The 115343-nt window shown below is 43.4% G+C and carries 102 protein-coding genes and 3 pseudogenes (1 of these 105 running past the window's edge); 49 read left to right on the top strand and 56 right to left on the bottom strand.

The features are described 5' to 3' along the window. Positions 1-1179 carry the 3' portion of a bifunctional acetate--CoA ligase family protein/GNAT family N-acetyltransferase gene (locus tag R7E38_RS06345; protein WP_053303618.1) on the top strand. Its footprint begins 1455 nt before the window's first position, so only the last 1179 of its 2634 coding nucleotides appear in the window; its start codon lies off the left edge, out of view; it ends in the stop codon at positions 1177-1179. Between the two features lie 77 nt (positions 1180-1256). Here R7E38_RS06345 and R7E38_RS06340 read toward each other — a convergent pair whose 3' ends face one another. Next, the gene (locus R7E38_RS06340) at positions 1257-2144 is read right to left on the bottom strand and encodes a LysR substrate-binding domain-containing protein (protein ID WP_226082988.1); all 888 of its coding nucleotides are present in this window, start codon (positions 2142-2144) and stop codon (positions 1257-1259) included. Positions 2145-2375: 231 nt separating this feature from the next. Here R7E38_RS06340 and R7E38_RS06335 point away from each other — a divergent pair, with 231 nt between their 5' ends. Next, a complete protein-coding gene (locus R7E38_RS06335) occupies positions 2376-4514 on the top strand; it encodes a TonB-dependent hemoglobin/transferrin/lactoferrin family receptor (RefSeq protein ID WP_053303617.1) in 2139 nt (712 codons plus the stop codon). A gap of 334 nt (positions 4515-4848) precedes the next feature. On the opposite strand, the gene galE is transcribed toward R7E38_RS06335, so the two are convergent. Beyond that, positions 4849-5865, bottom strand: coding sequence for a UDP-glucose 4-epimerase GalE (galE, locus tag R7E38_RS06330; protein WP_005376309.1), 1017 nt, complete (start codon positions 5863-5865; stop codon positions 4849-4851). Between the two features lie 54 nt (positions 5866-5919). Beyond that, positions 5920-7878, bottom strand: coding sequence for a diguanylate cyclase domain-containing protein (locus tag R7E38_RS06325; protein ID WP_064354780.1), 1959 nt, complete (start codon positions 7876-7878; stop codon positions 5920-5922). Positions 7879-8197: 319 nt separating this feature from the next. On the opposite strand from R7E38_RS06325, the gene R7E38_RS06320 reads away from it, so the two are divergent. The 3 genes from R7E38_RS06320 to R7E38_RS06310 are packed head-to-tail and all read left to right on the top strand — an operon-like array spanning position 8198 to position 10568. Beyond that, positions 8198-8953 carry a 5-oxoprolinase subunit PxpA gene (locus tag R7E38_RS06320; RefSeq protein ID WP_064354779.1) on the top strand — a complete coding sequence of 252 codons (756 nt, stop codon included), beginning with the start codon at positions 8198-8200 and terminating at the stop codon, positions 8951-8953. After that, positions 8953-9636: a 5-oxoprolinase subunit B family protein gene (locus R7E38_RS06315; RefSeq protein WP_064354778.1), complete on the top strand. Its 684-nt coding sequence runs from the start codon at positions 8953-8955 to the stop codon at positions 9634-9636. Before R7E38_RS06320 ends, R7E38_RS06315 begins: the two co-directional genes overlap by 1 nt. Further along, positions 9633-10568: a biotin-dependent carboxyltransferase family protein gene (locus R7E38_RS06310; protein WP_064354777.1), complete on the top strand. Its 936-nt coding sequence runs from the start codon at positions 9633-9635 to the stop codon at positions 10566-10568. The genes R7E38_RS06315 and R7E38_RS06310 overlap by 4 nt, the downstream gene beginning before the upstream one ends. A 28-nt stretch (positions 10569-10596) precedes the next feature. Here the strand turns inward: R7E38_RS06310 and R7E38_RS06305 are convergent, their stop codons facing one another. From R7E38_RS06305 to R7E38_RS06295, 3 genes are all read right to left on the bottom strand, one after another. Further along, entirely contained in the window at positions 10597-12036 is a 1440-nt protein-coding gene (locus R7E38_RS06305) for an FAD-dependent oxidoreductase (RefSeq protein WP_064354776.1), read from the bottom strand. A 352-nt stretch (positions 12037-12388) separates the two neighbouring features. Beyond that, positions 12389-14845, bottom strand: coding sequence for an ABC transporter permease (locus R7E38_RS06300; RefSeq protein ID WP_226082986.1), 2457 nt, complete (start codon positions 14843-14845; stop codon positions 12389-12391). Beyond that, positions 14845-15537 (bottom strand): ABC transporter ATP-binding protein, encoded by a 693-nt coding sequence (locus tag R7E38_RS06295; protein WP_226082984.1) that lies wholly within the window; start codon positions 15535-15537, stop codon positions 14845-14847. Before R7E38_RS06295 ends, R7E38_RS06300 begins: the two co-directional genes overlap by 1 nt. On the opposite strand from R7E38_RS06295, the gene tesA reads away from it, so the two are divergent. The 4 genes from tesA to R7E38_RS06275 all read left to right on the top strand — a co-directional run bounded on the left by tesA (position 15536) and on the right by R7E38_RS06275 (position 21241). Beyond that, entirely contained in the window at positions 15536-16138 is a 603-nt protein-coding gene (gene tesA, locus R7E38_RS06290; RefSeq protein ID WP_005376324.1) for a multifunctional acyl-CoA thioesterase I/protease I/lysophospholipase L1, read from the top strand. The two genes, R7E38_RS06295 and tesA, sit on opposite strands and share 2 nt — an antisense overlap. Positions 16139-16220: 82 nt before the next feature. After that, entirely contained in the window at positions 16221-17420 is a 1200-nt protein-coding gene (gene fabV / locus R7E38_RS06285; protein ID WP_064354774.1) for an enoyl-ACP reductase FabV, read from the top strand. 180 nt (positions 17421-17600) lie between these two features. Further along, positions 17601-19514 (top strand): sensor domain-containing phosphodiesterase, encoded by a 1914-nt coding sequence (locus R7E38_RS06280; protein ID WP_017634164.1) that lies wholly within the window; start codon positions 17601-17603, stop codon positions 19512-19514. Positions 19515-19585: 71 nt separating this feature from the next. Beyond that, positions 19586-21241, top strand: coding sequence for an ABC-ATPase domain-containing protein (locus R7E38_RS06275; RefSeq protein ID WP_017821933.1), 1656 nt, complete (start codon positions 19586-19588; stop codon positions 21239-21241). Between the two features lie 79 nt (positions 21242-21320). Here R7E38_RS06275 and R7E38_RS06270 read toward each other — a convergent pair whose 3' ends face one another. Both R7E38_RS06270 and R7E38_RS06265 read right to left on the bottom strand, forming a co-directional pair. Beyond that, a complete protein-coding gene (locus R7E38_RS06270) occupies positions 21321-21941 on the bottom strand; it encodes a DNA-J related domain-containing protein (protein ID WP_005376328.1) in 621 nt (206 codons plus the stop codon). Between the two features lie 128 nt (positions 21942-22069). Then, entirely contained in the window at positions 22070-22909 is an 840-nt protein-coding gene (locus R7E38_RS06265) for an isopenicillin N synthase family dioxygenase (RefSeq protein ID WP_005386285.1), read from the bottom strand. A gap of 242 nt (positions 22910-23151) precedes the next feature. Between R7E38_RS06265 and R7E38_RS06260 the strand changes: the two genes are divergently transcribed. Beyond that, complete coding sequence (locus R7E38_RS06260; protein ID WP_017821932.1) at positions 23152-23748, top strand: DUF2238 domain-containing protein; 597 nt, start codon at positions 23152-23154, stop codon at positions 23746-23748. On the opposite strand, the gene cutA is transcribed toward R7E38_RS06260, so the two are convergent. From cutA to R7E38_RS06235, 5 genes are all read right to left on the bottom strand, one after another. After that, positions 23710-24042, bottom strand: coding sequence for a divalent-cation tolerance protein CutA (gene cutA / locus R7E38_RS06255; protein WP_005376332.1), 333 nt, complete (start codon positions 24040-24042; stop codon positions 23710-23712). The genes R7E38_RS06260 and cutA overlap by 39 nt on opposite strands. A gap of 14 nt (positions 24043-24056) precedes the next feature. Further along, complete coding sequence (locus tag R7E38_RS06250; RefSeq protein ID WP_005376334.1) at positions 24057-24308, bottom strand: hypothetical protein; 252 nt, start codon at positions 24306-24308, stop codon at positions 24057-24059. After that, entirely contained in the window at positions 24292-26001 is a 1710-nt protein-coding gene (locus R7E38_RS06245; protein WP_226082981.1) for an SgrR family transcriptional regulator, read from the bottom strand. Before R7E38_RS06245 ends, R7E38_RS06250 begins: the two co-directional genes overlap by 17 nt. A 79-nt stretch (positions 26002-26080) precedes the next feature. After that, complete coding sequence (locus R7E38_RS06240) at positions 26081-26314, bottom strand: DUF3389 domain-containing protein (protein WP_054575175.1); 234 nt, start codon at positions 26312-26314, stop codon at positions 26081-26083. A gap of 6 nt (positions 26315-26320) precedes the next feature. Continuing rightward, the gene (locus R7E38_RS06235) at positions 26321-26755 is read right to left on the bottom strand and encodes a hotdog fold thioesterase (RefSeq protein ID WP_054575174.1); all 435 of its coding nucleotides are present in this window, start codon (positions 26753-26755) and stop codon (positions 26321-26323) included. Between the two features lie 201 nt (positions 26756-26956). On the opposite strand from R7E38_RS06235, the gene R7E38_RS06230 reads away from it, so the two are divergent. Then, positions 26957-27745, top strand: a complete 789-nt coding sequence (locus tag R7E38_RS06230) for a M48 family metallopeptidase (RefSeq protein ID WP_017634168.1) — start codon at positions 26957-26959, stop codon at positions 27743-27745. A gap of 105 nt (positions 27746-27850) precedes the next feature. Here R7E38_RS06230 and R7E38_RS06225 read toward each other — a convergent pair. Together R7E38_RS06225 and R7E38_RS06220 are read right to left on the bottom strand one after the other, a co-directional pair. Next, positions 27851-28012: pseudogene (locus R7E38_RS06225) on the bottom strand (transposase); the annotation flags it as partial. 172 nt (positions 28013-28184) lie between these two features. Beyond that, positions 28185-29213 carry a site-2 protease family protein gene (locus R7E38_RS06220; protein ID WP_047103591.1) on the bottom strand — a complete coding sequence of 343 codons (1029 nt, stop codon included), beginning with the start codon at positions 29211-29213 and terminating at the stop codon, positions 28185-28187. A 422-nt stretch (positions 29214-29635) separates the two neighbouring features. Between R7E38_RS06220 and R7E38_RS06215 the strand changes: the two genes are divergently transcribed. From R7E38_RS06215 to R7E38_RS06200, 4 genes are all read left to right on the top strand, one after another. Beyond that, a complete protein-coding gene (locus R7E38_RS06215) occupies positions 29636-30871 on the top strand; it encodes an outer membrane protein transport protein (protein WP_005376347.1) in 1236 nt (411 codons plus the stop codon). A gap of 20 nt (positions 30872-30891) precedes the next feature. Further along, positions 30892-33300: a VolA/Pla-1 family phospholipase gene (locus R7E38_RS06210; RefSeq protein ID WP_226082976.1), complete on the top strand. Its 2409-nt coding sequence runs from the start codon at positions 30892-30894 to the stop codon at positions 33298-33300. A 136-nt stretch (positions 33301-33436) separates the two neighbouring features. Continuing rightward, on the top strand, positions 33437-33646 hold the full coding sequence (locus tag R7E38_RS06205) for a YgdI/YgdR family lipoprotein (RefSeq protein ID WP_005376349.1): 210 nt from the start codon (positions 33437-33439) through the stop codon (positions 33644-33646). A 289-nt stretch (positions 33647-33935) separates the two neighbouring features. Continuing rightward, entirely contained in the window at positions 33936-34493 is a 558-nt protein-coding gene (locus R7E38_RS06200; RefSeq protein ID WP_005376350.1) for a PhnA domain-containing protein, read from the top strand. Positions 34494-34678: 185 nt separating this feature from the next. On the opposite strand, the gene R7E38_RS06195 is transcribed toward R7E38_RS06200, so the two are convergent. From R7E38_RS06195 to R7E38_RS06185, 3 genes are all read right to left on the bottom strand, one after another. Further along, positions 34679-34870, bottom strand: coding sequence for a hypothetical protein (locus R7E38_RS06195; protein WP_005376351.1), 192 nt, complete (start codon positions 34868-34870; stop codon positions 34679-34681). Positions 34871-35149: 279 nt separating this feature from the next. Beyond that, on the bottom strand, positions 35150-36169 hold the full coding sequence (locus R7E38_RS06190; RefSeq protein ID WP_054728956.1) for a TerC/Alx family metal homeostasis membrane protein: 1020 nt from the start codon (positions 36167-36169) through the stop codon (positions 35150-35152). A 622-nt stretch (positions 36170-36791) separates the two neighbouring features. Next, positions 36792-38534 (bottom strand): bifunctional metallophosphatase/5'-nucleotidase, encoded by a 1743-nt coding sequence (locus R7E38_RS06185; RefSeq protein ID WP_005376363.1) that lies wholly within the window; start codon positions 38532-38534, stop codon positions 36792-36794. Positions 38535-38802: 268 nt separating this feature from the next. On the opposite strand from R7E38_RS06185, the gene R7E38_RS06180 reads away from it, so the two are divergent. Continuing rightward, positions 38803-40437 (top strand): ATP-dependent endonuclease, encoded by a 1635-nt coding sequence (locus R7E38_RS06180; protein ID WP_042520844.1) that lies wholly within the window; start codon positions 38803-38805, stop codon positions 40435-40437. Positions 40438-40590: 153 nt separating this feature from the next. Here the strand turns inward: R7E38_RS06180 and R7E38_RS06175 are convergent, their stop codons facing one another. Together R7E38_RS06175 and R7E38_RS06170 are read right to left on the bottom strand one after the other, a co-directional pair. Then, positions 40591-41073, bottom strand: coding sequence for a DUF1097 domain-containing protein (locus tag R7E38_RS06175; RefSeq protein ID WP_017634175.1), 483 nt, complete (start codon positions 41071-41073; stop codon positions 40591-40593). 228 nt (positions 41074-41301) lie between these two features. Further along, complete coding sequence (locus tag R7E38_RS06170; protein ID WP_005376369.1) at positions 41302-42207, bottom strand: LysR substrate-binding domain-containing protein; 906 nt, start codon at positions 42205-42207, stop codon at positions 41302-41304. 300 nt (positions 42208-42507) lie between these two features. On the opposite strand from R7E38_RS06170, the gene focA reads away from it, so the two are divergent. Next, complete coding sequence (gene focA, locus R7E38_RS06165) at positions 42508-43959, top strand: formate transporter FocA (protein WP_226082974.1); 1452 nt, start codon at positions 42508-42510, stop codon at positions 43957-43959. A 137-nt stretch (positions 43960-44096) separates the two neighbouring features. Here focA and R7E38_RS06160 read toward each other — a convergent pair whose 3' ends face one another. From R7E38_RS06160 to R7E38_RS06150, 3 genes are all read right to left on the bottom strand, one after another. Then, positions 44097-44666 carry a YceI family protein gene (locus tag R7E38_RS06160; protein WP_017634178.1) on the bottom strand — a complete coding sequence of 190 codons (570 nt, stop codon included), beginning with the start codon at positions 44664-44666 and terminating at the stop codon, positions 44097-44099. Further along, a complete protein-coding gene (locus R7E38_RS06155) occupies positions 44663-45202 on the bottom strand; it encodes a cytochrome b (protein WP_005390157.1) in 540 nt (179 codons plus the stop codon). Before R7E38_RS06155 ends, R7E38_RS06160 begins: the two co-directional genes overlap by 4 nt. 174 nt (positions 45203-45376) lie before the next feature. After that, positions 45377-45619, bottom strand: a complete 243-nt coding sequence (locus tag R7E38_RS06150) for a DUF2164 domain-containing protein (protein WP_318081699.1) — start codon at positions 45617-45619, stop codon at positions 45377-45379. 183 nt (positions 45620-45802) lie between these two features. Here R7E38_RS06150 and R7E38_RS06145 point away from each other — a divergent pair, with 183 nt between their 5' ends. Both R7E38_RS06145 and R7E38_RS06140 read left to right on the top strand, forming a co-directional pair. Continuing rightward, on the top strand, positions 45803-46435 hold the full coding sequence (locus R7E38_RS06145) for a hypothetical protein (protein WP_005376385.1): 633 nt from the start codon (positions 45803-45805) through the stop codon (positions 46433-46435). Positions 46436-46622: 187 nt separating this feature from the next. Next, entirely contained in the window at positions 46623-47411 is a 789-nt protein-coding gene (locus R7E38_RS06140; protein WP_226082972.1) for an EAL domain-containing protein, read from the top strand. Positions 47412-47438: 27 nt separating this feature from the next. Here R7E38_RS06140 and R7E38_RS06135 read toward each other — a convergent pair whose 3' ends face one another. The 3 genes from R7E38_RS06135 to R7E38_RS06125 form a co-directional block, all read right to left on the bottom strand. Continuing rightward, entirely contained in the window at positions 47439-48692 is a 1254-nt protein-coding gene (locus tag R7E38_RS06135; RefSeq protein ID WP_213866351.1) for a DEAD/DEAH box helicase, read from the bottom strand. Between the two features lie 67 nt (positions 48693-48759). After that, positions 48760-49362 (bottom strand): ACP phosphodiesterase, encoded by a 603-nt coding sequence (locus tag R7E38_RS06130; protein ID WP_054865345.1) that lies wholly within the window; start codon positions 49360-49362, stop codon positions 48760-48762. An 81-nt stretch (positions 49363-49443) separates the two neighbouring features. Beyond that, positions 49444-49617, bottom strand: a complete 174-nt coding sequence (locus R7E38_RS06125) for a hypothetical protein (RefSeq protein ID WP_017820948.1) — start codon at positions 49615-49617, stop codon at positions 49444-49446. Positions 49618-49931: 314 nt separating this feature from the next. Here R7E38_RS06125 and R7E38_RS06120 point away from each other — a divergent pair, with 314 nt between their 5' ends. Next, positions 49932-51362 (top strand): methyl-accepting chemotaxis protein, encoded by a 1431-nt coding sequence (locus tag R7E38_RS06120; RefSeq protein WP_213866352.1) that lies wholly within the window; start codon positions 49932-49934, stop codon positions 51360-51362. Between the two features lie 430 nt (positions 51363-51792). On the opposite strand, the gene R7E38_RS06115 is transcribed toward R7E38_RS06120, so the two are convergent. Next, a complete protein-coding gene (locus R7E38_RS06115) occupies positions 51793-52461 on the bottom strand; it encodes an HAD-IA family hydrolase (protein WP_047103569.1) in 669 nt (222 codons plus the stop codon). Positions 52462-52656: 195 nt separating this feature from the next. Further along, the gene (locus tag R7E38_RS06110; protein WP_005376378.1) at positions 52657-53166 is read right to left on the bottom strand and encodes a hypothetical protein; all 510 of its coding nucleotides are present in this window, start codon (positions 53164-53166) and stop codon (positions 52657-52659) included. A 145-nt stretch (positions 53167-53311) separates the two neighbouring features. On the opposite strand from R7E38_RS06110, the gene R7E38_RS06105 reads away from it, so the two are divergent. The 4 genes from R7E38_RS06105 (at position 53312) to glgC (ending at position 59060) form a co-directional block, all read left to right on the top strand. After that, positions 53312-53782, top strand: a complete 471-nt coding sequence (locus tag R7E38_RS06105; protein ID WP_005376377.1) for a CreA family protein — start codon at positions 53312-53314, stop codon at positions 53780-53782. A gap of 233 nt (positions 53783-54015) precedes the next feature. Further along, the gene (locus R7E38_RS06100) at positions 54016-55320 is read left to right on the top strand and encodes an inosine/guanosine kinase (protein ID WP_005376376.1); all 1305 of its coding nucleotides are present in this window, start codon (positions 54016-54018) and stop codon (positions 55318-55320) included. A gap of 236 nt (positions 55321-55556) precedes the next feature. Next, a complete protein-coding gene (locus tag R7E38_RS06095; RefSeq protein WP_226082969.1) occupies positions 55557-57305 on the top strand; it encodes a formate--tetrahydrofolate ligase in 1749 nt (582 codons plus the stop codon). 537 nt (positions 57306-57842) lie between these two features. Beyond that, positions 57843-59060 carry a glucose-1-phosphate adenylyltransferase gene (gene glgC / locus R7E38_RS06090; RefSeq protein ID WP_033906540.1) on the top strand — a complete coding sequence of 406 codons (1218 nt, stop codon included), beginning with the start codon at positions 57843-57845 and terminating at the stop codon, positions 59058-59060. 97 nt (positions 59061-59157) lie between these two features. Here glgC and R7E38_RS06085 read toward each other — a convergent pair whose 3' ends face one another. Then, positions 59158-62319, bottom strand: a complete 3162-nt coding sequence (locus R7E38_RS06085) for a chitinase C-terminal domain-containing protein (RefSeq protein WP_033906539.1) — start codon at positions 62317-62319, stop codon at positions 59158-59160. Positions 62320-62596: 277 nt separating this feature from the next. Beyond that, entirely contained in the window at positions 62597-63478 is an 882-nt protein-coding gene (locus R7E38_RS06080) for an AraC family transcriptional regulator (RefSeq protein WP_033906538.1), read from the bottom strand. Between the two features lie 206 nt (positions 63479-63684). Between R7E38_RS06080 and R7E38_RS06075 the strand changes: the two genes are divergently transcribed. The 7 genes from R7E38_RS06075 (at position 63685) to R7E38_RS06045 (ending at position 70219) form a co-directional block, all read left to right on the top strand. Continuing rightward, the gene (locus tag R7E38_RS06075) at positions 63685-64833 is read left to right on the top strand and encodes an iron-containing alcohol dehydrogenase (RefSeq protein ID WP_226082965.1); all 1149 of its coding nucleotides are present in this window, start codon (positions 63685-63687) and stop codon (positions 64831-64833) included. A 294-nt stretch (positions 64834-65127) separates the two neighbouring features. Continuing rightward, the gene (locus R7E38_RS06070; protein ID WP_005376394.1) at positions 65128-65784 is read left to right on the top strand and encodes a lysoplasmalogenase; all 657 of its coding nucleotides are present in this window, start codon (positions 65128-65130) and stop codon (positions 65782-65784) included. Between the two features lie 162 nt (positions 65785-65946). Next, positions 65947-66681: an amino acid ABC transporter ATP-binding protein gene (locus tag R7E38_RS06065; RefSeq protein WP_226082962.1), complete on the top strand. Its 735-nt coding sequence runs from the start codon at positions 65947-65949 to the stop codon at positions 66679-66681. Beyond that, the gene (locus R7E38_RS06060; protein WP_226082960.1) at positions 66681-67478 is read left to right on the top strand and encodes an amino acid ABC transporter permease; all 798 of its coding nucleotides are present in this window, start codon (positions 66681-66683) and stop codon (positions 67476-67478) included. The genes R7E38_RS06065 and R7E38_RS06060 overlap by 1 nt, the downstream gene beginning before the upstream one ends. A 9-nt stretch (positions 67479-67487) precedes the next feature. After that, complete coding sequence (locus tag R7E38_RS06055) at positions 67488-68306, top strand: transporter substrate-binding domain-containing protein (RefSeq protein WP_213880725.1); 819 nt, start codon at positions 67488-67490, stop codon at positions 68304-68306. An 81-nt stretch (positions 68307-68387) separates the two neighbouring features. Further along, positions 68388-69308 carry an amino acid ABC transporter permease gene (locus R7E38_RS06050; RefSeq protein WP_226082958.1) on the top strand — a complete coding sequence of 307 codons (921 nt, stop codon included), beginning with the start codon at positions 68388-68390 and terminating at the stop codon, positions 69306-69308. A 92-nt stretch (positions 69309-69400) separates the two neighbouring features. After that, the gene (locus R7E38_RS06045; protein WP_054576009.1) at positions 69401-70219 is read left to right on the top strand and encodes an EAL domain-containing protein; all 819 of its coding nucleotides are present in this window, start codon (positions 69401-69403) and stop codon (positions 70217-70219) included. Between the two features lie 106 nt (positions 70220-70325). Here the strand turns inward: R7E38_RS06045 and R7E38_RS06040 are convergent, their stop codons facing one another. After that, entirely contained in the window at positions 70326-70859 is a 534-nt protein-coding gene (locus R7E38_RS06040) for an RNA-binding S4 domain-containing protein (RefSeq protein WP_005376400.1), read from the bottom strand. 226 nt (positions 70860-71085) lie between these two features. Here R7E38_RS06040 and R7E38_RS06035 point away from each other — a divergent pair, with 226 nt between their 5' ends. Then, positions 71086-72039 carry an endonuclease/exonuclease/phosphatase family protein gene (locus R7E38_RS06035; protein WP_162497043.1) on the top strand — a complete coding sequence of 318 codons (954 nt, stop codon included), beginning with the start codon at positions 71086-71088 and terminating at the stop codon, positions 72037-72039. A gap of 17 nt (positions 72040-72056) precedes the next feature. On the opposite strand, the gene cra is transcribed toward R7E38_RS06035, so the two are convergent. Then, entirely contained in the window at positions 72057-73037 is a 981-nt protein-coding gene (cra, locus tag R7E38_RS06030; protein WP_086047419.1) for a catabolite repressor/activator, read from the bottom strand. 373 nt (positions 73038-73410) lie between these two features. Here cra and fruB point away from each other — a divergent pair, with 373 nt between their 5' ends. Genes fruB through fruA form a run of 3 tightly spaced genes read left to right on the top strand, consistent with a single transcriptional unit; the run spans position 73411 to position 77283 of the window. After that, on the top strand, positions 73411-74544 hold the full coding sequence (gene fruB / locus R7E38_RS06025; RefSeq protein WP_005386065.1) for a fused PTS fructose transporter subunit IIA/HPr protein: 1134 nt from the start codon (positions 73411-73413) through the stop codon (positions 74542-74544). Positions 74545-74553: 9 nt separating this feature from the next. Continuing rightward, positions 74554-75525 carry a 1-phosphofructokinase gene (gene pfkB / locus R7E38_RS06020; protein WP_017634191.1) on the top strand — a complete coding sequence of 324 codons (972 nt, stop codon included), beginning with the start codon at positions 74554-74556 and terminating at the stop codon, positions 75523-75525. Between the two features lie 18 nt (positions 75526-75543). Further along, positions 75544-77283, top strand: a complete 1740-nt coding sequence (gene fruA / locus R7E38_RS06015; protein WP_054577868.1) for a PTS fructose transporter subunit IIBC — start codon at positions 75544-75546, stop codon at positions 77281-77283. 82 nt (positions 77284-77365) lie between these two features. On the opposite strand, the gene R7E38_RS06010 is transcribed toward fruA, so the two are convergent. The 4 genes from R7E38_RS06010 to R7E38_RS05995 form a co-directional block, all read right to left on the bottom strand. Next, positions 77366-78076 carry a hypothetical protein gene (locus tag R7E38_RS06010; RefSeq protein WP_033906529.1) on the bottom strand — a complete coding sequence of 237 codons (711 nt, stop codon included), beginning with the start codon at positions 78074-78076 and terminating at the stop codon, positions 77366-77368. A 175-nt stretch (positions 78077-78251) separates the two neighbouring features. Then, positions 78252-81311 carry an efflux RND transporter permease subunit gene (locus tag R7E38_RS06005; RefSeq protein WP_025767805.1) on the bottom strand — a complete coding sequence of 1020 codons (3060 nt, stop codon included), beginning with the start codon at positions 81309-81311 and terminating at the stop codon, positions 78252-78254. Beyond that, positions 81311-82372, bottom strand: coding sequence for an efflux RND transporter periplasmic adaptor subunit (locus R7E38_RS06000; protein ID WP_182016999.1), 1062 nt, complete (start codon positions 82370-82372; stop codon positions 81311-81313). The genes R7E38_RS06005 and R7E38_RS06000 overlap by 1 nt, the downstream gene beginning before the upstream one ends. Next, positions 82372-83445, bottom strand: a complete 1074-nt coding sequence (locus R7E38_RS05995) for an efflux RND transporter periplasmic adaptor subunit (RefSeq protein ID WP_017820965.1) — start codon at positions 83443-83445, stop codon at positions 82372-82374. Before R7E38_RS05995 ends, R7E38_RS06000 begins: the two co-directional genes overlap by 1 nt. 160 nt (positions 83446-83605) lie before the next feature. Between R7E38_RS05995 and vdeR the strand changes: the two genes are divergently transcribed. Continuing rightward, positions 83606-84334 (top strand): efflux transporter transcriptional repressor VdeR, encoded by a 729-nt coding sequence (gene vdeR / locus R7E38_RS05990; RefSeq protein WP_005376423.1) that lies wholly within the window; start codon positions 83606-83608, stop codon positions 84332-84334. A gap of 71 nt (positions 84335-84405) precedes the next feature. On the opposite strand, the gene gcvT is transcribed toward vdeR, so the two are convergent. Continuing rightward, entirely contained in the window at positions 84406-85524 is a 1119-nt protein-coding gene (gene gcvT, locus R7E38_RS05985; RefSeq protein WP_064369269.1) for a glycine cleavage system aminomethyltransferase GcvT, read from the bottom strand. A gap of 260 nt (positions 85525-85784) precedes the next feature. After that, positions 85785-86408, bottom strand: coding sequence for a helix-turn-helix domain-containing protein (locus R7E38_RS05980; RefSeq protein WP_005376429.1), 624 nt, complete (start codon positions 86406-86408; stop codon positions 85785-85787). Positions 86409-86787: 379 nt separating this feature from the next. Here R7E38_RS05980 and R7E38_RS05975 point away from each other — a divergent pair, with 379 nt between their 5' ends. The 3 genes from R7E38_RS05975 (at position 86788) to gcvP (ending at position 91508) form a co-directional block, all read left to right on the top strand. Continuing rightward, positions 86788-88083, top strand: a complete 1296-nt coding sequence (locus R7E38_RS05975; RefSeq protein ID WP_005376430.1) for a serine hydroxymethyltransferase — start codon at positions 86788-86790, stop codon at positions 88081-88083. A gap of 53 nt (positions 88084-88136) precedes the next feature. Beyond that, positions 88137-88517: a glycine cleavage system protein GcvH gene (gene gcvH / locus R7E38_RS05970; protein ID WP_005376432.1), complete on the top strand. Its 381-nt coding sequence runs from the start codon at positions 88137-88139 to the stop codon at positions 88515-88517. 126 nt (positions 88518-88643) lie between these two features. Next, positions 88644-91508 (top strand): aminomethyl-transferring glycine dehydrogenase, encoded by a 2865-nt coding sequence (gene gcvP, locus R7E38_RS05965; RefSeq protein ID WP_017820968.1) that lies wholly within the window; start codon positions 88644-88646, stop codon positions 91506-91508. A gap of 240 nt (positions 91509-91748) precedes the next feature. Here the strand turns inward: gcvP and R7E38_RS05960 are convergent, their stop codons facing one another. The 3 genes from R7E38_RS05960 to R7E38_RS05950 form a co-directional block, all read right to left on the bottom strand. Then, positions 91749-92150 carry a VOC family protein gene (locus R7E38_RS05960; RefSeq protein WP_005376435.1) on the bottom strand — a complete coding sequence of 134 codons (402 nt, stop codon included), beginning with the start codon at positions 92148-92150 and terminating at the stop codon, positions 91749-91751. Positions 92151-92400: 250 nt separating this feature from the next. Further along, entirely contained in the window at positions 92401-93228 is an 828-nt protein-coding gene (locus tag R7E38_RS05955; RefSeq protein WP_225452537.1) for an MBL fold metallo-hydrolase, read from the bottom strand. A gap of 266 nt (positions 93229-93494) precedes the next feature. Beyond that, positions 93495-94400 (bottom strand): LysR family transcriptional regulator, encoded by a 906-nt coding sequence (locus R7E38_RS05950; RefSeq protein WP_182017080.1) that lies wholly within the window; start codon positions 94398-94400, stop codon positions 93495-93497. Positions 94401-94493: 93 nt separating this feature from the next. Here R7E38_RS05950 and R7E38_RS05945 point away from each other — a divergent pair, with 93 nt between their 5' ends. The 3 genes from R7E38_RS05945 to R7E38_RS05935 all read left to right on the top strand — a co-directional run bounded on the left by R7E38_RS05945 (position 94494) and on the right by R7E38_RS05935 (position 96908). Beyond that, positions 94494-95405, top strand: a complete 912-nt coding sequence (locus R7E38_RS05945) for a DMT family transporter (RefSeq protein WP_005388780.1) — start codon at positions 94494-94496, stop codon at positions 95403-95405. A gap of 196 nt (positions 95406-95601) precedes the next feature. Further along, positions 95602-96063, top strand: coding sequence for a carboxymuconolactone decarboxylase family protein (locus R7E38_RS05940; protein ID WP_005376442.1), 462 nt, complete (start codon positions 95602-95604; stop codon positions 96061-96063). Between the two features lie 104 nt (positions 96064-96167). Next, on the top strand, positions 96168-96908 hold the full coding sequence (locus R7E38_RS05935; protein ID WP_005376444.1) for a helix-turn-helix domain-containing protein: 741 nt from the start codon (positions 96168-96170) through the stop codon (positions 96906-96908). Between the two features lie 119 nt (positions 96909-97027). Here the strand turns inward: R7E38_RS05935 and R7E38_RS05930 are convergent. Together R7E38_RS05930 and R7E38_RS23510 are read right to left on the bottom strand one after the other, a co-directional pair. After that, positions 97028-97180, bottom strand: a pseudogene (locus R7E38_RS05930) (YcxB family protein); the annotation flags it as partial. Positions 97181-97457: 277 nt separating this feature from the next. Further along, a pseudogene (locus tag R7E38_RS23510) lies at positions 97458-97613 on the bottom strand (hypothetical protein); the annotation flags it as partial. Between the two features lie 352 nt (positions 97614-97965). Between R7E38_RS23510 and R7E38_RS05925 the strand changes: the two are divergent. Both R7E38_RS05925 and R7E38_RS05920 read left to right on the top strand, forming a co-directional pair. Then, entirely contained in the window at positions 97966-98514 is a 549-nt protein-coding gene (locus R7E38_RS05925) for a DUF6795 domain-containing protein (protein WP_226082956.1), read from the top strand. Then, positions 98514-99710: a lipase family protein gene (locus R7E38_RS05920; protein ID WP_226082955.1), complete on the top strand. Its 1197-nt coding sequence runs from the start codon at positions 98514-98516 to the stop codon at positions 99708-99710. Before R7E38_RS05925 ends, R7E38_RS05920 begins: the two co-directional genes overlap by 1 nt. 310 nt (positions 99711-100020) lie before the next feature. On the opposite strand, the gene R7E38_RS05915 is transcribed toward R7E38_RS05920, so the two are convergent. The 5 genes from R7E38_RS05915 to R7E38_RS05895 all read right to left on the bottom strand — a co-directional run bounded on the left by R7E38_RS05915 (position 100021) and on the right by R7E38_RS05895 (position 103671). After that, positions 100021-100191, bottom strand: coding sequence for a hypothetical protein (locus R7E38_RS05915; protein WP_170960426.1), 171 nt, complete (start codon positions 100189-100191; stop codon positions 100021-100023). Between the two features lie 345 nt (positions 100192-100536). After that, positions 100537-101031, bottom strand: a complete 495-nt coding sequence (locus tag R7E38_RS05910) for a YcxB family protein (RefSeq protein ID WP_104980632.1) — start codon at positions 101029-101031, stop codon at positions 100537-100539. A gap of 223 nt (positions 101032-101254) precedes the next feature. Beyond that, positions 101255-101515, bottom strand: a complete 261-nt coding sequence (locus tag R7E38_RS05905) for a DUF5062 family protein (protein ID WP_005376453.1) — start codon at positions 101513-101515, stop codon at positions 101255-101257. A gap of 81 nt (positions 101516-101596) precedes the next feature. After that, entirely contained in the window at positions 101597-102673 is a 1077-nt protein-coding gene (locus tag R7E38_RS05900) for a threonine aldolase family protein (protein WP_238852719.1), read from the bottom strand. Between the two features lie 137 nt (positions 102674-102810). After that, positions 102811-103671, bottom strand: a complete 861-nt coding sequence (locus tag R7E38_RS05895; RefSeq protein WP_226082951.1) for an immunity 49 family protein — start codon at positions 103669-103671, stop codon at positions 102811-102813. Positions 103672-104027: 356 nt separating this feature from the next. On the opposite strand from R7E38_RS05895, the gene R7E38_RS05890 reads away from it, so the two are divergent. The 4 genes from R7E38_RS05890 to R7E38_RS05875 all read left to right on the top strand — a co-directional run bounded on the left by R7E38_RS05890 (position 104028) and on the right by R7E38_RS05875 (position 108185). After that, positions 104028-104642 (top strand): PolC-type DNA polymerase III, encoded by a 615-nt coding sequence (locus R7E38_RS05890; RefSeq protein ID WP_054574599.1) that lies wholly within the window; start codon positions 104028-104030, stop codon positions 104640-104642. Positions 104643-104894: 252 nt separating this feature from the next. Further along, the gene (locus R7E38_RS05885) at positions 104895-105422 is read left to right on the top strand and encodes a DUF6795 domain-containing protein (protein ID WP_104976122.1); all 528 of its coding nucleotides are present in this window, start codon (positions 104895-104897) and stop codon (positions 105420-105422) included. Positions 105423-105539: 117 nt separating this feature from the next. Beyond that, a complete protein-coding gene (locus R7E38_RS05880; protein WP_226082949.1) occupies positions 105540-107300 on the top strand; it encodes an ABC transporter ATP-binding protein/permease in 1761 nt (586 codons plus the stop codon). A 492-nt stretch (positions 107301-107792) separates the two neighbouring features. Next, the gene (locus tag R7E38_RS05875) at positions 107793-108185 is read left to right on the top strand and encodes a hypothetical protein (RefSeq protein WP_005376463.1); all 393 of its coding nucleotides are present in this window, start codon (positions 107793-107795) and stop codon (positions 108183-108185) included. Between the two features lie 40 nt (positions 108186-108225). Here R7E38_RS05875 and R7E38_RS05870 read toward each other — a convergent pair whose 3' ends face one another. From R7E38_RS05870 to R7E38_RS05855, 4 genes are all read right to left on the bottom strand, one after another. Beyond that, entirely contained in the window at positions 108226-109230 is a 1005-nt protein-coding gene (locus R7E38_RS05870; protein ID WP_005388760.1) for a metal-dependent hydrolase, read from the bottom strand. A gap of 328 nt (positions 109231-109558) precedes the next feature. Then, the gene (locus R7E38_RS05865) at positions 109559-110017 is read right to left on the bottom strand and encodes a hypothetical protein (RefSeq protein ID WP_005388759.1); all 459 of its coding nucleotides are present in this window, start codon (positions 110015-110017) and stop codon (positions 109559-109561) included. Between the two features lie 93 nt (positions 110018-110110). Next, positions 110111-111139, bottom strand: coding sequence for a phospholipase A (locus tag R7E38_RS05860; protein ID WP_005388758.1), 1029 nt, complete (start codon positions 111137-111139; stop codon positions 110111-110113). Positions 111140-111365: 226 nt separating this feature from the next. After that, a complete protein-coding gene (locus tag R7E38_RS05855) occupies positions 111366-111869 on the bottom strand; it encodes a DUF2938 domain-containing protein (protein ID WP_031781243.1) in 504 nt (167 codons plus the stop codon). A gap of 84 nt (positions 111870-111953) precedes the next feature. On the opposite strand from R7E38_RS05855, the gene R7E38_RS05850 reads away from it, so the two are divergent. Beyond that, positions 111954-112361 carry a helix-turn-helix domain-containing protein gene (locus tag R7E38_RS05850; protein WP_165439075.1) on the top strand — a complete coding sequence of 136 codons (408 nt, stop codon included), beginning with the start codon at positions 111954-111956 and terminating at the stop codon, positions 112359-112361. 72 nt (positions 112362-112433) lie between these two features. On the opposite strand, the gene def is transcribed toward R7E38_RS05850, so the two are convergent. The 4 genes from def to R7E38_RS05830 all read right to left on the bottom strand — a co-directional run bounded on the left by def (position 112434) and on the right by R7E38_RS05830 (position 114932). Continuing rightward, positions 112434-112940 carry a peptide deformylase gene (def, locus tag R7E38_RS05845; RefSeq protein WP_017635324.1) on the bottom strand — a complete coding sequence of 169 codons (507 nt, stop codon included), beginning with the start codon at positions 112938-112940 and terminating at the stop codon, positions 112434-112436. A 234-nt stretch (positions 112941-113174) separates the two neighbouring features. Continuing rightward, entirely contained in the window at positions 113175-113639 is a 465-nt protein-coding gene (locus tag R7E38_RS05840) for an ABZJ_00895 family protein (protein ID WP_226082948.1), read from the bottom strand. Between the two features lie 32 nt (positions 113640-113671). Further along, complete coding sequence (locus R7E38_RS05835; protein WP_017820979.1) at positions 113672-114001, bottom strand: YceK/YidQ family lipoprotein; 330 nt, start codon at positions 113999-114001, stop codon at positions 113672-113674. Positions 114002-114392: 391 nt separating this feature from the next. Beyond that, a complete protein-coding gene (locus R7E38_RS05830) occupies positions 114393-114932 on the bottom strand; it encodes a tetratricopeptide repeat protein (protein WP_033906511.1) in 540 nt (179 codons plus the stop codon). Positions 114933-115343 lie beyond the last annotated feature (411 nt).

The raw sequence follows: 115343 nt of genomic DNA, 5'->3' as shown, positions 1-115343 counted from the left end.
TTTAAGCTGTTCGGGTTTAACGTTTTGCCTACGTGGATTGCATCTGACGACATTGAAGCTGTTCATATGGCAGAAAATATTGGATATCCTGTTGCGGTAAAATTGCGTTCTCCAGACATTCCTCATAAATCGGATGTTCACGGTGTTGCTCTAAATTTAAGAAACAGTCGAGAAGTTTCCAACGCAGCGCTATCCATTTTAGATACCGTAAAGCTCAGTTACCCTTCCGCCAATGTACATGGGCTGTTGGTACAAGGGATGGCAAAGCTCGGCAGCGCTGAAGAGCTACGGATTAGTATTGCAGTAGATAAAGTCTTTGGACCAGTGATCTTGCTTGGTCAAGGCGGCTCTGAGTGGAATATCGCCCAAGATGCCGTCGCTGCACTTCCTCCTTTGAACATGACGCTTGCGCGCTACCTTGTCGTTGTTGCCCTAAAGTCTGGAAAGATTCGCCTGCAGAAACACAAAGATGCGCTCGATATTACTGAGTTGTCGAAGTTCTTGGTTCGTATCTCCCAAATGGCAGTTGAGTTACCAGAAATACAAAAACTGGATATCCATCCAGTGCTAGTGTCCGGAAGCGATTTAACTATCCTTGATGCAGATGTCACACTGTGTAAATACGAAGGAGACGCCCAAAAACGGCTAGCGATTCGCCCTTTCCCGGCAGAGTTTGTCGAAACTGTAACGCTTCGAGATGGCCAACCTATCCTGCTTCGCCCTATCTTGCCTGAGGATGAGCCGCTGCATGCTCAATTCATTAATAGCGTATCGAAAGAAGATCTCTATAAACGTTTCTTTTCTGAAGTTGGAGAGTTCAACCATGAGGCTTTGGCAAACTTTACTCAAATCGACTACGACCGCGAAATGGCGTTTGTTGCGGTAGCGTTTAATACTGACGGACCGTCTATCATAGGGGTAGCCCGCGCATTGATTACACCAGACAATAGTGACGCTGAGTTTGCTATTTTGGTTCGTTCAGATTTGAAAGGAAAAGGTTTAGGCAAAGTGCTGATGCAGAAAATAATCAGCTATTGCAAAGTTAAAGGCACAAAGCAAATGTCTGGAATGACCATGCCAACAAACAGAGGGATGTTGATGTTGGCTCAGAACTTGGGGTTTGAGATCGATATCCAGTTTGCAGACGGTACGGCAGATATGGTGCTCCCTTTAAATTGAAAAGCGCAGCATTAGCGATGACTTTTACTTCTTACATTCGATAATCAATGGTAATCTAAGAAGTAAAAGTTACGTTGTTACTTTAGTTTCCAATTCTTTTTTAAGTACTGAATACACCAGGATTTTGCCTCACCCATAGTGTTCCGGCGCCATGCCAAAATAATATCCATCGGCTGTTCTTCAGTGCCTTCGATTCGTTTCAATACACCACTATAAATAAGAGGTTGTGCAATTTGGCTTGGTAATGTACCAATACCTAAACCTGCAGTGAGCGCTTCTACTTTTGCCGTAAAGTTGGTGACGGTCAAGCGAGGCTGTTTTTGAATAATATTAATTGAGAGCGCGGGTTGCTCACGTGCGGTATCTGCAATAGCAATGATCCGATACTTTTCTCGCGCTGCTTCATCAAACTTACCACTACGCTTGTGAACATAGTGATCAGCGGAAGCTACCCAATACATACTCATTTTACCAATTTTTTCTGACTTAACTTCTTGAGGAAGCGTATCCAGTGATGGGCAAATCAGTAAATCAGCTCTCCCCGTATTCAACGACTCCCAGCTACCAGCCAGAATCTCCTCTTGCAGCCTGACTCGAGTTGAGCTGACCTCGGCCAGCGCATCAACCATCGGGAAAAAGTTGGATATAGGAATAATGCCATCGAAGGCAATGGTAATATCCAGTTCCCAGCCATTCGCCAATAACGTTGCATCGTTCACTAACTTTTCACTGGCTTGTAAAATGGCTCTTCCTCTTTCAAGAATAAGCTTACCTGCTTCAGTAAAATGGGCTTTGTGACCAGAGCGATCGAAGATAATAATGTCTAAGTCTTGCTCGAGTTTCTGGACTTGATAGCTCAGCGATGACGGGGCTCTGTCTAACTCATTCGCAGCAGAAGCAAAGCTCCCTCTTCGATCAATAGCATCTAGAATATGGAGTGCTTCTAACGTAATTGGACTCTGCACATGGCCTCTCTTAATGTGATATTCATCACATTCGTTGTATTTGGATGAACTTATCAAGAACTAACGACAAATAATATAACATATTGATAAATAAAGACTAGGAATGCTCATAGCCTAAGAATAAGATTCAATACAAATCAATAAATGACAATGGTAATGATAGTAATTACCATTTAGATCCATTAATATCCGCGTGTTGTTACCTATTATGGATCTAAGGTATTGAAGCCAATGTATAAAAAATCAATTTTGTCAGCCTCCATTTTAGTTGCCCTTTCCCATACTGCTTATGCGGAAGAAGCTTCTAAGTTTGAAGAAGTCGTTGTGTCGGCCACCCGTACCAACCAAACCATAAACACTGTTGCTGCTTCTGTTGCTGTTGTATCAGAGAAAGACATCGAAGAAAACATGGTAAAGGACTTGAATGATCTATTCGAGTATACGCCAGGGGTTACTGTTAATGGCACTCAACGCCAAGGCGTCCAAAGTATTAACATTCGCGGGATGGAAGGTAAACGAGTTAAAATCTTAGTAGACGGTGCATCTCAACCAGGTGTATTCAGCGGTGGACCATATTCGTTTATCAATTCTAGTGCCGTTACTGTCGACCCCGATATGCTAAAGAGTGTCGAAATTGTTAAAGGAGCAGCTTCTAGCCTACATGGTAGTGATGCAATTGGCGGTGTTGTCGCATTCGAAACAAAAGATCCGAAGGATTTCCTCAAAGATGGTAAAGACTTTGGTGGTCAAGCTAAACTCTCTTATTCATCGGAAGATAACTCTTTTAGTGAGCATGTAGCTTTAGCAAAGCGTTTCGGTAATACAGAAGCACTTATAGCCTTTACACGCCGTGATGGTGCAGAGCTACAAAATTTCTCTAAGGCGCCTTACGATAACTATTCTGTGGACAACCAAGATTATTACAAAAACGATCTATTGGTAAAACTTCAATCTCAATTGAATGACGCTCATCGCTTGGAGTTCTTGGGAGAAGTTATTTACAACGAGACTGACTCAGAGATCGCACATAAAAGTTACAAAAACTTCAACGCTGAAGACACAACCAAGCAAAATCGCATTGGGCTCAAGCACATTTGGTTTGCAGATGCAGCTATCTCGGATACGATCACGTCCAAGCTTACATGGATTGGTAAAGAAGAAAACGGCGTGTCTAATCGCTTTATCGAAGCCAGCCCAGGTTACCCACCTTACGTACCGCCTAGTGGTGACAACCAACAGAAAAAAGATTACGAATATACTGAAGACAAATTTGAATTCGAAACTCAGTTAGATAAAGAGATTCAAAATCACTATATTGTTTACGGAATATCGTACAAACATAGTGACATCAGTAATACCAATCGCGAGTTTAATTCCGATCCTGGCACGCCAGATACTGTTTACGTTTACACACCGGATGCAAAAGAAGAAAGCTTTGGTTTATTCTTGCAAGATGAAATTTCGCTTCTTAATGACAAGCTAATTCTGACTCCAGGTGTGCGTTACGATTACTTCTCTACTAATCCTTCAAATACTTCTGAAGAGTCATTCGAGAAGTTTAGCGACTCTGCATTAACTGGTCGTTTAGGAGCAACTTACTCTGTATCGCAACCTGGCACGATCTTCGCGCAAGTGAGCCAAGGGTTCCGAGCGCCATCGTTCGACGAGCTTTACTACACCTACGATAATCCGGCTCATGGCTATACCAACCGCCCTAACCCAAATTTGGGATCTGAAAAGAGTTTGTCTTATGAACTTGGTTACCGTCATAACACTGCAGCGTCTGCAACTGAAGTAGCGTTCTACTACAGTGATTACAGTGACTTTATTGAGCAAACGTCATCAAACAATGGTGGTTTAACTGAATTCACAAATATCAATATTAGTGAAGCAAACATTAAAGGGGTTGAGCTCTCTAACCGTCTTGATTGGCATGCCATTGCTGGTCTTCCATCAGGCGTGACAACTCGCTTTGTTGCAGCATACACAGAAGGTGAAGATGGTGATGGTAATCCTTTGAACAGTGTAAACCCATGGAATGCCGTAGCTGCTGTAAATTACGATTCACCAAATGCACTTTGGGGGACAAGCCTAAAAGTAAACTACACGGCTAAGAAATCGAACAGTGATATCAACTCTGATGGTGATAAAGGCGGAATCAAAGACCAAGTTGCTTTGCCGTCTGCGACAGTCGTTGACTTAACGGCGTACTACAAACCAATGAAAGATATAACCATTCGTGCTGGTGTTATGAATCTAACGAATGAAGAATACCATCTTTGGAACGATGTTCGCGGTAAGACTGAGTTAAGTCGAGACAAAACGCAAGCTGAGCGTAATTACAACATTAGTGTTAAATACGAGTTCTAAACTTTAAAAACACAAAAGCCAGCGTAATGCTGGCTTTTTTATGGCTTTCATTTCAAAAATGTAAAGAAAAGTATGAAAAATGAAAGTTTACTGTTTTGCCATCTCTTTTTTCACCATTACTGCTGCTGCAATGATGAAAGTGATGATCAGACCGAGTTCCATGAACTACCCCAATAGCTACGAGAAAATTTATAACCCAAATTAAGAGTCGGGCATAGTTTAACAGCTCTATATATACTTGCTACCTTTTAACCAGTAATTTACGATTTTTTCCGATTTGGATCAAAAAAGACGCAATTATGCGCCTTTTTGTTACTATTATGTAAATTAAAGATTAGGCATCTGGATAACCTTGAGGGTTAGTAGACTGCCAGCGCCATGTATCGCCAGTCATTTCTTCTAGAGTACGAGTTGCTTTCCAACCTAACTCATTCATCGCTTTTGATGGATCCGCCCAACACTCTGCAATATCACCTGGACGACGCTCAACAAGTTGGTATGGGACATCTTTACCACTTGCGGCTTCAAATGCTTTCACCATGTCCAGTACACTGTAGCCGTTACCAGTACCGAGGTTATAGATATGAAGGCCAGCTTTGCTACCTACTTTTTCTAATGCAGCAACGTGACCATCGGATAAGTCCATTACATGAATATAATCACGTACGCCTGTGCCATCTTTGGTCGGATAATCACTACCAAACACAGAAAGGAACTCTCTGCGCCCTACCGCAACTTGAGAAACAAACGGCATTAAGTTGTTGGGAATACCTTGAGGATCTTCACCTAGCTCGCCTGTTGGATGTGAACCTACCGGGTTAAAGTAACGAAGAAGTGTAATGCTCCAGTCAGGGTTCGCATTTTGGAAGTCGGTTAAACACTCTTCTACCATTAATTTGCTGCGCCCATATGGGTTAGTTGCGCTAGTTGGAAAGTCCTCAGTGATGGGTACAGATGCAGGATCACCGTATACAGTCGCTGATGAACTAAATACCAACGATTTAACTCCGGCTTCACGCATTGCATCAACCAATACTAAAGTGCCATTAACGTTGTTGTCGTAATACTCTAAAGGTTTTGCTACAGACTCACCGACGGCCTTTAAACCTGCAAAATGGATAACAGCTTCAATATTGTGCGACTTTAGTGCTTCTACCATCGCCAATTTATCTCTGATATCGGCTTTAATGAAGGTTGGCTTTACACCACATACCTTTTCAATTCGATCTAATACCGTAGATTTACTGTTGTACAGGTTGTCTAGAATCACTGGCGTCATGCCAGCTTCGATCATTTGAATACACGTATGACTACCGATATAGCCCATACCACCCGTAACGAGTACTTTCATTTTATTATTCCTTCTGACGCGAATTGGGTTAGTTTAAAGCTTTGACGTTACGATTTAAACTGTCTCTTGTAATTCGCATCCCATTAATATTGCTTGGCCTTTTCCGGCTTTCTTTGCTTGATACATTGCCGTATCCGCACTTTTTAAAACTCGAGTAGCATCGCGCTCATTTACGCCGACTAATTTTACGCCGATACTAACGCCAACTTTGAGTAAGTGACCTTTGTACTCAATTGGAGCACATATGCTCTCGAGCAACTGTTCTGCTATTCGGGTGACCACTTTTTGATTGGCGGGATTTACCAACATGACAAATTCATCACCAGAAAGTCTTGCGATTAAATCACTATGTCTCGTCGCAGATGTTAGACGCTCGGAAACTTTTTTCAAAACTTCATCACCTGCATCATGACCGTAGGTATCGTTAACTTCTTTAAATCCATCCAGATCGAGGTACAAAACTGCAAATTCGTCACGCAAGTATCCAGAGCGTTGTACTAGTTGTTCCAACTCTAAATGGAACTTAGATCGATTGGCTAACCCCGTTAAAGCATCGTGATGAGCTAAATGCTCTAATCGTTCCATCTCTTTTGCGCCGGAAAGGTCGGTAAGAACAATAACCAGATCATAGAAACCATAGTCTTCACACTTAACGATACGATTGACTCGAGCAAACATCGGTACAAACTGACCAATATGGTTCTTCTCGATAACTTCACCTTGCCAAACGCCATAATTTTCTATCGACTCGATGATACTAGGCATCATTTCCTGTAACTTGCGCCACTTTAGCGTTTGGATGAATGACTTCCCAATAAGCTGATCCACCTCTAAGCCGACTAACTTAGTGACGGCAGGGTTTGCCATCGTAATGACACCGCGATGATTAAGAACAATGAGACCATCTTGGCTGCTTTCAAAAACACGTCCCGCAACACGTTGCCGGTTTATGGCTTCTTCAATTTCGGTGATATCTTGAATCGAAAACAGTAAGTATTCATGTGTCGAGAGGCGACGACTGGTTAGGCTCAACTGCTGTTCGTTATCTGCATTTTTGAGGTGAATATCATCGCACTCTAGGCCTCGACTCAGGATCTGACTCAGCTCATTCGGTATTTTGGTTTTAATTAGATCACGAATATTGGCGTATTTAAGTTCATCTAATTTTTTTTGAAATATTTGCTGGGTCGCCGTATTACAATGAATAACACGTCCGGAATTGTCTGTAATAACTAATGCATGCTGAACAGATTCGATAACCTCTTCTGAAAATGCGCGCTTTTGTTCTAGTGTGTCTAGCGAATGTTGCCGCTGCTTCTCACGTACTGTTAACCTATTCATCATTTGATTGAAAGATCTCGCGAGCTCTCCAATTTCATCGTTGGCGTAATAGCGTGCTTGATTTTCCGTGCTTCGTCCGTGTGTCACATTCTCTATTACGCGGCTAAGCTCCATAACGGGCTTGAGAACAAGCCTCTCGATACTTATGTAAAAAACAGTGCCACCAGCGATCAGAAACAGAAGAAGTAAAGCGCTATCTTGAAGTAAAGATTGCATGGCTTCTACGATTGGACGATGAGAAAGCGTGACTCTAATGCTACCAATGACATAGCCATCATGGATAATCGGCTCTAGAACATAAAGAAATTTGGTTGATAAGGCATAGCCTAGAGCGTGCAACCTACTTCTTTCGGTTTGACTGGGAACGGGTGCTAGTGCCCCACTTATCTCCATAACAGCGAATGGTTGGTCATCTTGGTCATAAAGTTTGACCCGCGTTACATTTGGCTGGTTTAAAAAGTTGGCGAGAATAGTTTGAGCTTTTTGCTTGTCCTTTGTCGTCAGCGCATCTTTAATTGAGAAAGAAACGTTGTTAATCAACTTTCTTGTCTGCTCGACCAGTTCATGCTTAGACGATTGGTATACAGTATACGAGGTGTAACCTTTTGAGATAACAAAGATAGCCGTTAAAAAGACCAGAAGAGGCCAAATAAGCTTCGCTCGTAATGACATATATATTCCTGTCGCAGACAACCACAAAAATGACAGAAGAACCATTATGCAATCTATCACCCATGAAGGGCAACAAGATTAACACGATGCTAATGCAAAATAACCTTAAATTCTCAAAAATTGGATGGAAAAGAAACGAAATACCTTAAAATTCGGATCAACTCAAATAACGGCAACATCTTTATGGACTAACGTGATCTTTTTCGTCAGCTATCTGCTCAAAAAGCTTCGTTTTCATGATAGAAGAATGAAGTGAGTCACTGAACCTAGATGCATTTTCCTGCATCGTAAACCCATTGCTTGTGTAGAAATAAAACGTATGACATTGAATAAACAGCAACTTACATTGAACTGTGATATGGGCGAGAGCTTTGGCTCTTGGAGTATGGGCGCAGATGAAGACGTGATGCCCCATGTTGATATGGCGAACATCGCGTGTGGTTTTCATGCCTCCGACCCTAATGTCATGCACGACACCATCACCCTAGCGAATGACAACGATGTTGATATTGGCGCACACCCAGGTTACGCCGACCTACAAGGCTTTGGCAGACGAAGCATAAGCATGACGGGTGATGAAATTACGAACATGGTTATATATCAGGTTGGTGCTTTACAAGCATTATGCCGGGCGCAATACACAGACATCAGTTACATAAAGCCTCATGGTGCTCTATACAACGACATGATGAAAAGTGATGCGATATTTAGAGCGGTAGTAAAGGCGGCAGCACTGTTCAAAGTACCGTTAATGATCCTAGCTTCACAGGAAAACGAAAAATACTTAGAAATCGCAGACGATTATGATGTTCCCTTGCTATTTGAAGCATTTGCAGATCGTTTATACCAAGATGACGGCTTACTGACTCCTAGAACACAGCCCAATGCCGTGTTAAAAAGCGAGCACGCGATACTTGAGCAAGTCCGGACCTTAGCTGACTCTGGGCGTGTCAAAACCGCTTCAGGCGGTTACATATTATTGGAAGCCGATACAATTTGTGTTCATGGTGACAATGAAGAGTCGATCGCGCTGCTCCAAAAGATCCGCCAAAGCCTATACGCTGGAGGAAATTAATGCATAAAGAGAAATTTAATATCTCTTTGATCTCCGAGTGCAGTATTTTCATTAAGTTTGATGAGAGTATTTCTGAAAATGCAGTCGGAGAGCTTGCTCGCAGCATAAGAGAAACTTTCGCTTCAATTGTTATGAACGTTGTCCCCTCCTATCAAACTATTCTCATTGATTACTTACCTTTTCGAATCAACGAAAAGAACTTAGTCAATGAGCTGCAACAAATCGTGAGCCAGTTTGATACTCAATCACTTAAGCTTTCCCAGCCGAATCACATTACTATCCCTGTATATTACTCTGAAGAAACCGCGTTAGATCTATCTCGTTTTAAAAAGCGAGGTCTGTCATTAGACGATCTTATTACCCTGCATACGAAAACCGAGTACGCGGTTTCTGCAATTGGCTTTGCTCCAGGCTTTGCATTTCTCTCTGACGTTGATACTCAATTGCACATGGCAAGGCTTGCCACACCAAGAACTCACGTGCCGGCCGGAAGTGTCGGAATCGCAGACTCTAAAACGGCCGTCTATCCATCAGATAGTCCTGGCGGATGGAACATTATTGGTAAAAGCCCGCTTGCGCTCTTCTCCGACTCTCCTCCTTTTATACCGTTTGAAGTGGGTGACAAGGTCACCTTTAATGCTATTTCAAAACAAGAGTTTATCGATTTAGGAGGCGTACTATGAGTTACGGTGGATTACTGGTGGAAAAGCCAGGACCGCTCTCTTTAGTTCAAGACTTTGGTCGTTTTGGCTTGGCGCATGTCGGTGTGACTCAAGGTGGCCCGGTCGACGACTATGCTTACAGTTGGGCCAACCATTTGCTTGGTAACGTAGTCAATTGCGTTGCGATTGAAATTACTTTGGGTAACGCTTGTTTTATTGCCTTGCATAACTGCCACCTTGCTATATGTGGCGGTGATTTAAATGCAAAAATAGATGGTGAACCTATTTCAAATTGGTCTGACTTTACGTTGAAAAAAGGACAGAAGCTTCAGTTCGGAGTCGCAAGGAATGGGCTTCGCTCCTACCTAGCGGTTAAAGGTGGATTCAATGTTGCTCAGCACTTAGGAAGCGCATCGACCGTCTTGCGAGAATCTCTAGGTGGTTATGATTCAAATGGTGGCGCTTTGAAAGCTGGCGATATTCTTCCCTTTGTCCCTCATAACTTACCGAAACGTAAACCAAGGCAAATGACGTTTCGCTTTAAGCCAGATTACAACTTACCCATTAAGCTGAGAGTGATTGAAGGCTATCAGAACGAGGACTTTGATGAAGACGCTCGCCAAGTATTTTACAACAAAGCATTCATCATCTCCCCCAATTCGAATCGCATGGGCTACCGTCTTGAGGGCAATAACATTCGTCCACCTTACGAAGGCGTCCTATCAGAGGGAATTGCATTAGGTTCAATTCAAGTACCTAGCGATGGTAACCCTATTGTGCTGCTCAACGATCACCAGACTATTGGCGGGTATCCTAAATTTGGCTGCGTAGCCCGTATTGACTTACCTAGACTGGCACAGGCGAAGCCCGGACAAAAAGTCAATTTTGTGAAAGGAGATAGGCTAGGCTTGCAAGAAGTATGGTGCCAATGGGCTCAGTTTTTTGGGTACTAATACAACCACTGAGCCCAAACACAGCCGATTATGTAGGCATACCATAACGCACTGCTAAAGCTTGTGGATAGCCTCGCTCTTGAGTGAGTTTAATCGCGTACTGCTCGACCTCTTGTTCAGACCACTTTACAGCGACCGGATGCTGTGTTTCCACATTTTGGTTAGGATCGATGTCAAACCAGAATTGAAGCATTTTTTGCGCTGCGAGTAGTGTCGATGACGCTTTTACCACCTCTATTCTCGCATAGTGGTTATCTTCAAAAGTCACATCTGCCGCTCTGAGTACTGGGTCTGTTCCGGGAATTTGCTGAGCGCCAAACAATGCTTTTCCTCCTTTTACAGCAGAGTGATAGTCGGGAATAAACTGCGCCATGTGTTTGATGGCATTGTTCGTTCGCTCTTCTAACACTTCTTCTCTCCAGCCGTTACGGATCTTCGAGAGTAAAGGCATAGGCAGTTCAGGTTGAGCAGATGAGTTCGTGCTCTCCACTAAACCATCTTCAAACAGCGTGATTCCTTTTGTCATACCATGAAGTTGAAAGTAACCATCGCCATAAGGCGTCAATTGAGCCATTCCTTTATCGGTTCCACGCGGGCCATGAAAAATAACTTCTGGCCATTGTTGTTGACAGTCTGCCCACCTCGTAACGTAAGCGGCTTTAAACTCCACCAACCTGTCACGCTTGGCACCAACTGTGTTGTCAATTGAGCCTGTTTCAAAGCCACACGCGTTAACCAAGTAGTCGCATGTCATCAGGTAATCGATACCTTCACGTTCATAGCCAAGTTGCCAGTGTTCCCCCATCCAATCGGCTTGCTTAAACGTTGCTTGTGTGAAGACCGAAGCATTAGGAAGCGTATCTAGTGTTAAGTTGGCAATTGCGGCGAGGCGAAAAACACTCCAACCATATTCTTGAACTGCGACAACAGGATACTTTAGCGCTTCAAGATCAGCATGTTGAGCAAAAGGAATGCACCACTCATCGAAGTTTGTAGGATGACTTGGTTGAGTACGTTGCGCGAGAGCTTCTAGCTCCGCTTTTGAATACAGTTTGTAGTATTCGCTTGGCTCGCCGAGCACTTTATTACTCTCATCTTTATCAACGAGCGTCTGATAAGCACTTTTCACAACCTCTAATCGCGGAACTAGTGTGGATGGGTCTCCACCATCGGAATGAGGAACCGCGATGATTGTCGGACGAATATTCAGTGAAAGCGGATACAGGCGAACAGTATCGATAGATTGTGCTAACAAGTCTAAGCATTGTTGCTCGGAAATCTCTCGATATAAATTACCACCAGCATGCAAATGACAAATGGGTGGACCATTTACTAGTGATACGCCCTTCTCTATTACGGAAACTTTAAAACCCAGCTCCGCAAAATGAATTGCTGCTGTTGCACCTGCTACACCGCCACCAACAACAGCGATATGCTTATCTTTATAACTTGGAAACTCAGACTTCATTGCTTCACTAAAAATTTTATAAGGAAAATTCTTTACTAACGGTGGATTCTACTCGTGTTTGGACTTGATTAAAATCACAAAAAGTTCATGGGTTTGCGAAATATCCAACAGCGCCTGTAAAGTGCATTAAAGTAGAAAAAATTTGCGAAAAAGTACTTGACGACATGGTTAAGAAGACACTTTTTTGTGTCTATGTGAATAAGAATTTCACTGTAAGACCCATGGCGCAAAGCCTGCAGAAACACCCCACTTTTTACCCCATTTAGTTATCCCAAAAGTTATCCACTGTTTTTGTGGATAACTAAAATAAAAGTGTCATGGAGTGTTCCAAACTTGATAACACTCGCTGCGATTAAGTGTTTACTGGCGTTAACAATCTTTTCAACAAACTCATCACTACAAGTGCCAACGTAACAAATGTTGCAAGCGGTAAAGCTATCCACAATTCGGGGTGAATTTGTGCATTGAGATCGAATCCATATGTCATGACTGCGGCCACACAAACTTCCGCAGCGAATACCGCAACACCACTAGCAATCAACGCCATAATTCCGTACTCGGCCCACAGGGTTGTGTTGATCCGTTTCTTACTTGAACCTAATGTGCGATACAAACGAATCTCTTGTTGGCGTTGGGACAAGCTTAACCTCAGTAGCGTAAAGATGAGCAGCAGACCAGCAACAACGCCTAAAAGAGCAAGGATGGTGATTGCTGATACGATTTGCTGAATCAAAGCCTGAATTTTCTCGCCCATAGTTCGGATATCTAAAACAGAGACCGTTGGGTGAGCACGTGACATTGACGTCAACAACGCTTCATTTCCTTCTTCAATCCTATAACTGATGAGGTAAGAACCAGGTAAATTAGCCATCACGTCAGATGAGAAAATAAAATAAAAGTTAGGCTTCATGTCACGCCATTCGACATAACGGATGGTATCTACTACTGCATCGTAATTCTGACTGTTTATTACAAAGCGCAGCGTATCACCGAGTTTGATGCCTAAGTCATTTGCTACATCCGCTTCTACAGATACACTCCCTTTGTTTGTCCATTCACCCGAAAGCACATCATTATATTCTGGTAGGCTATCTCCCCATGTCAGGTTTAGCTCTCGACGTATCGCGTCAGAACCTTCTCCTTCGTAATCAATCTCCTTGACGTTTTGACCGTTGATCTCTGTTAGTCGTCCACGAATTATTGGATAAGCTTGTGACCGCGTAACTCCATTTTTATCTAGGGTTTCTAGGTAGTTATCGAGTTCATAATCACCAATGTTCAATGCGAACACATTTGGCGCATCTGCAGGTAAGGTTCTCTCCCAATCAGCGAGAATATCGCTGCGCACAAGCCAAATGATAGACAGCAACATTAAAGATAATGCCAAAGCACCAAACTGTAGACCGCTGGTTACTGGCGTCCGGTTGATACGACTCAACGCAAGCTTCATTGCAGGATGGGTTGACACACGTGCAAACAGCTTTGTGAGTGTGACGCTAACTGCTGCGAGTACCACAAACTGTACCGCTATACCAGTGAGCACGATCCAAACTAAGGTGTTATCTGCATACAGTAAAAGCAGTGGAACAACGGGAACTAGAACAAGTAACATTCGCTTCCAAGAACGTTGCGCTTTACCCTGCTGTAGCACTTCTAACGCGGGAGTTTTAATCAAGCCTAACAATGGTATACCGAGAGCAGGCACCGTAATCAAGACTGCTGAGATAAATGCCACCAAAAATGGTGTGACGCCGTAACTAGGGAGTGGCTCGGGTAATAAGTCTTTGAGTGGAATGCGTAATAAATATTCCAGCCCGCTCCCTAACAATAGACCGACGACACTGGCACTAATGAGAAGGATTGTGACTTGAATAAATAACCACTTTTCAATCCATCGGCGGCTCGCACCAAGACTTTTCAACATCGCGATAGTTTGTGTCCGGCTGTTCACGTAATTTTGACAAGTAAGAACCAATGTTGTCGCCGCCATAATGATGACAATTGCTACTGTCAACGACAGATACTGCGTCGTGCGTTCAAAAACCTCATTACTACGACTGGCAGTATCTTGCGTGCGCCAGCGATCGCTCGGAGAAAGCTGCGTATCATCTTGTAAGCTCTTTAGTGTTTTATCATCGGCTTGTAAAAATAGACGGTATTGAACTCGACTCCCAACTTGAATTGCTCCTGTTTTATCTACGTCACTTTGATGAATGTATGCAGAAGGCATTTGCTGAAATGGATTAAAGCTCAAGCCTGGTTCCATCAATACTGCGCCTGATACAGTAAACTCGGCATCGCCTATCGTGACGCTGTCACCTGAATTTACGTTTAGTTGAGTCATAATCCGCTCATCAAGCCAGAGTTGGTTCTCTTTAACGCGACCGGCCGGATTATTTTCAAGAACGAGCTCTCCCATTAAAGGGTAATTATCATCCACCGCCCTTACAGAAATAAGCTGCATACCATTATCGCTAAATGCCATAGTGGCAAATCGCGTCATCATCGAACGTTCAAGGTTTTCAGTCGAGGTTAACAACGTGTCCGGAATGGGATTAGCTGACACAAACACCGCATCTGCCGTTAATGCGTCCTTTCCCTGCTTGACGATCACCTGCTCCATTCGTTCTGCTAATGCAGAAAGCGCAAAGATACTCGCAATCACGAGAATAAGAGCAACGCTAATAGGCCAAAGATTCCCCTGCCTTATTTCGCCGAAACTCCAGCGTATCAAGCTTTTATTCGACGAGTGCTGTGTTGTACTGTTTTGCTCTGTGGATGTTGCTTCACTTGATGATACTGCAGACATTACATCTCCTCCTTAAGCTCACCCGCCTCCATACGATAAATACGGTCACATCGGCTTGCTAGATGACCATCGTGTGTTACTAAAATCAGAGTTGTCCCGTGCTGTTCATTAAGATCGAATAGCAGCTCAATCACTTTGTCTGCGGTTTGATGGTCAAGATTGCCGGTAGGTTCGTCTGCGAACAACAGTTCAGGTTGTGTCATAAATGCGCGCGCTAGTGCAACTCGCTGTTGTTCACCACCAGATAACTGGCTTGGTAGATGGTCGACACGTTTTTCCAATCCAACAGCAGCTAATAATTCCGCTGCTCTTGCTTCATCTTCGGCTTCACCACGTAAAAGACAAGGAAGCGTGACATTACGTAATGCACTCAAACTCGGGATTAACAAGAAACTTTGGAAAACGAAACCTAAAGAGTCAGCCCGAACTTTCGCACGTGCTTCATCATCCAGTTTTGATAATTCATGACCTAATAAAGTAATTTCGCCTGATGTCGGAGTATCAAGACCAGCTAGCAACGTCATCAATGTTGACTTACCTGCACCGGAAGTTCCGACGATGGCGATTTTTTCTCCTTTTCGGATGTCAACATTTACGTCTTTGAGGATTGTTAATTGTTCTTGATTAGTAGAGACTTGTTTAGAAACCAAATTGGCTTGAACAATAGGTGCATTAAGTACAGGTGTTTGCATGATTCGTATACTTTCCTTAGTTCTATTTTTTTGTTTTTCCGCTACTGCACATGCGAGCGAAAAGCTACTTGTCTTGGGTGATAGCTTGAGTGCAGGCTATCAGATGCCGATCGAAGAGAGTTGGCCTAGCTTACTCCCTGATGCGTTGTCAGAACATGGTCAAGATGTAACAGTTATTAATGCCAGTATTTCTGGCGATACCACTGGCAATGGCTTAGCACGGTTACCTCAGTTGCTAACTCAGCATAGCCCTGACATGGTACTTATTGAGTTAGGTGCCAACGATGGACTGAGAGGTTTCCCTCCTAAACTTATTACGTCAAATCTTTCAAAAATGATTACCATGATAAAAGATTCTGGTGCGGACGTTGTCATGATGCAAATTCGGGTTCCGCCTAATTATGGTAAGCGCTATAGCGATATGTTTTACGATATCTACCCTAAGCTTGCACAGCATCAACAAGTTGCCTTGATGCCATTCTTCTTAGAGCATGTTGTCACCAAACCAGAATGGATGATGGATGATGGCCTTCACCCAAAACCAGATGCACAACCTTGGATCGCTGATTTCGTTGCTCAAGAATTAATTAAACATCTCTAATTTTAATGGTCTAGCTCAATAAGTTTTACGTAACTTTACGTTAATCTATTTTCAATTCCACTCATCGAGGATAGATAACAACATGCGAATAGAACCGTTAATTCAAGGTGTTGTTGCTCGCTCTGCGCACCCCAAAGGGTGTCATGCATCTATTAAAGAGCAAATTGAATACGTAAAGCACGCCCCACAGATCAAAAAAGGCCCAAAACGGGTTTTGATTATTGGTGCCTCCTCTGGTTTCGGCCTAGCGGCACGAATAGCCCTAACGTTCGGTGGCGCTAACGCCGATACCATTGGCGTCTCATTTGAGCGTGGCCCTTCAGAGAAAGGGGTTGGGAGTGCGGGTTGGTATAACAACGTCTTTTTTAAGCAAGAAGCAAATCAAGCCGGGCGTACCGCAATAAATATTGTTGGCGATGCATTCTCTGGTTCGGTGCGCAATCAAGTGATTGAAGCCATTGAAACGTACTTTGAGGGTGAAGTTGACTTAGTCATCTATAGCTTGGCAACCGGTGTTCGACCTAAACCTGAATCTGATGAGTTTTGGCGCAGTGTCATTAAACCTATTGGTGAACCTGTCACTGGCGCTTCTATCATGCTGGAGAACGATAAGTGGATAGAAACCACCTTAACGCCTGCAACAGAAGAGGAAGCCAACGCCACCATTAAAGTAATGGGAGGCGAAGACTGGGAAAGCTGGATTGACACACTCATCAATAACGACTCTATCGCAAACGGCTGCAAAACCATCGCCTTTTCTTACATGGGCCCTGACATTACGCACCCAATTTATCTCGATGGTACGTTAGGTCGAGCGAAAATCGATTTACACCAAACCAGTCATTCATTAAACCTCAAACTCGCCAACTTTGACGGCGGTGCTTACGCAACCGTGTGTAAGGCGTTGGTGACGAAAGCCAGTGTATTCATCCCTGCGCTAAGTCCCTACCTGTTAGCGCTTTATAGAGTGATGAAGGAAAAAGGTACTCACGAACGCTGTATTGAACAAATGCAGCGGCTGTTTACTACGAAGTTATACGATCAAGAGAAAGTGCCAGTTGACGGCGAACGCTTGATTCGAATAGATGACTTGGAACTTGAACCGCAAGTTCAACAAGAAGTCCACGCTCTTTTAGAACAGATGAATGCTGAAAACTTTAAAGAGATTGGTGATTACCAAGGTTTTAAAGATGAGTTTATGAAGCTCAATGGCTTTAACTTTGAAGATGTCGACTATTCGCAAGACATTTCTATTGAATCGTTAATGTCGCTTAAGCCTTGATACTTGTTACCTGTTTCAAGGATGAGATATGTGACAACTATTCCTAGTCCTGAACACTTTTCAGGACTTTTTTTTGTTTCGAGCCCTAGCCACCCTATACTTAATTAAAAAGCGAGAACAAAATAGAGCAGTCTGCATTTTTAATTCACAGGAAGTGAAACCACGTAAAGGATGACCTATATGGGGAGATTGCAAACATTAGACTACGAAATCCCTGAGTCTATGCGAAGAAGTTGGCAGGAAATCGTCAACTTACTGGCTCAAATAACACACGTACCCACCACATTAATTATGCGTATCCATCCGGATCGCATAGAAGTAAATACATCTAGCGAAACTCTAGGTAATCCTTATCGTACTGGCGATGCAGAGCTGCTTGGTAACGGTTTGTATTGCGAGCAAGTTATAGAACAGAAAGGCGAGCTTGTAATCCCCAATGCGCTTGAAGATGAAGAATGGCAAAATAACCCAGACATCAAACTAGGCATGATTTCTTATTGCGGCTTACCGCTATTCTGGCCAAATGGGGAGACATTTGGAACAATCTGTATGCTTGACTCTGAGAGAAACGAGTACAACGATAGTTACCGTCAGTTGCTTGAAACTTTCAAAGATTCAATCGAAGCACAGCTTTCAGTTGTGTACCAACAACATAAACTTCAGCGACTTAACACCGAGCTAAAGAGTCGAATTGAAAATCGTACCACGGATTTAGCCCAGTTAAGTTACTCCTTAACACAAGAAATTGATCGCCGTAAAGCCGCGGAAAAACAAGTGAGCTACCAAAAAACACATGATCAGGGGACTGGGTTTCTAAATCGCTCTGCACTTGAGAACATTGTCCAATACACCTTACAGTCCCTTGATAGTGATCAGCAATCGCTTGTGGTCATCAACATTGGTTTTAGTAACGCTCGCAGTATTCAGACCAGGCACGGGTTCGAGGTCTTTGACAACATTTTAAAAGAATTTCACTCCAGATTAACCAGACACGGTGCTAGCGGATTTATCACTGGTAGACCAAGTTCGAATGACATGGTTTTATTGATTTGGGGAGAGGATATTGAAGCTCGGTTAAATCAACTATTAGATGATATCACTAAAATTAGCGTAGATGGATTTGTCTTCAACAAAACAGAAATACATTTGCACACGTATATCGGTATAGTTCAAGCTTACAAAGATTGCAGCAATGCTAAGCGTATCCTTCAACATGCATGTTACGCGATGCTTCTATGTAAAGAATCCGGCGAACCTTTTAGTTATTTTAGAGAAAATCATTCGGCGGATCTCAATAGTCACAATGAACTGGAAAGTTACCTTTTACAAGCAGTGCGTAACGACGATTTAGTGTTGTACTTTCAACCTCAAGTAGACTCCAAAACACGTAAATGGATTGGCGCAGAAGCCTTGCTTCGCTGGAGACATCCAATACTTGGCGACGTTTCCAACGAAGCATTGATACATATGGCCGAACAAAACGGGCTTATCTTTGAAGTTGGCTCTTTTGTTCTGCGTACCGCGATAGACAAAGCGAAACAATGGTCTGAGTTAATCGATAACTTCAAAATTGCCGTCAACGTTTCTCCCATTCAATTACAAAACGTAAATTTTGCAGAACAAGTGCAACACCTACTCGACACTTTCCATTTGCCAGCACACTTTCTCGAACTCGAAGTAACCGAGAGCGCTCTAATTGCCGATGAAATAGTAGCACGCACAACGTTAAATAAGTTGCACAAACTAGGTGTGACATTGTCACTTGATGATTTTGGTACAGGATATGCCTCGTTCAGCTATTTAAAGAAATATCCGTTTGATGCCATCAAAATTGATAAAAGCTTCGTCCAGCAAATGGAAAAGTCAGATGATGATCGCGAGATCATTTGTTCAATCATACACATTGCAAAAAAACTGGAACTCCAAGTAGTGATCGAGGGCATTGAATCCCACCAACAAGAGCAGTTTCTTATTGGTGAGGGTTGTGATATCGGACAAGGTTTTCTTTATGGTAAACCTATGCCTTGTAATGAATTTGAGCAAAGTTTGTTTAATCAGCGCCTTTCTGGCGGGCAATACGCCTACTCTTCCTAAGCATTCTCTTTACTATGAGGGCGGTGGTTTCTATAATCGCCGCCCGCTTCTATTAAAAGGCCAATATCTTCATGGATCAGTTGACTGCCACGCTTAAGAAAATTGAAAAGCAGAACTACCGAGCTTATCAGCAAATCAAAGGTCAATACGACTTCACTGATTTCACTTTGTTTATCGATCATGTACAGGGTGACCCTTATGCATCGGCGTCACGTTTTCGTGCGACTCGCGCATGGTCTTTGACTGGTCTTGAGTGGCTAAGAGACGAGTCTCCTGCATTTCAAAGAGCTGCACGTGATTTTATTGCGCGTAGTTTTGAACAGTTTGCTAAACAAGAAAACTCAGTATCAATTTCACTGACAGGCCAAACTGTACTGGATAGCACCGCGGTGTTGTTTACTGAAGAAGGTATTGAACTGCGTTTTCGAGTTAACTTACCAGCCGAGGGTCGTTCAGTATTGGGGAAAAAAGCCAACAACATACTGACTTTCCACCTGCCTAAGTTTATCCGTCGAGCAACTTTAGAGCGTGAACTCGACAAAGCCGCTTTAATTAAGCACTGCCAAGTTGTTGAAGACCAAGATGCCCTACGAGAACAGTTAGAGGCCAATAACTTAGTCGCGTTTGTCGCAAACGGCAGTATTCTTCCTCGAATTGCAGGTAATTGCGACCTTCCAATGAAAGAAGCCGTTGAGTTTAAAGCCCCTGAATCTCTACAAGTCACTTTACATGCGCCAAACAAGGGCCATGTCACAGGATTAGGAATTCCAAAAGGTATCACACTGATTGTAGGTGGTGGCTTCCACGGTAAATCTACCTTATTAAATGCAATAGAGCGTTCAATTTACGATCATATTCCAGGAGATGGTCGCGAATACATTGTTGCCGATAACAAGGCTATGAAGATTCGTGCCGAAGATGGCCGATGCGTACACCACTTGAACCTGTCAAACTACATCAACCATTTACCGATGGGTAAAGATACGGCGGACTTTTCTACTCAAGACGCATCAGGCTCAACGTCGCAAGCCGCTTGGCTTCAAGAGTCTATTGAAGCGGGTGCAAGCACATTATTGATTGATGAAGATACTTCTGCTACCAACTTCATGATTAGAGATGAGCGTATGCAGGCATTGGTGGCAAAAGGTGATGAGCCAATTACTCCTCTCGTCGACCGCATTGGTCAATTACGAGATGATCTTGATATCTCTACCATTATCGTTATGGGTGGGTCGGGCGACTACTTAGACGTTGCCGATACCGTCATTCAAATGCACGACTACCAAGCCGTTGATGTGACTGAAAAAGCGAAAGAAGTTATCGCTCAGCACCCTACTCAACGCCATAACGAGTCAGAAGAACGTTTACAGACCTTCCCACCTCGAGCACTGAACCGCGTTGCGTTGATGAATATTCTTACTGACGGCAAGTTCCGTGTGAATGCGAAAGGCAAAGAGTCACTTCGATTTGGTAAAGAGTTTACTGATCTTAGCGCTTTGGAACAGATAGAGTCAGCCGATGAAGTCAACACAATTGGCTGGTTATGGTTCCAAATTGCTCAACTTCCAGGTTGGTGTAATCATCCGGCGAAGGAGATTGAAGAAATGCTGTCTGGTGAGTGGCATGCCGCTCTTCCTAAGCAAGGCGACTTAGCCAAACCACGCACACTAGACGTTATGGCTGCCCTCAACCGCATGCGAAAATCTCAGTTTAAGTCATCATGCTAGTTTTGATACGCTGACAGAGACAGTTCAATCAAAAGGCAGCTATAGTTAGCTGCCTTCCTTTATCTTTATTCTTAGCGAATCATTCGTTTCTCAGTACATTCCACGCTTCACAAAGAACTCTAAATCTTTCTGCATCGCCATTTTCTCGATCAGGATGCCAACGAAGCGCGAGTTTTCGCCATTGTTTTCTAATTTCCGCAGGCGTAGCGTCAGTGTTAAGTTCAAATAGTGACAGTGCCTTTGTCTTATCTACGCTGGCTACTGACGAACCACCGATGAACTTTTGATAAGTTGTCCAAAATTCATTCAACAGTCGACGCACTTCATCTTCGTCCGCTTCGTAATTGCGCCAATCTAAGTAATACTCACGCAAAGGATCATGAATATCGATCTTATGCCTCAAAGCTTCCATCGAAGACATGAGCTGAATATCCATGGCTTCGACTTGAAGCCAGCTATCCGGATACAGAGTGTCTTGCAGTTGATATAATGCATTCATGATCAGGAAATTTCTTTTGAATAAATCCTTATCGGGAGAGTCGTCCAGCTTTGAAATATAACCTTGTTCACCCAACGAGCTTGCCAAGGTGTGCACTTTCCAATTAGAGGGCTGTTTTCTCAGAATTTCTAACATTGGCCAAAGCAGCGGATTTTCTATTGCATGAGGCTCAATACTATTGACAGTACGTTGTCCTTCCATTCATCCTCTCTGACACGAGTTTAGGGCCCCATTCACGGCACAAAAAACATAATTTCCACTTTGTAGCATAAATGCAAAAAGGCCGATAGTCATTCACCATCGGCCTTTGTAAGGAGATCACGTAAAGGTTAAATAACCCCTAGCTCACGTAAACGTTCCATAAGGTAGCTATGTGCAGTGTAGCGTTCAGATAACACCACTTCCGGCTTTGGATGCAGGAACAACGGTAATGAAATACGTGACTTTTCTTGACGGCCACCCGTAGGGTTGATTACACGGTGAGTCGTTGAAGGGAAATAACCACCTGACGCTTCTTGAAGCATATCACCAATATTGATGATTAAGTTTCCGAAGTCACATGGTACATCGATCCAATCACCCTCTTTACTCTTTACTTGCAGTCCAGGCTCATTAGCAGCAGGCAAAACCGTTAACAGGTTAATGTCTTCATGCGCAGCAGCACGAATAGCGCCTGGCTCTTCTTCGCCTGTCATCGGTGGATAGTGAAGCACGCGTAGTAATGTTTTGTCACTGTTATTGATCATTTCTGACAACGCGATAGAGAACTTCTCTTGAACGTCCTTAGGTGCGTACGCTTCAACCCAACCTAATAGCTCTTGAGCAAATGCATTGGCACGCTCGTAGTACTCTAAGATTTCAGCTTTAAGCTGCTCTGGGATCTGACCCCAAGGGTAAACATGAAAGTACTCTTTGATGTCTTTCACTTTGTGCCCTTTCGCCACTTCAGACACAGAAGGTGGGAAGTAGCCATCTTGGGTGTCTACGTTAAAGTGAAAATCATTCTTTTGTTCTGAACAGAAAAACTCATGCCAGTTTTTGTAAATTGACTCTACAAGCTCTTGTGGAATCGGGTGGTTTTTCAACACACCGAACCCCGTTTCGCGTAGAGAGGTAACGAACTGTTGAGCAGCATCGTCAGCAAGATAATCGACAGTTTCCAGTTTCATGGCTTTACTTCTTTTTTATTAGACTGAATCATGGATTCTATGGATGGGCATGTTGTAAATCAAACTTTAATGAAAAGTGCACGCGCAAACGTTTTAATGTTGAGCAGTTTGCCAATAAATCAACATTTTCAGTGATCAAAAAACCCATTAAAATATCAATTGCACACCGTTCAATTAAGTGCAATCATTAACACAATCTATGGAGTCCCACTGTAAGATAAATTGAAGGATCAAATAACTCTATGAAAAGCACCTCGACACTCTTAGGATTAACGATTTTTTATGCCATCGTGTTTTTATTTTCTGCGTTGGAACCTAACTCACGTGCAGTTTGGTTTGCGGAGATTATCCCGGCGATTGGTATTCTTGTTGCTATTTGGGCGATTTCGATTCGCTATCAGTTCAGTAATACGGCTTACTTTTTAATGTTCATCTGGCTCTGTTTGCACACTATCGGTGCGAAATATACGTTCTCCGAAGTGCCGTTTGACTGGTTTAACGACATGATTGGTTCAGAGCGAAATAATTTTGACCGCATTGCGCACTTTTCAATTGGCCTTTACGCATATCCGATCGCTGAATACTTGATAAACAAAAAACGGTTCAACAAAGCGTTCTCTTGCTGGTTTGCTTTGTTTGCTATCATGTCACTTGCTGCTGGCTATGAGATTATCGAATGGTGGTATGCGGAGTTGGCTGGTGGCGATGAGGGAATTGCCTTTCTGGGCTCGCAAGGTGACATATGGGACGCCCAGAAAGATATGTTGTGCGATACCGTTGGTGCAGTGTTGTCGTTATTCTTAATGTCGGCTCAACGTCGATTCTCTCAACCATTCTAAATAAGGGTTAAACCCATCAACAATTGGAACCTGTACGATTTGAGCTACCTCGTATTCGTGCAGGTTTTCTATTTTCTCTTCCACCAATTCATAAAGTTCTCGACGAGTTTTGATCACCAGCAACCATTCGTTGTCAGTACAAATCTCCCCTTTCCACACATAGTGACTTTCAATAGGCATCGTTTGAATACACGCGGCTAATTGAGCATCTAGCAAACCTTTAATGATCTGATCTCGATTTTTTTCATTACTGGTTGTACTTAAAACCATGCAATAGTCATGTTTCATACTCATTTTCTAGCCCTTTATTATTTCATCGTCACTTTGCCGCCAATCATTTTGTAAGCGGGGGTTCCTCTTACTAAAGTGTCTCTTGCAAACTCTTGTCCGCAAGCGGGGCAAATACATGGGGTTTGTGTGAAATCGTCAACAATGCGCTCTTTGAAGCATTTAACCAGTGCGCCTTTCCCGCCTTTACGGTACTTAAATAGTTGAGTTTTACATTTAGAGCAAAAGATATCGACGGTTTTCGTCGGTTGTTTTTTATTCGGTTTCGCCATGGTTACTTTCTATATCCGGTTTGACCCATACATTATTAAAATCAAACCAACCTAAGGCATTACACTTTGCATTTTGTAACGCACCGCTGTGGTCTTTATTCACGCCTAGCCAGCAGTGAAACATAGGAATCACCTGACAGCTTTTTACTAATTGTCGTCCTAGCTCACGCGCAGGAAAGTCTGTGTGCATGCCGGCACGCCATTGATCGACAAGTTTAGCCCATTCACTAAAATCGTAACCTGAACTGAACTTCTCAATATCACTGTAATCCAGGAGCCAGCCCGCCAACGCGTCATTTCGGTTCGTTGCAATACCCATAGCTTTCACCCAGATATCCACTTCCTCCGGTGCGGGCGGTTGAGAATCATAACGAATAAACTCAACCTCTATACCGTGCGGTTTTAAGAGTGTCTTGATGGCCTTGGCAACTACTGGAAACATCGGATGCTTTTTCTGATACGCTACGGAAATTACCTTATTAGCCTGTGGTACGCTGCCCGCTTCTGCTGACCTAAGATCAATCCAACCGGGCTTAAGGCCAAACGCTTGCAATACTCCCAGTTCCATCACTTTATCTTGTGGAACATGCGCGTAAATCTGGTGACTGTTGAGGGTTTGCGAGAGGAACTCTGCCCAACGTGGATCTTTTGCAATCCCAGTGTTTTTGTTTAGTAATAGGAATGTACAGCCAGGGTCCAGCTCGACTTCATCGGATGAACCTTGTTTATCCATCTTCGGCTTTGACAGGCTTGGATAAACCATTGAAGAATAGGCTTCATCGATTACCCACACCTCCACTTGGTCAAGTAAAGGGCGAAAACCAAAGTAGCCATCAAAAGCAGTCAAAATAAGACGCTTATCATCATTCATTTTAACTTGGAACGGCCCTGTCCCTATCGGTTGTCTATCAAAGCTTTCAGAACGCAAAGCACTCGGTAGCAAAATTTTTGCTTGCGACTCACTCAGAGCCAGAGGCAGGTAGCGATCAGGACGGACGAGCTCAATATCAACGGTCCACTCTTGTGGCGAAGACACCCGCTTTATGTGAGAAAACAAGTTCAAGCTATTTAACGCAAGCACACTTTCAAGAACACAACTGGTTGTTAACGGTTCACCGTTATGAAAGCGTACTCCACGACGAAGATAAAAACGCCAATGTGTATCAGAAATTGCTTCCCACGTGTGGGCTAAATCTGGTTGAAGTTGTTCATTTTCATCAAGGCGAGTGAGTCCGCTAAAAATTTGTCTGGCGATGTGCTGTTCAGAACGCCGCATCGGTTTCTGCGGGTTTAACATCGACAATGGTCGATAATAAGGCAAACGCACGACCTGCTCGCCCTGTCGATGTTGAAGCCCTAAATAACCTTGGATAACCTGCGTTAATCGTGCCGCATCGTTATCAAGCGCATCTAGAGCCTGACCGATTTTCCCTTCATCGAGATAACGCCTGGCGAGGTTTTCGCTGACGTCGCTTCGATTACGTTTAAAAACGAGTTTCGAAAGTTTTCCTCGACCTGCTGCCGGATGCCACTCAATCCAGCCCTCTTCTTCAAGTTTATTTAGAACAATACGAGCATTACGACGTGTACAAAACAACGCTTCGGTGATGTCTTCGAGCTGAACGTCCGTATCGTGACCGGAAAATTTTTCAAACAGTGTTTCGAACTGAACACGTAAACGAGGGCTACTCATAAAGAGGAAATTCTTATCTTGTTGTCGATAAGCTAAGTTTCCTCATTTTTACCAAAAAGTGCAAACATCACACTATAAATTATTGAATATCGATACCAATTTCTCGCGAAAGTTCGGCCAGTTGTTCCTCGCTGTCCAGCTTGATAGACCATTTGCACTCTGCTCCATGAGATAAAACAACGTTCGCTCCTCTACCCAGCAACTGAATTGCATCGGTTTGCGCTTGCAAGGTTACCATTGCGCTGCCGGAGATCTTAATCACTATTTCACGCTGGGTTGCAATGATTTTTCCTAATGAAAACTCAATCACCATCTTAGTTTATACCGACTTTGTTTTATGTTGTTTCACAGCGATGGTCAAGCGACTGGTACACACTAAACGGCCTCGCTCATCAGTGATATCGATTTGCCACACTTGCGTTGAAATACCCAGATGAAGCGGTTTTGCCGTACCAATCACATGACCACTTCGCATGGCTCGCACATGGTTCGCGTTAATATCTAAACCGACGCAGTAGCTGTCCTCATCGACAGAGAAGTTTGCAGCCAATGAGCCTAATGTTTCTGCGAGCACGACTGATGCACCACCGTGAAGCATTCCTAAAGGTTGATGAGTAAAGCTGCATACGGGCATGGTTGCTGTAAGGGAGTCGTCAGTGAAATCTGTATATTTAATTTGTAGGTGCTCGATCAGGGTATTTTTTGACGTGGCATTCAGAATCTCTATGCTTACGGGCTTTTTCCATATACTCATTGCTTTACTCTTAGTTTCACAAACTGGTTTGTTAGGTTGTAACGATGTGCTAGGAAGCTAGCATAGACGCTACTTGGGCATAACTTCAAGACGTAACATCTCACCTTCTTCATTAATCAGATGAATAACTTGATCCATGCATCATGTTACTATTTGGGTATATACTATTGCTTCAAAACAAAAAATTAAATGGAGCCTGTTATGAAGGTATGGATGAAAGCCTCTGCTCTTTTAACTATCGCGGGTTTAACAGCGTGTAGCGCATCACCGACGGGTCGCAACCAGATCCTGATGTTTTCAGATCAGGAAATGTCATCGCTTGGCGCTAAATCTTTCGAACAAATGAAGAAAGATATCCCAATCAGCAAAGACCGCAAAACGAATGCCTACGTTCAATGCGTTGCCAAGCACATCACTGACACCATTCCCGCTCAATCTGGATTTAAAGACTGGGAAGTCGTTGTTTTTGATAGTGAACAAGTCAATGCGTTTGCTCTACCAGGTGGGAAGATCGGCGTGTATACCGGGCTTTTAGATGTCGCGAAAAACCAAGATCAGTTGGCAACAGTCATTGGTCACGAAGTCGCTCACGTCCTCGCTGACCACAGTAATGAACGTCTCTCACAAAGTCAGTTAGCAAATGCCGGGTTGTCTCTAGCAAACGTTGCCATTGGCGCTTCCGAGTACAAACAGTATCAACAAATGACGATGGCGGCACTTGGTGTCGGTGTCCAATACGGTGTTATTTTGCCATACGGTCGTACTCAGGAATCTGAGGCTGATATTGTCGGGCTGGAATTCATGGCAAAAGCAGGTTTCGACCCACGTCAAAGTGTCGATTTATGGAAAAATATGAGTGCTGCATCAGGTGGTTCTCAACCACCTGAATTCTTCTCAACCCACCCATCGCACAGTACGCGCATTAAAGATTTACAAGCAACCATAAATAAGCTGCCTGCGTATAACGCGAAAGCACCAAGATGTGGCTAATTCATTGCTACTTGCTACTATCGTCTACTACTTAAGCTTGCCAAGTAAATTACCACCTTCTAAAGAAGGTGGCTTTGTGTGAGCCCCCTAAAAGAGGGCCTTTGTTTAGTCCAGCGCCAATTGCTGCTGCTCTACTCGCTCTTGCTTCTCTTGATGTCTTACATATCGGCGTATTATTTCTTCATTGATTCCAACACTATCGACAAAATAGCCTCTTTGCCAAAAGTGATTACCCCAAAGCCTGTTCTTCCTAAGGTGAAGAAACTTGATTGTATCTACTCATGTTATTTGTCCTCTTTGACTTCTGGAAAAATCAAAGATGCATTTAGCATGAGTAGATTTACAGGCAAAGCCAAAGCGGATGATAACCACCTACTGAAGTAGGTGGTTTAGGGCTGAAAATAAAAAAGCTCCCTAGGGAGCTTTTTAATGATTCTGATCAAGTGCCCAATATCTGTAGCGGCAAACTTAACAAACTATCTCCGAGAGTGGCAAAATACCAGATGATAGAAACAAAACCTCCGACAGAGACCAAGTACCAAGCAAGTGAAAATAGTTGCCCATAACGGGTTAATGGCAATAAATGGCTTTGATGTCGAGCTCTCCATTCCATCACCACTTCCAACATTCCCATTAACAATAAAAACCCTAGCAACGTCAGACCGAAATAGTAACTGATAAAAATGCCTAATAAAGCGGTCGCAATACTGCCAACTAACCCGACCCAAGTATTCATTGAGAAGGTAATACTTTTGAGCACATGGCCACCATCTAATGGTAAAATAGGCAGCAGATTAAATAGGTTTAGCAAGGCGTTAAACACAGCAAGCCCAGCGAAGATCACCTCACCAGTCATCCAATAAAGCAAAGTAAAAACAATACTAAGTACTAAACCGAAAAATGGTCCCATGATTGAGATAACCACATCCTGCCAGCGCGTGTTTATCTTTTCGTCACTTAGCGCCAAACCACCTAGGAATGGAATCAAATAGATCCCTTTGGTCTTCATTCCAAAATACTTCATCGCTCTAATGTGACCATATTCATGGAAAACCAAGCAAGCGATCAACGCTAGCGCGAACTCGATGGAAAATAGCCAAGAATATGCAGCGAGACTTGCAGACGCTAACGCCACTTTAATAACTTTCGCACTTTTAAGTGCTTTCATCCCAAGAGATACGAGACCTATTATACTTAAACGCTTTTCGGATGGTGGCGTAACTTCTGGCACTTGGCGCTCGATGTCTTTTTCATTTCGACAACCTTCGTTGACGAGCTCACCGTTAATTGTGACCTTGTAACTCAATTCAAACGGTTGCCATGTTAAAGAACACTCTAAATGACAGTTCAGGATTTCCTCACCCGCAGAGAGCCTAAACTGGTGTAGACAAGTCTCTGCGGTATTGTCACTGGCATCGATTTGAGACACCAACGTATTATCCCAATATAACTGCTGCCACCCAGCCATCGATCCTTCGAGCCTTAGCGAACGACCTAAAAATTCAACATTCAGTAATTCCAATGCGGTTCCTATTGCGTCTATTGAATAACTACATAGCGAGCGCGAATTATGCCTGTGAAGTGAAGAAACAGCAAAGCGAGCTATCTCTTGATTTGATCGTTATTTAACTATAAAGCTCGCAAAACAATTCTGGTCGTACCATTCTCTTCAAAAATATAAAGATAATACATGCCCTTACAAGCCATCGTTTGACCTATGCATCATATTTAAAACGCAAAATACGCTCAAACTTTGACAAGTTATTAAACATACAATTAACATTACATTTACATCATCGTTGTATTTCGCGTATTAACAATTGGTGTAAGTACCACACAACAATTACAAGGACTTCGGTCCAGCATTATGACACCCTAGGAGGGTCAAGGATGAACAAGAAGCACTGCTCTCTGCTTACAATTTCAATATTGTTTGCGTGTAATGCCCACTCAGCGGGCTTCCAGGTAGCTGAACATTCGGCATCTGGTCTTGGTCGAGCATTTTCAGGTGAAGGGGCTGTTGCAGATAATGCCAGCGTCCTTGCTCGTAACCCTGCAGCAATGACACTTTTCAAAGAAGCTCAATTTTCGGGCGCGTTATCTATCATCGACCCTGAAGTCGATGTGTACGACACTGTAAACAATGAACACGCGAAAGATGTCGCCCCTTTACAGATCGTGCCAGCAGGTTATTACATCAGCCCTATCAATGATAACTGGGCTTGGGGCATCGGTATGTTCACAACATACGGTGTTGCCACTGACTATCCAAATGATATTTCCGCAGGTGATATGGCGGGTGACACTTCCCTACTTTCAGTAAACATCAACCCTAATGTCGCTTACCGTATCAACGAGTCTTTCAGTGTCGGTGGTGGTATCAACCTAGTATACGCTGAAGCAGAGCTGACTCGCCACAAAGGCGCACTCGCCGGTATTTTAGGTGGTAATAAGTCCGATAACCTTGTCGGCATGGAAGGTGAAACTTTCGCTTGGGGTTGGAATGTCGGCGCTTTATTTGAGCTAAATGAAAACAACCGTTTTGGCTTTGGCTACCGCTCTAAGGTTGATCTAGATTTTGATGACGGTGAGTTTAGTAGTTACGACTCTGGTCGAGCTTCATCACCAAAAGTTGATGGCCGTTTAAAAATCTCTCTCCCTTCAATTATCGAATTATCGGCTTTCCATCAATTGAATGAACAATGGGCTGTACATTACGGCTGGCAACAAACCGACTGGAGCACATTTAAAGAACTAAAAGCGACCAGTAACGAATGTAATGACGGAGTATGTTTCTTTAAACCTGAGAAATATGAAGACAACAATCGCTACTCCATTGGAGCAACTTACATACTTAATACAGACTGGACATTCCGTGCAGGCTTTGCGTACGACGAACAAGCAGGTGAAGCAACATTGAGTATCCCTGACAGTGACCGTTTTTGGTACAGCGCGGGCCTAACTTACGCAATGAGTGAGAATTTAACTTTCGATGCAGGCTTTGCACTTGTTAAGAGTAAATCAGGCTCTTTCACTGAGACAAATGCTCTGGGTGAAGAGATTAAGTTTGACTCAGAAGGTACTGCTTACATCAGCGCGGTACAGATGAACTACACCTTCAAATAATGGGATTACGGAGTAAACCAATGAAACACACGTTTAAATTATCAATGCTTTGTTCTGCAATCCTTCTTGCTGGTTGTGGTGATGATACCTCCAGCTCTGGTACTTCCGACAAAGTTCAATTTGAAGATGAAGTCCAAGCATTGCTTGATCGCGAAACATCCATCAGTTTTACGCTTCAAGGAGCGAACGCAGATGTACCGGCACCGTCTTACTTATTAATGGACACAAGCGATGGTACGCTTGGTCTGCCAACTGATGGCGATGATGCTTTAACCAACCCTAGAGCCTCAATGAACACGATGGATGGATGGTCAACGTCTATGCCAATCGTTCTTAACTTCAACGGCGACGGTTTTGCAACGGGCATGCTGTCGTCTGGTGTTAAAGTCATCAAGATTAACCAACGCTTAACCGAGTGGGACGGTAAATCTAACCCAATCGAAGAGGTACTCGTTCAGAATCAGGACTACGTAGTTCAAGCAAAAGGTAGCTCTCTATACATCCAGTTCTTGGCTGCACTTGATGAGTCAAGCGAGTACATTTTTGCGGTTACACAAGATGTTACTGACGTGAATGGTGAGCCAATTGGTACATCAGCAAGTTATGCGACTGGTAAATCGAAAGAAATCGTTTATGAAACTGGCGACCTTGCTTCTGTTCAAGCAGTCACTCAGGCGGTTGAAGGCATTTTTGGTCTAGCTCAAGTTAATCCTAACGACATCGTTTACTCCTCATGGTTCAGTACCCAGTCTGTAGGTGATACGTTAGCGGCAGTCAAAGGAGTAACCGCTACTGGTTTTTCTACTGGCGCAAACACACTAAATACCGTTTACAAAAATGACTCAAACGAAGGTTCAGTTGACTTATCAACGGCCTACACAATAACGCTCGGTGAAACCCAAGACTTTAGCACTGCGCTAGACTCTGACGATGACTTTAGTAAATACATTAGCGATCTAGACGCAGCTAAAACGGCAATTAAAGGCCTTTACATGCAATCAGGTGCCTATGTAAGCGTGACACAAGGTGTGGTAAGACTGCCTCATTACTTGGAAAAAGGCGCAAGCTGGAACATGCAACCAATGGTATCTGCGATGCCAAGCCTAGCGAAGCTAAGCGCAGCATTAGCGGATCCGAACGAGCAAGCAAACATGGTTCAGCAGCTATCAACAGGCGTTTTTGCAAATGATCCTGTTGATGTGACAAAGCTTGCTACAGATCCTACAGAGCAGCTAAAACTTGTTGGAGCTAAGCTTACTCTTACCGATGGTACCCAGCTTGATAGTGAGCGTATTATTACTCGCTACTCGCCTGTTCCCGTAGTGAAATCGGTTGAAGATGTCGAAGTACTGGTCTTCACACCTAAATCTGGCGTCGCGACAGACGTTGTGATTTATCAACACGGCATCACCTCTGCGAAAGAGAATGCGTACGCGTTCGCGTTCAATATGGTAAAAGCAGGTGTTGCAGTTATCGCTATTGACTTACCTATTCATGGTACGCGCAGCTTAGATGAACAACGTTCCGCAAATGCGAATGTACTGGCTTATCTAAATCTTTCCAACTTAGCCGTTGCGCGTGACAACCTACGTCAAAGTGTTCTGGATGTGTTAGGTTTGCGCGCTAGCTTGGTAGTATCTGCTCAAGGCGGTCTTTTAGCTGGAGGTCCTCTGCAAGGCTTCAACCCAATGACGGGTTCAAAAGTCAAAATGCTAGGTCATTCACTTGGCGGTATTGTCGCTACATCTGCCGTCGCAGCAGCAAACAATACATTGGGCAGCTCTACTGCGGATGCGCTGTACACCTTTAGTTCTGCATCAGTACAGAACTCTGGTGGACAAATTGGTAATTTGTTACTGGGTTCAGACAATTACGGTCCTCAGATCAAACATAACCTCGCTTATGCAGCATCAAAAGACTATGCGAATTACGCTGATGCATCATGTGCGGATCTAGAAGATAAAACATGTTACGAAGCATTTGAGGCTGCGGCAACGGAAGCTCAAGTAGCAGCGCTAGAAGCAGGTTTCTCACAATTTATCTATGCAGCACAGACTACACTAGACACTGTCGATCCGTTCACAAACGCTTCAGATTTAGTGGCATCTGGTTCGCTAACGACACCATTCTTTATGACAGAAGTGGATGGCGATAGCACAGTACCAAACAGCGTTCCAAATGCACCATTCGCGGGTACTGAACCGCTTGCTAATAAGCTAGGGTTGAAGACTGTGAACAGTACGGACACTACTGTGAATGCAACTGCGAGCTTTGTACAGTTTAATGCTACTGCATCGCACAGTACTTTTGCTTCGCCAAATGGCACTTTGTCTGATATTGATCATCATGTAGAGATGCAGATGGAAAACACTGACTTCTTAATGGATGACGCACTAACAGGTGTCACTAACACTTCTGTTTTGAAGTAATCGCAACGCCCTTCCTACCAAAGCCCAGTTTCTACTGGGCTTTTTCATTTCAATTGTATTCAAACCCACTCATATTTCCTCTGCTATAGTTAAAACGATGTCTTTGCCTAACTCACTTGTTTAAAAGGAAAACTCTATGCGCGTATTGACTGTTATTGCCACTGTATTACTTCTTGCTGCATGCGGAAGTAGCCAATATCTGATGTCGACAAATGAAGGGAAAATTATTACCTCTTACGGTAAACCAGACCTGAACGAGGAAACGGGTATGTACGAGTATGAAGACATGGATGGTAAAGAAATGAGTATTTCAAAAGAGCAAATTGTCCAGATTGTCGAACGTTAACGACAGGCCCTCTGTAAATTAGAGGGCTATGTTCTAGCCACCCTCTCTCTACATTTACCTCTTTTAGGTTTGTAATCGTTGTAGAAATTGACACAACCAATTCATAAACCAAAACAATTAATAGTGTCTTTTATACTTCCGTATTATTTATTTAGCGAATATTTTACATCTTCACCTTAATCAGGTTGGAGTATTGTAAAATCTAATCTTTAATTCGCTAACACCCTTTTATTTCTCAGGATAAAGTGGATAATACCGCCACAAAATAACATTACTAAGGTGAGTCCTTATGTCTATTGAAGCTACTCTGCTTGCGCGCTGCGAGTCAAAATGTGAACTGTGTTCTTCTGAATCTCAACTAACTGCATACGCTGTCCCACCTCACGGTAATGTGACGGTTGATACTGCCATCATGGTTTGTGATAAGTGTCTGGGTGAGATCGATGAGCCAAAAGACATTAACCACTGGCGTTGTCTAAACGAAAGTATGTGGAGCCAGGTTCCTGCTGTACAAGTGACTGCATGGCGCCAACTCACTCGCCTAAACACAGAAAGCTGGGCTCAAGATGCTCTTGACATGATGTACATGGAAGAAGAGCAAATGAACTGGGCAATGAAAGGGATGTCTGCTGACGATAAAACGGTTGACTGTAACGGCACTGAACTTAAGAAAGGTGACGATGTAACAGTAATTAAAGACCTACCAGTAAAAGGCACTAACCAAGTAATCAAACAAGGTACAGTGATTCGTGGTATTAGCCTTGGCGATGATCCAAAGCTAGTTTCGGGTAAGGCAAATGGTGGTCAGTCGATGTACGTGATCGCAGAATACTGCCGCAAGAAGTAATATCGCACTTCAGTCATGTCAAAACGGGGCACCAATGGTGCCCCGTTTTTCTATACAACACTTAATCTACTATCATGTCTACCTCCTCTAGAGTGTTTCTTTTCTAGGGCGTAGGTTGAGTAGGCATGTTTTACAAATAAAAAAATACCGGCTCATAGGCCGGTATTTCTTACACTATTTCAATATTAACGGTACATACCGATGTCTTTTTGAATATGTGCTGACAAGTCTTCTGCGTAGTAACTGCGTGGCGCAGTGTTATCTACAAATAGAATGTCCAGTAAGTGAGCAATCAGTCCTTTGAAGTTAACCGCGTAGGTTTTCTTATCCATAGAGGTTGGTAAAGCTACATTTGTCATTTGCATTGCTTGTGCCATGATTGCCTCTCTTTAAAAGCAGTAGTCTGTTTAGTTGGTTGTATATTAGTCAGTTTCTTATTGTTTAAGAAATGACAAATTTTACCCATTCAAATTAGAATTTCTAATAAAACAAACTCATTACAAAACTCAAAAATACAAATGAATAATAACGGCATAAATAATCACAATTGCTGTAATTACATTGAATAACTGAACATTACCTGCATAATTGCCCCTTAAGCAACAACATATATTTAACAATATTTTTCGTTATTTCTTTTGATTTTAGTGCTTACTTTATATTTTTTGATTAGTAATATTAACGCTAGTTTGACGCTTCGCTTTATTTTTTAGGAGTGATGCAACCACTGCCGATGTCATCACAACAACTAAAAATGTGAGAGACCATGCTGTCGGAATCTCATATTCTGTTCCAACCAATAGCATTTTTACCCCGATAAACATCATGATTACTGATAATGCTGGTTTTAAGTATACAAACTTGTCTAACATTGCTTGAAGAACAAAGTACAGCGATCGCAAACCCAGTAATGCAAATACGTTCGCGGCTAAGACTAAAAATGGCTCTCGCGTTACCGCGAATATAGCTGGTATAGAATCCAACGCAAACATAACGTCCATTACTGCAATGACACCAACAACGATCAGCATCGGTGTTGCCACCCACTTACCAGCTTGCTTTAAGATTAAGCGATTTCCTTGGTAGTCATCTGTAACTGGCAATACCTTTCGAATCAACTGCTCCGGATATGGATTAACCTCTTCTGCTTCGCCTTTGTCGCGAGCTAGCTTAACACCCGTCCAAATAAGAAAAGCAGCAAATAAGTACAATACCCAGTGATACTGTGAAAGTAACTGAGCACCAACCGCAATCATGACAGCGCGTAAAACTAGCGCACCTATCACCCCCCAAAGCAATGCTCTCGGACGCAAGTGCTCCGGCACACTGTATTGTGCAAAGATGATGGCAAACACAAACAAGTTATCCACGCTTAGCGACTTCTCTAGTAAGTAACCAGTTAAGAATGAAATCGTTGCTTTGTCGTTCGTATAAGCGCTATGTGGCGCGTAAAAGTCCCAGAATAAATAAATAGAACCTGCAAAAACAAAGGCAAGCAAGAACCAAAAAACACTCCAAACGATGGCTTTTTTCATCGTGATAGCGCCACCACGTGTTTGATAGATATCAAGCGTAACAAGAACAAGGGTAAATAAACCAAAAGCACCATACATCGCTAATGATTCTTGAAGAGGCACCGATTGGCTCAATTGGGTGGTATTTTCGATAAGAGACATATTTCCTCCCATGGCGGAAGGACTTCGTTTGGTGACCTTCCGCAGACAATAACAACCAACAGCCACATAACGATTATGTGCTGCTAGTCAATGAATGCGTTGGTCTCGTTGAAGTGTTGACGTGAATGAACCACGTAACACCTTTACTTACCGGATAAGCTGATGCTTAACGAGATGACGATAAGTAAACTTGCGCTAACTACTCCCCAAACGCCGACATAATAACGCCGAGCGTCAGGCTTTCCAACAAAAAAACCTTGTCTTATCGAAATAAAATTCTTATCAAAAATCAGGAAGCACTATAAAAAGAAAGAAATGGATTCAACCACCTGAACTATAGTAAACAGACAAAAAGCAGCAAATGGCTCAAGACAAACTCTTCATTAGTTAGGGCCCTAACGGGGAAGATAGATACAAAAAAGGAGCATTACTGCTCCCTTTTGTAACATCCACATTCTTAGCAGTTCAAAAGCCGCTTAGAGGCACAAAGTAGACCAGTGTTGACCAAATTGCGATCCAGGCAACCACGACTGCCGTATCTGCCCAATCTTTATTCCACATACTGCCATCCTCATCAACCCATGTAGTAAGTGGAGAGCAGCAAAATCAATACCAGTATCTATTATCGACGTCGCTTTGTGTAAAGTTTGTGACTTTGATTCAAACAGTTTGGCTCATCGGTCAGGAGTTCAATAAAACAATCAGCCATGGACAAACTGGTCACACGCCCTTCTCCTTTCATCTCCTGCAATGCGTCGTACCCCTCTTTCCCTTTCATCGTATAGGCAGAAGAAGTCCCTCGATACCAAACATCATCTTGAACACCTACCCATTGTTTACCATCAAAAATCACTAATGATTGAACTCTTTCACCTTTTGGGGCATCTGCGTGGTACTCGAAGTTTAAATTGTAAGTGTACGGATAACTGCCAGATCCAGTGCCTTCTACGCCATTGTTGAGTGCATTATTTATCGCGCCTTCAAGTGCACGGCGAATAGCGCTGCCTTTTACATCGTAAAAGCCGATAGGAACGGCAAAAGGCAACAGCCGTCCGGCAATGTCTGCCACTGTAATGTTGCCAGGGTTCAAAGAGGTTCGCACGCCACCCGCATTATGAATTGCAAATTGAACGTCATATCCACGTTTGTTTAAACAGTGCAGAAATGATCGGGCAACGGAGGAAGCCAACTCACTCTCACCAAATTCATCGGGAATTCTCACATGACGCTTTTTGGTGTCAACACTAGCAATGACTTGTGACTGTAACTGCCTGACCTGAGGAATATATTTATCGCTCAGGATCGCTTGAGTTTCCGGGTGTTTCTTACAAACCACGACATTCGGTTGACCATGGATGAAGTCGCACGCGGTTTCGAATACACCTTGGTCGAGCTGTTGGTTTAGCGTCGAGTCCCAAAAAATACGTCGACCAAGCAACAGTTCATTTTGTCCACTCAACATCGTTGCTTTACCGTGTTCATCAAACTCAATGACGCAGTGCCCCATTGTCAAAGCATGGAAACCCGCTTGCACCACATAGGTATCATTAATTTTGATACCGTAGGGATCGTCTTGTCCTAACCCTATTGATGAAAAATCACCTTGCAACCGGTGGCTGTGTCCACCAACAATTATACCAATACCTGCGACTTGCTCAGCTAACTCTAAATCACCTTCATAACCTAAGTGGCTCAGAAGAATAATATTTTTTATACCTGATGAATGGATTTGTTTTACGGTCGCCTTGGCGGTTTCAATTGCTGAGTGAAAAGGCGTGTCTGCATCAGGGTTTGCGATGTCGCTCATTTTATCTATGGATAATCCGAAAATCGCGACCCGCTCACCATGGAATTCTTTAACAATGTATTGAGCGCTCTGTGTATCCGGTTGGTAACTATATACATCCTTGCAATCACTGATACGGTGAGGTTTTTTAAGTGATTCATTGGATAAATCCCAGTTGCCAGCAAGCAATGGGAACTGAGTACGTTGGCAAAACAATGCAACTGGCTCATTCCCCATATCTAATTCATGGTTACCTAACGCCATTGCATCAATCTTTAATGCGTTCAATAAGTCGGCATTGGCTTTGCCTTTAAATAGTGAGAAATACAGCGTGCCTTGGAAGCAATCTCCGGCATGGAGGAACAACATCCCATGACCTTGGCGCTGAGCATCATCTCTTAACTGCTCGACTCTGGTTGCGATACGAGAAAAGCCGCCAGCACTGACATAGGGTTCTAGCGTGAGTTCATTGTTTATCTTAAGCTTTAACTGTAATGACGTTGGTTCAAAGTAGGAATGTGTGTCATTGATGTGTGCCAGTTTGATTCTCACTGGCTTATGATTGTTATTCATCTTCATCTTCTCTTTTTTCATTCCTTATAATAATAAGAAGTGAATCATGACAGAATCATGAATTTTATGAAACTGCGATTTAGGATTTCATGTTTAAGTGATCACGATGCTGTCCCCCAGCTTTGAAAGCAAGCCTCGCTTGTAACGGTCTCTATTCAGTAAGAGGCTCTCGTAATTTTGTGAACTGAGCTTAACTCAAAAATTCCGAATTCATATATGCTTAGGAGTAGCAAAATAACTCTCGATAATTCAAATAATTGCAAGGAGGATTGAGATGAGACTAGAACGCATCGAAATCTCCGGGTTTAGAGGCATCAAACGCCTTTCACTCTCTTTTGACGAACTCACCACGCTTATCGGTGAAAACACGTGGGGCAAATCATCATTGCTCGATGCCCTTTCCATCGCACTACCTGCCAATGGCTCATTGTATCAATTCAAACTGAAAGATTTTCACGTTGACTACTCAATTTCTCATCCACAAACACAACACTTACAGATCATTGTTTGTTTTAAAGCACAGGATAAAAACGAAGTAAAAGCGGGACGCTACAGACGCATAAAGCCTACATGGTGCACCAACGAAGATGGTGAGCAAGTCATTTACTATCGTATTAGTGCGTCTCGCGATGAGCACGGCATTAATACAGAGTACGCGTTTTTGGGTCATAACGGCAAACCCAAAAAACTTCACCACTCAGAGAAACTCGCTATTGAGTTAATGACACTTCATCCTGTAATCCGACTACGTGACTCCCGACGCTTCCCAGATTTAAACCATGTCAACGGCGATGGTAAAAATGCTCGGATTGAAAAACGAATCAACAACACCTGTCGACGCTTATTGGCTATGCCTGGTCATGTGAATAAAGGTGAGATTCGTAGTAGCCTCGACTCAATGCAAACGCTTGTTGAACACTATTTCGCGTTCAGAAGTGTCAGTAAAGGCAACCCACGCAAACCTCGTGATGGTCTTTTCTATACAAGCCCTTCCTCTGATAAAGGCTTGAGTCAGTTCTTGAAAGAAACCAATGACAAACAAAGCCGCTTGCTCTTAATGGGGTTACTCAATGCCTATCTTCAAGCTAAGGGCCCCACTGATTTAAGGCGCTGTGCGAGACCAATACTGATCATTGAAGATCCAGAAGGTCGACTGCATCCAACTCATCTAGCGAGAGCGTGGTCCTTATTGCAATTATTGCCAATGCAAAAGATATTAACCACCAACAGTGGCACGTTACTCGGTTCTGTTCCACTGTATTCAATTCGACGTTTAATTCGGCTATCAGACAGAACCATCGCTAAGAGTTTAAACTCAACAAAGTTTGGTCGAGATGAGTTGCGCCGAATTGGTTTCCATATTCGTTTTCATCGTTCAGGAGCATTATTTGCGCGGTGCTGGTTACTTGTTGAGGGCGAAACCGAAGTTTGGCTTTTTCATGAACTGGCTCGTCAATGCGGGTATGACTTGGCTGCCGAAGGGGTTCAAATCGTTGAGTTTGCTCAATCAGGTCTAAAATCACTCATCAAAGTAGCAAAAGAGTTTGGTATTGATTGGCATGTCGTTACCGATGGCGACCCAGCAGGGAAAAAGTACGCGCATGCAGTACGAGCACAGCTCGACCATGATCAGGAAAGGCATCGACTTACGGAATTACCCGACCGAGACATCGAGCACTTTCTGTACAACAATGGGTTTGAACTTTTCTTTAAGGACATCATCAAAGTTCCTCATGACCACCCTATCCCTGCTAAAAAAGTCGTAAATCGTGTTTTGAAAAAACATGCAAAACCGGACTTAGCTTTGGCTATTGTTTCTCATTGTGAAGAGAAAGGCATGGAGTGTATTCCTGTTCTTCTGCGCTGGACACTTAAACGCGTTGTTACCATGGCCAACGGCAATACATGAGTTAGGCGTATTTTACACTCAACGTATTGTCTTATAATACAAAAAAAGCACACCAATTTGGTGTGCTTGTATCAAACATCATTAATTTTGATTAAGGGTATTGAGAGGGATAAAACTCAATACACAGTGGATACCAATAAGATCGGGGGTTCACTACTGTGCTTGCTCAGCAAGCGAAGAAGAAGTAGCGGTTGATTTCGTATGCAACCATAGCCCTGTCGCTTTCATTAGATAGCCAAACACACCACCTAGCAACAACGATGGAATGACAAGTTGCCAGTTTCCGTCAGCCGCAAATGTTGCGCATGAACCAATAAAAGTACCAGGGATGTACGCGAGCCAAGCCTGTTTAGCTTGAATACACATGAAGAATGCCACAATAGCGGTAATCACATAGCCAATAATTTCCAACCCCACGTAAGTGGAACCGTGAATAATTACCATTGCCCAGAATACACCTGTCATATTGGTGATTAAGCTGATGCCTAGTCCTTTCAATCCGCTCGTTGGCGCTGCAAAGTAGCTCGTGCAACCTAAAAAACCAGCCCAAGAAAGCAAACCTAAAGAGATGGCGATCCAACCCCATACGCCAGATAAAATTCCAGTAGTGATAGAAATAGCTAAAAGTGTCGTCATGGTAGTCATACCTGCTCGGCTATTATCGTACCTATATGGTTCAATAACTGCCTTCATACATTGAAATCAAGGACACATGTTAGATACATCAGCTCAGCTTATCGGTGATATTGATCACAATAAGATATTATTATTTTCACAATTTACATTAAAAGTTTGACGCAACCGATAAATCAACAGATTTAGGGAATAAACCCAACTCATCTCGTAGGCATGTTTAATCAACCTTTAAAGAACTGAAGGCTTCCCTTTCATCATTCGCAGTCCCTCTCTTTTAATGCAGTCGACTAATGGGTTTTCTGCCATATCTGAGCGCCATATAAATGAAAGCGTCCTTTCCATTTTTAACTCGGGTACATTTAATGCCACAAGATGACCTGCTTCTATATATCGCTCTACATCTAAATACGGTAAGCAAGTAAGGTACTGACCATTAGCAACTAAACTACGTAACACCGGAACATGTTCATATTCGCGCCACACATCCAAATCTTCAATAAGGTGGTGAATAGAACTATCAAATGTTTTTCGTGTGCCAGAGCCATGCTCTCTTAGTACCCACTTCGCTTGCTCTAACTGCGCAAGGCTAACAGACTGATTACGCGCAAAAGGATGATGAGAAGCTGCGACAACAGTAAGATGATCACGACACCATACTTCTTGGTGTAAACGGTTATCATCACAGCGCCCTTCAATAATCCCTAAGTCATACTTGTAATCTAATACCCCATCAATCACCCCTTTTGTACTTTGTACACCGAGGGAAATACGCATTTCTGGAAAGTCATTATCAATGATACTGATAAGGTCGGGAACTAAGTGCTCTGCTGGGGTTTGACTCGCTCCCATGCGAATCTCACCACTCAATAAATGTTGCTCATAGAAGCCCATTTCAATCTGCAATGCATCTTGTAGCAAGCGTTTTGCTTTTGGTCGTAACCACATCCCCCAATGGGTTAACGCCATTTGCTTGCCTTGCCTCTCAAACAACGGCCTGCCAAGCATCTTCTCTAATTGCGCAAGCGACATACTCGTCGCTGATTGTGTCAAAGCCAATTTTTCTGCGGCTTGGCTTACACTGCCGGTATCTGCAACTGCGTCGAAAACCGCTAATTGCTTAAGTGAGTAGCGCAAAGTGTCCTCCATTATTAGTGGGTATTTCCCAATTCCCACAATTGTTAAAGCATGCCCCAATAAGCAATAGAGTTCATTTTACCTAGCCCCGTAAAGTTATCAATTAATTTGATGAGGTTTCTAAATATTATCAATTTTACCTTACTAACCGTTCTCCCTATTCTGAGTACGCGGTTCGGGAACACCGCAAGCCTCAATGGTTTTGAAACCGAAGTCATTGAGGCTCTTAATAAAAACAACAATTTCATTTTTGAGTTAATAACCAAGGATTTTTATGCGATTACAAATTAAGGAGTCAATATGGCGGTGACCAGTTCTCAAAATCACCAGTATTTTTCTCCAAAAGAGATGATGGTTGAAGCGGAAAAATTTGCGTTAAGTAAGGCAAACAAAACCAGCAGTATGACATTAAGCCTCGCCATTATGGCCGGCGCGTTCATCGGGTTAGCATTCTTGTTTTACATCACGGTGACCACCGGCAGTACGGGCGCTGGTTGGGGCTTGAGCCGCCTAGCTGGTGGACTCGCATTTAGCATGGGATTGATCCTCATCGTGATCTGCGGTGGTGAATTATTTACCAGCTCCGTCCTATCCAGTATTTCTTGGGCCAATAAGCAAATCTCGTTCGGTAAGATGCTTTCGATCTGGGGCAAAGTTTACGTTGGTAACTTTATTGGTGCGATGTTCCTACTTGCGCTGGTTACTGCTGCTGGTCTTTATCAGATGGATAGCGGTCAATGGGGATTAAATGCGCTTAACATCGCACAACACAAACTTCACCACACTCTCATTCAAGCGTTTGCACTCGGCATTCTCTGTAACCTATTGGTCTGCCTAGCGATTTGGCTAACATTTAGTTCTGCAAATGCAATGACAAAAGCAGCAATGACAATTTTGCCTGTGGCAATGTTTGTCAGCAGCGGTTTTGAGCACTGTGTTGCGAACATGTTTATGGTTCCACTTGGTATTGTTATCGCGAATTTTGCACCTGAATCTTTTTGGGCATCTGTCGGTGTGCCCGCGTCACAATACACAGACCTAAACATTAGCCACTTTATTACCGCTAACTTAATTCCTGTCACGCTTGGCAACATCGTCGGCGGAGCGGTATTAGTTGGCCTTTCAAACTGGTGTATTTTTCGCCGACCAGAACTAAAAGCAGCGAATATTTCTTCTATCACTACAACTACAACACTGTCGTCAGTTAAGGATTTCACCATGAAAAATGCTTCTTTTGTTAAAGACATTATGAACCAAAAACCAGTCACCATTCGTGCAGAAACGCCAATTGCAGCCGCGCTGGATGTGTTACTTGATAACAACGTAACTAGCGCACCTGTTGTAGACGTACAAAATCGATTAGTTGGCTTCTTCTCTGCTCACGATGTGATGGTAGAGCTATGGTGTGAGGACTACATTCCGGTGAAAGACCAAAAAGTCGTAGACATCATGAGCCGAGATGTGGTCGCAATTGACGCTGGTGATCGCCTCGTTGATGTTGTGGAATTCCTATGTATCGATAAAGAGCAGTTGTACCCAGCGAGCAGTATGGGTATTGCCACTCGCTTGACGTCTTTGTCTCTCGAAGAACGCGCTAAAAGTATCAAAGTAAGTAAGCCACAAGTGCTTCCTGTGCTTGAAAATGGGCAGATGGTCGGGGTGGTTACTCGTACTGAAGTATTAAAAGCACTACGCCCGATTTTTGGTGAGCGTTTAAACCTAGTGGAAAAAAGCGAGTTAGAAACAGCGTAATTCGCTAAACATTTACAACGTCTATTGGCTTTCAATCGCTATCACTGACGGGTTTATCGATGTTAGTGATGTGATTAAGATAATAAAAAAGCGCTCTTCAAGTGAAGAGCGCTTTTAGTGTATCTAAAAGGAACTAATTACTTCTTAATACCTTCGATATGAAGTTCCATATCGACGTAGCTTGAAGCACCCATTACTGGGATGTCAAAGTCAGCAAGCTCTAGGCGAGTGTTGCCAACAAAGCCAGCGCGCTCGCCGCCCCATGGGTCACTGCCAGCACCAACGAATTCAGCCTCAATAGTAATAGGCTTAGTAACACCGTGTAGCGTTAGATCACCAGTTACATCTAGTTTGCCATTGCCTTTATCAACCACTTTTGTGCTCGTAAAGGTTGCTTCACTGTATTTACCAGCATCGATGAAGTCACCACTACGAATGTGTTTGTCACGTTCAGCATGGTTTGAATCTAGGCTGGTTGTATCAACAACAACATTTACTTTTGAGTCAGCAATGTTGTTTTCATCAAAAGAAAAGTCACCAGAAAACGTATTGAAACGACCTTTGATGAAACTGTAACCCAAGTGGCTAACTTTAAAGTTGATTGAAGCGTGAGCACCTTTGGTATCGATGACATAATCTGCAGCTTGCGCACCAAATGGCAGTGCCATAGCGATAGCTAATCCTGTAGCGAAAAGTGACTTTTTCATTTTGAAGCTCCTAACATTTTTCTTAATGTGTTGTCTTTATCGATAAAGTGGTGTTTTAGTGCAGCAATAGCATGTAAACCTGCAATCAGGATGACTGCCCAAGCTGCATAGAAGTGAATCTCACCTGCAATATCTGATTGGCCTGGGAATAACTCTCCCGCTCCTGGCACGGTGAACCAATTAAACACTTCGATGCCGCGTCCATCAGACGTTGAAATGAGGTAACCTGAAACAAAGATGGTGACCAATAGTAGGTACATGACACCATGCGCTGCTTTAGCAGCAAGCACTTCGTAACGTTTGCCTTCTACCTTTGGTGACGCCGTCACATGTTTCCATACGATGCGTGCCAAAGTTAAAATAGCGAGTAAAATACCGACAGAGCGATGGTAATGCGGCGCAGTTCGATACCATTCGCTGTAATAGCTAAGGTCGACCATCCACAAACCCACTGCAAATAGACCAATAATGCACAGCGCTGATAACCAATGCATCACGCGTGCAGTAAGGTTGTAATTCTTTACCAGTGTATCCATCTCAAGTTCCTAGATATATTCCTAAGTTAATGCTGAGCAAGAAACACTACATTAACCTATTTACGTCATATGAAACAGATTATTTACCATCATTTACATCCAGCCAATGGTACCGTATCTATCAAGTTGTTCGAATTTTTTGAAGGAACTTTAAATCGTTTGTAAAACTGAAACTTACAGCTTAATTTCTTGTTCTATCTCATACAGCTCTTCGGAAACTTCTAACATTCTGCGTTCAACCAGTAACTTAGCATTTTCAACACCCTTGTTATAATAAATTACCCCTAGTTTTTCTGTAATAAAATCAATTAGAAACTCACTATCGAACTGGCCAATTTCAACATCTAGCTCGTCTTGCATGTAATCTTGAATGGCGGTGGCCAACGCCTCTTTTTGTGCGCGTTCTAGCTTTATCATTTTTTCCCTTTCAAATTTTTGTTCAACTTCTGCTTCTTTCGTGTTGCTCTATTAAAGATTAAACACGGTCATTTGTGAGAAATTTGGTGTTTAGATCAAGAAGTTGCCGAAGTAAATTAGTCTATTCTCAAAAGACTATGCTAACCTTTTGCAGTTCGTTTTGTAATTATTAAGGGATATTCTTTGCTACTCGACCTAGTTATTCAAAGTGTTAATGATTTTCAAGACGACTGTCTTAAGCTGTGTGAAAAGCATTACCCTGCGGTGCATAACCAAGGCATGAGTGAGCATCATCTTGGTCTCGCGTTTTCAAGAAGGATGGAACATACTTTTCGTCACTTTGGATACAACTGCGTGATAAAGCCAATCGAAGTGTTGGATTCTCCAGACCTTCCCCATCACTATCGAATTTCATCCGACATCGGCACTGTCTGGGTTCTGAGTCACCATATGGTCAGTGCCGGAAAATCTTGCCGGGAAAACTTACTCTCATCAATTACGGAATGGCAGAGTGAATATGGCTATGCCTTACAGCCTAATGACCTACTCTTTTTGGTTTGTGATCATTGGATAAGTCGCAGCAAAACGAGCCGAGAATTGCTTCATTGGTGGATGGGTGAACTACCCGATCAGATCAACGAATACACAGAACAAGGAATCACACTGTACACCAGCGAGTCGCAACTCACGCAATCGTTGGACACTCGATTCGGTATTAGCCCTTGTTACATTAAGTTTGGGCATCCTTTACGGCGTTCGAACAAACAGCAGTTAGTCAGAAAATATTTGCAGTTGTATGCCGTACTGCAATGGTAGCATCAAATTGAAGTGCTGAGATTATCAATTATTTCATCAATTTGTTTGATATCACTCGACAAAACTACCCATCCATTACCATCGTTCTTGCTTGAGTTAATGAGCACACTTAGATTCATTGCCAATGAAATAGAAAAATTAGCGCGATAACGCTGATGTTGAGACATTGATTTAGGTTGTGGTAACAATGATGAGCATCTCGCAACTACTTAGTTGCATCCGGAAAGAAGCCGACGGGCAGTATATTGCGAAATACGCGAACTTCACTCTCCGCAGTGTCTTTCAACCCATATATAAGAACGATATTTCCATCGTTGGCCTTGAAGCACTGGTAAGAATTAGCAATGCCAATGGCACCATCGTTAGGCCAGATCAGTTTTTCCAATCCAAAGCGACTCCCACTCAAGATTTGCTCAATGTTGAACGCTTAAGTCGCCTAATCCATATCAAAAATTTCTCTCAGTCTCGCTTTCACACAAAACAATTGTTTCTCAATGTATTACCGGTAGCGGCAGAGATACTAGTTAAAGACATCACTTATAACCGACTGCTAAAACAAACCATTTATGAATCGCATTTGATGAATGAACAAATCGTCATGGAGTTACTTGAATTGAAGGTGGAGGATGAACTCTCTTTGTCTCAAGCTGCTCGGGAGTTAAGTCTTGAAGGATTTAAATTAGCGATTGACGATTATGGCGTCAATGCATCGACAACTGAGCGAGTGAGAAGCGTTTGCCCAGATATAATCAAGATGGATCGCTCTTTATTGCTAAGGTATGAAAACGGTGATTTTAAAGCGCTTAACGATGCATTATCACTCGCAAAAGCGTTATGCTCTAAAACCGTTATCGAAGGAATTGAAACCGAGCATCAACTTCGCTTAATGAAAAAGCTCGGTTTCGATATGTACCAAGGGTACCTACTTGCTATCCCCCAAACGTTAGACGTCTATGAAGAGGCAAAAACAGCCTGACTATGTAAGAACAAAAGTTTGCGCGGTTTAGCGAGAGCTAAGTGATTTACCACGATTCTTATGAATCGCCAATTTTGCTTTTAGCTTACGCTTCTCAGATGAACGACTACGACGACGCCCATTTTGTTCAGGCTCAACTTCTTCTACAAGACTTGGTTCGAAACCTGCCAGCCATTCTTGGGGTAAGCGTTGATCAAGCAGATTCTCGATAGCTTGCAACAAGTACTCCTCATCTCTACTCATCAGAGAAACCGCCAAACCTGACTTTCCAGCTCTTCCAGTGCGGCCAATTCGATGGACGTAATCTTCTGCTTTGAATGGCATATCAAAGTTCACGACTTGTTCTAGCTCTTGAATATCTAACCCTCGTGCTGCCACATCGGTTGCAATCAAAGCACGCATCTTACCTTGTTTAAATTCATCCAAAGCTCTTTGGCGGGCGCCTTGTGATTTATCGCCGTTGATAGAAACCGCTTTGATGCCATCTAACTTGAGCTCTTTCGCTAACTCATCACTGCCTTGCTTCGTTTTTGTAAATACAAGCACTTGCTGCCAATTCCGCGAGCCAATTAAGTACGCTAGCAATTCACGTTTCCGTTTTTTATCCACTGGATAAACCATTTGTGTTACCGTTTCAGCAGTCGTATTTGCTGGTGAAACTTCGACTTCAACTGGCGATTCCATGAGTTTATACGCAATAGTTTTGATTCGCTTCTCAAATGTCGCAGAGAACAATAGGATCTGTTTCTCTGCAGGTAAACGTCGGAAGATGCGCTGCAAGTCAGGCCAAAATCCCATATCTAACATACGGTCGGCTTCGTCTAACACGAGCATACCGGTTTTAGAGATGTTTACGTTACCATTAAACAGGTGATCCAAAAGGCGGCCTGGCGTGGCAATCAAAATATCAGCGCCCTCTTCTAACTTTCTCTTTTGTACGCCAATGCTTGTACCACCATAAACACACACAATGCGAAGTTCTGTTTCTGCCGAGTACTGATTCAAATTATCAAATACCTGCTGTGCAAGCTCGCGTGTTGGAACCAAAATCAATGCTTGAGGTGTGCCATTAAGTTTCTTTTGCTGAACGGTTTGTATGATAGGTAAACCAAACGCAGCCGTTTTTCCCGTACCAGTTTGTGCAGCAGCAAGTAAGTTTTTTCCTGCAAGGACGTGTGGAATTGACTTTTCTTGCACTGGTGTTGGCGTCACGATATTTAGATTGCCTAGCGTCTCGATTAGCTTTTGTTCGATGCCTAAATCAGCAAAATTAACAGACATGTGTAACCTCATTATTTTTGGAGCGCAGAGTTTACCAGAGCCCCTAAAGCCATACTACTTTTCTATCTCATTGAGTTGAGTCATTAAGCTGTTGCTGAAAATCATACGACTGACGCAAAACATCTCGATAAAGTGACGAGAACTTCTCTTCTAATTCGGTGTAATCACTTTCAATCACTTTAAATGTTGTGGTTAAGTCTGCCATTCTAGGACTTCTTTGCGACATCCGATGTAGTGCAAATTCTATATTGTCTAGATCTTGATAGGATTGAAGCCATCGGCCATGCCACATTCTGCTGTGGAGCACCAAAAAACGTGGCGGCAAATGTTCATGAACCTCTCGGTTTACTCTCTCGTATGCCGTTTTTACAAAGTGTTCGAGAGGCACGGAATGAAAGTCGTTCCAGTGTTTTGCGAGGCAATGATCCCAAAACATATCCAAAGCGATAGGTGCAAAACGTCGCGCAACACCAGTGAAATGAGGCTTACATTCGTTGACGATTGGATGATGGTCGGTAATACGGTCAACAAATCTATGTAATCTGATGCCATTTGAGATATCGCGATCATACAGCTTGCTTGGATCTCCTTTTACGAAGTCTCCAAGCAAGTTTCCCAACAAATGGCTGTTACTGTGATCTGCGATATGCAGGTGGGCTAGAAAGTTCATTCGACGCCAGTTTTGGCCTCTAGGGCTTGGTGTGACATGAACCTAGTATAACGTCAATTACGACGAGATGAGAGTGTTCCGCTATTCGGCTTCGTTGTCTGAGCCAACGTATTCCGACAAGATAATGCCAATTTCAAGCGCATCTAGCAGCTCTAGGCTCTCATCGTTTTGGTATTGGTCGCTCATTGTGACCTCCTTTATTTTAAGCTCTCTTGCTTTTACTTGCTGACGGCCTGGCTCTTGCCATATCCACATCAGCAACTCCTTTTTATAGTCTTTATATGACACATTCATGACAGCGAGAAGTAAAGATTTAAAAACCTATGAGCATAATCAAAAGTAAACGATTGCAATTAGGTTTCATATCCACTTAACACTTTAGAGAAATGACTCTTTTATCAACATTCATGTCAATTTAAAGATATAACATACTGTTATAGGCGTCCTTAGATCTCATTTCTTAAACTAAATTTAGTATTCGTTACATATTTTGCTGATTAACTTCGCATATTTTGTTTCGATATAGCAATAGATTTGGTCAATATCTTTTATCTCTAATGGAGCTTTAAATGAGAGAAGTTGAGTTTAGAACGATAGACAGGCTGTTTATCAAGATGTCTATCAACGACAAAATGTGGGTTATATTCCTACTATTTTTAGTAGCCCTCACTTCAGTGGCTGGAAGCCGCTACTTCAATGAAATACAACAATTTGAGCAGCAAGCCATCTCGGCGAGCGAAGCGAAGCTTTCTGGTATCGTTGATGCTCAATCAAACCGCGCTACAGAAATTGACGGCGTATCGAAATCGAACCGCGTAAGCGAGAGTTCTTTTGTCGATGGGTCTGTCACCGCTTATGCCAAGTTGCATTCTGGAGAAGTGATTAAGCTGACTCAAAATATGTCCACACAATACGAATCGGTAAAATCATCAGCTCTATCGTCACTATTACTCAGCTTCTTATGGGTTATTCCTTTTGCCCTATTCTCTTACTGGGTGGCAACGTTTATCGGAGGAGCTCTGTGGGTTTTATATACAACAACCGAAAAAATTGGTGACGGTGACTTAACCTCTCGTCTTGGTTTTCACCCTGGTCGAGATGAATTCGGTACCATCGGCTGTGCGCTAGACAAGTCTATGGATACCTTAAGTGAACTGGTTAATAGTGTTAAAAATAATGCAACGATGTTGAGCGAGACATCTTCTGCATTCGAAAAAGATATGCAGTTGAGTGAAACCCAGATATCTCATCAATATCAAACGCTTGATTCAGTCGCGACGGCAATGGAAGAAATGACAGCCTCTGCAAAGGAGGTATCAAGTATTTCTCAACAAGCAACGGCGCAGTCAGACCAAGATGCCCAGAAGATCGAACTAAGCAGAAGCCGTGTACAAAACGTGATTGGCGAGATAGAGACGTTATCTAGCTATATTGAACAAGCCTCTACGTCAGTAACCAATTTAAACGAGAATACGACGCAGATTAATGACGTAATCACAACGATTAACGCCATTTCAGAACAAACTAATCTGTTGGCACTAAACGCAGCAATCGAAGCAGCCCGTGCTGGTGAACAAGGTCGTGGATTTGCAGTGGTTGCCGATGAAGTACGTACATTAGCAAGCAGAACTCAACAGGCAACAGTAGAGATCCAAGCCATGATTGAGAAGCTTCAAATTGAGAGCCAGAACATTGCTTCAATCACCAACCGAACCGTTCAGCAAGCTCAAACCAGCAGCCAGCTTATTGATGAAATCGGCCATGATGTTACCTCTATTGCCGAGTCAGCACGCTCATTAATGGACATGAGCATTCAGATTTCCACATCTGCTGAAGAACAAAGCGCAGTTGCTAACGATATTGCATCGGAACTTTCAGAAATTCGTAGTCAATCAAGCACAATCAGAGAAGTGGCGGAGCAATCTACCGCTGGCGTCGCTAATCTCACGCAAGCCTCCGTTTCTCTTGGTGAGATATTACAACGCTACCGCACCGCATAACGTTGTGGAACTTATGATCAACAAGGGCTCCTTAAGGAGCCCTTTTCTTTAAACCGTGTTCAACTATTACCTTCGATATTTTCTACGACATCCAAGTGGATATTTGAAGTGAATCTCAAGTTCTCGCTGTACCGGATGAAATAATGTTCTTAAACAAAGCGTTCCGCTATGCTTGATCTTGCCAATTCCAATTTGCTGCTGGAAAACAATATGAATAATTACAAAGACACAAAAGACATAGAGAACCTGAATTGCCCACTCTGCCAAGGAGATGAATATCTCATTTCATCGGATGGCGAGAAATTCACATGCGCTGCTTGCGGATTTCATACAAAAAACTTCTCATCTATCCAATGTCTACATCAGACGCCTTACCTACAGTCTAAACTTAAGCACATCCACAGCTTAAGTCCGGTTTGCCATTAGTAGGTCAAACAGAGCAGCCACACAGCTGCTCTTTTAATTCATCTAAATGATGGATGCGAATTACACGCTCGTCATCAACACGATTGATAGCTTCACCATTAAATAACTGTACCGTTTTGATACCGGCGTTTAATCCCGCCTCAACTCCTTTAGGCGTGTCATCAATATAAAGACAGTCACTTGGTAAAAAGCCCATGCTCATAGCACTGTACATGATTAAATCGGGCTCAGGCTTCCAACTATTCGCATCGAATGCTGAGAACACTTTGCCTCGGAAAGCATCGAGTAAACCGGTTAACTCCAAAGCGTATTCAATTTTATCTTTAGGTCCATTAGACGCCACACAATATTCGATATTATGCGAATCCAAAAACTGAATTAATCGTTTTGCGCCATCCATCGGCTGTAAGTGACGCACAAAAAGAGACTGGACTTCTTCTCGGTATTGCGGCTCTAAAACATCAATTGGGACTTTGATATCTTTCAATTCTTTAGTATCTAAAAGGATGTCAGCGAGCTTTCCTCCTTTAAAGTGAGAAACGCACTCTTCCATCGTTAACTCAGCCCCATGCTGGTTAAATACATTGACGAGCGCTTGGCAACACAGTCTTTCGCTGTCGACCAACGTACCATCACAGTCAAATATCACGCACTTAATATTGGTAATTGCCATAGCCATCTCCAGACCTCTTAAAGGCTTACGCCCAAGCTGATTTTAAGAATGTTTGGATTAATCTTATTTGAGTTTGGGATTGTTGAAACGACGAGCTTGGCATTTCATGGAAATAGAAGGGAGCAATTACAGTTTTTCTAAGCAAGATCACCCAACGTCATCTTGCTTTACTTTTTATGCACATTGATGTGTAAGTTAGTTTTCGATAACCACTGAGTCTAACAGTTTTTGCTCGGTGCTTAGTCTTTTAGCCAGATCAGCCACAAACGAGCTTTTGTATTTTGATTCAGAAACAGCAACATCAGAGATGAGTGTATTTCCTTCGAGATGGCTAACAATAGCAGCACCAATTGGGACTCCAGATTTAAAACCAACATATAATTCAAAATCTGGCGTGAGGATAATCTGTGTCAGATATTCAATGATCATATCTTTATCATACTGCTGTTCCCAGCGCTGAGATTGCAAGATAGAGAACATAATGGTCAGTCGATGAAAATCGACCAGAAAAATATCGTCGGGGTTAAATTCAGAGTCACTTTCCAGTAGTGTGTCTTTGTCGACTACTTGATACGTTGCTTTTTCTAGCGTTTTGAAATAGACATCGCGCCCTTTCAAACTCTCTGGTGTCGGAAATTCAACTTCGACCAGATCATACAGCCATGTATTTTTACGCTCGATACTGGCTAACTGTTGTTCATTCATCTTGATACCTTCGTTTAGAGCAGTACATTAGCATGAAGCCCGCAACAAACCTAGCGCACATAGACCTTTCCGTGGCTAAATTTTGTTTTAGGTGCAAACCTCTGATAGATTTCATCAATATCTTTCCTAGTTAAGGACAAAAATAATGAAAAAGATGCTGTTAAGTGCATTGCTTGCTACTACTCTAGTTGGTTGTTCAGATAACGATGTTGCTGACGTGGGGCTCGGTTGGTTTACTTTGAAAGACATCAAAGTCGGTGAGTTGAAAGACGAGGTGGTAACAGGTGTCACATGTCACATCGCCTCTATCGAAGCGGATTTCAGCTTAGCAGATCCAAGTGATAGCTCAATATCATGTCGTCAGACTGGCGAAATCACACCGGAAATGATTGCAAAAATAGATAAGAGTAAGTCCGGTGAAATTGTATTTAAGAAGTCAAAAAGCATTTTCTTCAAAACAATGAAGGTTCGCCGTATTTATGATGCCGATAACCAAACCTTACTCTACTTGTCTTATACAACAAAAGAGACCGATGGTAGTTTTAAGCATAGCCTTTCGACAGTCCCACTTTGGGGTACCCAGGCTTACGTTGAGCCAACTGAAGTGAAAAAGTAACGCGGGTAAATTTAGTTAGCGCGGAGCAGGCTCTTTCCGGGCGCTGCTGAGCAACAAGTTTAAAAAACAACCCATTGCAATACGACAAGCGTCATAAATTGCAGCTGCTTTGGTTGCTATTTACTCAGCTCGCTGATTTTTTCAGCGAGCAGACTTCTTTGTAATAAATCGCCACGATTTTCATTTTTTTGTGATACAATCCCGCCTCTTTTTTTTCTCACTCAAGAACAAGCATGAAGTTTCCTGGTCAGCGTAAATCTAAACACTACTTCCCAACTCACGCTCGAGATCCATTAGTAAACCAAATCCGACAGGCACCTAAGCTATATCGCCCAACTATTGTTGGTGTCGGTCAAACCATTGTAGATATCGAAGCACGTGTAGATGACGCGTTTTTAGAGAAATACAACCTGAGTAAAGGACATTCGCTCGTTCTTGAAGAAAGCAAAGCAGATGCTCTTTACGAAGAACTGGTTGAGCAAGGCCTGATCACACACCAATACCCAGGTGACACGATTGGCAATACTCTTCACAACTACTCAGTTTTAGCCGATAGCAAATCCGTTTTGCTCGGTGTGATGTCTAAGAACATTCAAGTCGGTTCTTTTGCTTACCGCTACCTTTGCCGTACGTCTTCACGCATGAACCTTAACCATTTACAAACGGTAGATGGCCCTATTGGTCGCTGCTACACCCTAATTTCTCAAGACGGTGAGCGTACATTTGCTATCAACGAAGGTCATATGAATCAACTACTTCCGGAAAGCATTCCTGAAGAGATCTTTGAGAAAGCATCAGCCCTGGTTGTTTCTTCTTACCTAATGCGTGGTAAAGAAGAAGATCCAATGCCTAAAGCGGTACAAAGAGCGATCGACTTTGCTAAGAAGCACGATGTCCCTGTTGTACTTACGTTAGGGACGAAGTACGTTATCGAAGGCAACGCACAGTGGTGGCAAGAATACATTCGCGAAAACATTTCTGTTGTCGCTATGAATGAAGAAGAAGGTGCGGCGCTAACAGGTGAAACAGAGCCGCTAGCTGCTGCTGATAAAGCACTTGAATGGGTTGATCTCGTACTGTGTACGGCAGGACCAAATGGTCTGTACATGGCTGGTTACACCGACGAGAAAGTAAAACGAGAAACCACACACGACATCCTTGAAAGCTCCCTCGAAGCCTTTAACCAGTACGAGTTTAGTCGTGCGATGCGTAAAGAAGACTGTCAAAACCCAATGAAGGTCTACTCTCACATCGGCCCTTACCTTGGTGGACCATTAGAGATTAAGAACACTAATGGTGCAGGTGATGCAGCCCTTTCAGCCTTACTGCATGACATGGCAGCAAACTCTTTCCACCAAAAAGAAGTGCCTAACTCAGAAAAGCACGAAGTACGATGCTTAACCTACTCCTCGCTTTCTCAGATCTGTAAATACGCAAACCGAGTAAGCTATGAAGTGTTGACGCAGCACTCTCCTCGCCTATCGCGAGCGCTTCCTGAACGAGAAGATAGCTTAGAAGAGACTTATTGGGATCGTTAAAACGACAGCTTTAAAGCTGAAAATATATCAAGGCCACCATTTGGTGGCCTTTTTGTTTTTATCTAGCACTGTAACGAGTAGATTTTGTTAGTATGTCGCACAATACGAAGCAGTAAACTCTTTACAAGCCTAACCGAAACAGTACCATCACCAAGCAGACCTTTGCCTCACAATAATACTCGTTATAACTCAGGTAGTTTTTCAACGCTACCTGTGTGCCACTTTGGGGATTCTCCATGCAGTCAGATATCGAAATTTGCCGAAACACACCACTTTCTTCTATTGATGTTATCGCGGAAAAAGTAGGACTATTGCCCGAAGAGTATGACACTCACGGGAAGCACAAAGCCAAAGTCCACCCAAAATGTTTGGAACGACTCAAAGCAAATGATGACGGTAAACTTGTACTCGTCACTGCGATCACGCCGACTCCTCTTGGCGAAGGAAAAACCGTTACGACGATAGGATTGGCGCAAGGTTTAGCAAAGCTTAATCAATCTGTTATTGCATGTATAAGGCAACCTTCGATGGGACCCGTCTTCGGTATTAAAGGTGGCGCAGCGGGCGGTGGTTATTCTCAAGTAGCTCCAATGGAAGAGTTAAACTTACACCTTACTGGTGACATTCACGCAGTGACAGCGGCGCACAACCTTGCTTCAGCCGCTCTTGACGCTCGCTTGTTCCATGAGCAACGCGAAGGTTATGATGCCTTTGAAGCACGTACCGGGTTAAGAGCACTTAAAATCGACACGGCCAGTATTACTTGGAAACGAGTGATGGACCATAATGATCGTGCACTACGTAAAGTCAAAATTGGCCTCAATGATGCAGGAAAAACCATCAATGGTTTCGAGCGTGACGAAGGGTTCGATATTTCAGCAGCTTCCGAGTTAATGGCTATCATTGCACTAGCCAAAGATTTAAAAGATTTACGTCAACGTATCGGGAAAATTGTCGTAGCGTACGATTTGAACGGAAACCCCGTCACTACGGAAGATCTACAAGTTGCAGGAGCAATGGCAGTAACACTAAAAGAGGCGATTGCACCAACACTGATGCAAACTCTAGAAGGTGTTCCTACGTTGATCCATGCAGGTCCATTTGCAAACATCGCCCATGGAAATTCATCCATTATCGCGGACGATATTGCGCTAAAACTATCAGGTTACACGGTAACTGAAGCCGGTTTTGGTTCGGATATGGGATTCGAGAAAGCGTGTAACATTAAAGCTGCTGCCGCCAACAAAGCCCCGGACTGTGTAGTGATCGTAGCAACATTACGCGGCCTCAAAGCGAATTCTGGACACTACGATTTACGACCAGGTATGGCTATTCCAGATTCCATTTTTAATCCGGACCAAGCAGCATTGGAGGCTGGGTTTGAAAATTTAAAATGGCACATAAATAACGTTCATAAATACGGTTTACCTGCTGTCGTTGCCATTAATCAGTTTCCACAAGATTGTGTGAAAGAGCTTAAAGCTCTTGAAGATCTGATTCACCAATTTAATCCCGAAGTTAAAGTAGCCATCAGCACCGCTTTTTCGCAAGGCGGACAAGGCGCAACGGAACTAGCTCAACATGTTATTGATGCGTGTACCACGCCTGTAGAGTTTTGTCCGTTATACAACAAAGAGCAATCATTACTCGAAAAGCTCATGGCAGTATGTGAAGCGGGCTATGGCGCAACCAATATAGAAATGACTCCTATCGCGACTGAACAGCTCAACCATTTTGAAAATCTAGGTTTTAACAACTTAGCGGTTTGCATCGCGAAGACACCATTATCGATAACCACAGACTCCGCAGTCAAAGGCGCACCAACTGGTTTTACCGTCCCAATCCGCGAGCTGCGCTTGTGTGCGGGCGCAGGATTCGTTTATGCATTATCTGGTACCGTGATGACGATGCCAGGCTTACCTGATAAACCCGCATTTATGAATTTAGATCTTGATGATGAAGGAAATATCGTCGGTCTCTCTTAGTGCAGTGATAACGTATCGCTATCAGTGAAGTGAGCATATTCATTGAGTGAGTGGTCTACTTACCTATCCACTCACTCTCAACAACTGTGAAAAGAGTTATCTCAGGCCTTCTACTCTTGAATCGTTGATACAAAGCTCTCCTGCCTTACATCAACGCGCCTGTTTTACACCTTTAGAGTTAAGACGCTAACCCTAAGCCTTGTTTAGCCATAGTTATTAAGCTAGAAAACCCTATTTATCTTCTTGTTTTGTCGCCACTTTACATTGTAAATCCATACTTGTTGACTTCTCCTTTCTACAATTTTGCGCCAATTTGATGCACGGGTTATTTAGCACTTCACTAATATGGTGCAGTTGTCTTACAGTGAAATTTTAACCTCCTTGATTTTTAAGGAGATATTCTATGGCTCGATTCTTGTAGTAGACTTTTCACTAATAAGCACATTAGCACATGCTTTTCAAAACCTCTGCGTTGCATACCACCTCCTTCAGGTTAGCACCGTTTTGATGCATGTCAGAAAAGGGAAAGGGAATACTATGGAAGACGCACTCGCCGTAATTTTAGCAGGAGGGATGGGGTCTAGACTCAGCCCACTCACCGATGACAGAACCAAGCCAGCCGTACCTTTTGGCGGAAAATATAGAATTATAGATTTCACACTAACCAATTGTTTACATTCGGGTTTACGCAAGATCCTTGTTTTAACCCAATATAAATCTCATTCACTTCAAAAACACTTACGAGACGGCTGGTCGATATTCAATCCAGAGCTAGGCGAGTACATCACTGCTGTTCCACCACAAATGCGCAAAGGTGGTGCATGGTATGAAGGAACCGCCGATGCGATTTATCACAACATGTGGTTGCTATCGCGAAATGATGCAAAGTATGTGGTTGTGTTATCTGGCGATCATATCTATCGAATGGACTACGCCGCAATGCTTGAAGAGCATAAAGAGAAAGGTGCTAAGCTCACCGTTGCCTGTATGGATGTTCCCGTAGAGGATGCTTCAGCATTCGGTGTAATGGGCACCGCAGAAAACGGGCTCGTTACTTCGTTTATAGAGAAACCTGAAACCCCACCTACTCTTCCTGGAAGCGCGACCAGAAGCCTTGTTTCTATGGGAATATATATCTTTGATATGGATGTTTTGAAAGAAGCGCTTGAAGAAGACTCAAAACTCGATTCATCAAGCCATGACTTCGGAAAAGACATCATACCTAAGCTGATTGATACCGAATCCGTTTACGCTTATCAATTCTGTGGCAGTAAAGGGCGCGTCGATAAAGATTGCTATTGGCGCGACGTGGGTACCATTGATTCCTTCTATGAAGCGAATATGGATCTACTAGAACCTGTGCCGCCAATGAACCTTTATCAGTCTAATTGGGCGATTCGTACTTACGAGCCGCAGTTTCCACCAGCTCGTACTGTATCGTCGGCTACGGGTAATGAAGGCATTTTTATTAACTCCATCATTGCTACCGGTGTCATCAATTCCGGAGGCTCAGTACAGCACTCCATTATTTCCTCTAATGTACGCATTCAAGATAGTGCAACGGTAGTCGATTCCATCATTTTTGATGACGTAGAAGTCGGTGAAGGAAGTCAGTTGGTCAACTGCATAGTTGATAAACATGTTCGTATTCCGCCACATACTCAAATTGGCATCAACAAACTTGAAGATGCGAAGCGATTTAAAATCTCAGACAAAGGTATTGTCGTCATACCTGAAAGTTACCAATTCGATTAAACGACAAACTATCACAACAAAAAAGCGCACGATAATCATCGTGCGCTTTTGTTTAAGTGCCTGTAAACATTAGGCTATAACAAGTAATCCATAATAATTAGATGTTACATACCGTTGACCAGCTACCATCTGTACCCGGTTCAGCCGCTGTCCACCAGTTCGCTTGGTAAACCACACCGTTGTGGATGATCTTATCACCTTGGTTAGCGTGGCTTGGATTACCTGCCCAATCCGTTTGTGGCAGAGCTGGGTATGTCACTAAACCTGTCGTATCACACGTACCTGGTTCAGTGGTACCACCACCCGTGCCCGCATTGAGATCACCAATTGGTAGATCTGGCTGTTCAAACTTAAACGCAAACTCTTTACCACCAGAAATCACTGAGTAGTTAGCAGGACCAGAGATTGGTAGATAGTAAACCATATCAAGCTCGTAAGTGCCGCCCGCTGGCAAGTCTTTCCATGCTGGTAGAGAGAACGACACACGGTGCATTACGCCATCTAAGCCACCAATGTTGTTTGCTCGTGTATGTCCAGAAGCAATCACTTTCAAACCACCACCTGATTGGTCTTTCGCATTGTCCGGCGCAGATACTGGGATATCGAATTGGAATTCAGTACCGCCAGGGATCGCTTGACCAGTGTTATTTGTAAACGTGATTTTCGGGTTAATTGGGTAGTTTTGGTCGCCAACTTTGAAGCCGCCAACACTAACAGTAATGTCTACTGCTTCAGTTGGTGTTGGACCAGTAGCTACTTTGTTACCGTAAGGCGTCGCAGACTTAAACTTGTCGTAGATAGCTTTGGTCATAGTGTTACCCATGTGGTATTCACCATTACCCGCCGCACAAGCTTGTTCAGTGGCATCTACTGCCGTACGATTACCATTTGCATCCAGTACGTAACAGTTGTAGTCACCGGCTAGTTCCCAGAACATGATACCGCCGATCTCTTTATCGATAACGTAATCGGCTTTCACCTCGATAGAAGCTTTATCTTCCGTAGATAGGAATACGCTCTTCTCTGCGTTCCACAACCAAGGTGCCACAGCAACGCTATCGTAATGACGGGTATAAGTACCAACAAACTTATCTGAAGGATCGTTGACAGGGTCGAGACCGTAAGCAGCTGCGTAAGAGCCCCAAATACCGTTTTCTAGGTTCTTAGCATGCCACATTGGGTTAGAACCAGCGCCCATTTCGTTTCCTTTAGGGTCGGTATCATGCCACATGTTGTCGATACCAATAGCACCGTGACCACAGTTGTTCTTCTCACCTTCACCTGTGCCCGGTTGGCACTCTGCTTGGTTTGGTAGTGCCGCTCTGCCCCAAAGGCCATTTTCGCCACCAGTAACACCTTGCCAACCACGGGTGTAGTAAGGAACACCAATGTTGATACGACCTGCTGGCATAGAACCACGGAAGTAATGGTAAGCCCAGTCTGTGTTCAAGTAACCGATACCACCGTATGCAGCAGTGCCGTATACGTTCCACTGCGCTAGCTCAGAGTCTTTACCTGTATCGAATAAAGCCGCGTTATGACCAACGTGATCATTCCAAGCCCCATGCAAGTCGTAAGACATGATGTTTACGTAGTCTAGGTACTTAGTTACATCGAAGGTTTCCATCCCACGTAGCAAGTAACCTGAAGATGGTGCTGCGATAGTCAGCATATAATGAATACCATCTTGCGCGGATGCCACATCAAGTTTCTCACGCAATACTTTCATCAGCTCTTGGTAAGACGCCCATAAATACTGACGACGTGGTTCCATGAAGTCTTTGTCGTAAGGGTTACCAGCACCAGCCATTGACGTCGGGTATTCATAGTCGATATCCAGGCCATCGAACTTGTACTGACGCATCATTTCAACGGCTGAAGTTGCGAATTTCTCAATACCAGCATGATTAATAGAACCGTCCGCATTCGTCGTCATGGTGTAGAAGCCACCATCAGCTACACGATCGCCGTTCGTATCGAAGTGACCGCCCGTTTCAGCCCAACCACCAATCGAGATTAGCGTTTTAACATCATGTTTTTGCTTGTAAGTTGCTAGTGCACCAAAATGACCTTTAAAACCAAGAGCAGGATCTACCTCAACGCCTGGCCAAGTTTTACCTGTAGCAGGGTTGTTAGGATCATTAACGTCGCCAACGTTTACTTTGCCGTCAGAACCAATGCTCACAAACGCGTAGTTAATGTGAGTAAGTTGTTCCCAAGGAATGTCTTTAACAAGGTAAGTCGATTGTGGGTCGTCACCTGCTCGCCAACTGGTGAAGTAGCCGATTACACGACGTGGGTGATCAGCCCCCATTTTCTCACGGCCTTCTTCGTCATAAATAGAACAGTAAGGAACATCTACACCCGTTGTTTGATAAAGACCATCAGGACGACAATTAGATGTCACTGCGCCGCCGTTTACCGTTAACGTTGCAAGTGCAGAATCTGCTGTTGCTCCAGCATCATCGGTTGCTTTCGCATAAACACTTAATGAGCCAGCTTGTGAAGGGGTTACATCCAGCGTGTATGGCGCTGTTGTAGCAGTGCCAGCAAGCACACCTGCAACATAAAAATCAACTTTAGCAACGGTACCATCCGCATCCGTAGCATTTGCAGTCAGTGTTACGGAACCACCCAGGTCAATAGAGTTCGCAGAAAGCACGACATCCACTGTCGGCGCTTCATTACCAGGTTGCGCTGATGCCACAGTTAACGTCACAACACTTGCCGTACTAACGGCACCTGCATCGTCATAGGCCTTGGTAGAGAACTCGTGCTGTCCTTCAGTTGCTGTCCACGATGCAGCATACGGCGCAGACGTTGCCTGACCAACTAATACACCATCAACAAAGAACTCTACTTTGCTAACAGTCCCATCAGTATCTGCCGCATCTGCAGCTAGGTTAACAACATCACCCGCAGTCACAGAAGCCGACGCAGAAGGCGATGTCAGAGTAACCGTCGGGACTTCATTCTGAGGTGGATCAACCGGTCCAGTGCCATCACAAGCGCCAAGTGTTTCCCACTCGCCCCACTCACCAGATTGCGCTGGATTGTTGTTTTGCGTCCAGTAACGCGCTTTATAAGCATTACCTTCATGCTGAACTTGGTCGCCACCGTTATAAACTTTTGATGATTGCCAAGTTTCTAGAGGGGCACAGTCAACTGCTGCGTAGCTATTGAAGGCCATAAGACAAGAAGCGGTGAGTGTGCTTAGTGTGAACACGTTTTTCACTGCGTTGCCGTTGTTAAGGTGCATAATCGCTCTTCCTTAAGTTATTGTTAAAACAATACTAAATGCGCTAAACGAAACGCATCTATACTTTTATTTCGACGTAAAATAACTTAAGTACAAGTTGGTGATTTCACACTATCTATTTACGAGTTTTCCACACCGCCTCGCAACAATCCACTAAATGATTGCAACAACGTACCTATTATTTGGCACCAGTAACTAATTTTATAACTCAAATAAATATGTCACTCGCAAATTAATAAAAAAGGTAAAAAAAGTCGCCATTTTGAAATAAAGATCACTAAGCCTTTGTTGACCTTGGCGTTTCATTAAAATGCCGCTTGTACTCGCGACTAAACTGTGATGGGCTCGTGTACCCGACCATTCTCGCTGCATCATTAACACGTCGCCCCTCTAACTGGATCAATTCGCGCGCTTTGTTAAGTCGAACTTTCTTAATATATTGCAGCGGAGATTCAAGCGTGACATTGCGAAATGCTTGATGGAAAGCAGACACACTCATGTTGGCTTCTTCAGCCAATGCTTGTACGTTCAACTGTTCGTGATACGCTTGATGCACGCGATTTAGTGCTTTAGCGACCCTCGCGTAAGAACCTTCTTGATGTGCTAGGTCAAATAAAACATACCCCTCTTTGCTCACCAAAGTACGATACACAATTTCCTCAAGAAGCAGCTCGCCAAGCATGATAACATCAAGCTCGTCACACATTGCTTTCATTAACCGCTTGCACGCATCCAACATACCTTCATTCATACGTACCGACTTAAGGCCGCAACGGGTAGCATCCAGACACTTATTACTGAATTTCTCAGCCTCTAATTTTTTAACGAGTTTATGAAGAAGCGTTGGCGAAATATCTATCGAAATGCCAAGTAAAGGCTCATTGTTTGTCGCAAACGCTTCGCACTCTAGTGGCATGGGAACCCCGACAACAAGGTAATCATCGGGCCCATATTGCACTGGTGTATCACCAATATGAATGTTCTTATGCCCTTGACCCAAGACGATGATGCCGGACTGATAGACAAACGGCTGGCGATGATTCCCTTTGCTACTGCGATAAAACCATACGCCATCTATCGCTGTTTTCTTCATACCTTCTAGGTCATGCAGCCCCTGCTTTTCAACATATTGCTGCATGATATCTGCGAGAGTGTGCATTAGAGCGCTCCATCAATGACCAACGAGTTTGGTCTCTATTATCGTTTCGAGCACTATACTTCCTCTCGACTTTAACTTTCTAGCTCAAGAGCATCAATTTTGTAGAAATAGGCAAATTATTTGCAGAAATCGACCTGTTAACCATCGTTAATCAGGACTAATATGCATGTATTCAATCTCCTTCACTGGAAGCAAGAGGGCTAATAATGAACTTTTCTTATGTAAACCCAACCAAGATTTTCTTTGGTCAAAAACAAATCGCAGCAATCAAAGAAGCTATCCCATCCGACCAAAAAGTTTTAGTGGTATACGGTGGTGGCTCCATCAAAAAAAATGGCGTGTACGACCAAGTAGCAGAAGCTCTTGAGGGACATGAATGGCTAGAGTTTTCAGGTGTTGAACCAAACCCAACCAAAGAAACACTCGATAAAGCAGTCGCAATGGTAAAAGAGCATGGCGTTGACTTTATTTTAGCGGTAGGTGGTGGTTCAGTCATCGATGGCTCCAAATACGTAGCAGCGGCATCAAAGTATGATGGTGATGGTTGGGATATCATGATTGGTAAGCACCAAGTCACTGAAGCGACGCCTCTAGCTGCAATTTTGACATTGCCAGCAACAGGCTCAGAGTCAAACATGGGCGCAGTTATCACTAAAAAAGAAACTCAAGACAAACTTCCGTTCATGTCTCCAGCAGTGCAGCCAAAATTTGCCGTGTTAGACCCAGATGTAATGAAAACACTGCCAGAACGCCAGCTTATCAACGGCATTGTTGACGCATGGGTGCACGTATGTGAGCAATACTTGACGCTTCCTACCGGTGCAATGGTTCAAGATGGTTACGCAGAAACACTGCTGAAAACTTTAAAAACACTCGGAGAACAGTTTGCGGAACGAGACGACGATATGTGGCGCGCAAACTTAATGTGGTCTGCTAACCAAGCATTGAATGGGTTAATTGGTAGTGGCGTTCCACAAGACTGGGCGACACATATGATCGGCCATGAATTAACCGCTCTATGGGGCGTTGATCATGCGCGTTCTCTTGCAATTGTCCAACCATCGTTACTTCATAACCAAATGCAGTTTAAGCGCCCTAAGTTAGAACAAATGGGTCGCAACGTATTTGCTCTTGAAGCAGGTGAGGATTTAGCAGAGCGCACAATCGAAGCTATCGAAGCGTTTTATCATCAACTTGATGTCGCAACTAAGCTCGAAAACTATGGTGAGAGCCGTGAACAAGCTATCGATGCCATCATTGATCAACTAAACAAACACGGCATGACTGTTTTAGGTGAAAACCAGGCGATCACACTTGAACGTAGCCGAGAAATCTTAGAGTTAGCTGTCTCATAACTGCAACAATTCTTCACTGCCCTTCCTAGGGTTTAACGGTATTGTGACTTAACAGTCACAATACCGTTTTTTTATGCTATTTTGTAAGCCACATCACGTTCAAAACGAGGAGGCTTCTAAAAACAACGATTCCCTCCAGACAAAAAATCGGCCGTGTTGGTTAGTAAAGAGACAACTGTCCAGCTTTACACAAATAAAAATAATTGAGATCAAAGAACGAGTTAACTCGTTAATTAAGTTTTGATTTGTTGTAGTGATGTACTACATAATTTTGTCTGTTCGAGAAAACACTTTATGTGGCTAGTTGTTGTCGTATTAGCATTCATACATATCATCAGTATCCGTAAAGGCTCTAAATGGCTCTTTTACGTTTCTAAACCATTACCAGTGCTCTGTATGCTTGGTATTTTAATTCAGTCCCCGGCTTACCCAATGCCATATGCGCATTGGATTTTGATTGGCTTATCGCTCTCGTTGCTTGGTGACGTGTTATTAATGCTCCCTAGAGACAAGTTCATTACAGGCTTAGTGCTCTTTTGCTCTGCCCATCTCTCCTATAGTTATGGTTTTGCCATCATGTCAGCGTGGCATTTTACACCTTGGCTCCCAATTGCCTTGTTCGGACTGGGTATATGCGTCTACTGGTTGTTCCGACCGGATCTCGGTAAAGAAAAACGGCCAGTTGCCAGTTATATATTGGTACTGATGACTATGTGCTGGGCTTCGATCGAGTATTATTTGAGTGGGAAAACACAATCCTCCTCTTTTGCAGTGCTCGGAAGCTTTATCTTTATTATCTCTGGCATCGTATTGGCTTTCGAACGCTTTGGTGGACGGTCAATATTTTCACGACAAGTTGTCATGGTGACCTACTATTCTGCACAGACACTAATGGTTATGTCTGTTGTTGCGATTGTTGTTCGTTATCCGTATCTCGTTGAACTGAGTTAGTCATACTCTAGACTGCACCAACATTAAAGAAACATGGATGTATCTTGTAAGCGATCTGAATAGAGTCTTAAAATCATCGCCTAAACATTAGCTTATTCTTAATGAAATTACGCGCACAACTTGCTATTGTAAAAGGATATTTTTCCGTTATAGCGTGCCCCTTTGAAAGAGAATACTCCCGTCGTTGAGTTTAGCGACGTAAATAAGTGGTATGGCGATTACCACGCTCTAAAAGACATCAACTTCTCCGTGCATTCTGGCGAGATCGTCGTGGTGTGTGGCCCTTCTGGTTCCGGAAAATCGACGCTCATTCGTTGCATCAACGATCTTGAATCGATTCAAGAAGGCCAGCTTCATGTGTTCGACCAGCCTTCTCACGCAAAATCTCTCAAGCCCGGTAAAATCGGCATGGTGTTCCAACACTTTCACCTTTTTCCTCACTTGACTGTACTGGAAAACCTCACCTTAGCGCCGATTCGCACACTCAAATTATCAAAACAAGAAGCTGAAAAACGCGCAAAACATTACCTAAAGCGAGTCAATATTGAAGAGCAAGCGAGTAAGTATCCTATCCAGCTTTCTGGCGGTCAGCAGCAACGCGTCGCGATTGCCCGCTCCTTGTGTATGGAACCGGATTTACTCCTGTTTGACGAGCCAACTTCAGCGCTTGATCCGGAAATGATCAACGAAGTGTTGGATGTCATGGTTGAGCTGGCTCAAAGCGGAATGACGATGATTTGCGTCACGCATGAAATGGGATTTGCCAAAAAAGTAGCGAACCGCGTGGTATTTATGGATGAAGGCCAAATCTTGGAAATGAACTCTCCAGTCGCCTTATTTGAGACACCACAGCATCCACGCACCCAAGCATTTTTGAACCAAATTTTAAGTTACTGATGATAGTTCGCGTAATCAAACCTGTCCTTCAAGCTTTACTGCAAATGACGCTCCTCTTCATAGCGATTGTGTGGGTGTTGGACTCTGGTGCCGACGCTATGGGCTATCAATGGCAATGGGAGCGCGTACCTGATTACATCGCTTTTTATGAAGATGGCGAATGGTGGCCGGCAGAACTTATTGATGGGCTATTGGTCACGCTTAACATCTCGGCTATTAGTCTATTTTTTACCTTAGTATTAGGGTTGGTTACCGCGTTACTAAGGCTGAGCGATTCGAAAGTCGGCAATATTATTGGTACAACTTACGTCGAAGTAATACGTAACACGCCATTGTTGGTGCAAATCTATTTACTCTACTTCGTGTTTGGCCCCGTGATTGGTTTGGACCGATTCAGCACTGCCATTTTGGCATTATCCCTTTTCCAAGGTGCCTACACCGCGGAAATATTCCGTGCAGGCTTAAACAGTATTCCTAAAGGGCAATTCGAAGCAGCACAAACTCTCGGACTATCACCGTTTTACACCTACAAAGACGTAATTTTGCCTCAGGTTTTACAGCGCACATTACCGCCATTAACCAATGAAGTGGTTTCTTTGATCAAAAACTCTTCCATTGTAAGCGTGATGGCGATTTTTGATCTGACAACACAGGCACGCAACATCGTCTCAGAGACGGCGATGCCGTTCGAAATTTGGTTTACCGTGGCAGCAATTTATCTTGCTCTCACTCTGTCACTTTCTGGCTTGTCTGCATGGCTAGAACACAAACTCGGAGCCAGTTGGCGCAAATTATAAGGAGATAACATGAAGTTATTCAAAGCGACCATTACTGCATTATTAGGGCTAGCCATCGCTATGCCTACTCTCGCGAAAGAAGGTGTTGCCACACCCAATGTAGATCAAATCAAAGAACGAGGCACTTTGCGCGTTGGTATGTCAACATTTGTACCTTGGGCAATGCGTAACAAGCAAGGTGAGTTAATCGGTTTTGAAATCGATGTTGCCAAACGCTTAGCACAAGATTCAGGTTTGAAAGTGGAATTCGTACCGACTGCGTGGGATGGCATTATTCCCGCACTACTGGCGAAAAAGTTCGACGTGATCATCGGTGGCATGTCGGTTACGCCTGAGCGTTCCAAAAGCGTCTTGTTTACTGAGCCCTACTCGCACTCAGGCGTTCAAGTAGCAGCAAACAAAGAACTCGCCTCTGGTTTTAGCGAATTTTCGGATTTTGATTCACGACGCGTAAAAATTGCGGCTCGTCGCGGCGCATTCACCGTTCAAGTAGCCAGAGAAACCTTCCCGAAAGCGAAGATCCTGCAATTTGATGACGACGCACAAGCGTTCCAAGAGGTGCTGAATGGTAACGCCCACGCGGTCATTGCTTCTAGCCCAAAACCAGAACATGAGACAGTGAAACACAGCGACAAACTATTCCTTCCATTCTCTGAGCGACTATCACAAGGTAACGAAGCCTTTGCAGTTCGTTTGGGGGAAGAAGATAAAAAGGCCTTTTTCAATAAATGGATTGAAGCAAGAACCCAAGATGGATGGTTAAAACAACGTTATGAATACTGGTTCTCGACATTAGATTGGCAAGATCAAGTCGCGCAAGGCCAGTAATCTTAATGGCTCGTGGACGCCGCGAGCCTATACTCTCCAATCATTCATTTTACTTTTCCATAACTTATCGGAGTCAAATTTTTGGGCGAACACACTACCACTCGCACAGCACCCGCGAAATCCAGCACAGGCTACCTTTTACCGCAATTAAACACACTAGACTGGGTACTACTTGTTATGTGCGGTATCGGTGGTGTTTGGCTGTACCATCGGTCCGCTGTTGGTGTGCATTATTTGTGGCAGTGGAAAGAGGCGCTTGAATTACTTTTCACGCCTAGAGCAGATGGTAGTTTGCCCTACTTCTTCCAAGGTTTGATTTCGACGTTAAGGCTCAGTGTTTGGGGCATAAGCTTCGCATTAGTGTTTGGCACTTTGTTAGGCTTAGCACGCTTCTCTCGTTCCGTTTGGTTGCGCACACCTGCCAATGCGTTTATCCAGTTAGTGAGAAACATCCCTCCGTTGGTATTTGTTTTTATTTTCTACTTTTTCATTTCTAACCAATTGATCCCGTTACTTGGTTTGGAAGATCTTCTACGAAACTACAACGGCGAACCAAATGCGCTACAGCACTTTCTGTTTGGGCCTTCGAACCTTTGGGAAAACCTTGCCTCTGGCGTGTTATGTGTCGGCTTACTCTCTTCTGCCTACATTGCAGAAGTTGTGCGCGGTGGTTTACAAAGTATCGACCAAGGTCAGTGGGAAGCGGCTGACTCATTGGGCTTGTCTCGATGGGTGAAATACCGATTTGTTATCGCGCCACAGGTGCTTAAATCAATCACACCTGCACTTGCCGGTCAAACCATCTCTTTGGTGAAAGACACCTCTATTGTTTCACTGATTTCGATACAAGAAATGACGTTTGTTGGGACAGAGATGGCAAATTCATCAGGGTATATATTTGAAATTTGGTTGATTGTCGGCCTTGCTTACTTCTTAATTTGTTTTGGTCTGTCACTTATTTTTCGCCATATTGAAGCAAAATCGGAAGCCATTTCAAATTAACTCAACCGCATATGTAATTAGGCACATTTGATTCTTCAAATCAGAATTGCACCCTGTTACATTGACAAGATGCTAAATTTTCGGCGTTTTTCATGGAGTTAAAGAATCAATCCGACTACGAGCGATACATAAAACAAGATAATCTTGGTGAATATTACGTAGTTCTCAATCAATTCACTTTTCACAGTGTTTATCAGCCAATTTTTGATAGACGTCAACGTATTATTGGTATGGAAGCCTTACTGCGTATTCGTGGCATTGATGGTTCCCTAATTCGTCCTGACGTGTTTCTGGCCAATAATGGTCTTGATCCCTACTTTCGCTTATGTGTAGAGTTTTTATCCAGAGCAATGCACATTCGAAATTTTGCACGCTATTTCGCGGGGACGCCGATCAAACTGTTTCTTAACGTCATGCCTCAAACGCTACTCACACTAACCAAAGACATGGGCTTTAAAGATAACGGCCTGCTTTACAAACGCCTTTCCGAACTTGGTATGAGCCCAACAGACGTAGTTTTTGAAGTAGTCGAAGAGTCATGCGGAGATACGGATTTATTAATCAAAGCAGTACAGTTAATGAAAGCGAATGGTTTTATCTTTGCTATCGATGATTTTGGCGCCCAACATTCTGATATCGCACGTGTTCAGCAGCTCTGCCCTGACATCATCAAAATCGATCGTTCCTATTTGCTAGACTACTGCGCCGGAGAAACCTTTTCCATACATAGCGCCGTTGATCTAGCGGATCATATGGGAGCAAAAGTCATTATAGAAGGGGTTGAAGAAGACGTGCAGCTACAAGCTATGTATCAACTTAATTTGGATTATTACCAAGGCTTTTACTTAGGAAAGCCTTGCGCCATTCATCACTGGACAGATAGCCTAAACATCGAGACGACAGTGCATTAACACTGCCCACTTACAGCACAGTGAAACCAAAAAAGCGCCGATATAATATGCTCGGCGCTTTTTAGTTTTACTCAGATGTCACTTATTTAGTTAAGCGTTCATTTCCCTAGAAAAAATCAATAGAATTACGTCCGCTCTTCGGATCACGAGTGGCTTGCGGTTTGTCTTCTTTTTTGCCTTTCTTAGCAGACTGAGACAACGCTTCTTTCTGCGCTTTACGCTCTTTATGTGCCGCTTTACGGCCTGTTGATTTAGGCCCAGAGGCTTTAGGTGACTTACTTTGACGAGACTTATCTTTACGAGAAGACTGTGCTTCTTTTTTCGCTTTCTTTTCTGCTTTTTGCTCTGCCGTTTCAGGTTCGGTTACTGGCGCATCGCAAACCACAACATAATATTCCTGGTTAAACTCAAAAAAGTCACCATCATACATCTTGCGGCGCTTACGTGTTTCTAGTTCACCATTCACCGCAACGTAGCCTTCCTCGATGATATGTTTTGCTTCGCCGCCACCGCTGACCAAGTTTGCGATTTTAAAAAGCTTGTACAGTTCGATTGGATGCGCATCAACATCGATGCCAATCGCTTCGATCTCAATCTCTTCGCCTTCTAAATACTCTTCGTGGTCGTAATCTTGGGTCATGTTACTTACTCTTACTATTTGATGCCCTGAAGTTTAAACGCAATGCTTAAAAATAGAAACCTCTGCCGATGTTCAATCACCGATTCGCCTTGGCGTTTGAGCACCTCTTAACCCATTTAACTTGTCGCTCGTTAGCTTGTATCTCGATGCGTAGCTCAAACGAAGCTGCAATTACGCAACCTGAAGGTATATACTCTCTAAGTTATTGTTGAAAAGAGCGAATACTTTGTCTCAACCAAGTAGAATTACCTTTGTCACTGCGAACTTGTTTAATTTTGTCGCACCGCCTAACGCCTACTATGATTTCGAGAACATATACTCGTTAGAGCAATGGCGAGACAAACTTTCGTGGACGCAACGTCAAGTTGAAAAACTGGAAGGCGACGTGATTGGCTTACAAGAAGTATTCAGTATCGAGAAGACCCAGGCATTCTTTTCAACCATCGGCTACCCCTACTTTGCGACCGTTGACACCCCACATGTTGAGGGTGAGTACATTTACTCAAGCCCTGTTGTGGCAATCGCATCTCGGTTTCCAATAGAAAAAGTACAAGCGGTAGAGTTTGACTTAGCAACGCTTGAGCCTTTTGGAGTAAGTGTTGTTCCAGAGTTCAGTCGCAAACCTATCTATGCCCAAGTAATACATCCTGTACTTGGTCATATCGCCGTTTACGTAACGCACCTGAAATCTCAACGCCCGGCCGACTCAGAACAACCAGAAACGTCTAGCACGATTATTGGGCGCTGGTTATCCACCCAGCAAAGAGGCTGGGAAGCAGCGATGTTAAGAGACGCGATGCAAAAGAGGTATCGAAAAGAACCAATGCCGACAGTGTTAATGGGCGATATGAATCAACCTATCACTCCTATCAGTGTTAATAGCGCATTGGTATCCAACACTGGTGACAGTGTCACTGAATTACAACTCAAAGATGGTTGGATATTGCAAAGTGACGCTCAGAAGGATGAACGCCCCGCCACGCACTATCATTTTTCCACTGGGAACGTACTCGACTATATCTTGCTCTCACAAGAGTTTGATACCTTATCAGATATATCGGTTGCCGAGGTTGTTGACTATCAGGTGTCTAACCAACATCTGATCAACCCGATTTATGACAGAGATAAAAACGCCAGCGACCACGCATTTGTGGCGCTGACGGCTGAAGTAAAGCTTTGAGCAACCTATTTAGTTACTTAGTGACGTTTCACAATTTTACGCGGGATAAGTTCTACGCCAGGCTTGTAACGCTTAGCGGAAGCGTTGAGTGCTAACTCCATTGCGCTGTCCGCGATCAACTCAAACTGTTGAGGCAAAGAGTTGATTTTCACAGGCAAGAAGTCCAGCAGTCGATTATCACCAAATGTCGCTAAACGCACCTTTCCCATCAGTTCTGGTTTTTCTAGCATTACATCCAACACACCTTCTAACAGTGTGTATGACGTTGTAACAATGGCATCTGGCAATGCGTTCTCTGTTAACCAACTCTCTAAGACTTTCTTGCCTTCTTCCCGGGAGAAGTGTTGTCCATAACCCACTGTTGCCGTTTTACCACCTTGTTGAGAAGCAGATAGAAAACCGAGCTCACGCTCTTTTGAGACTTGAAGATCTTGCAATGCACCGATTAAGCCAATGGACTTTATATCCTCTGACAGTACTGACTGAGTGAGTTCAAGTGCGGCATCAAAATCTTCGCTGATGACACAACAAAAGTGCTCATCATCCATTGGACGGTCTAGCGCGATAACTGGCGTACCAGAATTTTGCAACTTAAGATAATACTCGTTTGCAGTGGGCATACCACTTGCCACAAACAACGCATCAATACGACGACTGACTAATGCTTCCGCCACCTTTTGCTCTGTATCAGGATCATCATCAGAGCAGCCAATCAAAATTTGGTACCCCGCTTTCCGAGAGTTTTGCTCTATCAGCTTTGCAAGACGCGCATAACTGGTGTTCTCTAAGTCTGGGATGATAAGCCCAAATGAGCGTGAATTACCTGCCCGCAAGGAAGACGCCGCATGATCTGGCTTATAATTGTACTCTTCTACAACGGCCATCACCTTTTTCTGAGTCTTCTCGCTGATGCGGTATTTCTGCGCTTTTCCGTTAATCACATAGCTTGCAGTTGTCTTAGAAACACCCGCTAATTTGGCTATTTCATCCAGTGTCATATTCTAAACCTTATTCTGTGCGCGCGATCATATTAATACATCAACGATCTTTCGATAAGTTGAATTATAAGCTGAACCGATTCAGTATAAAAGCTGAAAGGATTCAGCAAAACTTAAAAATTGACGTAAATCACCCGAACACGCAACAAACCAATTTGTGAGCTAGGCTATAGGACAGCGGCAAAGGCTCGTTTGTTAACGTCAGTTTTTAAAACAGTTTTTCTGAGTCTTTTAAAAAATTTACCAACAAGCTGAATCGATTTAGCTTGAAATATAAAAGGTTTGAGGAGTGATAATCGCTCAGAAGAAGCGGCGTTCAACTTCTCACACAGAATACATTTTTAAATTGATACCTTAAGGCTGGAGAAGCACCATGCTTAAGCTAAATAAGAACGACATTACCCTCTCGCAATCAGCGACAGATAAGTTTGAAGCAATAAAGAGTATTGCTCATAGCCTTACTGATAAAGGCCTAGTTGAGCAAGGTTACGTTGAAGGCATGCTAAACCGTGAAAACCAAAACTCTACGTTTTTGGGGAACGGTATTGCCATACCGCACGGTACAACCGACACTCGTGCAATGGTGAAAACAACGGGTGTTGCTGTGCACCACTTCCCACAAGGTGTCGACTGGGGTGATGGCAATACTGTGTTCGTCGCTATCGGTATCGCAGCTAAATCTGATGAGCACCTTGGCATTCTTAAACAGCTCACCAAAGTGCTAGGCGCAGATGGCGTAGAAGAACGTCTGCGTAATGCAAAAAATGAAGACGAAATCATCGCCCTACTGCACGGTGATGTTCAGCTTGAAGCAGACTTTGACGCTTCTTTAATTCAACTGATGTTCCCTGCGAGCGACATGCTACAGATGAGTGCTGTTGCTGGTGGTCTGTTGAAAAATACGGGATGTGCTGATAACGAATTCGTTGCAGATCTCGTTACCAAACAACCAACTCACTTAGGTAATGGCCTGTGGTTAATTGGCAGTGACAAACATGTCACTCGCACAGGTGTGTCATTTGTCTCGACGGCAAACGACTGCGAATATGAAGGTCAAAAAGTGCGTGCACTTGTCGCGTTCGCGGCATGTAACAATGCTCACCAACCTATCCTAAAAACGCTTTCTAATATTGTGTTTAACAATGAACACGGCAAGCTTTTAGATGCATCAGTAGAACAGATTCTTGCTTTGTTCAAAGGTGAAGAAGTCACAGCTGCATCTTCAGAAGAAGGCAATACCGCTGTATTTAAAATCAAAAACTCTCACGGCCTACATGCTCGTCCGGGGGCAATGTTAGTCGCAGAAGCGAAAAAGTTTGAATCCACTATACGTGTTTCCAACCTAGACGGAGATGGAAAAGCAGTAAACGCGAAGAGCCTAATGAAAGTCATCGCGCTGGGCGTTAAGCACGGTCACCAACTTCAATTTACAGCAGAAGGCCCTGATGCGCCGCAAGCCTTGGAGTCTATCGGAAATGCAATCGCTTCTGGCCTTGGTGAAGGTTAAGGATCCGATATGACAAACAAAACAAATAAGGTTGTCACTATTACGCTCAACCCAGCATTGGATTTAACAGGTTCAGTAAATGAACTAAACGTTGGTTCCGTGAGCTTAGTACAGCAAAGCAATCTCCACGCTGCTGGTAAAGGTGTCAACGTAGCAAAAGTATTGAGCGATTTAGGCGCAGATGTCACGGTTACCGGCTTTCTCGGTAAAGATAACCCTGAGCTATTTCATCAGCTTTTCAATGACATCAACGTTAAGAATGAATTTGTGGAAGTAAAGGGTGCCACTCGTATCAACGTTAAGCTGGTTGAGGCCAATGGCAACGTCAGTGATATCAACTTCCCTGGCGTTCAAGTAGCGGCCGACGAAATTACTCGCTTTGAGGAGACACTATTTCGTCTAGCGGAGACGCATGATTACTTTGTACTTGCAGGTAGCTTACCTGGAGGCGTAACCGCCGAACAATGCGCTGCATGGATAGAAGCACTGCATCAACAAGGCAAAAAGGTGTTGTTCGACAGTAGCAAAGCCGCATTGAAGTCAGGTATTGAGGCTCACCCATGGTTGATTAAGCCCAACGATGAAGAACTTGGTGATTTTGTTGGCGAACATCTAGCAACACCTGAACAATGCCAAGCTGCAGCGCAAACACTGAGCGACAAAGGCATAGAAAACATCGTGGTTTCTATGGGACCTGACGGTGTTATGTGGCTCAACCAAGGCGAATGGCTTAGTGCAAAACCGCCTCGAATGCATGTCGTGAGCACCGTTGGCGCAGGCGATACGCTGGTCGCTGGCTTGTGTTGGGGCCACATGCAACTGATGCCTAAAAACGATTTATTGCGCTTCGCTACGGCACTTTCTGCTTTGGCAGTTAGTCAAGTTGGCGTAGGGCTAACCAGTCAGGAAGAACTGGAAAATATCAAGCGACAAACTGAAGTTAGCGCGCTTTACCCTATTACAAACTTAGAACAAAACTAAGGAACAGAAGGTTATCGTATGAATATTGCCATTATTACTGCCTGTCCGAGCGGTGTAGCAAATAGCATCCTTGCGGCAGGATTACTAGAACAAGCCGCCGCAAAATTAAACTGGAATGCCAAAATAGAATGTCAATCAAGTGTGGTGGAACCAACACTATTGACGGAAGCTGACGTTGAACAAGCCGAAGTCATTGTCATTGCGGCAAATACTAGCGTCGACACTTCCCGTTTTGTAGGAAAAAAGATTTACCAAGCGGAAATTAGCGAAGTAGCAAAAGACGCAACTGCGTTTCTCCAGCAAGCGGTTGAAAACGCCACCTTACTTGAAAAAGCAACCACACTTGCAGCCCCTATCACTGCAGATACAACATCAGCAGCGAAGAAAATTGTTGCAATCACCGCTTGCCCTACTGGCGTTGCGCATACCTTTATGGCGGCAGAAGCTTTAGAAGAAGAAGGCAAGCGTCGTGGTCATCAAATCAAGGTGGAAACTCGTGGTTCAGTTGGCGCTAAAAACCAACTGACTGAGCAAGAAATTGCAGACGCCGATCTGGTGATCATTGCTGCGGATATTGAAGTGCCACTTGATCGCTTTAACGGAAAAAAGATGTACCGCACGAAAACAGGCCCAGCTCTGAAAAAAACAGCCGAAGAGATGGACAAAGCATTCGAGCAAGCCACGATTTACCAACATTCAGGTTCTGCAAATTCTGCTTCGGCAGCAGACGAGAAGAAAGGCGCTTACAAACACTTGATGACAGGGGTATCGCACATGCTGCCTGTGGTTGTCGCTGGTGGTTTGATCATCGCCCTATCGTTCGTGTTTGGTATTGAAGCATTTAAAGAAGAAGGCACACTAGCAGCAGCCTTGATGAACATTGGTGGTGGCTCTGCATTCGCATTGATGATTCCTGTACTTGCTGGCTATATTGCGTTTTCAATCGCTGACCGTCCTGGTCTGGCTCCTGGTCTTGTTGGTGGTATGCTAGCAAGTTCAACGGGTGCTGGTTTCCTAGGTGGTATCGCAGCTGGCTTCATTGCCGGTTACGCAGCGAAACTCCTCGCAGATAAGGTGAAACTGCCACAATCGATGGAGGCGCTTAAACCGATTCTGATCATTCCATTTGTAGCAACATTGTTCACTGGTCTTGTCATGATCTACATCGTAGGCGGCCCAGTTTCAGGCATCATGAACGGCCTGACTGACTTCCTAAACAACATGGGATCTGACAGTGCAGTACTACTGGGTATTATCCTTGGCGCAATGATGTGTTTCGACCTAGGAGGCCCGGTAAACAAAGCCGCTTACGCATTTGGTGTTGGCCTTTTGGCTTCACAAACTTACGCACCAATGGCGGCAATCATGGCCGCAGGTATGGTTCCTGCGCTAGGTATGGGTTTAGCGACCTTCATTGCGAAGAACAAATTTGAACAAAATGAACGTGAGGCAGGTAAAGCATCATTTGTCTTGGGCCTTTGTTTCATCTCTGAAGGCGCAATTCCATTTGCTGCGAAAGATCCAATGCGCGTGATTCCATCTTGTATGGCAGGTGGCGCACTTACTGGTGCCCTATCGATGCTATTCGGTGCGAAATTAATGGCACCACACGGCGGTCTATTCGTGCTGCTAATTCCTAACGCAATTTCACCAGTATTAATGTATTTAGTGGCTATTGCAGCAGGTACAGCGGTAACTGGCTTTACTTACGCATTCTTAAAAAGCAAAGCAGAAGCGAAACAAGAAGTCGCAGCTTAATTAGAGCGACTCCGGTTAACAATGCCACCCTCGAATTTGGCATTTAGCACCTCCCTTTAATTCCGGTTAAGGGAGGTGTTTTTTATTCCGCAGCCGGAACGGCTACAATGTCTACTTCCCCACTGCTCATATCCACCGTTGCTTGATAAGCGCTATGCGGGTCACCGTAGTGCTTGAAGGTAAAGTGGTAAACGTTAGCTGGCGTCCACAAGGTTTTTGATTCTGCGGGCAGAATGTCATAGCCGTCTTGCTGATAAAGCTCTGTCGCCATTACATTTGCGATTGCCGCCTGCTGGTTAGCGTCTCGATCCACCTTTGGCTCTAGTGACGGGTTACTTGGATAAGACTCACCGTTGTAACTCATGAGTCGATAGGAGCCATTACTCCAAACGATAAAGTCCTGCCAACCATTACTGTAACTGTCGGCTAGTACAATAGGCGTGCGAGTTACCGACATTCGATTAATAACGTTTCCCTCATTATCAAACATATATGCAGCACAGCCACCACTACCACAGAAATAGCGATCTTGAAGCAACACTATGTATTCTGCCTTGCCGTCGCTGTTTAGGTCGGCGCTACCCGATAGATAACGTAGATTGTCTTGCTCGAGCGACAGCCCTTCAGGGGCTAAAACCTTACTATCAATCCAACTGGAAATGACTTCAGCACTAACACTGTTGACTTTAGGGGCAGGTTGTTTGGTTTCTGTCGGCATGCTATCCGTCGCGGTGCAGCCAACCAAGGTGAAAGAACCAACGAAGAAGAGTCCGTTTAATATGCGCTTATTCATGTAATCTCAATCTTTGATGTGTCGTTACATCAGTATACGCATGATTTGCATTGTAATCGTAAGAAAATCATTAAAATCAAGCAAATGAATGGTTTGGTATATATTAGTAAGATCAAAAAAGCCCCGAAGAAAACCTTCAGGGCTAGGCAGGAAGCTGGCAAATAGCCAGGAGTCCCTATGCAGTGGTCGGTTTTACCCTAAACAGAATTGCAAACATCACTGGCACCACTATCAGTGTCAGTACAGTAGCAAAACCAAGACCTGCCATAATCGTTATTGCCATCGAGCCAAAGAAGGCGTCGAAGACCAGTGGAATCATCCCCAAGATAGTTGTTAGCGCAGCCATACTTACCGGACGAACGCGGCTTATCGCACTATCAACAATCGCGAGGTAAGGATCTTTACCTGACTCCAACTCAAGGTTAATTTGGTCAAGCAACACAATACCGTTTTTCAAAATCATGCCACTTAGGCTTAACAAACCAAGGAATGCTGTAAAACTGAACGGCATGTTCGTGGTAAGCAAACCAAAAGCAACGCCAATGATCGCTAACGGAACGGTGAACCAAATTACCAACGGCTTTTTGATTGAGTTAAACAATAAAATAGTAATGATGAACATCAACAAGTAACCCATCGGCAATGAACCGAATAGGCCTTCTTGTGCATCTTTGGATGATTCGTACTCACCACCCCATGTGATTTCGTATCCTTCTGGAACATGCAATGCCATCACTTTAGGCTGTACACGAGCAAATAAGCTTGCTGCCGTGTCGTCACTCAACACATCATGGTCCGCGAGAACGGTTAACGTACGCTTACGGTCACGACGCTGAATTAGCGGCTCACTCCAATCCAGTTGAACGCCATCAATCACTTGATCAACCGGAATATACGTTTGCAACGAAGGACTCCAAATGGTCACGTTTTGTAGTGATTCAAAATCTACGCGTTCTTCTTCAGGAAGGCGTGTCATAATTGGCAACGTATGTGTGCCATCACGCAAGTAACCTAAGGTGCTACCACCAAACGCCATTTGCAGTGTGCTTGAAAGATCTTCTTTCGAAATACCTAAGCGACGAGCTTTAGACTCGTTGAAAACGGGTACAAGTTCCTTGGTGCGCTCTCGCCAATCGTGACGAATGTTTCGGGCACCAGGGTCGGTATGAAGGATGTCTTCAACTTGCACCGCCAAGTCACGTAAAACTTGTGGATCAGGGCCAGTAATACGCGCTTCGATCTTAGACGCTGGTGATGGACCAAATTCCATCAATTTAAACTGGAACGTAGGCGCATCAAATGTTTTCGCCAGATTCGCATCTAACTTATGCAGCAAACCAAACATTTTCTCACGGTCAGTCGCGCGAACTTGGAACTGAGCGTACGCTTCGTAACTTTTTTCTGGTTGATAGGTTAAAGCAAAACGCTGTAGACCCTGCCCAATCGAAGCAGAAACAAAGTCAATATCATCTTGCTGACGAATGTAGCTTTCGACCTCTTCAGCTTTTTTAATCGTTTCACGGATGTCAGTACCCTCTGGCATCCACATATCCACGTAGAACATCGGCGTATTCGATGGTGGGAAGAACTGCTGTTTTACATTACCAAATGCCACGACAGCACCCACTAATAGCGCCACCATGCCAGCAACGGTAAGCCAGCGGAATCGCAATGCAAATTTCAGTGATGCCCCAAATACGACAAACAACCAGCCTTTATAAGGATCATCTTCGCTAGTACCCTGCTCTTTGTTTTCCTCTTTCAACAAAAGATCGGCAAGGAAAGGCGTCAGTGTAATAGCGGTAATCCAGCTTAAAAATAGTGAGAAACACAGCACCCAGAATAGAGAGCCCATGAACTCACCTGTCGCATCTTGCGACAAACCGATAGGTGCAAAAGCCGTAATTGCAATAACAGTTGCGCCCAGCAAAGGCCATTGTGTTTGCTTTACAATATCGACAGCCGCTTGAACTTTGGTACGCCCTTTCTTTAGGCCAACCAATATGCCTTCCACGACAACAATCGCGTTATCAACCAGCATACCCAAGGCAATAATTAACGCGCCAAGAGAAATACGATGCAGTTCGATGTTGTTGTAATTCATCAAAATGAAGGTACCAAATACCGTCAATAACAACACAACTCCAATGATGACACCACTGCGTAAACCCATAGTAAACAGCAACACAATGATTACGATCGCCACTGCCTCCGCTAGACTAATTACAAACGCTTTAACAGATTCATCCACCTCATTGGCTTGGTTGTAAAAGTAGTTCATATCGATGCCAGCAGGCTTGATAGACTCTAGGCTCGCGAGCTCCGCATCCAAACGTTCACCAACCTCAACCACGTTCACACCCGACGCAAACGAGATACCGATATTAATCGCTTTTTGACCGTTAAAGAGTACGACGTTGCCTGGCTTCTCTTGAATACCGCGAGAAATCGTTGCTACGTCTTTTAGACGAATTAGATTTCCTGTGTCACGGCCATGAATGATCAGATTTTCTAGTGCTTCTACAGTGTTTAAGGTGCCGCTTGGGCGAATAACAAGGCTTTCGCCATTGACCATCACTTCACCTGCTGAAACCACATTGTTTTGCTGGTTCAACAAGCTCGAAACCACATTCATGTCTAAGTTCAGTGCAGCAAGGCGATCAAGTGAGATCTCAACGAATAGCATTTCTTGCTGATCGCCCGTGATGTCTACCTTACCAACACCATCAACAAGCTCGATTTCACGGGTCAGGTAATCCGCATAACGTTTCAGCTCTACATAGTCGTAATCGTCACCAGTGAGCATTAACATCACGCCATAAACGTCACCGAAATCATCAATGATCTGTAAAGACTGAACACCTTGAGGCAATGATGGTCGTAAATCATTAATTTTACGGCGCATTTCATCCCAAATTTGCGGCAGTTCATCAGGACCATAGTCCATTTCCATGCTCACCGTTATTTGAGACATACCATTAGAAGACGTAGAGGTAATTTTGTCGATATAAGGGAGTTTTCGAATCTCTTTTTCTAGAGGATACGTCAGCTCTTCTTCAACTTCTTTTGACGTCGCGCCAGGGTATGTTGAGATGATCATGGCATCTTTGATCGTAAATGCCGGGTCTTCTAATCGTCCAAGCTCCAAAAATGACGTTAAACCACCAACAGCAAGGATAATAATGAACAACCAGCTGATGACTTTGTTTTTTATTGAATACTCAGCAATGTTCATTATTGGTTATTCTCCACAACATCCACATGTTTACCTTCGCGTAATTTACGCAGATTTGAATTAATCAGAATATCGCCCTGGCTAACACCTGACGACACAATGGCTCCATTGCCATTCACTTGAGAAATCATGACAGGCACTCGTGTGACAATGTCACCTTCTTTTTTCCACACAAAGAACTCATTCCCTTCACTGCCTGCTTGAAGCGCCGTGACAGGAACACTGTAACCATCAATAGAGGTAATGCCCGCCTTCACCATATCGACCAAAACGCTTACGCTGGTTCCCGGCAATATCTCTGTTTTTGGCTGTGGCATCGTCAAGTACATTTCGTAGGTTTGAGTTTCAGCGTTGGGTTCACTTGTGTGCTCTAAATAGTCCAAAGCAAATCTGCCATCGATGCCGGAGAAGGTTGCTTTAGGCTTGTAGCTCATGCTGTCTGAGTTTGGGTCTACCATCGCTAAAACATTGTCGGAAAGCTCAATACGCACGTAAACCAAATCGTTTTGGTATAGGTTTAACACGGGTTCACCAATTGCCACACGCTCAAAACGTTCTTTGAAAACATCAGATACTTTACCGGCGAACGGGGCGAATAAACGGGTGTAATTCAATTGATTGGTCGCGTTATAGAAAGTAGCCTCAGCTAGCTCTTTATTGGCGGTTAGCTCATCAAGTTCCGCTTTTGAAATCATTTGACGTGCATGCAAGTCTTCACCGCGTTTAAGCTGACGAATTGCAAGTGTGTATTGTGCTTCTGCGTCATTCACGGCTTGCTTCTCTTTACTATCATCTAGCTTTGCGATCATTTGCCCCTGCTTCACAACGTCACCCGCTTTAACCAATACGTGCTGAACTTCCCCAGCGCGGCGAAATGCCATTGGCGTTTGCTCTGCAGGCACTACTATGCCTTTGAACGCGCGATGTTGACTTTGTACTGGTGCATCCACCGAGATAGTCGACACAAAAAGTGGCTGCTCGACGATAGCTTGGTTTTCATTTTTGCACCCTGTTAAAACTGCAAGTGCAATCGCAGAGATCGTAAGTAGAGAACGTTTCATTAAATGCCTCCCTCACGAACCCAAGCTTTCACCACTTGTCCTTCAACCAGTCTCTCAACACCAGCAATAACAACGTAATCATTGTTATCAAGCCCGGCTTTCACACCACCTGCTGCGTCAAGTGACACAGTGACTTTATTGACCTGCTGCGTGCTTCTGTCCATTACCCAAACTTCACCTTGCGTCCCATTTTTGTTGACCCAAGCAGACTGAGGTAACGTCATCGCGTCCGATACATGTTGTTTAGCAATGTGTACCTGCCCAGTCATACCTGTCAGCAAATTGCGATCTTCTGGTCGAGTGATGGTCACGATCGCCTCATAACTATTGGTATCGATGTTTGGCTGCGTCGAAATTTCTTTAAATTGCCCAGGGATACGTTTTCCTGGCTCGCTATCCATCGTCACCCACATATCGGAGTTTTGCAGTGACTCAAGTGATACAGATTCCGCATAACTTACTGGCAAGGTGAAAGATACATCCAACGTCGTGTTATCAATGAGATTCAAGATCTCCTGCTTCTCTGCTACTACTTGAAACGGGTTGACATAGGTATATGACACAATGCCATCAAACGGTGCGTGAATTTTGGTATAGCTCAAATCGGTTTTAGCTTGTTCGTAGTTCGCCAATGCCGCTTTATATTGAGTTTCTTTCTGATCGTACTCATCAGTACTAATGAGTTTTTTTCCGTAAAGGTTTTTCGCGCGGTCCCATTGTGTTTTCGCTAACGCGTACTGCGCTTGAGCGGCATCTAACGCAAGCTGAAGATCTTTAGGGTCTAACGTTGCGAGCACTTCACCTTTTTGGACTTTTTGACCCATGCGTACACGTAATTCATCAACCTCTCCACCAACCTGAAAAGAAAGCTGCGCGCGATGTGTTGCATCAATACGCGCTAAAAAGGCGTGCGAGTCTTCAAGTTCTAGGTCTTTCACCGCCAGTAATTTTACAGGTTTGATTAAAGGTTCAGACGGCTCAGAAATGGCTTTATTACACCCAGTTAGCATCCCAGAAAGACTTAATGTCACCACTGCGCCAACTAAAGTGCGCTTTAAATATTGTTTTCGCACCCGCTTTCTCCGTAGGTTTTATATATTACACAGCCGTGCAGTATAAGCAGAATTTGAAATTGATCAACATATTTTCCAGGTGGATAGCAAATTAATTAGTCAAAGCGTTCGGTTTCTGGTAAAAGTAAGCGCGTGATTAATATTCGGGAAAATTCGAACTATGAATGAAAGAAAGCAGGGGCGTAGAAGTGCTGAAGCAGCAGAACAAACTAAGTGTCTGATCCTTAAAGTGGCAGCAGATATGTTTTGTGAACTTGGTTACGAGCGTGTCTCGCTGCGCAATATCAGTGAAAAGGCTGGTGTTTCACATAGTTTGATCCGTCACCACTTCGGCAGCAAAGAGAAAATCTGGCAAGCGGTTAGCGATGCAATGGACGAGTTCATGCAGTGCTATATGGCTGAACTCATCAATGAAATGCCGGAGAACACACCTTCGAATAGAAAAATTTATCTGTTTATGGTTCGCATGCTAGCATTTGCTCTCGTCAATCCTCACCCAGTACAGATGATCGCCGATGCCATTCGACAAGGCGATGACGGTGCTCTGCTGCAGTATTTCTTAAAGTCAAAAGATGAGTTCGCTGCGATATTTACCGGAATTTTCGAGCAGTACAACAGCGAAAACCCTAATGCACAATTTGATCAGTGGGAATCAAAGTGGCAAATGTTGATCTTCGCACATGGTGCTGTCAGTCTCGCGCCAATGATGCAAGAAACATGGCCGGATATTGCAGATAATCGCGAAAAACTGCTGATCAAGCATTGGGAATTGTTTAATACCATTATGGCCTCTCAATTTGGGATCCCAAAAGAAGAGATGATTCATCCGGAAAAGCTTGAAGATATCGTTATTGATATGTGCTGTACTATTGATGAAGCAGTAAACTAAAAGTAAACAAGCGAAAAGAAGACATAAAAAATGCCGAGCTACAAAGCTCGGCATTTTTGTTTCAATTCGTTTTAACCACGGTAGTAGCGTTGTGGTACGAACGGCATTTTTTCAACTGTCATTGGTAGCATTTTACCACGCACTTCAGCGAACACTTCAGTACCAATCGCCGCCAAATCCGCACGAACATAACCCATTGAGACTGGCTTACCTGCATTCGGACCCGCCGTACCGCTGGTTACAACGCCAATTTTAACGCCGTCAGCATCAAACAGTTCAACACCTTCACGCACTGGCGCTTTGGTTTGACCTACTAGACCCACACGCTTACGCGCCACATCTTTAGTCTCAATCTGCTTAAGAATAATGTCTGCGCCAGGGAAACCACCTTCACGTTCACCACCAATACGACGAACTTTTTGGATACCCCATAGCAAGCTCGCTTCAACAGGTGTTGTTGTTGTGTCTAGGTCATGACCGTATAGACAAAGGCCACACTCAAGACGAAGTGAATCACGAGCACCAAGGCCAATCCATTCAACTTCATCTTCCGCAGTCAGTTTACGTGCTAGCTCTTCCGCTTTGTCAGCAGGAACCGAGATTTCGTAACCGTCTTCGCCTGTATAACCACTACGAGAAACAATGCACTCGGTGCCTAAAACATCGACTTTACAAATATCCATGAACAGCATTTCAGAAACTTCTGGTGCAAAACGCGCCAATACAGCCGCCGCTTTAGGGCCTTGGATTGCAAGTAGAGCTCGGTCTTCGATAGTTTCTAGCTCAACACCAGATGGTAAATGCGCTTGTAGGTGTGCGATATCTTGCGCTTTACATGCTGCGTTCACAACCACAAACAGATGATCGCCTAGGTTAGCCACCATCAAGTCGTCCATGATGCCGCCCTCTTCATTAGTGAAAAAAGCGTAACGCTGTTTACCAGACTCAAGATCCACAATATCCACTGGGACTAATGTTTCTAGGAACGCAGCTGCACCGTCACCAATTAGGCGAAGCTGTCCCATGTGAGAAACATCAAACAGACCTGCCGCATCACGAGTATGTAAGTGTTCCTTCTTTACGCCTAGAGGATACTGAACAGGCATATCGTAACCCGCGAACGGGACCATTTTGGCACCAACTTCAACGTGAAGTGCGTGTAGTGGTGTTTTCAGTAGTTCTTGAGTCATTTTCGTCTCCATTTAGATAGACCCGAGAATGCTATCGGCATTCGATGTGTTTCCAATAATAAACATGGCTCATTCTATTTTGCACGAACAAGACGTAGATCGACTTGCAAAAGTGTGACTCTTAACATTTTAATCACAACAAATCGTACAAAAAAAGCGCTTTAATGAGCAAGTTCTCATCAAAAAAGCGCTTTTTCATCATAACGACCACCAACAGCAATCGTTTGCTTTCACTATAGGAAATTTACAAGTATTTATCACTATTTGGCTGTCACCCACAAAATGAGCGCATCTTCTTCGCTAACACTGGTCAACATATGTCCCATATTTGCATCGTAATAAACGCTGTCTCCCTCGCTTAAAACAACAGGTTCGTAAAACTCAGAATAGAACATGACCTCACCAGATAAGATAAGCAGAAATTCTTCGCCATCATGACGAACCCAGTCTTTATATTCATCAAAACTACGAGCTCGAATTTGGCTCTTAAACGGCATCATTTTCTTGTTGGAAAGTTGTGTCGCGAGCAGTTCGTGTTCATAGGTTTGTGTTGGGTGTGGTTTACCTTCATTCTTCTTGGTAACATCCCTGCGCCCTGTCGCTACCTTTTTTCTAGGTGGCTCAAAGAGTTGTGGCATGTCAATTTGTAAGCCAAGTGCCAATTTTTGCATCGCTTGAAACGTCGGGGAGATCTGCTCATTTTCTATTTTGCTCAGTGTAGATCGAGCAAGCCCGGTTCGCTGACTCGCTTCTTCTAATGTGATACCGAGTTTCGAGCGGATATCCTTAATACGCTGGCCCAGTTTTAACGGCTCGATATTTTGGTCATGTTGCTCTTTTGCCAACGTCATCGATGGGTATTCATCGTAAATACTTTCTGCCATAAATCCCTCTATAGATATCCATATTTTTTGTCTTACTCGCATTGTGCATGAAGCACATAGTGGATAGAAGTCCACCAAGTGAATTAAAGCGTGCTCTTGTTAACAAATTTTGAAATCTTGTTTCCTATAGGAAATTTTTGGTTGATTGTTCCCGTCACAGGCGCTATGTTACCAACTTGTTAGATGTAGAGATGCATATTTCCGTAAGAGATTGGTAAAGGAAACACGCAATCCAACGGAGTTTTTGCCCAAATTTAGGGCCGGATGTTCACTCTGTTCTGCTACGCAGTTCAGCTGTTTTTGAGGACAAATGAACCACAACCGCAAATCATAACTCATCTATTGCGGGTTCATTTTCAGATTTGGAAGGTCAACTACCATGAATAAGAGTTACCCTAACCACAGCTTGGAAAACTTTTTCTCTACCAACCTCTCTGCGACAGATGATGCTGTCTTTGCTGGAATTCAAGCGGAATCCGCTCGCCAAAACGAACAAATCGAACTTATCGCTTCAGAGAACATTGTTTCTAAAGCGGTAATGCAAGCTCAAGGCACATGCCTAACAAACAAATACGCTGAAGGCTACCCAGGTCGTCGTTACTATGGTGGTTGTGAGCACGTAGATACAGTGGAAGCCATTGCTATCGAACGCGCAAAAAAACTTTTCAATTGTGAATACGCAAACGTTCAACCACACTCAGGCGCACAAGCAAACGGCGCAGTAAAACTAGCACTGCTTCAACCTGGTGACACCATTCTTGGTATGTCTTTAGACGCAGGTGGTCACCTGACGCACGGTGCACGCCCTGCACTTTCTGGTAAATGGTTTAATGCAGTTCAATACGGTGTTGATCGCGAAACACTGGAAATCAACTACGAAGATGTTCGTGAGCTAGCACTTGAGCACCAACCTAAAATGATCATCGCAGGTGGTAGCGCTATTCCACGTACTATCGACTTTGCAAAATTCCGTGAAATCGCAGACGAAGTAAATGCAATTCTTATGGTCGACATGGCACACATCGCCGGTCTTATCGCAACAGGCGCGCACCCTAGCCCACTGCCACACGCACACGTTGTTACGACTACAACACACAAAACATTGCGTGGCCCTCGCGGCGGTATGATTCTTACTAACCACGAAGACATCATTAAGAAAATCAACTCAGCCGTATTCCCTGGCCTACAAGGTGGCCCACTGATGCACGTTATCGCAGCCAAAGCGGTCGCATTTGGTGAAGCGCTTGGCCCTGAATTTAAAACTTATATTGATTCGGTGATCAATAACGCAAAAGTCCTAGCGGAAGTATTGCAAACTCGCGGTTGCGACATCGTAACTGGTGGCACAGACACGCACCTAATGCTGGTTGACCTTCGTCCGAAAGGGTTGAAAGGCAATAAAGCAGAAGAAGCTCTAGAGCGTGCTGGGATCACATGTAACAAAAATGGCATCCCATTCGATACAGAGAAGCCTATGATTACATCGGGCATCCGTTTAGGAACGCCTGCGGGTACAAGCCGCGGCTTTGGCGCTGAAGAATTCAAACTCATCGGTAATTGGATTGGTGACGTACTGGACGGTTTAGTGAACAACCCTGAAGGTGACGCAGAAGTTGAAAAACGCGTTCGCAAAGAAGTAAAAGAACTTTGCAGTCGCTTTCCTCTATACCAGTAAACGATTTTTTTGAAATCATAATAATTCCTGACAAGTTATTCGGAGATTAAGCAATGGACAAAACACTGAAGTTTGCAGATAGCCACGAGTGGGTACGTGACAACGGTGACGGCACAGTAACAATTGGTATTTCTGAGCATGCACAAGAAATGCTAGGTGACGTGGTATTCGTTGACCTACCAGACGTAGAAGACGAAGTTGAAGCAGGTGAAAGCTTCTCTCTCGTTGAATCTGTAAAAGCAGCGTCAGACATCTACGCACCAATCACTGGTGAAATCGTAGAAATCAATGAAGAACTAGAAGACAGCCCAGAGCTAATTAACGAAGAGCCGTACGAAGGTGGCTGGATCGTAAAAGTGAAGATGTCTGATGTATCTGAACTAGATAACCTGAAAGACGCAGACGAATACCTAAACTCTATCGAAGAAGAGTAATTAGGATGTGACGAAAGCTGTTCCCTAACCTGTTTAGAGAACAGCTTTTTTTCTAGGTTCGGACGTATAATTTAATTTATCAGTAACGCAAATCCGTTACCCGAACCAAGGAGTAGGTAAAGGACAATGACTGAATTACTTCAAAGCCTCAGCACACAAAACGAGTTCGTTGCTCGCCACAATGGACCAAACAAATCTGACCAACAGAAAATGTTGGAAGCGATCAACGCAGTTAGCCTAGATTCGCTTATCGACGAAACCGTACCAGCACAAATTCGCCTAGAGCAACCAATGAGCTTGGCAGAAGCGAAAAGCGAAGCAGACATGTTGGCAGCAATGCGTAAGTTCGCCGATCAGAACCAAGTTAAACGTACATTCATTGGTCAGGGTTACTACAACACCTTCACGCCGAATGTGATTCTACGCAACGTGATGGAAAACCCGGGCTGGTACACTGCTTACACCCCTTACCAACCAGAGATCTCACAAGGTCGTTTAGAAGCACTTCTAAACTACCAACAAATGGTGATGGATCTTACTGGTATGGAAATCGCGAACGCGTCATTGCTCGATGAAGCAACGGCAGCAGCAGAAGCGATGACACTTTGTAAGCGTGCGGGTAAAAGCAAGAGCAACGTATTCTTCGTTGCTGACGACGTTCACCCACAAACCATCGAAGTGGTAAAAACTCGTGCGAAATTCATCGGCTTTGAAGTCTTGGTTGGTTCTTTAGAATCACTACCAGAGCAAGACGTGTTCGGTGCACTAGTTCAATACCCAAGTACAACAGGTGAAGTTCGTGACCTAACGGACATCATCGCTAAAGCGCAAGCAAACAAAACACTAGTGACTGTAGCAACGGACCTTCTTGCTTCTACCCTACTTAAACCTGCAGGTGAAATGGGCGCAGACGTAGCAATCGGTTCAGCACAACGTTTTGGCGTGCCGATGGGTTACGGCGGTCCACACGCTGCTTTCATGGCAACTCGTGATAAGCACAAGCGTACAATGCCTGGGCGTGTTATCGGTGTTTCTATCGATACCAACGGTAACCAAGCACTGCGTATGGCAATGCAAACGCGTGAACAGCACATCCGTCGTGAAAAAGCGACTTCAAACATCTGTACTGCTCAAGCACTGCTAGCGAACATGGCGTCTTTCTACGCGGTTTACCACGGCGCAGAAGGTCTACGCACGATTGCTCGTCGTACGCACCACATGACAGCCATCCTAGCCGCTGGCCTAACTAAAGGCGGCTTCGAGCTTGCTCACAACAGCTTCTTCGACACCATCACTATCAACACAGGTGCACAAACTGAAGACCTATACGCGAAAGCACTAGCCGCAGACATCAACCTACGTAAGTTGGGTACTCAGCTAGGTGTGAGCTTCGACGAAACCACAACCGTGGCAGATGTAGAAGCCCTATTCGCAGTATTCGGTGTGAAAGAAGAAGTCGCAGCACTATCAACTGAAATCGCAGGCAACGAGTTTGCAGCCATTCCAGAAGCATTGCGCCGCACAACAGAATATCTAACACACCCTGTGTTTAACACGCACCACAGCGAAACACAGATGATGCGTTACCTAAAACAGCTAGAGAACAAAGACTTCTCACTCACGCACGGCATGATCCCACTGGGCAGCTGTACGATGAAGCTGAACGCAGCAGCAGAGATGATTCCAGTAACTTGGCCTGAGTTTGGTTCGATCCACCCGTTCGCACCAGCAGAACAAGCAGCTGGTTACGCTGCACTCGCAAAAGACCTTAAAGAAAAGCTATGTGAAATCACTGGCTATGACGCATTCTCACTACAACCAAACTCTGGTGCATCGGGTGAGTACGCAGGTCTTATCGCGATTCAACGCTACCACGAAAGCCGTGGCGAAGGTCACCGCAACGTATGTTTGATCCCAAGCTCTGCGCACGGTACTAACCCTGCGACAGCATCTATGGTGTCAATGAAAGTGGTTGTGGTTAAGTGTGATGAAGAAGGCAACATCGACATCGACGACCTAGCAGCGAAAATCGAGAAACACAAAGACAACCTATCAAGCATTATGATCACTTACCCTTCTACGCACGGCGTTTACGAAGAGAAAGTGAAAGAAGTGTGTGAAATGGTTCATGCCGCTGGCGGTCAGGTTTACCTAGACGGCGCTAACATGAACGCGCAGGTTGGTCTAACATCACCAGGCTTCATCGGTTCAGACGTTTCTCACCTAAACCTACACAAAACCTTCTGCATCCCGCACGGTGGTGGCGGTCCGGGTATGGGTCCTATCGGTGTGAAATCTCACCTAGCTCCTTTCCTACCAGGGCATATTGAAGACGGTGTAGAAGGCGCAGATTTCGCAGTATCAGCAGCAGATATGGGTAGCGCTTCTATCCTACCTATCTCTTGGGCTTACATCGCAATGATGGGCGAAGCTGGCCTAACAGATGCTACAAAAGTAGCTATTCTGAACGCAAACTACGTGATGGAAACACTTCGCCAACACTATCCTGTTCTTTACCGTGGCAAAAATGGCCGCGTAGCGCACGAATGTATTATCGACATTCGTCCGCTGAAAGAAGAAACAGGTATCAGCGAAGAAGACATCGCGAAGCGTCTAATGGACTACGGTTTCCACGCACCAACTATGTCGTTCCCTGTAGCGGGCACGCTAATGGTTGAGCCAACGGAATCGGAAGATCTAGAAGAGCTAGACCGCTTCTGTGATGCGATGATCGCTATCCGCGAAGAAATGGAGAAAGTGAAAAACGGTGAATGGCCACTGGATAACAACCCACTTGTTAACGCGCCACACACACAAGTTGATCTTTCAGCTGAAGATTGGGACCGCCCTTACTCTCGCGAGATTGGCTGCTTCCCGTCTAAAGCGACCAAATCTTGGAAGTACTGGCCAACGGTAAATCGCGTAGATAACGTATACGGTGACCGTAACCTAATCTGTTCATGCCCAAGCATCGATAACTACGAAGATTAATTTTTGTAGAATCTAAATAAACAAAGGCGAACCGATTGGTTCGCCTTTGTTTTTGGTGTGCCGCCCTAACATTTGTTGATACATCGAGAAGGAATGATGGCTAGTTATTGTTTGCACAAAAGTGATTTAGAAATACAGTGACTTCTGAGAACCTTTGAATTAGCACTAATATCTCAGAGCCTTAAAAGCTTGTTGGAAACTCCTCATGAACACTATGTTATGCAGGTGCTGTGTAGTTTCTCAGTTCAGTTGCAGTAAGTCCCACTTATTACCATAGAGATCTTGGAACACCACCACTGTCCCGTATTCTTCCACACGAGGCTCTTCATTAAATACAACACCATTTTTCTTCATCAACTCGTAGTCACGCCAAAAATCATTAGTTTGCAGAAACAGGAAAACACGACCACCTGTTTGATTTCCTACTGCATGCGTTTGCTCCGGTGTACTCGCTTGAGCTAAAAGTAGGTTTGTACCATTGGAGTTTGGAGGAGAAACTTGAACCCAGCGTTTACCACAACCTAGGTTGGTATCTTCAACCAGAGTGAATTGAAGTTTTTGAGTATAGAATTCGATAGCATCGTCGTAATTTTCAACGACTAGAGCAATGTTTCCGATTTGCTGCTGAACAGTTTTGGCCATGATGATTTCCGCTGTGTCAAAACGCTAATTGTACTCTATTTTGAGACTTTTCTAGAAAGCACATAACGCCTTGCAAATGTGTAAGGCACACAATACGAATGCTTACGCACGGCGCCTTTGTCACTAGAACCGACAAACAATATAGCTGCCACCAGTGTCGAATCTTGATTGAGCAACTTATTAAAGCCTTAGCTATAACTCAAGAGCAAATCTCTAACCTAATAAAGAAGGCTGCTCGTATACCACGGTATTATAGTTCTTCTAGTTTTCCCTTAGCTAAATCTTCTTGTTGCTTAAGGAACATGAAGAAGTTTGCCTCACTGATAAACGGGTTACCGCTTGTGCCGAGCTTCTTCCTATTTTCAAAAAGGAAATTTTTATGTGGATGGTTCGAAAGGTTAACGTTCACAATAGGTGCCTGTAGTGAAATTTTTCTAATTTTCTCCATGCTAGTCAGGAACTGGCCAATAACTTCTGGATCATTGCTACTTACGCTATGCCCACCAACGATAAAAGCACGATATTGTTCGCCATTATCTTCAACAGTGAAGTCTAAGGAATAATCACCTTCCGTGTGGCCAGGTGTGAGATAGAACTTAAACTCATGTCCACCAATAGCCATAGAGCTATCGCTTTTTATCTCTATGTCTAAATTTGGAGGAAGGAACTTGTTCTCACCTTCGCTTTTGTTTGATTGCTGTATAGATAGTTCATGAGCGCTTTTGGTCATCACGACTTTGGAACCATACTTCTCTTGAAGTAACTGGGCGCCTCCAACGTGGTCAGAATGCCCATGAGTTACCAATATGTGCGTTATTGGCTTATCTTTTAGCCCTAGCTTCTCTAGGTTGATAGGTATCCACTCAGAGTAAGGGAAGTCAAGCGTATCAATGATAACGAGTCCGTCGTCTGTAGCAATGGCATATGATGAGACCCACTTGTCTCCTACATAATAGACATTATCAAACATTTGAAATGGTTCTACATAACCGTTCTTATCATTCATTGCTGGAACATATTGACTTAAGGAAGCAAAAGACGAAGCACTGAAAAGTAAACCTACAATAATTTTTTTCACGAAATCACACACAAATATATCCTTAATAATTTCTTATAGAACCTCGCGGATGAGAAAGCTCTAAACGATTTTCAGAGGCAAATACAACTGCAAATACTTTCTACTTAGCTTGAGTTTTAGCTGACCGAATCACTTGTAAACTCGAATCCCATTAACTGCCTATGTATTCATGATTCTTTTAGAGGTTAAATAAATGAACTCAATTGAAGCAGAGTCATGAAGCTTCACTTGAGGTTACCGGCACAGCACAATGTGATAAACCTCTTTCAAGCAAACATTTGAATGCGATTTTTCCAATTTAAGACATGTTCAATAAATGCATCAACTCTTGCAGGCCTTTTATCGCGGTCTCGATACATAATGAATACTTCTTTACCCGAGCATTGCCATTCTGGCAACAAAGGCAGCAGGTTATGTTGATCATGATTTAGCTCATGAAAGTAATAGGTTGGAATCCACGCAATTCCTAAACCATGGATGACGGCGTCTCTAACTAGCAGTACATCATTTGAAGTGAATTGAAACTTTAGCGGATGATCAAATGTTTCATTGGTGATTTGATTAACTAATTTCCATTGGCTGTCGTTGTTTACCGTAATTAGGCGATGATGAACAAGTTGTTCTGGATGGGTAATCGGTTGGTGTTGTTCTAAATAGCTTCGTGATGCACAAAGCGCAAATGGAATCGACCATAATTTCTGAGCAATCCAGTCTTGTTCAATAAGATCACCAAGACGAAAACTAACATCGACACGGTTAGATACAAGATTGATTTTTTCATTCTGTACATCTAAATCGATACATACCTTCGGATGTTGCTCTGCAAATTCATAAACGCACCGCTTTAACCACATCTGTGTCATGTTAATTGGCGCTGATATTTTTATCGTTCCGCTTAAAGACTGACGCTCAGTCGCAATTCTCGATGTCACATTATTTAAGCTAAGAAGTAGCGGCTCACAGAGTTGATAATATTTTTCGCCATCAGTTGTTAACGCAAAGTGGTGCGCACTGCGGTTAAATAGTCTGCAATTTAAGTTTGTTTCCAGCCTTTTTAACTTCCGGCTTAGCGTGGCTAACGGGACATTAAGACACTCAGATGCTTGTGTTAGGCTTTGATAGCGAGCAACAGAAACGAATAACAAAAGATCATCCAAAGAGTGACGTTCCATATTTGGGATTAACCCTCTTAAATTTGGCTATTAAAAATCAAATATGAAATATATAGCATTATCGCGTCAAGTTAATTTTTATCAGGAAGATCTATGTCTAAGCATTTATCAATTTGGTGCGGTGTTGTTGTCGCTATCTTTTTTTGGTCTAGTAACTTTAACGTAATAAAGGCTATTAATAGCGATGTCTCTCCTTTGGATTCAGCGACGTTACGATTTTCCGTTGCAGCTTTAATACTCTTACTGATAAGAGGTACTAAACGCTCTCCATATGGAGCCAAACTCACACGAAAAAGTATGTTGTCGTTGTTTGTTATAGCAACCGTGGGTGTAACTATCCAAAACTTCTCTATTTTCTCTGCAATGAGATTTACTACCCCAGTTAACGCAGCGGTTGTTCAGGCAAACCTACCACTTGTCACTATCTTGTTGTCGGGCTTTATTCTCAAGACTTCCATTTCGGTTAAAACTATTTTAGGTGCACTAATCAGTTTTTGTGGAGTGGTAATCGTCATTACAGGGGGAAATATTCATTCTATTAGCAGCAATAGTAATATTGGTGATCTATACATGTTATTTGCTTTAATTAGTGGGTGTTTATACACAATTCTAGCGAAGCGTTTAACATCTCATATCCCAGTAACTCAGCAGTTACGTTGGGTGTTAAGTATTGGTGCCATTCAAATGGTCGCTATAGCGATGTACCACGGCGACTTTAGCCGTAGCTTAAATGCCATAACATTTAAAGACCTAGCATTAATAGCTTACATGAGCCTGTTTGGAACTTTGATCGCTTATTACTTTTGGATGAAAGGCGCTATCGTTCTTGGTCCAGATAAGATGTCTCCATTATTTAATATTATGCCGGTATTCACTCTACTGATTTCGTTCATTTCTGGTGAGCAGGCTCAATGGGAAAATGTTTTAGGCGTATTTATCGTTGCGGCTGGTGTGTATATAGGTAACTCAGCACCTTTTGCTCGTTTACGGAAGGTGGTGGAGTAAAAATAGACGCCAACCTTAAGTCGCATTATTTAGAGCAATACTTTGTTAATTGGCATAAGTTTTCTTGGTTTCCAATAGGTACACTTTTCGCTTTCGTCGTTCACTCTTTTATCTAACTTTATTGAGTGCATGTCGAAAATCTTCAATCTTTTGCTAAGAGCGTTTTTTACTATGTAAAAAACAGAGGAGAATGACCATGAAAAAACGACTCAACTATATTGAAGTAGCGCCAAAAGCAATAGAAATCCTATACGCTCAGGAAGCTTACTTCCATGAACAATTTAGCCAATCAGAAACTATGAACATGATCATATGGGAACTGGTTAAGTTACGCATATCGCAAATCAATCAATGTGCATTTTGTATCGACATGCATAGTAAAGATGCGCTTAAGTTAGGTGAAAAGCCGGAACGCATATGGGGGCTTAGTGCATGGAAAGATATGCCATTCTACAGCGATGCAGAACACGTTGCGCTTGGCTGGGCTGAATTACTAACTGCTGGCCTACCAGTAGATGATGATACCTATCAGCTGACCTTGAATACCTTTGGAGAAGAAGCTATGGTCAACCTAACAATTGCGATCAACGCGATCAATAGTTGGAACCGAATAGTTAAGGCATTTAAGCCAAAGGTTGGAGTCTATAAACCTCGATAATTCTATTTGACGGTTCTTACTTGTAAGCCACTGCTTATACCTCAACTTAATAGGATGAAAAGTACATGTGTATCACTTTCTCATTTAAGTTGAGGTTAAATAGGATGATTCATTTGAACTTAGAATTTGATATTTTAAAACCTCAAAAGGCTTTAGCTGGCTATGTTCAAGCCATTTGGTCAGCATCCGTCAAACCTGATACGACGCAAACCGTACGTAAACAATTACTCAGTGATGCTGGTACAGGTGTGGTATTCATTTTACAGAATGAAGTACAAATGGATGGTGAGTGGCAAACGCCGGGGGTTGTCCTACTGCCTATAAGCATTCTGGCACATCAGGTCTGCCTACCGCCAGGCGCGGTGATGACTGGCGTACGCTTTCATCCTGCTGTTGGTTATCAACTATTTGGTAAACGTCTAGAACAGCTATTGCGGATTCAAGACGACCACCCTTTGGCTTCTTCTGCACTAGCAACATTTGAGTCTCTGCAAACAGCTCGTTCGCCATATGCAAGGATTTCTACGTTATATCGCTGGGTTCAAACACTGATTGAGGAATATGAACCGCAGTATGTCGGCCACATTATTGAACAACCTACAGGGACCATCAGTCAGCGCCAGAGAGAGCGCAATTTTCAGAAATGGTTGGGGATTACTCCTAAACATTACCAACGCATTAAACGAGTGAAGCACACTTTAGAGCAACTCCGAGCGCAACCCGATCTTACTTTATCGGAATTGGCGCTGGAGCAAGGCTTTTCCGATCAAGCACACATGACTAGAGAGTGTAAGCAGATTGCGCGCATGACACCGAAGCAGTATGTCCGAAAGAGAAACCTCTAAGCCTTATTAGCTTTCTACATCAAACCCAATTGATTCAGAATCGACGATATACTTGCTACAATGTTCGATCATATATCACCTACTTTTTAGAACGCTCATTCCAGCTTGATATGAGCTGGTTAGCTCGCTTTTGATGCCGCGTGCTGCTCTACCATAAACGCGATCACTTCTTCGTTTAAGCAAGATTTGCTGATGTATTGGCGTTGTTTACCAAGGTGAAGGATAAAGCCCAAATCAGTTTGTTCGAGTTGGTCGATTTCATTGATAGCTAGGTAGAGTTGGTAATCATGCTGTTCAACACGGCCACAGTATTCAGTGCCTCGGTCAGTCAAAATTCTCAGTATTAGCATAGGTCGAGCTCCAACGTTGAAGTATTCTCTCTGGGTGCTTTTCTAAGGTTGTTAGGACTTTTCTTACTGGCTCTAGTCAACTAAAGCTTGTGCTTGCTTATCTGTCATCGGACTCTCAACATCCTTTAACACCGCCCAACGAAGAGCTTTTTGCGTGCCATTGTTTTCGAGCGTCATCAACAGCTCGTGTAAATAAATGCACTACATGGAACCAGTCGAGAGTAACATTCGCTTTCGGAAGCTCATCTTTGACACCACTCCAACCTGCCCAGGCACATCGATGAGCTTTATAGTGAACTCGAGGTATTTTCGCTGTGATATAGCAATGGTGCTGAAAAAGTTGAGATGGCGCCATGTTTTATCGGTTATAAAAAAACAACCATCTGCGCGGTGGCTATTGTTAACTGATCTTCATGATAAGAATTCAGAATGAGACAATGAGTATGCAAGCTTACGAAATGGACGTGGATAAGTACTTTAACGAATAGCTCGGTATTTTTTTGCCAGAGGGAGTCTACTTATGTTTAACCCATGAAAGTAATAGACATGTCATTTACATTATTTTTTAAAGTATGCCTAGATATAAGCTTTGACATGACTTATTTTTGAGAATTGGGGCGGTCCTAGGTTAGCACTTGAGAGCATTAGGACATAGTATCGTCTCACGCGTGGATATGGGTTGACCTACGTACAATATTGGTAAACAAATGACTAAAATACTGGTTTCCCTTATGAGTGCCACAATATTATTGCTCTCAACAGGTTGTAACGCAGATATGTTTAATTTCTTCAAATCAAAAAAGTTTCAATACATACTTAGCTCAGAGATCACTGGTCGCTTATACTTAGACGGGAAATCGTTTACTAGCGAGGTAGTTTATCTACACACGGCTTTTTCTAAAAACCGTTATATCACCGAGACAATTACGTCAGAAAATGGTTATTTTCATTTCGAACCTACATACCACTATCAGACGTTTAAAGAACCTGCCCTTCATGAATCCTCTAGCTACATTGGTATTTACATTTTTGTAGATGGCAAAAAATACTACTTACTAGAGGCTCGCTTTTCTGACGTGAAACCCTATGAATTTATTTCAGATAATCTTCTTGATTTAAGTTGTGAGATTAATTCGGACGAATATCGTTACTTTTTTAAAAATAAATTTGTTGAGAATGGCCTCGATCTTGAAATTATTAGTAGGTGTGATTTGAAAGGATTTTCTGAAAAAATATTACTAAATAAGGACACGTAATGGCAAAGTTAACACCAAAAATGGCTTCAGAAATAGCGGATATTCCTTACAAAGCTTATGAAAATAATGGCCGTTTTATCATGCCGGGCAAAAACAGTTTTTCAAATCACTTTTCTTTTTCTGAAAATGATGTATTTGATGGTTTTACAGGCGGTGTAGCGGGTTTATCCAATGTACCGGTATTGCGTAAAGTTATCCCTGGCTTGATGAGAACTTCAGAGGCGTTTGCAGTGGTTGGCACTGGTAAAGGTTCTACATTTGAGAATGAAATTGTCATTTCAATTCGAGGAACACAAAATGCTAATGATTGGATCACAAATGCGAATATAGGGGTGAAAGGATCACCAAACGGTTCGCCCGCTCATGCTGGTTTCAACAATTGTTTTCAAAGTCTTAGCCCCAAGTTGAAGCAGTATATTATGCAGATGAACCCTAAACCAAAACGTATACATTGCGTTGGGCACAGCTTAGGTGGAGCGCTCGCATCACTTTGCGCTGATTGGGTGCGTAGTGAGATGAAGGTCAGAACCACCTTATACACCTTTGGCGCTCCTAGAGTTGGTCTGGAAGCATACGCACGCTCATCGGAAAAGCTAAACGATGGTGTTTATCGATGTACGCATGGTGCTGATCCTGTACCAAAAATACCGCTTTGGCCATTTATTCATGCTCCAATCTCAACAGGCGAGTACCGCTTGGACTCTGGCACGGGATTAAGCATATCAGCCCATTTGATGGCAAGAAACAAAAATCCGGGTTACTTAAACACTGCTTCCTCGGATTCTTGGGGAGCGTTGAAGAGGAAATCGAATGACCACTTATTTACCCCTATCCGTCTAAAGTATGAGCAACGAAATCAAGCTTCTTTTTCGGAGTATTGGGCCGATAGAATACAGGGCGCACTTATCACCTATTTGAAAGATGTGGCTCTTTTGTCAACGGTAACGATTCAAGCAGGCGTGATTGCTGGCTTGACCTTTTATGATTGGCTTTCAAGAAAGCTAGAAGCCGTTGCTAAATCATCTAAGCGCAATGAAGAGCAACTAAAAGGCTTATTAGGCCATATGCTTTTTTTTGCCGGTCACTATGGGACCATCATTGAGGATCTATCCGCCCGATTCATTAGATGGGTTTTCGAAAGAACCATTGGACGACTAGTCAGAGTATCTAAACAAGCGATATCGTTGCTAAGTTAACCTAACCATTGCAATGACATAGTAACGTGATTGCTTAGTTAGAGGTGAACTCATCACCTCATAAGTTAACTGGTGACATTGACATAACGCCGCTAAATGGGATTCTTATTAAGCACTTTTTAGATGAAACTTTCTAACCAAATCGGGGCGCGATTTATCAAAACGAATTTGAAAATAATGAATTTTTCACTATTTTCAAATTCGTGATTAGGAGCCAAAATGTAGGTTTACAGTTTCAACTGTTTTTGGATTTCTGTTGGGAAAGTAACTTAAACAATTGACATTAAATAGATTTAATGGGAAATATCTCTTACAAAACCCGAACTGCGCCCCCTTCCAAGCTGATGATGATGTAGGTTCGATTCTCGCTGTACACTCCATTCTCATAGGCTACTTTCCCTAAAACTTCGAACGCCTCCCATGGGGCTCGAATCGCAATCCCATGGATAGCCCCCTCAAATCGAATAAGTTTCTTCCGCATAGAAGTTACCTTTAGACGCATAAGTCCAACACTGGCCACATGAACTTTATTAGGGAAAATCCAACAAACTAACGAATGTCAAACCTTTGCCGAACATAGTAATCGAGCAAAAATGCTCTAGAAGTTGGCGTCATCACTGTAGGCTCACAATAAACTATCTCATTGTCACTTTTTTGGTTCAGTTTACACACTAACTCCGCAGCACACTTAAGGAGTCCATATACTGGAAAGACGCAACCAGAAACACCGAGTGTAGTGGTTCAGATTTTGAGTCTGAATCAGAGCTACCCCATAAGCATCAAACCCTAAGATCAAAAAAGCAAACCCACGGACTCGCTTTTTTTGTTAGCTCGCTTTTGATGCCGCGTGCCGCTCTACCATAAACGTGATCGCTTCTTCATTTAAGCAAGATTTGCTGATGTATTGGCGTTGTTTACCAAGGTGAAGGATAAAGCCCAAATCAGTTTGTTCGAGTTGGTCGATATCATTCCAAGCGAGGCTGCGGTCAACTTTACCGCTTTTGTAGCGTACGCCATCTGCATTCACTTCAAACACCACTTTACTGCCGCGACTTGAGCTGATGGTTTGACGCCACAGCCACCAAGTTCTTTTGAAGTAAACGCTGCACGCTTCAATCACACTCAATACGATAAAGAACCAACCGACATAACCGTTAGGTAGCAGTTCAAACTCCAATAAAACCACACCAAAGATAAGAAACAGCATCCCTTTTAGATACGCTTGTGGGAACTTCGTTGGCTGGCTAGTTTGATCATAACACTCAGCAAAGAAAGGTTTGTCGAGTATGTATTCTGTAGTGAATTCGAAATCTTTAGACATGTATGGTTACTTCAAGGCTTCTGTAAATGAGTAATCTTGGTTGCACTCTCGCAACACCTGCATTGTAGCGCTTCTCGGGATTTATCTTTAGTCCTTTTGATTTTGTTTTGTAAATCAATGATACCGCCACGCCAAAAGACCTCGGTGCACTCGCCAAGATCAAACAAGGCGAACCATTTGGCTCGCCTAGTTAATCAATGACCTATATGACTTATGAGGTTTTCTACTTTAGAGGGTCGTTGTCTGGCAATGCACTGTGTATCCAGACTGCCAGTCGGTGTTTGATGCTTGCGCCGTCTAGCTTGCTTTCCGGTAATGGGGTGATCTGTTTGGCATCAACCAAGAATAGGTAAATCGCTTTTACTCTTAGAGGTTGTGGTGACTGAGGAAGGTCAAAGCCTTGTAGCTTCGCCATCTTCCCACCAATCTCTAGTGCCTTCTTAACCAGTTTGTCTTCATTGTGAAGTTTGGAGCTTTTTGACATTGATAAATCCTCTTCTTCGCTTCATTAAGAATACATGAAGTGTCGCGTATGGCGTGTTAGTAAGCTCGCATATTGATAAGTTTATGCCTTCTTACCGAGTAACTGATTGAAAAACGACCTTAATTCGTCATCACCAAGATTGAGCAGGTAGTCACCAATATACCATTCAACAATCGATTGATTTGGATGTGCCGTGACTTGCGGGTTACCAAACCAAATGCCCTTTTCCGTGGCAAACGTGTGTTGGAGTTTTTTCAACTCTTCGCAGCTAAATGGCAGGATAAGGTGCAACATGTTTGCTTGAGGCTGGGTTGGTCTCACCGCCAAAGATGGGAACTCTTCAATGATCTTGTAGATCTGTTTTGTTCGCTCAAACAGAGCCGGCATTTGTGACAACCTTTCATCAAACTGCATTGCCGCAGAGACCACATAAGGTGTTCTGTGATAGAGGTTGCCACCTTGCCGCTTCATCCACATTGAAGCCAGTTCAATGAACGACTTTAAGCCAAGCAACATAGATCCGCCCATGCCGTTGATGCCTTTGTATAGTGAAACATAGGTCGTATCAAAACCAGCGGCGATCTCGCGGTATTCTTTCTGATAGTAAGCTGCGGTTTCCCATAGTCTTGCGCCATCCATATGGAGATGAATTTTGTTTTCGGCGCAGTACGCTTTGATATCTTCCAGTTCTTGCCATGAAGGTAGCTGACCACCAATTTCTCGCATCGGGAGTTCATAAAGAACGGCTGCGATTTCATCCGGCCAAGCAGTGAGATCCTCAAGCTTCCATGTTTGATAAGGGTTCCCTACTGGCAAAATACTAAAGCGATGTTGAAGCTGATAGCCTTGTTTTTCATGCACCGGAATATGGCTAGATGCGTGCATAGCGATAATAGGATTACGCTTTTGCCTTGTAACGATTTCGAGCACCGTTGGCTGCGTCATCGTCCCTGTTACAACAAAAAGCCCTGCCTCGTAACCTAGCAGATCGGCAACCTTTTGCTCGAACGCTTGAATCGTTTCTCCCTCACCGTAGACATCGTGATTGACGTTGTTTTCTTCGCACCACTTTGCCATTTTCACAAAGTGTTCGGCTGGAGAATCTTCTTTATTACCAGGGAGATGGGTATGACAAAGCTGTTTTAGGTGGGCACTCATTGTTCTGTCCTTTGAATCAAAGTTTCAACAATGTAACTTGTTAAAACGGAGGCGTAAACTGCATTTTCGCGATGCATTTTCTGCTTACGCTTCCATGCTGAACCTCCGATTGGACATAGATTTAACTTAAGAGTGATTTACGCAGAACGAAGATCATGCTCACCGTAAACAAGCCATTTCGGTAAATATGCGGCTTCTGGAATCGTCCAGCCATACTTATCGTATGCTAATGCAGCAAGACCAGTCAGTTTCAGAGAAACATTTCCTTTTGGCGAATAGCGAACATCTTCATTCATGTAGAACTGGTAATGCGCCTCTAACGCATCCCTCAGTGCCTCTTGATAATGTGCCTCATCGCCATCGATAATGGCAACAAACACATTCACAAATGGAATAAACAAAGAGTGTACATATGGCACTCTGGTTGATTCTAAGTATTGCGGGGAGGATTTCTCCATCACAGTTTGCAATAACTCTGGTAACGCTGATGAATTGCTAAATACACCGTTAACGAACTCGACTAGCGCAACATCGAATGGATCTTTTAAACGCACTAACGACTCATCCATGATGGTCATCAGCTCTACGCAGCGCCAATCTCTCGCGGCCATCGCTAAACAGATTTCATCCAACCAAGCATCCATCGTTCCCCCTGCAATAGAACGGTTACCTACTTCCGAAAAATGTCGGTGCCCAACGGAGAATTCAACCACTTTGTCTGAATGATTGGCCAGCAAGTACACGTTATTCAGTAACTCAAGCGCTCTTTTTATATAAGCTGGCGAGGCCTGATGTTGTCCGTATTTTGAAGCAGTGAAGAATAAATCAAGCGAATACCAAGCGTCGCCTTTCATTCTTTTGAGAGGTTGCTGATAAAAAGATTGTTTTTCATCAAGCATTTCTTCCCAGAAGTTGTAAAAATCTTCATCTTCCTCACGAAAAATACGCAATTTTCTTTCTTCAGGTATATCTAAATAGTGATTTTTTATTGTTTCCATCGTTCCCTAGCCTCGCATTATAAGTTGTTCTAATTTTTTGCTGTGATGATATTCATCCTCAAAATCAAGCCGTGAATGATGCCGAAGTTGATTTATAAAATCAATTTATAATCAGTATGTTGTATCGAAAGTTAATGCTTAATTGAAATGAATCGAAAAGCCGAAAAACATTTGAAATATAAGGCTACCGCACAAGCCGCGATGGGTAAGCCAGAACGTACCTGTCCATAAACAGTGGACGACGAACACTGACTTTGTGGAGTAAAGATAGACAGATATTCACCATTGTGTTCGCCTTTCTTTTTCTGTCGCTTTCGATAATACTCTTGCGCAATATTACTCAGCTGGAAAATTTTATGCCTCAAGCAAACTCTGTGGTCGTACTCGACTTTGAAACCACAGGTCTCTCTCCTACTTTAGGTGATCGCGCAATAGAAATTGGTGCAGTAAAGTTAGTCAATGGCGAGGTTGTCGATAGTTTTCAGCAACTCATGAATCCCGGTTTCAGAGTGAGTTCTTTCATTGAGAACTACACCGGCATTACCAACAATATGTTGCGATCGGTACCAAGCTGCGAAGAGGTAATGGCGTCATTTAGTGAGTTCATTGCTGGCGAGAACCTTATCGCTCACAACGCGTCCTTCGATAAACGATTTTTAGATGCAGAGCTTGAACGAATCAACTGTGGTTATTCGGGTGAGTTTGCTTGCTCTTTACTGGTAGCAAGACGGCTCATTCAAGAAGCCCCATCACATAAGCTAGGTGAACTTGTTCGCTATAAAAATATCGACAACGACGGTGTTTTCCACCGTGCACTAGCCGATGCGCAAATGACAGCCAAGCTTTGGCTCTTAATGGTCAAAGGGATAGAAAACTCAGGCATCGAAAAACCAAGTTTTCAGTTGATGCAAACAGTTAGTAAAACAGCCAAAGGAAAAGTCGACCTGCTACTCGTCAAAAGCCGTGCGTAACCCCCTCCGAACTGAAAGCTGATTCTAGTCTCTTAGACGTTTAAGTGATTTTCGATATACATGCGATATTGGCTATATCTGTCACTATCGCAGTGCTTCTTTTTCAAAACAAAGATCGCCTGGGTCACTCTATCCTCCAAAACTTCTAAAAAAATCGTGAATTATGTCTCACCGATTTAGATACTCGCTATAGTCATTCGAGACAATACGCAACAATTCGAGGTGTATTCACTGACTACTGATTTGTAAGCGATGATCAACAATGTTTTTCTGTTCTTAGAACAGTTTGCAGCTTTACTCATACTCGTACTGATTTCTGTTTTTGCTGTTGGCTTTTTATTTTTTGGTAAGGAAGCTCAAGAGTTTACACCAAGCATAAAAGGACGTATTACGAAGAACGATACTCCCATAAAGAATGCAAATGTAGTACTTAACATTCGGTCAGCAAATCGTTCTTTCGAACGTAGCTTCACCACGAATACAAATGGGGAATTCAAGTTTGATCCTGTTTTCAGAAAAAGGAACAAAGTTCTAAGTATTTTCGATGGCCTATTTCAAACAATATGCAGTGTAGAAGTGACCACAACCGTTGCCAATCAAAAGGTTGTTATTTGGAAAGGAATTTTCAGGCATCATGTCATCGGTATGAAGGAAAGAGTAAATATGTCTAATTTAAACTGCGAAGCCACCAACCCCATCAGAAAGTTTGAATTTCAATCCTATGGGGATTCCGTAAGTAGTCAATGTGACTTAAGTGATTACTTAAAAGTAAACAGATAGAGTAATGTTTACTCTATCAAACTCCTCAACTTCCTAATCCGAACGCGGTAGATCGCTGGTCTCACCAACCAAACTGGCTTACTATGCCAGGTACCTAAAACGCTTTGTGAGTCACTCATGAGCAGAAAAAATAACAAAAACCTCAGCATTCTTCTTAAACTCAGCACCTTTATTGCACCTTATAAATGGCGGGTTGCGGCAGCCTTGGTTGCCCTTGTCGCGACAGCAAGTTTGACGTTATCCGTTGGCTATGGAGTGCGCATTCTTATCGACCAAGGCTTTGCTCAGCAATCATTGCAAGAGCTCACCAATGCGATTCAGTTTATTGTCGGTGTCACATTGTGTATTGCCATTGGGACTTTCTTTCGCTTTTACCTTGTCTCTGCCGTAGGTGAGCGCGTTAGTGCGGATATTCGCCTTGCAGTGTTTAACCATGTGATTACGCTGCATCCGAGCTATTTTGAGACTAACAGTAGTGGCGACATAATGTCGCGCCTGACTACCGATACCACATTGCTGCAAAGCATTATTGGTTCATCGTTCTCGATGGCGATGCGTAGCGCTTTGATGTGTTTTGGTGCCATCATTATGTTATTCGCTACCAACGTTAAGCTCACGCTGATTGTGCTTGCTTCTGTGCCTTTGGTTTTGGTACCAATTTTGTTTTATGGACGACGCGTGCGTGCGCTCTCTCGCAAAAGTCAGGATTCAATGGCCGATGTCGGAAGCTACGCTGGAGAAGCGATAGAACATATTAAAACCGTGCAAAGTTTTAGCTCAGAGTCGCATGAACGAGCGGCTTTCGCTGTCGAGGTGGAAAAAGCTTATGAAATAGGTAGACAGAGAGTAAAGCAGCGAGCGATCCTGATATCAGGCGTTATTGTGATTGTGTTCAGCGCGATTTCAGGCATGCTTTGGGTAGGCGGCAGCGATGTGATTCACGGAAAAATGTCTGCGGGTGACCTAGCCGCATTTGTGTTTTATGCCATTATGGTTGCCTCATCGACTGCAACCATTTCCGAAGTCATGGGTGAATTGCAAAGAGCCGCAGGTGCTACCGAACGGCTGATTGAGATCCTTCAAGTAGACAGTGATATTAAAGCGCCAAGCAACCATTTGCCTGTCCGTGCCGACATGCTTGCTGAGGTTAACTTTAATTCGGTGAGTTTCAACTACCCTTCTCGCCCAAATCAACCAGCAATCAAAGAATTAAATCTAACCGCTGAACAAGGAAAAGTACTGGCGTTGGTCGGCCCTTCTGGTGCAGGTAAAACAACACTATTCGAACTGCTGCAACGATTTTATGACCCACAGCAAGGGCAAGTGTTGTTTGTTGGTGAAGATATTCGACAGTTCGACCCAAACGAGCTTCGACGTCAAATGGCGCTCGTACCACAACAACCAGCGCTGTTTAGCCATGATGTTTTTCATAATATTCGCTACGGTAATCCTGAAGCGACGGATGTACAAGTTATCGAAGCCGCGAAAAAAGCCCATGCCCATGAGTTTATTGAGAAGCTTCCCGAAGGCTATCACAGCTTTTTAGGGGAGCGCGGCGTTAGGCTATCGGGCGGACAAAAGCAGCGTATTGCGATTGCTCGCGCGATTCTAAAAGATCCAAAAATCTTACTGCTAGACGAAGCTACCAGCGCCCTTGATAGTGAAAGTGAACATCACGTTCAACAAGCACTTGAAGCTCTAATGAAAGGACGCACAACGCTGATTATTGCTCATCGTCTTTCGACTATCCAACATGCGGATAAAATTGCGGTGCTCGACAATGGCGAGTTAGTCGATGTTGGTAACCACCAATCATTAATGCAAAGCTGTGAGTTGTATCAGCGACTTGTGGCATTGCAATTTAAGCACTTGGAGTAACGCCTAGTTAAGCGTTCAAAAGTAAGCAAAGGCGGACCAAATAATTTAATAACAGGAGTTTAACGATGTTTTTGTGTCAGTCCAGCGAGCCTTGGCGAGACTAAGAATCTAGCTCTGAGTGGTTAATGAGATAATTTAGACCATGAAGAGCTAGGATAGAAGATCCCACATCATGTCCCATCGTCGCTGTACAAGGTGACGAAATACAAAAGATGCCACTCGCAGTTAAACGAGCGGCATTAAACCAAGCAGCTCGCCTTTTAACAAAGGAATTCCAGTAAGAATCCAGTAACCAGCGTATTCTCCCTTCAACTAGAAACACTCGTTCACAACTACCATATAAAACCCAATCAACTTCATTTGTAACAATTAAGGTTTCAAAAATAGGAAATCATTACTGAAAAAGTTTACCGCGTTTTGTGTTGCTATCTATGGTTACAATGTTTGAGACATCAATGCTTTCAAACCAAGCAACACAAAAGCGGCACCGATATGAACAGCGAAGCGAAACAACTATTTTCTTATCTATGTCAGCGATACGATGCGCTTTCTCAAGAGCTTGAGTCTCGCCCTTTTCCTGAATTTTCTGAGACTATTACTCATCCTCTTGGGCACTGTTTAGTCCGTTGCCCAGCAGGTAGCCAACGCTTTTCTATTGTAGCAGTCAACTTTGCACCCTCCGTTCGCGGGCAAGGCGTGCTTACTGCATTTATCGACTACATCAAAAGCAATCCTTACCACTACCAAGGTGTTGAGGTTGCAATCATTGAAAACAAGAACTTAGCTAAACGGCTTTTGTCTCTTGGCTGGAAGTACAAGTCCCTGTTTGGCAAGATTTTCTTCGCTAGCAAGCCGACCCTAGTAAAGGACTTTCAGTCTGCGTAATAGTTATTACGAAACCGCATCGAAATCCAAAGTAAAACCATCACTCAAAATCCGTAAGCATGTTGAAAAAAACTTGGCGATCTTCTGCAGTACTTCCTCGATGAGCAGTGTATTCAACGTGCGCGTCTGCGCTGGCTTTTGGGGATAGATTAATGCCCCATAACGCATTAATTTGGTTTGGTACGATGGAATAACGCATATCAACAATTCGCATTTCATTATTCGGATCCGTCGCTACAAAACCGTTTGAAAACCAACGGAAACGTTCGATGTCTCTTGCTTGTTGCGATTGCGGGTTTAGCCACGGAAATTGCTCTTTTATATTTAACTTTGGAGTTGATTCGCCAGGGTAAATTTTTATTGAACGCCCCACCCTTACGGCATCTACATAGTAGCTCTCTTCCGTTTCATAAATTAGTTTCCAAACCAAAAGATTGCTGAAACTTGGTTTGGCTTTTAATTGTATAGCGTTGTGTTGTCGCTCTTTGACGATTTCCCAACCAGCTACTTCTGCTCTATCTCGTTGTATCGTTCCAAGACTTAGGTAAGCCAGGCACCATAAAAATGCAATGCGGGCATAGTTTGGGCTTCGCTTCAGTGCAACAAACAAAAGCAATATTAAAATAGGGAGTGTGAACGCGGGGTCGATTACCGAAATAGTGTTCCAAGCATAACGCGTGTTGCTTATCGGCCATAGAAGCTGTGTTCCATAACTGGTGCATGCGTCTAATAACGCATGGGTACTATAACCAAGCGCGCAGTAAAACCAACTCTGCCGGAAGCTTAGTCCTCGCTTTTTTGCGAACAATGGATACAACACCAAAGCACAAATGAAACTACCAAACGGGATAAACAAGAGCGAGTGAGTAAATTGGCGATGGTATTCCAAATACAGCAAAGGATCAGTTGAAGAACGGATGAGCACATCTAAATCCGGAGCCATCCCAGAGACCACGCCCAACACGCCAACAACTGCAAGGTTTCGCTTGTTGCTCACGGCCAGTGGCAAAGCTGCACCCAATAAACCTTGCGTTAACGGATCCATCGTTCACTTCCTTTAGATAGATGAAGCTCAGCTGGAAAGCGTACACGCTCAATAGTCGGTTCCAATTTAAAAACCAGAAGGTTCTTCGACATAAATTATCCGCATTTAAGTGGAAAACAATACACGACTTAGTCATGCATTTGCTTGTTTAGCAACAAACACTTTGATTTAGTGTAAGAAGGAATCACGCCGTTCGCTAGTGAACGAACAAATCTGAGTCTAGGCTTGTTTGGTATTTCAAACCCGAAGGTTTATCTGACGCGAAAAAACAAGGCGAACCAAATGGCTCGCCTTGTTTCTAATTTACTGAACGATAAACGGCAGGCGTTTAGTCTTGAGGATTCTCTTTCGCGTTGATTTCAGCGTAAGTGTGTAGCAGCTCCGTCAATGTTTTTACCCACGCAAAAACATCCGAAGGTGCATTTTCGATTAGTTTTTCCACTAGAGCACAGTGTGTTTCTAGCGTGATGGCCTCTTCCAAACGGAATGAGATCGCGTAGAAATGCCAAAGCACCAATCTCGTCATTCGCTCGCTATTTTGCTTTGCGTTGTCTGAGTCATCAAACGCTTGTTGAATTTCACTCAGTGCGATTGCTGTCATGCGTAGCATTGCATCAAGACGTGCAGACAACATGCGATCTTCACTATCCACTTCTTCTTGATCAAAAGTGAACAACTCATTCATCACGTCTTCTGGCACCATTTTACTGATCATACGAGCACTAAACTCTTCCAGCTCATGGCGAGGCATAGTTACAAGACAATCGAAGGTGTAATCACGAAGCATAAAATCACTCTAGGTTAGAAATCAATTTCAGCCTCGCATTCTAAATATTGAAATTTCAATTGCCAGTGTTAATTTCTATCCATCTACGAAAAACTACAAAACACCGTTGATTGCAATACCAACACCAATCCGCTGCTGATTATGATCATAGTCGATCAAGCTCTTACCATAACCCGCTGAGTATTGTGCGTACCCCTGAACTTTGCCCCAAATCGGAAATGACACACCCAGTTCTGCAAAACCCTTATGTGTTTGAAAGTTCTGGCGACCTAAAAAGGTAAACTCGTAACCATTCCACTTGTAAGCACTCGATAGCTCAAAGTGTCCCATATAGTCTTCGATATTAGGGTTATCATCACCTTTGGGATCATTAGGCGATGTCTTTTCATCTTCAGGTATACGCCACCAAGGCTGGATAGAAACCGCAAAATTGTCTTTTGCAAAGGTTAAGTTGGCATAGACACGGTTCCAACTGCGCGATAGCTCCTGTCTCTGACCGTTAGACTCATGTTCAATACCAAAACCTAACCAAGTCGAACCATCAAGTGGTTTCCAGTCTGTTGGGGTGTAGTAAAAAAGCTCTGGACGATAATTGGTTTCACGGAATGGACGAGATGCTGCACCCGTGTATACCTGCCAAAATGATTTAAGAGTCATTCCAAAAAACAGACCATCGCCATCAAACAACAAGTCATCATAGTTCATTGGTACTTTAAAACTGATTTGGAACTCCGCCTCTTCCTTACGCAGTTCATCGCCGTATTTGGTGTCGGCATACGCGCGTTTATTTACACGATCACTGTATGTAAACGGAAGAATATAGTTAACGCGATGCGCGACCAGACTAAACGGTTCGAACGCGTTTTCTCGTTCTGATTCCAAACGCTTGTCGACCAAACTTTCCTGAAGTTCTTCAGGCTCTTCAATTTCTGGATCAGCGGGCACTGTGCTGGTTACTGTGTCAAGCTCACACTGCGCGCGAATGCTCTTTATGGTTTCTTCATCTTTGCTTTGCTTTATTTTGTCTAGCAAACATAAATCATAAGCACTGGCTGTTTCTCCCATCGCAACTGGCGCTGCCAATAAACTCAGTATTGATATCCCTGCCACTTTTGAAGCCATCTGAAACCCTTAATATTCTTTATGTCAAACCAGATAATTTTAGTTTTTCTTGGTAAACCGCTTGCCATTCTGACGTTAAGGCAATGTTAAATGTCCGCCGACTTTACGTCTTGGATAAATGCAACAGACTTTAGACATATCGGTCAACTATGATCAAAGCGCAAAAAACAACCAAGAGTTGAGCATCATAGATAAAAACCACTCGTTTGCATGATGCTCATTTTATCTATGCAAAATACTGGCTCGTAACTTTGATTGCAAACCCGGCTATGAATAAACCCAAACCATAACCCAAATGCGCCAATGTGCTAAGAAAACGGGCTTTCCAAGGTGTTGGGGTTTTACTCGCAGCAAAACCAAATCCTAGACAAGGTTGAATGACCAAAAATGGGAAGATCAACGTTACCACGCCTGTAATTAAGCTGGGCATTAGACTGGGCTCTACCAACCAATGATGACCAAAAACAGTAACGTGAGCCAAAGCGAAAGTAACGCCGATGGCATAATGCAAAAACCAGCCAAGTGACTTTTCTCCCGGCATCGCCTCTGACGCCATAATTGGCGCATGCATAAGCTTTCCTTGGGGCATGTACAAAACCCAGCGCGCAACCAACGCATAGTTTAATGAAGGAATACCAAACACTATCCTTTGTAACCATGCCCATAAATCCATTATCAAAGTGGCACCAATCCCTATTAGCACCGCTTGCAATCCCATTAAAAGCAGCATTTTTCTCTCCTCAAGTTTTTGATTTGTTAAGGTCTTAGTTGCATGCTACAACTTAAAGCCAACTTGAAGTCAATGGGGAATAATATGGATATTGCAGAAGTGGTTAGAAAATCAGGATTGCCGACTTCAACGCTCAGGTACTACGAACAGCTGGGGTTAATTCGCTCGATAGGAAGGAATGGATTGAGACGCCAATATTCACCAGAGGTACTCAATACACTCAATTTAATTAGTTTGGGGCGTATCGCTGGAATATCGCTTAACGAAATGGCAGAAATGTTGAATCAATCAGAAGTTTCAAAGCCATATATCGATCGTGACTTACTAACGAAAAAGGCACTTGAGATTGATGAGCAAATAAAACGTTTGAAAGCGGTGCGAGACAGCCTAAACCATGTCGCCTCCTGCCCTCATGAATCGCATATGGACTGCTCTTCATTTCAAAGGCTTATGAAAGTCGTAAAGCGTTATGTCCCCCAAAAGCAGAGATGAACCGCTCTCCCTACCTTCCTATTCTTGATTTAAAAGGAAGTAACTCGACATGGAGGGTTACTTCCTCTCATATTACTTAGCTTTCGCTTTTACGTACTTCTTCACTTTTTTCATCGCCATTTTTTGCTTTAACGGTGAGAGGTAATCAATGAACAAGTTACCCGATAGGTGGTCAATTTCGTGCTGCATCACAATCGCCAAGAACTCATCGCTCTCGATTGTAATCGGGTTGCCATCACGGTCTAGTGCAGACACAACAACTGACGTGTAACGCTCTACATCTGCGTAGTACTCAGGAACAGAGAGACATCCCTCTTGACCAAGTGCTTTGTTTTCTCCGCTCACCACTTCTGGGTTAACCAAGATTAAAGGATCATTGCGTTCGTCAGAGATATCGATGACAACAACCGCCTCTTTTCTGCCTACTTGGGTTGAAGCTAAACCGATACCATTGCCCGTTGCGTAAAGTGTTTCTAGCATATCGTCTATCAGCGTTTGTACTGTCGATACATCAGTGACTTTTTCTGCTTTTACTTTAAGCCTTGGGTCTGGAATGGAGAGAATTTCGAGGACTGCCATACTTACCTTTCATATCTATAAATCGTAATTCGTGGCGAATTATACACACGTTTCTCGATACATAAACCTGCTAAGCTATCTTGCGCACAAGGCATAAACCATTAACTCAAACGACAACACAATAAATGGGTTTGCCTTTTAGACAAAAAACCCTACAAACAGGAAACTAAAACGCCAGCACATTATGGCTGGCGTCTTGTCATGATCCTAATTGAATCGTTTGTTGTATTTTATCTACTGACTTTCCTTGGCTTTGAGTAATACTCTAATCGCCATTTTCTCACCACTTTTTAAAGTTAAGTAGGCGATGCCAATCGTTATTAGCATTATGATAGCAATAAAAATACTTACCCCACCGAGCTCAGATAATAAATAAAACGGAGAAATATCTAACGACATTAAGATAAGAGAGAACACTGCCAAACTTGCTAAAGTCCACAGTAAAACAGCATACCATCTTGTTTTTGATGGCATTACATCTCCAGTCTTGTAGCCGAAGTAATAACCAACACTCATGGCTGGGATTAACGTGCTAAGAAAGCCTGTACCACTCATTTCTATCCCAACAATATATTCAATGGCCAACAGCAATGCAGCCCAACAAACGGACGCCAGACACAACAGAGACGTAACAAGAAGTACCGATGGTGGCTGGTTTATTTCTGATTCTGAATAGTTACTTTTTAATTCCACTTTCATTTCCTTCCATTTATTTGAATAAAATAAGCGTTTTAGATCATGCTTCCGCTTGGACAACCTAGAGAAACAACACCGCCATAACTCGTTGTTGGCGTAACTACCATGACTAAATCAACAGGAAGAAACACAACGTCCGTTGCTAACGACAAAGGAATGTCAATCAATGATAGTGGGTATAACGCGATAGAAGTAATATCAGCTCTTAAATAGCAAGGTTGTCGTGCGACTGATAACGCGGTGCCTGAAAACGGCTTTCCGTATCCGCCACCAGCATGCGCATCTATAGATGAACACCCCACCATTAAAGATGCTGACACCACAAGAAATACAACTTGTAGCTTTTTAAATAGTTTTATTTTCATTTAACCTAGATTCCAACTAACTATTATTTTTACAACTAAACCCTCTCTCAAATTGTATGTTCAATGAATTTACTCATATGGGCCAAGTGCAACCATGTTAATACGTTCTATGTATTAGAAACAATTCATTTATTTCCAATGACACTAGTGAGATCATGCGACCTGATTGGAATCTCACTTAAGTTTTCATGGATCTATCGCGCTGAAAATTGAAGCCTCTACCTGTCATAGAATAAAAAGCCGTCAAAATCAGTGGTTCTGACGGCTTTTTATTTTCTATTACACACTCGATTATTGTTGCAGCTTCGCTGTGGCTTCTACTGCTTTGTAGAAGTCCAGCACTCTCTGTTTGAGGTTCGATTAAAACCCTATAAAACATTAAGCCGCAATATTAATTGAGTTGTTCTATATAGCGATTCAGCTCTACCGCATATGTTTTTTGATCAATCGCAGTGTCACCTATTTCTTCATCTAGAAATCCAAGTAGCATTTGTGCACCACCTTCACCATTATTTAACGCTTGCGTCAAGTAATAGGCTGAAAGCACCTTATTTTCAGGTAAACCACAGCCATCATCATACAAACATGATCCTAAATAAAATTGTGCACTCGCCAACCCATCATCAGCAGCCTCTGAGATTAAAGAAAAGCCCCGCTTAACATCCATGACTTTTGGCTCTTTCAGAAGGATTATCCCTAAAAGCTCTTTACTATGAACATCATCCACTTCGATAGCTTTGATCAATAAAGACTTTGCTCCTTGCACATCACCTTGTTCATAAAATTTATTTGCTTCGCTGTACAACTGCTCTGGAGCTTCTCGGTTCTTAGTTAGGAGGCTTTCTGTCGTTTTAGTTGCCTCAAACTTTGACGTAGTATCGTTACATGCCGTAACAAGGAGCACTACTAATAAAACGTTAACAATTCTCATGTTATTCCCATGTGCATTTGATAAACAAGACTGCTGTCGAGTATGAATCGTCTTACTGACCGCTTACAATTTGAAACTTTGTATTGATCGGAGCTTTAGCACTAGCTTCACACATATTGGCAATTTGACCACGAACATAAGCACTCGAATCAAAGTTATACTTGTCTTCTTGAGGAATTACACTTGCTAATGAAACTCTAGATAGTTGAGGAGCTTTCCCATATTCCCTTTCGACTTTCAAATACTTCACATTAACAATCAAAATGCAGCCAGATGATTCTAGATTTGCATTGTGTACTCGATTAGCTAGTACTCTAACGTTTTGTCGGATAATGTAAATTACCACCTTCTAAAGAAGGTGGCTTTGTGTGAGCCCCCTAAAAGGGGGCCTTTGTTTAGTCCAGCGCCAAT

The sequence above is a fragment of the Vibrio sp. Vb2131 genome (genome assembly GCF_033338535.1).
Lineage (GTDB): Bacteria > Pseudomonadota > Gammaproteobacteria > Enterobacterales > Vibrionaceae > Vibrio > Vibrio alginolyticus.
Note: the sequence above shows the minus strand (reverse complement) of the source record. Positions and strands in the feature narration are given on the sequence as shown.

What these genes read in the sequence shown, in the direction of transcription:
- R7E38_RS06125 (WP_017820948.1), bottom strand. Translation starts at nt 49,617, where the DNA reads ATGTGGATATGGCAAGAGCCAGGCCGTCAGCAAGTAAAAGCAAGAGAG.
- R7E38_RS06210 (WP_226082976.1), top strand. Translation starts at nt 30,892, where the DNA reads ATGAAACACACGTTTAAATTATCAATGCTTTGTTCTGCAATCCTTCTT.
- R7E38_RS06040 (WP_005376400.1), bottom strand. Translation starts at nt 70,859, where the DNA reads ATGACCCAAGATTACGACCACGAAGAGTATTTAGAAGGCGAAGAGATT.
- R7E38_RS06240 (WP_054575175.1), bottom strand. Translation starts at nt 26,314, where the DNA reads ATGGTGATTGAGTTTTCATTAGGAAAAATCATTGCAACCCAGCGTGAA.
- R7E38_RS05960 (WP_005376435.1), bottom strand. Translation starts at nt 92,150, where the DNA reads ATGGCCAAAACTGTTCAGCAGCAAATCGGAAACATTGCTCTAGTCGTT.
- R7E38_RS05935 (WP_005376444.1), top strand. Translation starts at nt 96,168, where the DNA reads ATGATTCATTTGAACTTAGAATTTGATATTTTAAAACCTCAAAAGGCT.
- galE (WP_005376309.1), bottom strand. Translation starts at nt 5,865, where the DNA reads ATGAAAGTACTCGTTACGGGTGGTATGGGCTATATCGGTAGTCATACG.
- fruA (WP_054577868.1), top strand. Translation starts at nt 75,544, where the DNA reads ATGAATATTGCCATTATTACTGCCTGTCCGAGCGGTGTAGCAAATAGC.
- R7E38_RS06315 (WP_064354778.1), top strand. Translation starts at nt 8,953, where the DNA reads ATGCATAAAGAGAAATTTAATATCTCTTTGATCTCCGAGTGCAGTATT.
- R7E38_RS05915 (WP_170960426.1), bottom strand. Translation starts at nt 100,191, where the DNA reads ATGCGGAAGAAACTTATTCGATTTGAGGGGGCTATCCATGGGATTGCG.
- R7E38_RS05865 (WP_005388759.1), bottom strand. Translation starts at nt 110,017, where the DNA reads ATGCTTCGTGATTACACCTTCGATTGTCTTGTAACTATGCCTCGCCAT.
- R7E38_RS06195 (WP_005376351.1), bottom strand. Translation starts at nt 34,870, where the DNA reads ATGGCACAAGCAATGCAAATGACAAATGTAGCTTTACCAACCTCTATG.
- R7E38_RS05920 (WP_226082955.1), top strand. Translation starts at nt 98,514, where the DNA reads ATGGCAAAGTTAACACCAAAAATGGCTTCAGAAATAGCGGATATTCCT.
- gcvP (WP_017820968.1), top strand. Translation starts at nt 88,644, where the DNA reads ATGACTGAATTACTTCAAAGCCTCAGCACACAAAACGAGTTCGTTGCT.
- R7E38_RS06245 (WP_226082981.1), bottom strand. Translation starts at nt 26,001, where the DNA reads ATGAGTAGCCCTCGTTTACGTGTTCAGTTCGAAACACTGTTTGAAAAA.
- R7E38_RS06325 (WP_064354780.1), bottom strand. Translation starts at nt 7,878, where the DNA reads ATGTCATTACGAGCGAAGCTTATTTGGCCTCTTCTGGTCTTTTTAACG.
- R7E38_RS05880 (WP_226082949.1), top strand. Translation starts at nt 105,540, where the DNA reads ATGAGCAGAAAAAATAACAAAAACCTCAGCATTCTTCTTAAACTCAGC.
- R7E38_RS05900 (WP_238852719.1), bottom strand. Translation starts at nt 102,673, where the DNA reads ATGAGTGCCCACCTAAAACAGCTTTGTCATACCCATCTCCCTGGTAAT.
- R7E38_RS05890 (WP_054574599.1), top strand. Translation starts at nt 104,028, where the DNA reads ATGCCTCAAGCAAACTCTGTGGTCGTACTCGACTTTGAAACCACAGGT.
- R7E38_RS06280 (WP_017634164.1), top strand. Translation starts at nt 17,601, where the DNA reads ATGGGGAGATTGCAAACATTAGACTACGAAATCCCTGAGTCTATGCGA.
- R7E38_RS05940 (WP_005376442.1), top strand. Translation starts at nt 95,602, where the DNA reads ATGAAAAAACGACTCAACTATATTGAAGTAGCGCCAAAAGCAATAGAA.
- R7E38_RS06200 (WP_005376350.1), top strand. Translation starts at nt 33,936, where the DNA reads ATGTCTATTGAAGCTACTCTGCTTGCGCGCTGCGAGTCAAAATGTGAA.
- pfkB (WP_017634191.1), top strand. Translation starts at nt 74,554, where the DNA reads ATGACAAACAAAACAAATAAGGTTGTCACTATTACGCTCAACCCAGCA.
- fabV (WP_064354774.1), top strand. Translation starts at nt 16,221, where the DNA reads ATGCGAATAGAACCGTTAATTCAAGGTGTTGTTGCTCGCTCTGCGCAC.
- R7E38_RS06305 (WP_064354776.1), bottom strand. Translation starts at nt 12,036, where the DNA reads ATGAAGTCTGAGTTTCCAAGTTATAAAGATAAGCATATCGCTGTTGTT.
- R7E38_RS06235 (WP_054575174.1), bottom strand. Translation starts at nt 26,755, where the DNA reads ATGAGTATATGGAAAAAGCCCGTAAGCATAGAGATTCTGAATGCCACG.
- R7E38_RS06160 (WP_017634178.1), bottom strand. Translation starts at nt 44,666, where the DNA reads ATGAAAAAGTCACTTTTCGCTACAGGATTAGCTATCGCTATGGCACTG.
- R7E38_RS06130 (WP_054865345.1), bottom strand. Translation starts at nt 49,362, where the DNA reads ATGAACTTTCTAGCCCACCTGCATATCGCAGATCACAGTAACAGCCAT.
- R7E38_RS06055 (WP_213880725.1), top strand. Translation starts at nt 67,488, where the DNA reads ATGAAGTTATTCAAAGCGACCATTACTGCATTATTAGGGCTAGCCATC.
- R7E38_RS06230 (WP_017634168.1), top strand. Translation starts at nt 26,957, where the DNA reads ATGAAGGTATGGATGAAAGCCTCTGCTCTTTTAACTATCGCGGGTTTA.
- R7E38_RS06215 (WP_005376347.1), top strand. Translation starts at nt 29,636, where the DNA reads ATGAACAAGAAGCACTGCTCTCTGCTTACAATTTCAATATTGTTTGCG.
- glgC (WP_033906540.1), top strand. Translation starts at nt 57,843, where the DNA reads ATGGAAGACGCACTCGCCGTAATTTTAGCAGGAGGGATGGGGTCTAGA.
- R7E38_RS06070 (WP_005376394.1), top strand. Translation starts at nt 65,128, where the DNA reads ATGTGGCTAGTTGTTGTCGTATTAGCATTCATACATATCATCAGTATC.
- R7E38_RS06175 (WP_017634175.1), bottom strand. Translation starts at nt 41,073, where the DNA reads ATGACGACACTTTTAGCTATTTCTATCACTACTGGAATTTTATCTGGC.
- R7E38_RS06110 (WP_005376378.1), bottom strand. Translation starts at nt 53,166, where the DNA reads ATGAATGAACAACAGTTAGCCAGTATCGAGCGTAAAAATACATGGCTG.
- R7E38_RS05835 (WP_017820979.1), bottom strand. Translation starts at nt 114,001, where the DNA reads ATGAAAATAAAACTATTTAAAAAGCTACAAGTTGTATTTCTTGTGGTG.
- R7E38_RS05925 (WP_226082956.1), top strand. Translation starts at nt 97,966, where the DNA reads ATGACTAAAATACTGGTTTCCCTTATGAGTGCCACAATATTATTGCTC.
- R7E38_RS06265 (WP_005386285.1), bottom strand. Translation starts at nt 22,909, where the DNA reads ATGAAACTGGAAACTGTCGATTATCTTGCTGACGATGCTGCTCAACAG.
- R7E38_RS06275 (WP_017821933.1), top strand. Translation starts at nt 19,586, where the DNA reads ATGGATCAGTTGACTGCCACGCTTAAGAAAATTGAAAAGCAGAACTAC.
- R7E38_RS06270 (WP_005376328.1), bottom strand. Translation starts at nt 21,941, where the DNA reads ATGGAAGGACAACGTACTGTCAATAGTATTGAGCCTCATGCAATAGAA.
- R7E38_RS06140 (WP_226082972.1), top strand. Translation starts at nt 46,623, where the DNA reads ATGATGAGCATCTCGCAACTACTTAGTTGCATCCGGAAAGAAGCCGAC.
- R7E38_RS06100 (WP_005376376.1), top strand. Translation starts at nt 54,016, where the DNA reads ATGAAGTTTCCTGGTCAGCGTAAATCTAAACACTACTTCCCAACTCAC.
- R7E38_RS06185 (WP_005376363.1), bottom strand. Translation starts at nt 38,534, where the DNA reads ATGAAGATGAATAACAATCATAAGCCAGTGAGAATCAAACTGGCACAC.
- R7E38_RS06010 (WP_033906529.1), bottom strand. Translation starts at nt 78,076, where the DNA reads ATGAATAAGCGCATATTAAACGGACTCTTCTTCGTTGGTTCTTTCACC.
- R7E38_RS05875 (WP_005376463.1), top strand. Translation starts at nt 107,793, where the DNA reads ATGAACAGCGAAGCGAAACAACTATTTTCTTATCTATGTCAGCGATAC.
- R7E38_RS06150 (WP_318081699.1), bottom strand. Translation starts at nt 45,619, where the DNA reads ATGATAAAGCTAGAACGCGCACAAAAAGAGGCGTTGGCCACCGCCATT.
- R7E38_RS06335 (WP_053303617.1), top strand. Translation starts at nt 2,376, where the DNA reads ATGTATAAAAAATCAATTTTGTCAGCCTCCATTTTAGTTGCCCTTTCC.
- R7E38_RS06220 (WP_047103591.1), bottom strand. Translation starts at nt 29,213, where the DNA reads ATGGCTGGGTGGCAGCAGTTATATTGGGATAATACGTTGGTGTCTCAA.
- R7E38_RS05855 (WP_031781243.1), bottom strand. Translation starts at nt 111,869, where the DNA reads ATGCTGCTTTTAATGGGATTGCAAGCGGTGCTAATAGGGATTGGTGCC.
- R7E38_RS06120 (WP_213866352.1), top strand. Translation starts at nt 49,932, where the DNA reads ATGAGAGAAGTTGAGTTTAGAACGATAGACAGGCTGTTTATCAAGATG.
- R7E38_RS05850 (WP_165439075.1), top strand. Translation starts at nt 111,954, where the DNA reads ATGGATATTGCAGAAGTGGTTAGAAAATCAGGATTGCCGACTTCAACG.
- R7E38_RS06105 (WP_005376377.1), top strand. Translation starts at nt 53,312, where the DNA reads ATGAAAAAGATGCTGTTAAGTGCATTGCTTGCTACTACTCTAGTTGGT.
- R7E38_RS06005 (WP_025767805.1), bottom strand. Translation starts at nt 81,311, where the DNA reads ATGAACATTGCTGAGTATTCAATAAAAAACAAAGTCATCAGCTGGTTG.
- R7E38_RS05860 (WP_005388758.1), bottom strand. Translation starts at nt 111,139, where the DNA reads ATGGCTTCAAAAGTGGCAGGGATATCAATACTGAGTTTATTGGCAGCG.
- R7E38_RS06295 (WP_226082984.1), bottom strand. Translation starts at nt 15,537, where the DNA reads ATGCAAACACCTGTACTTAATGCACCTATTGTTCAAGCCAATTTGGTT.
- gcvT (WP_064369269.1), bottom strand. Translation starts at nt 85,524, where the DNA reads ATGACTCAAGAACTACTGAAAACACCACTACACGCACTTCACGTTGAA.
- R7E38_RS06075 (WP_226082965.1), top strand. Translation starts at nt 63,685, where the DNA reads ATGAACTTTTCTTATGTAAACCCAACCAAGATTTTCTTTGGTCAAAAA.
- R7E38_RS06180 (WP_042520844.1), top strand. Translation starts at nt 38,803, where the DNA reads ATGAGACTAGAACGCATCGAAATCTCCGGGTTTAGAGGCATCAAACGC.
- R7E38_RS06300 (WP_226082986.1), bottom strand. Translation starts at nt 14,845, where the DNA reads ATGTCTGCAGTATCATCAAGTGAAGCAACATCCACAGAGCAAAACAGT.
- R7E38_RS06045 (WP_054576009.1), top strand. Translation starts at nt 69,401, where the DNA reads ATGGAGTTAAAGAATCAATCCGACTACGAGCGATACATAAAACAAGAT.
- focA (WP_226082974.1), top strand. Translation starts at nt 42,508, where the DNA reads ATGGCGGTGACCAGTTCTCAAAATCACCAGTATTTTTCTCCAAAAGAG.
- R7E38_RS06260 (WP_017821932.1), top strand. Translation starts at nt 23,152, where the DNA reads ATGAAAAGCACCTCGACACTCTTAGGATTAACGATTTTTTATGCCATC.
- cra (WP_086047419.1), bottom strand. Translation starts at nt 73,037, where the DNA reads ATGACACTGGATGAAATAGCCAAATTAGCGGGTGTTTCTAAGACAACT.
- R7E38_RS05980 (WP_005376429.1), bottom strand. Translation starts at nt 86,408, where the DNA reads ATGGCAGAAAGTATTTACGATGAATACCCATCGATGACGTTGGCAAAA.
- tesA (WP_005376324.1), top strand. Translation starts at nt 15,536, where the DNA reads ATGATTCGTATACTTTCCTTAGTTCTATTTTTTTGTTTTTCCGCTACT.
- R7E38_RS05840 (WP_226082948.1), bottom strand. Translation starts at nt 113,639, where the DNA reads ATGAAAGTGGAATTAAAAAGTAACTATTCAGAATCAGAAATAAACCAG.
- R7E38_RS06080 (WP_033906538.1), bottom strand. Translation starts at nt 63,478, where the DNA reads ATGCACACTCTCGCAGATATCATGCAGCAATATGTTGAAAAGCAGGGG.
- R7E38_RS06155 (WP_005390157.1), bottom strand. Translation starts at nt 45,202, where the DNA reads ATGGATACACTGGTAAAGAATTACAACCTTACTGCACGCGTGATGCAT.
- R7E38_RS06060 (WP_226082960.1), top strand. Translation starts at nt 66,681, where the DNA reads ATGATAGTTCGCGTAATCAAACCTGTCCTTCAAGCTTTACTGCAAATG.
- R7E38_RS06310 (WP_064354777.1), top strand. Translation starts at nt 9,633, where the DNA reads ATGAGTTACGGTGGATTACTGGTGGAAAAGCCAGGACCGCTCTCTTTA.
- R7E38_RS06135 (WP_213866351.1), bottom strand. Translation starts at nt 48,692, where the DNA reads ATGTCTGTTAATTTTGCTGATTTAGGCATCGAACAAAAGCTAATCGAG.
- R7E38_RS05910 (WP_104980632.1), bottom strand. Translation starts at nt 101,031, where the DNA reads ATGTCTAAAGATTTCGAATTCACTACAGAATACATACTCGACAAACCT.
- R7E38_RS05830 (WP_033906511.1), bottom strand. Translation starts at nt 114,932, where the DNA reads ATGAGAATTGTTAACGTTTTATTAGTAGTGCTCCTTGTTACGGCATGT.
- R7E38_RS05905 (WP_005376453.1), bottom strand. Translation starts at nt 101,515, where the DNA reads ATGTCAAAAAGCTCCAAACTTCACAATGAAGACAAACTGGTTAAGAAG.
- R7E38_RS05870 (WP_005388760.1), bottom strand. Translation starts at nt 109,230, where the DNA reads ATGGATCCGTTAACGCAAGGTTTATTGGGTGCAGCTTTGCCACTGGCC.
- R7E38_RS06085 (WP_033906539.1), bottom strand. Translation starts at nt 62,319, where the DNA reads ATGCACCTTAACAACGGCAACGCAGTGAAAAACGTGTTCACACTAAGC.
- fruB (WP_005386065.1), top strand. Translation starts at nt 73,411, where the DNA reads ATGCTTAAGCTAAATAAGAACGACATTACCCTCTCGCAATCAGCGACA.
- R7E38_RS06205 (WP_005376349.1), top strand. Translation starts at nt 33,437, where the DNA reads ATGCGCGTATTGACTGTTATTGCCACTGTATTACTTCTTGCTGCATGC.
- R7E38_RS06095 (WP_226082969.1), top strand. Translation starts at nt 55,557, where the DNA reads ATGCAGTCAGATATCGAAATTTGCCGAAACACACCACTTTCTTCTATT.
- R7E38_RS05945 (WP_005388780.1), top strand. Translation starts at nt 94,494, where the DNA reads ATGTCTAAGCATTTATCAATTTGGTGCGGTGTTGTTGTCGCTATCTTT.
- R7E38_RS06320 (WP_064354779.1), top strand. Translation starts at nt 8,198, where the DNA reads ATGACATTGAATAAACAGCAACTTACATTGAACTGTGATATGGGCGAG.
- R7E38_RS05950 (WP_182017080.1), bottom strand. Translation starts at nt 94,400, where the DNA reads ATGGAACGTCACTCTTTGGATGATCTTTTGTTATTCGTTTCTGTTGCT.
- cutA (WP_005376332.1), bottom strand. Translation starts at nt 24,042, where the DNA reads ATGAGTATGAAACATGACTATTGCATGGTTTTAAGTACAACCAGTAAT.
- vdeR (WP_005376423.1), top strand. Translation starts at nt 83,606, where the DNA reads ATGAATGAAAGAAAGCAGGGGCGTAGAAGTGCTGAAGCAGCAGAACAA.
- R7E38_RS05895 (WP_226082951.1), bottom strand. Translation starts at nt 103,671, where the DNA reads ATGGAAACAATAAAAAATCACTATTTAGATATACCTGAAGAAAGAAAA.
- R7E38_RS06250 (WP_005376334.1), bottom strand. Translation starts at nt 24,308, where the DNA reads ATGGCGAAACCGAATAAAAAACAACCGACGAAAACCGTCGATATCTTT.
- gcvH (WP_005376432.1), top strand. Translation starts at nt 88,137, where the DNA reads ATGGACAAAACACTGAAGTTTGCAGATAGCCACGAGTGGGTACGTGAC.
- R7E38_RS06190 (WP_054728956.1), bottom strand. Translation starts at nt 36,169, where the DNA reads ATGTCTCTTATCGAAAATACCACCCAATTGAGCCAATCGGTGCCTCTT.
- R7E38_RS05885 (WP_104976122.1), top strand. Translation starts at nt 104,895, where the DNA reads ATGATCAACAATGTTTTTCTGTTCTTAGAACAGTTTGCAGCTTTACTC.
- R7E38_RS06000 (WP_182016999.1), bottom strand. Translation starts at nt 82,372, where the DNA reads ATGAAACGTTCTCTACTTACGATCTCTGCGATTGCACTTGCAGTTTTA.
- def (WP_017635324.1), bottom strand. Translation starts at nt 112,940, where the DNA reads ATGGCAGTCCTCGAAATTCTCTCCATTCCAGACCCAAGGCTTAAAGTA.
- R7E38_RS05975 (WP_005376430.1), top strand. Translation starts at nt 86,788, where the DNA reads ATGAATAAGAGTTACCCTAACCACAGCTTGGAAAACTTTTTCTCTACC.
- R7E38_RS06115 (WP_047103569.1), bottom strand. Translation starts at nt 52,461, where the DNA reads ATGGCAATTACCAATATTAAGTGCGTGATATTTGACTGTGATGGTACG.